Below are 113,535 nucleotides of genomic sequence, written 5' to 3' on the forward strand. Positions count from 1 at the left end.
AGGATCGAGCGGACGAGGTGCTGGCGGTAGCCCATGCGCCCCGTTACGCCGTTCATGGCGATACGCACCGTCTTGCGTGTCACGTCATTCCCTTCGTACGCGGGTTCCGCGCCCCGTACGCCCCACTGAGGAACTGGTGAGCGTGCCAGCAAGCGCTTTCTATCCTGGTAGAAGTTAGCCTCTGTCGAGCCAATTGGACAAGACCAAAGAGGGGGAGGAGATGTTCGATCGGTCGGACGGGTGGACGCGGGGGGCGTGGTCAGGGTCGGATGTACCCGCATATGACGACCACCACGACGGCAGTCAAGACATCAACCAGTTGCGCGACCGGAGGACGACGAGATGACCGTGACCCTGGCGGACGTGGCGGCGCGTGCGCAGGTCTCACCCGCGACCGTGTCCCGGGTGCTGAACGGGAACTATCCCGTCGCGGCGTCCACGCGTGAGCGCGTACTGCGCGCGGTGAACGAGCTGGACTATGTACTGAACGGGCCCGCGAGTTCGCTGGCCGCGGCGACCTCCGACCTCGTCGGCGTCCTCGTCAACGACATCGCCGACCCCTTCTTCGGGATCATGGCGGCCGCGATCCAGTCGGAGATCGGCGGGCCCGGGGGGCGCGCGGGCGGGGAGCGCCTGGGCGTCGTGTGCAACACCGGCGGCTCCCCGGAGCGCGAACTGACCTATCTCACGCTCCTTCAGCGCCAACGCGCCGCCGCCGTGGTCCTCACCGGCGGCGCGATCGAGGACGCCGTGCACGCCACGGCGGTCGCCGCGAAGCTGCGCAGGCTGGCGGAGGCCGGTTCCAAGGTCGTCCTGTGCGGCCGGCCGCCCTCGCCCGAGGCCGCCGACGCGATCGCCCTCACCTTCGACAACCGCGGCGGCGGCCAGGAGTTGACCGAGCATCTGATCGGGCTCGGACACCAGCGCATCGGCTACATCGCAGGACCCGAGGAACGGACGACGACCCGGCACCGCCTTGAGGGCCACCGGGCCGCGCTCGCCGCGCACGATATCGAGGACGCCCCGCCGCGCACCGTGCACGGCCGGTACGACCGCCGCTCCGGCTACGAGGCGACCCTCGAACTCCTGCGCCGCGACCCGACGTTGACGGCAGTGGTCGCCGCCAACGACACCGTCGCCCTGGGAGCCTGCGCCGCCCTGCGGGACTCGGGCCTACGAATCCCGGACGACGTCTCCGTCGCCGGCTTCGACGACCTCCCCTTCAGCATCGACGCGGTGCCCGCCCTCACCACGGTCCGCCTGCCCCTGTCCGAGGCGGGAGCACGGGCAGGCCGCATCGCCATGGGCCGCGAGGAGCCGCCGCCCGGGGGGATCGCCACGGTGCGGGGGGAGTTGATGGTGCGGGGGTCGACGGGAATCCCCCGGAAGTAGCCCCGGCAAAGGCCGAAGGCACCACCCCCGCAGCCACAGGACGACGGAAGGGGCCGTGCCGGTACGTCCAGATGCTCGTCGCGTACGTTCGCGTCACCGGACGGTCTCCGTGCTCGCCCGACGTCTGATCCGGCGGCGACGGGCGGGAGGTACCGGCACGGCCCCGACCCACCACCGGCCGGCGGACCCCGCACCTCGGGGTGGAACCCACCCGTGGACGCGAGGCCCGGCACGGCCTACGCTCGGAAGGAACCTCTGACTGAGTCAACGATAAATGCCGAGCACCCGGGGCCGATCATGACCGTTCAGGACATCCGCTCCTTCAACCGGTTCTACACGAACGTGATCGGCGCCCTCGACTACGGCCGCCACCTCTACGCCCCGTACACGCTCACGGAGTCCCGTGTCCTGTACGAACTCGCGCACAGCCCTCGTACGGACGCCGCCGACCTCCGTGAGGAACTGTCGCTGGACGCGGGGTACTTGAGCCGCATCCTGAACAAGTTCGAGCAGGACGGACTGGTCGAGCGGGCCCCGTCCGAGAAGGACCCGCGGCGCCGGCGCGTCACGCTCACCGCGCGGGGCCGGGAAGCCGCCGGACTGCTGGACGAGCGGGCGCGGGAGACCGTCGGCTCGCTGCTCGCCACCGTGGCACCGGCCGACCGGCCACGGCTCGCGGAGGCGATGCGCACGGTACGCACGATCCTCGGCGACAGCCGGACCGCGGCCCCGCACCGCGAGGACGTCACCCTGCGCGAGCCCGGCCCCGGCGACCTCGGCTGGATCGTGCAGCGCAACGCCGCGCTCTACACGGCCGAGTACGGCTGGAACACCGACTACGAGGGCCTGGTGGCAAGGATCGTCGCCGACTTCGCCGAGGATCACGACCCGCACCTGGAGCGCGTGTGGATCGCCGAGGTCCACGGACGGCCGGTGGGCTGCGTGATGTGCGTACGGGACGACGCGCCCGCCACGGCCCGCCTCCGCCTCCTGCTCGTGGAACCGGACACCCGCGGACTCGGCGTGGGCGACCAACTCGTGCGCACGGTCATCGACTTCGCACGCGGTGTCGGCTACCACGAACTCGTCCTGTGGACGAACGACGTCCTGACCGCCGCCCGCCGCCTCTACCGGCGCCACGGTTTCGTCCTGGTCTCGGAGAAGCCGCACCGCTCCTTCGGCGCGGACCTGATCGGCCAGGACTGGCGCCTGGACCTCCACGGCAACGGCAACGGCGAGTAAGAGCCGCTCCGGGACAAATTCACTGGCCGCACCCGGGGGCGGCCGGTTAACCTCCGCCCGGTGAATTCGCCCCCGCGCCCCGCCGCCCACTCATGAGCCCGAAACCGACTCTGGCCCGTACGCTGCTCGACGTCCGGCCGCTGCGGACCTCCCCCGCGTTCCGCAGGCTGCTGATCGGCCGGACGGTGTCCATGCTGGGCGCCATGATGACGTTGGTCGCCGTCATGTACCAGGTCTGGCTGATGACGGGCAGCACGGTCTGGACGGGTGCGGTCGGGCTGGCGCAGGCGCTGCCGATGGTGGCGGTCGGACTGTTCGCCGGTTCGCTGGCCGACCGGCGGGACCGGCGGCAGATCTACCTGGTGAGCACCGTCGGGCAGGCGGCCGTCTCACTGCTGCTCGCGGTGCAGGGCTTCCTCGGCCATGTGCCGGTGATCGGCGTACTCGCGCTGGTCGCCGCGCAGTCCTGCTTCGGGGCGGTCGGCGGCCCGGCGGCGGGCTCGTTCGTCCGGCGGCTGCTGCCCAAGGAGCAGGTGGGGGCCGGGCTGGCGCTCAACCACGTCTCGTTCCAGGCGACGATGCTGGCGGGCCCGGCGCTCGGCGGACTGCTGGTGGGCCTGCTGGGTGTGGGCGGCTGTTATCTGATCGACGCGTTGAGCTTCGGGATGGCGTTCTACGGCGCTTTCGGCCTGCCCAGGCTGCCGCCCGAGGGGGAGTTGGCGCGGGCCGGGCTGCGCGGGGTCGCCGACGGGCTGCGTTTCCTGGCGGGACACCGGGCCGTGCGCGGCGCGCTGATCACCGACCTGGCCGCCACCGTGCTGGCGATGCCGATGAGCCTCTTCCCGCTGGTCAACGCCGAGCGTTTCGGCGACAATCCGCGCACCCTGGGCCTGTTCCTGTCCGCGGTGGCCGTCGGGGGCATCACCGCGTCGGCCCTGTCCGGCTCGCTCACCCGCCTCGCCCGCCCGGGGCTGGTGATGCTCTGCGGCGCGGCGACCTGGGGAGCCGCGCTCGCGCTGTTCGGCCTGGTCACCAACCCGTGGGCGGGCCTTGGCCTGTTGGCGCTGGCCGGCGCGGCCGACACCTTCTCCGTCATCTCCCGCGGCACCATCCTGCAGACCCGCACACCGGACGCGCTCCTGGGCCGGGTGACGGCCGCCGAACAGATCGTCGGCCAGGCAGGACCGAACCTCGGCAACCTGCGCGGCGGCCTGGTCGCCGGCTGGACGTCCGGCGCGACCGCGCTGGTCAGCGGCGGAGTGCTGTGCCTGCTCGCGGTCGCGGCCGTGGCGGCGGGCACACCGGAGCTACGGGGATCGCGGGCCGACCGGGCCGACCCCGCGCCGGACCCGTCAGCCGAGGACCCGGACCCAGACGGTCTTGCCGAACTCGCGGTCGCGGACCTCCCAGACGTCGGACAGCGCCTCGACAAGGAGTAGGCCGCGGCCCGAAGTCGCGTCGGGGTCGAAGGGCCTCACCACCGGATGCCGGGGCGACCCGTCGGAGACCTCGATCTCGACCGCCTTGCCGCCGTCGTCGTACGTGAGCGCCACGTCGAAGGTGCGGCCGGGGACACGGGCGTGCCGGACCGCGTTCGTCGCCAGTTCCGAGACGATCAGCACGACCGTCTCGCAGGTGTCGTCGGGGACCGCCCAGCCGGCCAGCACGATCCGGGCGCCGTGCCGGACCTCGGCGATGTTTCCGGCCACCGGCATGAACCCCCGCCGCCAGGTGCGGGATCGGGGGTTTACGCCGTCACTTTCTGTGTTCATGAGACCACTGTCCGCCCTGGTCGCTACCGTCACCAGTGACCGAGCGTCGACCATCGCGTACGGCAACTGGTGTTGCGCGCGCGTTGATTGGCGTAGAGCCGTGTAGAGGAGGGCGCTGCGATGGGGCAGCCCAAGAAGAACTCGTCCTCGCCTGCCGCGCAGTACTTCGCGGAGGTGCTGCGCGTACTGCGTACGAAGGCGGGGCTCTCGCAGAACGAACTGGGCGAACGGATGGCGTACTCGGGCGCGGCGGTGAGTGCCGTCGAGACGTGCGCGAAGCCGGCGACCGATGAGTTCATCGAGGCTGCGGAGAAGGCGTTGGAGGCGGGGGGGCTTGTTTCGGCGGCCTCGCGGTATCTACGGCTTGAGCGGTATCCGGCGCACTTCCAGGGGTTCGTGCAGCTGGAGCAGGAGGCGTTGAGTGTGTCGTCCTACTGCACGCAGCTCATCCACGGGCTGTTGCAGACCAAGGAGTACGCCCAGGCCGTACTGGACTGCGCTTTCCCCCCGTTGGAGGGGGACGAGGTCGAGCAACTGGTCTCGGCACGGGTGGAGCGCAGGGCGCTGTTCGACCGCAAGCCGGTGTGTGTCGTGAACGTGATCCTCGAAGAGGCGGCGCTGCGACGGCGTATCGGCGGCCCCGAGGCAATGCGCGGGCAGTATGAGTTCCTCATCGCCTGCGCCAAGAGGTCCAACGTGGTGCTCCAGGTCATGCCGATGGACACGGCTGGGCACGCGGGGCTGCCTGGGCCAATGACCGTGATCGAGACCCCGGAGGACACCACTCTCGTCTACATGGAAGTCGAAGGGCAGAGCACCCTGGTATCCAGGCCGGATGAGGTCGGGATCTTGGCACGGCGCTATGCGATGATCGGTCGACAGGCCCTCCGGCCGGAGGAATCCCTAAGCCTGATCGAGCAGTTGGCAGGTGAGCTATGACCGAACTGATGTGGTTCAAGAGCAGCTACAGCGACTCGACGGGCGGCGAGTGCCTCGAAGCCGCCGTCACGTGGCGTAAGAGCAGCTACAGCGACAGCTCAGGCGGTGATTGCGTCGAGATAGCCACCACCTCCGCCATCCACATCCGCGACTCCAAGGCCCCCTCCCTCCCCCACCTCACCGTCTCCCCCGCCACCTGGACCGCGTTCCTCGCGTACGCCGCGCCTACGCCGAACGGCCCGTGAGCTTCGCGGAGTCGTCGACGCACCAGTCCAGTACCGCGGGCCAGGAGCCGTAACCGGCGTCCAGGTCGAGGTGGGCAGCGCCCGGGATGATCTCGGTGGGGATGCCGAGGGGGTCGCCGTAGGCCGCGAGGGCGCCCTCGGGGCAGTACGGGTCGTCGTCGCCCGCGACCAGCCGGGTCGGCCCGGGCAGGGTGAGCGGGAACGCGGGCGGGGCGAACTCCGCGACCTCCGGGTACCCGAGGAGCACGGACGCGGACGGCGGCCCCACGAGCAGCACCCGGTCGACGTCGAGCCCCGGGACACCGCGGGCGACCGCGTGCAGCCACAGGAGGACGGACGCGCTGTGGGCGATCACCACGCGCTCGCCGCCGCCGGGCAGCGCGGCGAGGTGCCGGGACAGCTCGGTCAGCCATACCTCGAGGTCCGGGTCGTCGGGGTCGGGCAGTTGGGGGTACACGACGACGTGCCCCAGGCCGGTCAGCCGGTTGGCCAGCCAGTGCTGCCAGTGGTCGTGCGGCTGGTGGTTCTGCCAGCCATGGAGGATGAGGAAGGAGCGGGAGGTCATGGGGAGGATCGTTTCCGGTCACCGGCGCCCGCGTCCATACCGGGTCCGGAGGGTGGACCTCGGCATCCCCGTCGGGCCGCTATCGTGAACGTCATGTCCGTTCCGGAGCCCCTCCGCATCGTCTCCCGCGACTCGCCCATGGCGCTGGCCCAAGTGGAGCGTGTCCGCGCCGAGTTGGCCGTACTGCACCCCGGCATCCGCACCACGGTCGTCCCTGTGAAGACGACCGGGGACAAGTGGATGGGGGATCTGGCCAAGGTCGAGGGGAAGGGGGCGTTCACCAAGGAGGTGGACGCCGCGCTGGTGGCCGGTGAGGCGGATCTCGCGGTGCACTGCGTCAAGGACATCCCGGCGGACCGGCCGCTGCCGGCCGGGACGATGTTCGCCGCGTTCCTCGCGCGGGACGACATCCGGGACGCGCTGATCCACCCGGTCGGGCTCACCCTCGACGAACTGCCGCCCGGCACGCGGATCGGCACCTCCTCCGTACGCCGTGTCGCGCAGCTCGCGGCCTCGCATCCGGACCTGGAATGCGTACCGTTCCGGGGGAACGCCAACCGGCGCCTGGAGAAGCTGGCCGCCGGTGAGGCCGACGCCCTGCTCCTCGCGGCCTCCGGGCTCGAACGCATCGGGCGGACGGACGTGATCACCGAGATCCTGTCGCCGGAGACGCTGATGCCGCCGATCGGCGCGGGCATCCTCGCCCTCCAGTGCCGCGAGGGCGACACGGCCGTCATCGAGACCGTCAGCGGCCTCGGCGACCCGGCCACGCACCGCGAGGCCACCGCCGAACGCATGTTCCTGCACGTCCTCCAGGGGCACTGCAACTCACCGATCGCCGGTTACGCGAGGTCCGAGCGCGGCGGCGAACTGTCGCTGCGGGCCTGCGTGTTCACCCCGGACGGCAAGACCGTGCTGAACGCCCACGAGTGGGCGGGCCGCCTCGACCCGGCGACCCTCGGCACCTCCGTCGCCGTCGCCCTGCTGCGCCAGGGTGCCCGCGAACTCATCGACGGCACCCCCCACTGACCACCCGGCTCAGACCTCGGCCCAGGCCGCGAACGCCTCGTGAAACCCCGGAAACGTCTTCCGTACGCAGCCGGGGTCGTCGAACGAGACGCCGGGCACCCGGAGTCCGGTTACCGCGAAGGACATGACGACGCGGTGGTCGCCGTACGTCGTGACCGGGGCCGTCGCGACCGGCGTACCGGGGTGGATCTCGATCCAGTCCTGGCCCGTCTCCACCCGGATCCCCAGCCGCCGGAGGTTCTCCGCGCAGGCCTCCAGGCGGTCGCACTCCTTAACCCGAGTGTTCGCGACGTCCTCGATACGGACCGGTCCTGAGGCGAAGGGGGCGATCGCGGCGAGGGTGGGCATGGTGTCGGAGATGTCGCGCATGTTGACGGTGAGGCCGCGCAGGTCGCCGGTCCCGGTGACCGTCGTACCGTCGGATCCGACCCTCACCCGCGCGCCCATCCGGCGCAGCACGTCGACGAAGCCCAGGTCGCCCTGGAGCGCGCCCTCCCCCAGGCCCGGCACGGTCACCTCGCGGCCGGTGACCGCCGCCGCCGCGAAGAAGTAGCTCGCGGTGGAGGCGTCGGGTTCGACTGCGTACGTGGTGGCGCGGTAGCCGCCGGGTGCGATCTCGAAGACGTCGCCGTCCCGTCGTACGTCCGCCCCGAAGGCCCGCATCATCGCGAGAGTGATCTCGACGTACGGCGCCGAGACCAGTTCCGTGACCCTGATCCGCAGTCCCTTGCGGGTCAGCGGGCCCAGCAGCAGGAGGGCCGTCAGGTACTGGGAGGACTGGCCCGCGTCGAGGACCACGTCGCCGCCCTCGACGCCGGCCGCCGCGATCCGCAAAGGGTGGTGGCCCTCCGCCTCCTCGTGCCGGAGGTCGACCCCGAGGTCGCGGAGGGCGTTCGTCAGGGGGGCCAGCGGGCGGCGGCGCATCTGCGGGGAGGCGTCGAAGCGGTAGGTGCCGTGGCCCGCGGCGGCCAGCGTCGGCAGGAAACGGGCGGTGGTCGCGCCGTCCCTGCAGTACACGTCCGCCTCGGTGGCCGCGGGTCCCTGCGGGCGGCCGTCGACGTGCCAGGTGTCCGGGGTCCGGCCGACGCGGTAACCGAGCCGGGTCAGGCCCTCCGCGAAGCCCTCGGTGTCGTCCGAACGCAGCGGGCGGGTCAGGGTGGTGACCCCGTCCGCCGCCGCGGCCAGGAACAGCGCGCGAGCGGTGATGGACTTGGAACCGGGGATGTCGACTACGGCCATGGGGTCATGCTGGCTCCTTGGTCTGCGGCCGTGCGGGACCGTCCGCCAGATGGACCTTCGCGCGGTGGCGCACGGGCGCCGGCGAGGTCAGCCCCACGCCGCCCACCAGCAGCGCCGCCGCACCCCAGCGCAGCGGGCTGACCGACTCGCCGAGGAAGAGCGCCGCGGACGACATCCCGAAGACCGGGACCAGGAGCGAGAACGGGGCCACCGTCGACGCGGGATGGCGGTGCAGCAGCCAGCCCCACGCGCCGAAGCCGAAGACCGTCGTGATCCAGGCGACGTAGACCACGACGCCCGCGCCCTGCCAGTCCAGGGCGCGCAGCGCGGCGAGGTCGCGGGAGGGGCCCTCGGTGAGGAGCGAGAGGCAGAGGAGCGGCAGTACGGGAACGGTGCTGACCCACACCATGAAGTTCAGCGCGTCCGGCGGGGAGGCCTTGCGGGTGAGGACGTTGGACACGCCCCAGCAGGCCGCGGCGACGACGACCAGGGCGAAGGCGCCGACGGGTCCGGCCGCGCCCTCGTCCACCGCTGCCAGGGCCACCCCGCACAGGGCCACCGCCATGCCCAACAGCCGTATGCCGGTGAGGCGTTCGCCGAGGAAGGCGATGGCGATCAGGGCCGTGAACACCGCCTGGATCTGGAGGACGAGGGAGGACAGGCCGGCCGGCATGCCCGCGTCCATACCGATGAAGAGCAGCCCGAACTTCGCGACGCCGAGCACCAGGCCGACCGCCACGATCCACTTCCACGCCACCTTCGGGCGGCCCACGAAGAACACCGCGGGCAGGGCGGCCACCAGGAAGCGGAGGGCCGAGAAGAGGAGGGGCGGGAAGTGGTCGAGGCCGACCTCGATGACCGTGAAGTTCACGCCCCAGACGGCGGCGACGAGGACGGCGAGGGCGATGCGGGTGGGTCGCATGGATCAAGCATCGGGCCGCACATCGTGTAGCACCAGCACGGATTCCTGCATGGTTGGATGTAGCGATGCTTACGTGATGTGGGTACGTCACCATCGCCTTCGGGAGGCCCCGTGCTCGATCTCCAACGGCTGCGCGCCCTGCACGCCGTCGCCGTCCACGGCACCGTCGGCGCCGCCGCGGCCTCGCTCGGGTACACGCCCTCCGCCGTGTCCCAGCAGATCGCGAAGCTCGAACGGGAGACCAGGACCGTACTCCTGGAACGGCAGGGCCGGGGTGTGCGGCTCACCGAGCAGGCCGAGCGACTCGCCGCCACCGCGCGGGAGTTGCTGGCGATCGTGGAGCGCGCCGAGACCGAGCTGGAGGAGCGGCGGGGGCTGCCGGCCGGGCGGCTGGGGGTGGCGGCGTTCGCGTCGGCGGCGCGGGGGCTGCTGCCGGGCGTGCTCGCGGATCTCGCGCGGCGGCATCCCGCGCTGGACACCCGGCTGACCGAGGTCGATCCGCACCTCTCCGTCGACCTCGTCGCCAAGGGCGCGGTGGACATGGCGGTCGCGCACGACTGGGACATCGCGCCGCTGCCCGCCCCCGACGGGGTGGAGCAGGCGGTGATCGGGGACGACCTGTGCGACCTGCTGGTGCCGGCCGGGCATCCGTTCGCCGGGCGGGCGGCCGTGCGGCGGGAGGATCTCCAGGGTGAGCGGTGGATCTGCCAGCCGCCGGGGCGGGTGTGTCACGACTGGCTCGTGCGAACGTTGCGGGCGGCGGGGTGCGAGCCGGAGATCGTCCACCAGGCGGACGAGAACCCGACGTTGGTCGCACTGGTCGCGGCGGGGTTGGGGGTGGCGCTCATTCCCCGGCTGGGGCGGGGGGTCCTGCCGGACGGGGTGGTCGAGGTGCCGCTCGCTCCCATGCCGGTGCGGCGGTTGTACGCGGTGTGGCGTACGGGGGCGGCTCGGCGGCCCGCTATCGCGGAGATGGTGCGGACCTTGCAGGGGCATTGGCCGTTGGTTTCCGAGCACGGGGTGCGGTGACGGCCCTGCTTGCCGGGGGCCCGGCGTTGACGCCGGAGGCTGGGGCGTTTTCCGGGTGCCCGGCGTTGCGCTGGGGTCGGGTGGGTCGCGGAGCCCGGCGCTGGCTGGGTGCCGCTCTTTTGGGACGGGCGCCGCCCCTAGCGGCACGCATGCCCACAGCGAGGACGGTGGGGTTGGTTCGCAGGGAACCCGTTGCCCCCGCGGTTCGTCCAAGCCTCGTGCTGTCGGGTGAGTCTCCGTGGTGCGGTGTCGGCCTCGCTGCTGGCTGCGAAAGCTGACTTTCCCTCTCCTCCGCCCTCGGCCGGCAGCATGCCGTCACCGGCGTGCCCCCCTCCAACAGCGCCGGTGACGGCCCCAGCGCGGCCCGCCGCGCGTTGATGTGCGCACCCTTGACTGGAAGAAACTTCCCGGATATTCGTGACTCCTCGGAAGTTTCCTTCATCAGGGAAGGAGCGCCACGTGCGCGACTCCAGTACGGGAAGCACGGCACGACCGTCCAGACGTACCGTTCTCGCCGCCACGGCGGGCGTCACCACCGCCCTCGCCGCCGGCACCAGCGCGTACGCCGACTCGCACGACGACAAGAGACTCCGCGGGCTCATCTCCCGTATGACGCTGGAGGAGAAGGTCGGACAGCTCTTCGTGATGCGGGTGTACGGGCACTCGGCGACCGCGCCCGACCAGGCCGACATCGATGCCAACCTCAAGGAGATCGGCGTCAGGACGGCCGCGGAGCTGATCGCCAAGTACCGCGTCGGCGGGATCATCTACTTCGCCTGGGCGCACAACACCCGTGATCCGCACCAGATCGCGGCTCTCTCGAACGGGATCCAGCGGGCCTCCCTGGACCAGCCCCGCGGGCTGCCGGTGCTCATCTCCACCGACCAGGAGCACGGGATAGTGGCACGGGTTGGCAAGCCCGCGACGCTGCTCCCGGGCGCGATGGCGCTGGGCGCGGGCAGGTCACGGGACGACGCCCGCACGGCGGGCCGGATCTCCGGCACCGAACTGCACGCGCTCGGCATCCGCCAGGACTACGCCCCGGTCGCCGACGTGAACGTCAACCCGGCCAACCCGGTGATCGGCGTACGTTCCCTCGGCGCCGACCCGGACGCGGTGGCGGGGCTGGTCGCCGCGCAGGTGAAGGGGTACCAGGGCGCCGGAGTCGCGGCCACGGCGAAGCACTTCCCGGGCCACGGGGACACCGCCGTGGACAGCCACTACGGCTTCCCGGTCATCACGCACAGCCGTGAGCTGTGGGAGACCCTGGACGCCACGCCGTTCCGGGCGGCCATCCGCGCCGGCATCGACTCGATCATGACCGCGCACATCATGGTCCCGGCCCTCGACGACTCCGGCGACCCGGCCACCCTCTCGCCGACGATCCTCACCGGCATCCTGCGCGGCGAACTGGGCTACGACGGCCTTGTCGTGACCGACTCGCTCGGTATGGAGGGCGTCCGCACGAAGTACGGCGACGACCGCGTCCCCGTGCTGGCCCTCAAGGCCGGTGTCGACCAGCTCCTCAACCCGCCCTCCATCGACACCGCCTGGAACGCCGTACTCAAGGCCGTGCAGGGCGGCGAGCTGACCGAGGCGCGCCTGGACGAGTCGATCCTGCGCGTCCTGCGTCTCAAGTCGAAGCTGGGACTGCTCAGGGACCCGTACGTCAGCAACGCCGGAGTGGACCGCGCCGTCGGCACGGCCGGGCATCTCAGGGCCGCCGACCGGATCGCCGAGCGCACCACGACCCTGCTGGTCAACGAGGAGGGCCTGCTGCCGCTCTCCCGGCGCCGCTCACCCAGGGTGCTGGTGGTGGGCGCCGACCCGGCCTCCCCGTCAGGCAGCGACGGGCCGCCCACCACCGTCCTGGCCGGCGCACTCACCGAGCTGGGTTTCTCGGCGACGGCGCTGTCCACCGGCACCGCGCCCTCGGCGGCGACGATCGCCCGCGCGGTCACGGCGGCCGGCGACGCGGACGCGGTGGTCGTCGGGACGTACAACGTGTCGGCGACCAGTTCGCAGAAGACCCTGGTCGCGCAACTCCTCGCCACCGGCGTCCCGGTGATCGCGGTCGCCATCCGCAACCCGTACGACGTGGCCCAACTCCCGGACGTTCCGGCCTTCCTGGCGGCGTACTCCTGGACCGACGTCGAACTGCGCGCGGCGGCCCGGGTGATCGCGGGCCGCGCGGAGCCGCGGGGCGAGCTGCCGGTGCCGGTGCAGCGGGCGGACGATCCGGCGCGGGTGCTGTACCCGGTCGGGTACGGGTTGAGGTACTAGTCGGACAGGGGATGTCGCACGGGGCGGGCCATCCGACGTATGACGCGTACGCAGCACACCCGGCGCACCGCCCCCAAGTGACGCAAAGCCCCCCGTACGCCTGGCGTGGCCCGCTGTCGCGGGTCACGCTGGGCGGAGGTGTCGGGGGGATTGCCATGCGAGCCATGCGGATTGCACGTTCCGTGCTGGGAACATTGCCGGCGGGTGCGCTGGCGTGCGCGCTGGCGGTGCCGGTACTCACCGGCTGTGACGCGTTGTCGACCTCGTCCGGGCGCGCCGAGCCCTCGGCGTCCGGTTCTTCCGGGGTCACGGCGCCGATGCGGCCCACGGGCTACGGCGCGGTGTTCCTCGGCGTCGACGAGTGCAGTTCCTTCGGGACGACCAGTTTCACCGAGGTGCGATGCACCAGCGAACGGGCGGCCGCGCGGGTCGTCGCCCGCTACGACGGCAAGGTCGCGGACGGCCCCGCCTGCCCCGCGCACACGGACTTCGTCCTGCACATCAGCGAGACGCGGCCCGCCTCCGACGAGGACGGCGACGGCGCGGTCCCGCAGGGCTACGCCTGTATGCGCAAGCTGGAACCCCCGCACCCGGGCGACCCGGGCGGCGGCGGAGGCCCCCGTACCGTCGTCGGTGACTGCGTCTACAGCTCCGGCAGCGGCCAGGTCCGCGAGACCGCGTGCGACGGCAAGGGCGAGAAGGCACCGGAGTACAGGGTGACGTCGGCGGTCGGGAGCCGCGCGCAGTGCCCGGCCGCCACCGACCTGTACGTCCAGCTCGGCGGCACCGAGCCGGTGGGCTGCGCCCGCCCGGTGTAGTGCTTTGCGGGCACTGGTCAACGGGCGGGCACAGCACAGGAGTTACGGCCGCAACGCGGGCTCGCGCTCCACGTCGCGCTGGTCCAGCTTCGCGTCGAACTTCGCGAGCGGCCTGGCCGCCGACGGGTCCGCCTGGACGGTCGCCGAGGCGACGCCCGCCCACTTCAGGATGCGGGCCGTGGCGAGGGCCTTCTCGTCGGCGACGAGCCCCGCGACGTTCGCGCCGTGGTTGAGGCCGGGCGCCGTGAAGACGTAGCTGTCGTGGGCGCCCCTGCCGAGGCGGAAGCGCTCGGCACCCCACGGGTCGTTCTGGCCGTAGACGTACAGCATGTGGTCGGCGTTGTTCCTGACCCACGCGTCCACGTCACGCATCGCCGACGGCTGGAACCTCATGGAGATGTTCCGCGGCACGAAGTTCCGCGGCGGCTGGTAGCCGTAGCGGATCAGGCGCTTCTCGATGTGCGGGAACTTGATGGTGGGCGCGCCCAGCTGGGTGCCCGCCTGGTAGAAGTACGGCGTGTACGGCTCCAGGCCCTGGTCCGTGTAGAAGGAGAAGCCGGAGATCGTGTCGATGGAGGTCCAGATCTCCTCGTCCGTGGCGTTCACCGCGTCGGCCGGGATCGAGTCGCAGTCGGCCAGCAGGCTGTACTGCCAGAAGCCCCACACGTAGTCGAGGACGACCGCCTCGTACGCCTTGTCGAGGCTGCCGACCGTGGTGAAGGTGAACCCGTTCTCGGCGGCGTACGCCGCGTACACCTTCTCCAGCGGCTCACGGCGCACCAGCGCCTCGCGCTGCACGGCGTTCAGCCGGGCGCGGCACTCCTTGGTGCCGACGGTGGCGAAGAAGCGGTCGTAGGCCGAGTCCTCGTTGTTCACCACGTCGTTGGGGGCGACGTACGCGACGACGCCGTCCATGTCGCGCGGGTAGAAGCGCTCGTAGTACGTGGCGGTCATGCCGCCCTTCGAGCCGCCCGTGGAGATCCACTTCTTGTCGTAGATCCGCTTGAGGGCCTTGAAGATACGGTGCTGGTCGCTCGCCGCCTGCCAGATGTCGAGCTTGGACCAGTCGGCCGGCTCGGGCCGGGACGGAGTGAAGAAGCGGTACTCCATCGAGACCTGGTTGCCGTCCACGATCTGGGTCGGCTCGCGGCGGCCGGGGGTCGTGGAGACGTTGTAGCCGCCGGTGTAGAAGACCGTCGGGCGCGAGGTGTCCTTGTGCAGCAAGGTGACGCGCTGCTGGAACGTGCCCTTGGACGGGTGCCGGTGGTCGACCGGCTGGGTGTAGTTGAGGACGAAGAAGCGGTAGCCGGTGTACGGCTTCTCCTGGACCAGACTCATCCCGGGTATCGCGAGCAGTCGGTCCAGTATGTCCGCACTTGCCGTACTGGTGGTGGCCTCCGGCTGGGCGGCGGTGGCCGCCCCGGCCGTGCTCAACGTGCCGATGAGCACTGTGAGCGCCAGCAGCCATCTGAGCGCCTTGCGCATGCACCCTCCCCTGGAGTTACGCAGATGTCCGCCGGAACCTAGCGGAGCAACTCGCGTGACACCAGGGGTGATTGGGCGAACCCTGTGGGTATGCGATGAATCGGCGGAGAATCCGGGCCGGTCAGCAGAGAATCCAGCCGGAGTTCACCGCTCCCCGGCCGACGGAACCCTTGACCAGCACGCAGCGCCGCCCGGCGTGCACCTTCGCCGGGCCCGCGTGGTGCGAGAACACTCCCTTGTCGACGGCCGGCCGGCTGCCGCGCGCCTGCACGCTGACGGACATCTGCTTCCGGGCCCCCTGCCTCTTCGGAAAGGTCACCGCGCAGATGTAGCCGCCGCTCTTGTAGACACGGACGGTCCCGGTCGAGAAGGGCAGCTTGCGGACCTCGCGCCCCGCGCAGTACGACGCGGCGGCCTCCGCGGCGCCCGGGCTCACCAGCGCCAGCAGCCCGGCCGTGCTCAGCACGGCCAGACCGAGCGCCGCCCGTCGGCGAATCGCCCCACTGTCCACAGTCGCCCCTCCCATACCGGGTCATGTGCGTACTGGTGTACGGACGCACGAGACGGGTCGAATGGTTGCGCGGTGGTCACCCGGGGGCACGAAGAGGTCAGGCCGGGTGCCCGACGGGCTCGGACTCCCCCGGCTCGGCCGCGCCGACGAACGTCCGCCACAGCGCGGCGTACCGGCCGTCCAGGGCGAGCAGCTCCTCGTGGGTGCCGTCCTCGGCGACCCGTCCGTGGTCCATCAGCACGACCCGGTCCGCGCGGGCTGCCGTCGTCAGGCGGTGCGCGACGACCAGGGTCGTACGGCGGCCCGCGATCCGGTCGGTGGCCTGGTTGACCAGCGCCTCCGTCGCCAGGTCCAGGGCGGCGGTGGCCTCGTCGAGAAGCAGGACGTCGGGGTCGACGAGTTCGGCGCGGGCCAGCGCGATCAGCTGGCGCTGCCCGGCGGACAGGTTGCGGCCGCGCTCGGCGACCTCGTGGAGGTAGCCGCCCTCCAGCGTGGCGATCATGTCGTGCGCGCCGACCGCGCGGGCGGCGGCCTCCACCTGGGCGTCGGTCGCGTCGGGCCGGCCGTAGGCGATGGCGTCCCGGACGGTCCCCTGGAAGAGGTAGGCCTCCTGCGGGACGACGCCGAGCCGGTGCCGGTAGGAGGTCAGCTCCAGTGACCTCAGGTCCGTGCCGTCGACGGTCACCCGCCCGCCGGTCGGGTCGTAGAAGCGCGCGACCAGCTTCACCAGCGTCGACTTGCCCGCGCCGGTCTCACCGACGAAGGCGACGGTCTGCCCGGCGGGGATGGTCAACGACACCTGACTCAGGGCCTCTTCGTCGTCCCCGTAGGCGAAGTCGACGTCCTCGAAGGCGATGTCACCCCGCAGGGAACGCACCTCCAGCGGCTTGACCGCCGCCTTCGTCGAGGTCGGTTCCTGGAGCAGCTCCTGGATCCTGCCCAGCGACACGGTCGCCTGCTGGTAGCCGTCGAAGACCTGCGAGAGCTGCTGCACGGGCGCGAAGAACAGGTCGATGTAGAGGAGGTAGGCCACCAGCGCGCCGGTGGTGAGCGTCCCGGCGTCGACGCGGTGCGCGCCCACGACGAGCACGGCCGCCCCTGCCACCGACGACAGCAGCTGTACGAAGGGGAAGTACACGGAGATCAGCCACTGCCCGCGCCTGCGCGCCTGCCGGTAGCTGTCGCTGCCCTCCGTGAACCGCCGCACGCCCGAGCCCTCGCGGCGGAACGCCTGGAGGATCCGCAGCCCGGAGACCGACTCCTGGAGGTCGGCGTTGACCGACGAGACGCGCTCGCGGGCGAGTTCGTACGCCTTCACGCTCGCCCGGCGGAAGAAGAACGTGCCGACGAGCAGCACCGGAAGGGTCACGAAGACGACCAGCGCGAGCTGTACGTCGATCACCAGGAGCGCGACCAGGATGCCGAAGAAGGTGACGACGGAGACGAAGGCGGTGACGAGCCCGGTCTGCAGGAACGTGGACAGCGCGTCCACGTCCGTCGTCATCCGGGTCATGATCCGCCCGGTCAACTCCCGCTCGTAGTAGTCGAGTCCGAGGCGCTGGAGCTGCGCGAAGATCTTCAGGCGGAGCGAGTACAGGACCCGCTCGCCGGTCCGGCCGGTCATCCGCGCCTCGCCGATCTGCGCCGCCCACTGGGCGAGCACGGTGACCAGCGCAAGACCGGCCGCCACCCAGACCGCGCCGAGCGCGACCTCGGAGACACCCTGGTCGATGCCGTGCCGGATCAGCACCGGCAGCAGCAGGCTCATACCGGCGTCGACGGCGACGAGCCCGAGGCTGATCAGCAGGGGCGCCCCGAAGCCGCGCAGCAGCCGCCGCAGTCCGTACGACTCCTCCGGCGTGACCGCCCGCGCCTCGTCGATGCCGGGGGTGTCGGTGGCCGGCGGCAACGCCTCGACCTGGGTGAGGAGTTCGGGGGTGGCGGGCATCCCGGCGAGCGCGGTGTCCTTGGGCTCGCGGTCGCCGGTCCACAGCCGCGGGGTGACCCCGCGCTCGGCGTCGAACTCGGCGTCCAGCTCGTCCCGTACGGAGGTGTCCTCCCGCGGCACGGCGGGCAGGGCGTGTCCCGGGGAGACGCCGCCCAGCTCGTCCGGGTCCGTCAGCAGCCGCCGGTACAGCGGGGAGCGCGCCTGGAGTTCGTCGTGCGTGCCGATGTCCGCGAGGCGCCCGTCGTCGAGGACGGCGATGCGGTCGGCGAGGTTGAGGGTGGAGCGGCGGTGCGCGATGAGGAGGGTGGTGCGGCCCGCCATGACCTGGCCGAGGGCCTCGTGGATCTCGTGTTCCACCCGGGCGTCCACGGCGGAGGTGGCGTCGTCGAGGACCAGCAGGCGGGGGTCGGTGAGGATGGCGCGGGCGAGGGCGACGCGCTGGCGCTGGCCGCCGGAGAGCGTGAGGCCGTGCTCGCCGACCTTGGTGTCGTAGCCGTGCGGCAGTTCGGTGATGAACCGGTCCGCCTGGGCGGCGCGGGAGGCGTTCTCGATCTCCTCGTCGGTGGCGTCCGGGCGGCCGTAGGCGATGTTGGCGCGGACGGTGTCGGAGAAGAGGAAGGAGTCCTCGGGCACGAGCCCGATCGCGGCCCGCAGCGACTCGGCCGTCAGCTCGCGCACATCGTGGCCGCCGACGAGAACGGCGCCGTGCGTCACGTCGTAGAACCGCGGGAGCAGCAGCGAGACGGTCGACTTGCCGGAGCCGGAGGAGCCGACGACGGCGAGGGTCTCGCCGGGCCGGATCTCGAAGCTCAGCCCGTCGAGAACCGGCCGTCCCTCCTCGTATCCGAAGGACACGTCGTCGAACTCGACGGTCGCGGGCGCGTCGGCCGGCAGGGTCTTCGTGCCGTCCTTGATCGACGGCTCGGTGTCGATGAGTTCGAGCACCCGCTCGGCACCGGCGCGGGCCTGCTGTCCGACGGTCAGCACCACGGCGAGCATGCGCACGGGCCCGACGAGCTGCGAGAGGTAGGAGGAGAACGCGACGAACGTGCCCAGCGTGACCTGCCCGCGCACCGCGAGCCAGCCGCCGAGCGCGAGCATCGCGACCTGGCCGAGGGCGGGAACGGCCTGGAGGGCCGGGGTGTACTTGGCGTTCAGCCGGATCGTCCGCAGCCGCCCGGCGAAGAGCCGGCGCCCGACCTCCCGGAGCTTCCCGGTCTCCTGCTCCTCCTGCCCGAAGCCCTTCACCACGCGTACGCCGCTCACCGCGCCGTCGACCACACCCGCGACGGCGGCGGCCTGGGCCTGCGCGTACCAGGTGGCGGGGTGCAGCCTGGAGCGGCTGCGTCGGGCGACGACCCAGAGGGCGGGGGCGACGGCGAGCGCGACGAGGGTGAGCGGGAGGGACAGCCAGGCCATGATCCCGAGCGAGATCAGGAAGAGGAGCACGTTCCCGATGGTCATCGGGAGCATGAAGAGCAGGCCCTGGATGAGCTGGAGGTCGCTGGTGGCGCGGCCGACGACCTGCCCGGTGGACAGCTCGTCCTGGCGGCGGCCGTCGAGCCGGGTGATCGTCGCGTACATCTCGGTACGCAGGTCGTGCTGGACGTCGAGGGCGAGCCGGCCGCCGTAGTAGCGGCGGATGTAGGTGAGGACGTACACGACGACGGCGGCGGCGATCAGCGCGCCCGCCCAGGGGGCCATGTCCCTGGTGTGGTTCCCGACAACGTCGTCGATGATCACCTTGGTGACCAGCGGGACGAGCGCCAGCACGGCCATGCCGGCCAGCGAGGACCCGAGCGCGAGCACGACCTCCTTCGGGTGCCGCCACGCGTACCCGGCGAGTCGCCGTGCCCATCCCCCTTGCGCTGCCACGCGGGTGCCTTCCGTAGATCTCAGTCGTCCGGAAGGCACCAACGCCCAGCGAAGCGGATTTCATCCCTCCGCAACAATCGGGCCCTACGGCAGGCGGACCCGCAGGGAGTAGAAACGGGTGATCTGGGCCGCGTTCTGGTTGTCGTCACTGACCAGGAGGAGGCTCAGCCGGCTCTTGGTGCCGCCGGTGACCGTCAGGCCCTCGATGTTGTCGAGGAGCGGGTTGGGCTGCGGCTGCTTGGCCGTGGCACCCAGTGACGGGCAGTTCACCAGGTCCGCGAGAAGGGTCTTCTTGACCAGCCGTACGCCGTCCTGGCCGGTCAGCGCCGCGACGTCACCGGTGTCGGTGGCGCGCCGCGGGTCCGCCAGGTAGAGGCGGACGGTGTTGCCGACCCCCGCGGTGAAGCCGCGCTCCAGGACGAGCAGGCGGCCGTCGGGGGTGGCGGTGGCCTCGGAGACGCCGAGACCGGTGTCGGTGCGGTAGCCGTACTGGTCACCGAGGCGGAAGGACCTGTGGGAGGTCTTCCGGTCCCAGGTCTGGAAGCGGACGATGCCGGTGGTGTCGCCGCTGATGCTGTTCTCCATCGCGGCGAGGAGGGTGTGGCCGCCCGGGAGCAGGGTCAGGCCCTCGAAGGTCTGGTTCGTGGTGGCGCGGCCCGCGGGGGCGACCTTGAGCGCGTCCGGCACGGGCAGGCGGTCCAGGATCTTGCCGTCGCGGGAGTAGCGGCGTACGGAGGGCTCGGTCTCGGAGGAGACCAGGCGCGTGCCGTCCCTGTCGACGACCAGGCCCTCGGAGTCGAGCGCGGCGCCGTTCTCGTCGGCGAGCGGGACGACGCCGGTGGGCCGAAGGGTCTTCGCGTCGAGGGTGAAGAGCGCGGACCGGTCGGAGACCGCGGCTATCCGCCCCTCGCGGTCCACGGCGAGCGCGGAGAAGTTGCCGACGAAGGTTCCCTCGTACGTCGTCTTGTCGAGCGCGTCGGAGAAGCTGTCGATGGAGACGGCGGGCGAGCAGGCGTCGGCCGGGGCGGCAAGGGCCCGGGCGGCGGTGGCGGGCCCGGCGGCGGTCAGGGTGGCGGCCGCCGCCAGGCCGGCGGTGACAGTGGCGAGTACGGTTCGCAGGCGCATGGCGACACGGTAGGCAGTGGCTGGTTCTGCGCGGGCGAACTGATCGTGAATTCCGGGGAGCGCGTACTCGGGTGACCTCCGGTGCACCCGGGAGGCTCGGGCACAGCCGAGCCCTGGCAGGCCGTCACACGGCTCGCCAGGGCTCATTGACGGTCAGGGCCGGTTGTAACGCTCGCACTTGAGCGGGCTCGCGGTCGCATCGTCGACGCAGACGATGACATACGCGGCCCCACCGGGCACATTCGCGGGGATTGTGGTCACGATCGGATATGTCGTGTCGCACTGGGTGCTGGTGCTCCTGGCGTCGAGCTGGTTGCCGGAGGCATCGTACGTACCGAACCACGCCCTTCGGCAGCCGACGGCACGGAGGGTTCCATCGGCCCCGACCGACCGGTTGAACCAAGTCAGGGTGCCGCGGGCGTAGCTGGCCCCGTAGGTGACGTCGAAAGCCGTGGTCGGGTAGGCGGCGGTCTGCGCGCCGGCGGCGGGCGCGCCCAGCAAGGTGCCCGCGGTCAGCACGACGGAACCGAGGGCGGCGGCGAGATGAGTCTTCATGCGGTCTCCAGGATGGGATGAGCGGGTTGCGGCTCCACATCCTGGGCAGGTCGGCCACCCGCGGCCCACCTCTTAAGTCACGGCTTAAAGGGGGCCGGGACGGCAGGCGCGGCGCCCTCGGGCCTCACGGTTCCGTCGGGGCACCGGTCCGCAGCAGGGCCAGCCCGAGGGGGGTGATGAGGTGCAGCACGGACCCGCCTCGGCGGCTGGTGGTGATGAGGTCCGTGTTCCGCAGCACGGTCGCGTGCTGACTGGCCGCCGCGGCCGTGACGTTGAGGCGGCGGGCCAGTTCGCTCGTCGTGCAGCCTTCTGCCGTCACATGCAGGGCGGCAGCTCGCGTGCGGCCGAGCAGGGACTCCAGGTTCCGCACGGCGGACCCGTCCGCTTCCGCCGGTACGGTACCGGTCAGCGGCCGGCGGAGAGCCGGCACGGTCAGTCTGGGTGGCTGGGCGGTGTCGAGCGGGTCCCACAGAAGGCTCACCGCGGGCTTCGAGAAGACCGTGGGCGTGATGACCAGTCCCCTTCCCTGGAGACGCACCTCGACTCGGCGCGGGTAGGGGGCTTCGAGCACCGGCGGACGCCAGCGGACCAGTGGTGCGCAGATCGAACGCAGCAGCAGGTCGACGCCTCCCTCCAACACCAGGTTCGCGCAACGGGTGGACAGCGCGACCAGTCCGGACCGCCCGCGGTTCCAGTAGGGCTCCACGGTCAGCCGATGGCAGGCGCGCACGGCCTCGGCGAGCTCCCGCCGCGCGTCACGGTCGCCCTCGGACACCCGTCTGGCCCACGGCAGGTGTCCGGAGTGGAAGTCGAGACCCTCGAACTCGCGTCGCAGCCGCGACACCGGGGCGTGCAGCAGGTTGTCCACGGCGTGGTCCAGAGAGGGCACATCGCCCATCAGGGCCAGCAGATCGAGCCCGGGACCGCGCACCGGAACCAGGGACGTCAGGGGGCGCGTGTCGGCTCCCATCCGGCCCGCGACCGCTGAGCGCCACGTGCGGAAGAGAGGAAGCTCCCGGCTCTCTCTCAGCAGCTCCAGGCTGTAGTAGACCTCCGCCGCGACGCCGATCGTCGCGGCCACCCGTGTCCGGGCGAGGTCCTCCGCCGTGAAGTGGATGCGTAACACCGACCGGCCTCCTGCCACCGAGGTAGAGCGCGTGAGCGCACCCCCAGCATGCCCCAACCCGCCGCACCCGATCCGGTGTTCAGGCGCGGGCCGCGCCCGCTTGCCGGCTGCGCACGCGCGCCCGTGAACCGCGTTGTCAAACGCCTCGATCGAATGACAGAGGGCAGCAGGTCAGCTTGCCGCCAGGTCCTTGTGGATGACCTTGGCGACCGCCTGGATGGTGTTGACGCCGTACTGCATGGTGCTGTTGCCGTGGGTGAGCACCGTGATCGTGTAGTCGTGGCCGCCGCCCTTGAAGGTGCCGACGCTGTGCACCCGCCAGCCGAGCGTGGCCCGCGACAGCCAGCCGTTCTTGACGTGCACGGCGACTCCGGACGGCGCCCCCGACGGCGTACCCCAGCGCTGCGAGGAGATGACCTGGCCCATCAGCTTGAGGATGTACGCGCGGGCGTTGTCGCTCAGCACCGAGTTCTTCGCGGTGGCGAGCGCGAGGAGCTTCTGCTCGTCGCGCACGGTGATCCGGGTCAGGCCCCAGTGTCCGTCCGCGTCCAGCTTCGTCTGAGTCATCCCGGCGGCCGTCAGAAAGCCCTTGATCTTCGTCGTGCCGAGCTGCCTCCACAACGTGGTGGTCGCGGCGTTGTCCGACTTGGTGATCATGGCCTTGGTGAGGTCGGCCTCGCGCTGCGTGAGGTATCGATTCGTCTTCTTGGCGTCCCAGAGCAGCGTGGCGAGGACGGTGACCTTGACGACGCTGGCCGAGTCGTACGCGGTGGATGATCTGAGCGAGCAGGTCGTCTTCGTGCTGCGGTCGTAGAGGCCGACCGCGACCGTGCCCGTACGGTTCGCGAGCGCCGCGGTGATGTCCCTCTTGAGCTTCGTGGCCAGGCCCGCCTTCGCCGACGTACAGCTGACCGCCGGTGCCGCGGCCGCGGCGGGCGGCACGGCGGCCACGAACGGTATGAGCATTCCGGCGCCGATACCGGCGCCGATCACACGGGTACGCCTGGATATGCCGGATGTCCGGTGAGTCATGGACGCTTCCCATCCCCTCGGCCGATACGAGCGCGCCCCCTGCACGCTCGCCCCTTTGACTCAGCCGCGCGCGCGAATGGTTGTACGGAACAGGAACATGTTGGGGAACCGTTGCCGGACCCTGACCCTCCGCTGCCGGGATCCACAGGTGCCACCCAGGTACACCACAGCCCGCGCCCACCAGCCCGCCGCACGATGCCCTGGTGACATCTGCCACCGACCCACACCCCCACGTCCCCGTGGCCCCCGACTCGCCCGCTCCCACGCCGCCCGCACCACCCGGGCCGCCGGAGAAGGCGCCGCGCTGGTCACTCCCCGCACTGATCGCGATCATGCTGCTGGCCGGGATCCTGTACTCCTGGAACCTCTCCTCGTCGGGCCTCAACAGCTTCTACAGCGCCGCCGTGCTGAGCGGCACGCAGAGCTGGAAGGCCTGGTTCTTCGGCTCGCTGGACGCGGGCAACTTCATGACCGTGGACAAGCCGCCCTTCGTCCTGATGGTGATGGGCCTGTCCTGCCGCGTCCTCGGATACGGCACCTGGCAGATGATGGCGCCGCTGATCGCGTCCGCGCTCGGCACCATCTGGATCCTGCACTCCTCCGTGAAGCGGGTCTTCGGACACGCGGCGGCCACCGTGGCCGCGCTGGTCCTCGCGCTGACCCCCATCACGGTGGCCATCAACCGGGACAACAACCCCGACACGCTGCTCGTGCTGCTGATGGTGGCGGGCGCGGCGCTGGGCCTGCGCGCGACGCGGGACGGCAGGCTGCTGCCGCTCATCGGCTCGGCGGTGTGCTTCGGGCTCGCGTTCAACACGAAGATGCTCCAGGGCTACATCGCGCTGCCCGCCGTCTTCGCCGTGTACCTGTACGCGTCCCGGCTCGGCCTCGTGAAGCGGCTCGTGAACCTGCTGCTCGCGGCCGTGGCCCTGGCGGTCGCCAGCTTCTGGTGGCCCGCCGCCGTGTCGCTGGTGCCCGCCTCGGAGCGGCCGTACATCGGCGGCTCGACGGACGGCACCGCCTGGAACCTGATCATGGGTTACAACGGCCTCGGCCGGGTCTTCGGCGGCGACGGCAACGGCGGAGGCGGCGGTGAGGGCGGCGGCGGCTTCTCCGGGACCGCCGGTATCGGCCGGATGTTCAACGACATCCTGGGCGGCCAGATCTCGTGGCTGCTGCCCTTCGCGGGCATCGCGCTGGCCGGCGGCCTGGTGCTGTGCGGGCGCGCCCCGCGCACCGACCCGACGCGTGCCGCGCTGGTGCTGTGGGGCGGCTGGACCGCGCTCCACTTCCTCACCTTCAGCATGGCCGAGGGCACGATGCACCCCTACTACACGACCGCCCTCGCGCCCGGCATCGCGGCGCTCTGCGGAGGCGGCGGTGTCATGCTGCTGCGCGCCTTCCGGGCGGACAGGCGGTGGGCGTGGGTGCTGCCTCTCGGCCTGGCGGTCACCGGCATCTGGGCCGTCGTGCTGCTGCGCCGGGCCTCCGGCTGGAACACCTGGCTGTGGCCGGCGATCGCGGTGGTCATGGCGCTGGCGATCGCCGGTCTGCTGGTCTTCCGCTCCGGTAACCGGGCACGACTGCTGGCGGCCTCCGTGGCCGCGGCGATCGTGGCCTCGGTCGCCGGGCCCGCCGCGTTCGCCGCGGCGGTGCCCGCGGGCACGGCCGGCGGTATGGGCGGTACCAATCCGACGGCCGGGCCCTCGACGGGCGGCGGCTTCGGCGGGGGCGGCGGAGGCGGCGGCCGGATGGGCGGCGGCGCCATGGCCGGGGGCGAACTGCCCGGCGGCGGGCAGAACGGCCAGGCGGGTCAGGGCGGCCAGTCCGGTCAGGCCGGTGGCACCGGTACGCCGCCGAGCGGCATGCCCAGCGGCGCCCCGGGCGGAACCGCGCCCGGCGGTCAGCAGGGCGGCGGCACGGGTACGCCTCCGAACGGCGCCGGCGGGACCGGCGAGGCGGGCGGCACCGCTGGCCGGCCGCCCAGCGGCGGCTTCGGCGGCGGTGGCGGTACGGGCGGCGGTATGGGCGGTGGCGGTATGGGCGGTGAGACCAGCAGCGAGCTGATCAGCTACCTGAAGAAGAACCAGGACGGCGCCGAGTGGCTGCTCGCGGTGTCCAGTTCACAGACCGCCGCGTCGCTGATTCTCAGCAGCGGGGAGCCGGTCATCTCCATGTGGGGCTGGTCCGGCACCGACAAGGCGATGACGCTCACCAGGCTCAAAGAGCTGGTGAAGAACGGCGAGCTGCACTACATCCAGCTCGGCGGCGGCGGTGGCGGGATGGGCGGCGGTTCGACCGTCAGTTCCGAGGTCACGGCGTGGGTGGAGAAGAACGCCACGGCGGTGAAGGAGAGCGAGTACGGCGGCACGGCCACGTCGTCCTCCGGCTCCGGGGCCGGCTCCGAAACCGGCTCGGAAACGGGCTCCGGAACAGATTCCGGATCCGGGACCGACACCGCGACCCAGAGCACCCAGTCGCTGTACCGGCTCGACCCGTCGGACGTCAACTAGGGGAAACCCTGCGCCAGTTGGGGTAAACCCTCGATCAAAGCAGCCCCTGACCGTTTTCACGGTCAGGGGTTGCTCTCTATTCCATATCGTCACACAAAAGCCTCTCATTGGTTACACCGCCGACCCCCAGGGCATGCCACGCTCCCGGTTATCAAAAAAGTCAACACGCGTAGATCGAGGCCTCGTTGAACCGGGCGCAGCGATCTTCGGCGTGTCGATCCCGGGAAAGGGCACCCCCATGTCCGTTGCGCAGATAGGCAGATGGAAGGCGCTTGCGGTGGCCACGTCCGCCGTGCTCGTCGGCCTCACCCTCCCCGCCGTGACCGCGACCCCCGCGGCGGCCACGACAACCGCGTACGACAGCACGTACTACAAGAACGCGATCGGCAAGACCGGCACGAGCCTGAAGTCCTCGCTGCACACGATCATCAGCAGCCAGACCAAGATCTCGTACTCAGCGGTCTGGAACGCGCTGAAGGTCACCGACCAGGACCCGAACAACAGCAGCAACGTGATCCTGCTGTACAGCGGGGTCTCGCGCAGCAAGACCCTCAACGGCGGCGACGTCGGCGACTGGAACCGCGAGCACACGTGGGCCAAGTCGCACGGCGACTTCGGCGAGGCGACCGGTCCCGGCACCGACCTGCACCACCTACGTCCCGCGGACGTCCAGGTCAACAGCATCCGCGGCAACCTGGACTTCGACAACGGCGGCAGCGCCGTCACCAACGGCGGCGGCAGCACTGTCGACTCGGACTCTTTCGCGCCTCGCGCGGCGGACCGGGGCGACGTGGCCCGCATGATCCTCTACATGGCCGTGCGCTACGAGGGCGACGACGGCTGGGCCGACCTCGAACCCAACGAGAAGGTCGGCAACGGCAGCAACCCGTACATCGGCAAGTTGTCCGTTCTCAAGGCGTGGAACGAGGCGGACCCGCCCAGCGCCTTCGAGGAGAAGCGCAACCAGGCCATCTACGACACCTACCAGCACAACCGCAACCCGTTCATCGACCACCCCGAGTGGGTCGAGGCGATCTGGTAGTCACGGTCCGACCGGTTGAACTCCTCGTATCCAGCGGGGAGTTCAACCTCCGTAACCTGCCCGGTCAGGAGGGGACCCCCATGCCCGAAGCCGCCGCCAACAGCACCGTCACCGACGCCAGCTGGCAGCTCCCCCGCACCCCGCGCAGCGCTCCACACGCCCGACAACTGCTCCGCGCCCAGCTCAGCCACTGGCAGATCGACGGCGAAGTGGCCGAAGCGGCCGAGCTGTTGCTCTCGGAGCTGATCACCAACTCCCTCAGGCACGCCTGTGCCCCGCCCGGTCACGAGATCGGTCTGCGGCTGGCGACGTACGAAGGCCGGCTGCGTGTGGAGGTCGCCGACGCGGACGACCGGCGGCCCCTTCCCCGCCGGGCGGCCCCCGGCGACGAGGGCGGCCGGGGGCTCACCCTCATCCAGGCGCTGGCCGAACGCTGGGGCTTCTGCCCCCGCCTGCACGGCCCCGGGAAGGCGACCTGGGCGGAGCTGGCGCTGCCCCGGTGACCCCGGCTGCGCGAGGCGCGGCGGCCGGCCCGGGTGCGCCGGCGTCAGCCCAGGTGCGTCGGCGCGAACATCCGCAGTACCGCCGGGAGCAGCACCACCGAGGGTCCGGGCGTCGCCAGGGCCTTCGAGAGGTCCGCCTCCAGGGTCTCGGGAGTGGTGCGCACGCCCGGCACCCCGAAGGACTCCGCGAGGGCCACGTAGTCCGGGCGGGACAGCTCGGTCGCGGTGGACTGGCCGAAGGCGTCCGTCATGTACTCGCGGAGGATGCCGTAGCCGCCGTCGTCGACGATCAGCCAGGTGACGTTCAGGTCGTACTGCCTGGCCGTGGCCAGTTCGGCGATCGAATACAACGCGCCGCCGTCGCCGGAGACCGCAAGGACCGGGCTGGTCGGGTCGGCGGTCGCCGCGCCGAGGGCCGCGGGGAAGCCGTAGCCGAGGCCGCCCGCGCCCTGGGCGGAGTGCATGGTGTTCGTCCCGCGCGGGTCGAAGGCGGACCACGCCCAGTAGGCGAGGATCGTCATGTCCCAGAAGGACGGGGAACCGGCCGGCAGGGCCCGACGGACGGCTGCCAACACGTCCTGTTCCAGGGTGAGTTCCTGGGCCGCGATGCGCTCGCCGACCCGGGCGAGCACCGTGGCGACCCGCTCGGGCGCCGTGTCGTCCGCCCGGTCGGACACCGTCTCCAGCAGCGCCGACAGTGCCAGGCGGGCGTCCGCGTGGATGCCCAGCGCGGGGTGGTTCGACTCCAGTTTGCCGAGGTCCGCCTCGATCTGGACGACGCGGCCCCGGGGCTTGAACGTGTGGTAGTTCGAGGACAGTTCGCCCAGGCCGGAGCCCACGACGAGGAGGACGTCCGCGTCCTCCAGGAAGTCCGTGGTGTGGCGGTCCTCCAGCCAGGACTGGAGGGAGAGCGGGTGTTCCCAGGGGAAGGCGCCCTTGCCGCCGAAGGTGGTGACGACCGGGGCGTTCAGCTTCTCGGCGAGCCGGCGGAGCTTGCCGGACGCGTCCGCCCGTACGACACCGCCGCCCGCGATGATCGCGGGGCGCTCGGCACGGGAGAGCAGGTCGGCCGCCACAGCTGTCAGTTCGGGGCGCGGGACGACGTCCTCGGGAGTCGCGTCCATCGCCGTGACGACCGGCAGGGCGGTCTCGGCGAGGAGGACGTCCTGCGGGATCTCCACCCACACCGGGCCGTGCGGCACGGTCAGCGCCGACTCCCACGCCGCGGCGATCGCCGACGGGATCTGGGACTGGCTGCGGACCGTGTGGACGGACTTCACCACTCCCCTGAACGAGGCCTGCTGGTCGGGGAGTTCGTGCAGGTAGCCGTGGCGTCCGCCGCCGAGCCCGGCGGTCGGGACCTGGCTGCTGATGGCGAGGACCGGGGAGGACGCCGAGGCCGCCTCCTGGAGCGCGGCCAGCGAGGTGAGCGCGCCCGGACCGGTCGACAGCAGCAGCGGGGCCGCCTCGCCGGTGATCCGGCCGTAGGCGTCCGCCGCGAAGCCCGCGTTGTTCTCGACGCGCAGGCCGACGTACTGGAGGGACGAGCGGCGCAGGGCGTCGAACATGCCCAGGGCGTGTTGTCCCGGCAGGCCGAAGACGGTCGTCGCGCCGAGACCGGTGAGGGTCTCCACGACCAGGTCCCCGCCGTTGCGCCCGGCGGGCGGGTTCAGGGCGGCTGAGGTCTGGGCGGCCGTGGGGCGGAGCACCAGGTCGTGGTCGTGCGTCACTTCGCTTCGCCGTCCTTACGAGCCTGGGTGATCCGGTCGCCGTCCGTACGGGCCTGGGCGATCTGGCGGGACATGATCGTGGTGAGTTCGTACGCCGTGTGGGAGGCCGCCACCGCGGTGATCTCGGCGTGATCGTACGCGGGCGCGACCTCCACCACGTCCGCCGAGACCAGGTTGCAGGACGACAACCCGCGCAGGATCTCCAGGAGTTCGCGGGAGGTCATGCCGCCCGCCTCCGGCGTCCCGGTGCCGGGCGCGTGTGCCGGGTCGAGGCAGTCGATGTCGATGGAGATGTAGAGCGGCCGGCCGCCGATGCGCTGACGGAGCTGGTCGGCGACCTCGTCGGCGCCACGGCGGTAGATGTCCGCCGAGGTGACGATGCCGAAGCCCATCTTCTCGTCGTCGGTGAGGTCCTGCTTGCCGTACAGCGGGCCGCGGGTGCCGACGTGCGAGAGCGCCTCGGTGTCGAGGATGCCCTCCTCCACCGCCCGGCGGAACGGGGTGCCGTGCGTGTACTCGGCGCCGAAGTAGGTGTCCCAGGTGTCGAGGTGCGCGTCGAAGTGGAGCAGCGCGACGGGCCCGTGCTTCTTGGCCACGGACCTCAGGAGCGGCAGCGCGATGGTGTGGTCGCCGCCCAGCGTCATCAACCGGGCGCCGGTGCCGAGGAGTTCGTCGGCCGCCGCCTCGACGCTCTCCACGGCCTCGTTGATGTTGAACGGGTTCGCCGCGATGTCACCGGCGTCCGCGACCTGCGCGAGGGCGAAGGGCGAGGCGTCCTGGGCGGGGTTGTAGGGGCGCAGCAGCCGGGACGCCTCGCGGATCGCGTTGCCGCCGAAGCGGGCGCCCGGCCGGTAGGAGACGCCCGAGTCGAACGGCACCCCGACCACGGCGACGTCGGCGGTGCCGACCTCGTCGAGGCGCGGCAGCCGGGCGAAGGTCGCGGGCCCCGCGTACCGCGGAACGCGGGACGAGTCGACGGGGCCGCGGGGCGTCTCGTAACCGCTCATGATGAAATGCCTTCTTTCCTACGCACCATCGCGTATGTACAGCTAAGTCCATCTAAGTACAACTAAGCGCAGCTGATACGACTCTACTGGTGGACAGGGACGGGTTCGGACAAGGGTTCGGCACCGCGGCCCGCGAGGCGCTCCCGCCAGGCGGCCAGCACGGCGGCGTCGGTCGCGGGCGTGGCCAGCGAGACGATCACGTACACGGCGAGCGAGGAGAGCAGTCCGTAGTAGACGGGCTCGTTCGCGAGAATGCCGTACGTCGCCATCAGGCCGATGACGGCGACGCCGCCGACCACGACGGCGGCGAGCGCGCCCTGCGCGGTGCCGCGCTTCCAGAGCAGTCCGCCGAGGATCGGGACGAGGAGTCCGCCGACGAGCAGGTTGTAGGCGACGGTCAGCGCCTCGACCACGTTGTTCAGCGCGATCGCCGTACAGATCACCCCGATGCCCATGATCAGGATGAAGACCCGGTTGCCCCGGACCTCGTCGCGCTCCTCAGCGTCCTTGGCACCGGCACCGGCACCGGCACCGGCACCGGCACCGGCGCCGCTCCGCAGCCGCGACCAGATGTCGTTGTTGGCGACGGTGGCGCACGCGATGAGGGCGCCGGAGGAGGTCGACATCACGGCGGCGAGGGCGGCGGCGAGCACCAACCCCCGCACCCCGACCGGGAGTTCGTCCTTCACTATGGTCGCGAAGGCGGCGTCGGCGCTGGGCAGCGTCGGGTACATGACCTTGGCCGCCGTACCGATGACGGCGCCCGCGACGGCGTACACCAGGCAGTACGTGCCGGCGACCGTGCCGCCCCACTTGGCCGTGGTGTCACTGCGCGCGGTGAACACGCGCTGCCAGATGTCCTGGCCGATCAGCATGCCGAACGTGTAGATGAGCACGTAGGTGAAGATCGTCTCGCCGCCGATGCCCAGCGGGTCGAAGTACTCGGTGGGCAGCTTCGCCCTCATCTCGCTGAACCCGCCGGCCTTGACCACGGCGATGGGCAGGAGCAGGAGCAGCACACCGATGGTCTTGACGACGAACTGCACCATGTCGGTGAGCGTGATCGACCACATGCCGCCGAGCGTCGAGTAGGCGACGACGATCGAGCCGCCGAGGACGATCGCGAGCGTGCGGTTCATGTCGAAGAGGACGTCGAAGATCGTGGCGTACGCGATGGTCGAGGTGACGGCGAGCATGAGGGTGTACGCCCACATCACGACACCGGAGATGACTCCCGCGCGGCCGCCGTAGCGGAGGTCGAGCATCTCGGAGACGGTGTAGACCTTCAGCCGGGCGATGCGGGCGGAGAAGAAGACGGACAGCGCGAGGAGTCCGAGGCCGATGGTGAAGACCATCCAGGCACCGGAGATCCCGTACTGGTAGCCGAGGCCGACCCCGCCGATGGTGGACGCGCCGCCCAGCACGATGGCCGCCATGGTCCCGGAGTACATGGCCGGTCCCAGCCGCCGGCCCGCGACGAGGAACTCGCTCTTCGACTTGGCGCGGCGCATGCCCCACCAGCCCATGGCCAGCATGCCGGCCAGATAGACGACGATCACTGTGTAGTCGACGGCCATGGGGTCTCCTCCGGGCGCTCGGTGGCGTGTCGTGCGGGTGGTGGGTGGGGAGCTGGGGGTTCTGGCCGGTGGCTGGTCGCGGGGACATCCGCCCGTACCCGCGGCTGCCGGCGGTCACGACACTAGGTGGCCGGAAAGAGACACTGAAGTGTACGTTTCATCCATTGCTGCTTAACCGGATGGAGGGAACGTCCACCATGCCGGACGCGTCGGCCCCACCTGTCACGCCCGTACCGCCGACTCCGCCCGTACCGCTCTCCGCGCTGCTGGCCCGGGAGGATCTCGGCCTGGTCCGGATCGCCGGACCGTCCGAGGGGGACACGGTGATCCACTGGGCGCACACCTCGGAGATGGCGGACCCGTACCCGTATCTGCTGGGCGGCGAGCTGCTGCTCACCGCCGGGGTGCACATCCCGGAGGCGGCGGGCTCGGGTACCTACTTCGACGACTACGTCTCCCGCATCGTCGCCGCGGGGGGCGCGGCCCTCGGTTTCGGCCTGGCCCCGGTCCACGACACCGTCCCGCGCGCCCTGGTCGCGGCCTGCGACAACTACGGCCTGCCGCTCCTCGAGGTCCCGCCCCGGACCACCTTCTCGGCCGTCGCCCGCGCGGTCTGGCAGCTCATGGCCCAGGCCCGGCACACGGAACTGCGCCGGGTGACGGAGGCCCAGCAGAGCCTCGCCGCGGCCGCCGCCCGCCCGGATCCGGTGCCGGCGGTGCTGCGGCAGCTCGCCCAGCGGGTGGGGGGCTGGACCGTGCTGTACGGGCCGGAGGGGGCGGAGCTGGCGCGCGCGGGGAGGGTGGTGAAGGCGGAAGTGGCGGAGGGGGCCGCCGTGCTGTCGCCGGCCGTGCGGGCGCCGCTCGCGCGGCCGTCAGCCGGGCAGACGCAGGCCGTCCGCCCCCCGGCCGCGGAAGCGGCATCGGCCGCGCAAGCTGCATCGGCCGCGCAAGCTGCATCGGCCGGACAGACACCTGCCGAGCAGGCCCCGGCCGGACAGACCCCGACCGGACAGACCCCGACCGGACTGACCCCCGCCGAGCAGGCCCTCGCCGCGCTGGCCCGGGTCGTGCGGCCGTCGGGGACGCGGGCGGGACCCCCGCGCTCACCCTCGCCCTCGTCCGCCACGGACACCATGGACGGCACGCACCTCGCCGCCTACGCCCTCGGAGCCGGCCGGGGTTTCGTGCTCGGGGTCGGCGCGCCGGGCCGCGAACCCGGGGACCACACCATCGCCTCCGTCGCGGCGGTCCTGCTCTCCCTGCTCACCGGCGAGCACCAGAGCGGGAGCGGGGCGGCACGGTCGGCGGCGCTGGTGCGGCTGCTCCTCGGGGCCTCGCCGGAGGCCGTCGCGCCGTTGCTGGGCGGCGGGGAGCGGTGGGTCGTCGTGCACGCGCGGCCCGCCGGGGACGGCCCCGCGCCGGACACCTTCGCCGCGTCCGCGCTCGGGGCGGCGCTCGGCTCCACGCTGGTCGACGCGGACGGCGACGTCGTACGTGTCCTGGTGCCCGACGACCGGGCGGTCGCCGCGCAGCCCGACTGGACCTGCGGCGTCAGCGCGCCCGCCGGACCGCACGAGTGGACGGCGGCCGACACGCAGGCGGCCCGTGCGCTGGGCCGCGCCCGCGCCACCCGCGCCGCGCTGGTCCGGCACGGCGAGCGCGCCGCGCTCGCCGACCTCGTCCCCCCGTCCGACGCCGAGGCGTACGCCCGCACCCTCCTCGCGCCCGTCGCCGCCAACGCCGCCCTCACCGAGACCCTCCGCACCTGGCTCTCCCTGCACGGCAGTTGGGACCGCACGGCGGTCGCCCTGTCCGTCCACCGCAACACGGTCCGCCAACGCATCGCCCGCTGCACGTCGTTGCTGGCGGCGGACCTCGACGATCCTGATGTACGGATGGAGTTGTGGTTCGCGTTGCGGAGCGATTGAGTACCGGGTCCTTGATATCAGGACGTGGTTCTCTGCCGTAGTTCACACCGCGGGGACGGACGACCGCGCCTTCGAGCCGGCCGAAGGTCAGTCGGCGGTTCCGCTGAGCGAACTGCCTGGCTGCCTTGCGGAGTAGACGCGAGGCCAAGTCCCTGTGCACCCATTGGGAACGACTTCCCCAGCAGCCCCTTCTATGGTGATCAGGCAGTTCCGGCGGAACCACTCCGACCCAGCAGGCCGCCTGGATGCACTCGACGACGCACAGGGGGATGCGTCTTCCCACGCCCATGATTCGCTCGCGACGCCGTGCCCCGGCACGGTCGCGCTCGTAGCGCCCTTCCATTTCACCGAAGGACATTCGGCGCGCCCCTTCTGACGCGCGCTCTTCTTCGTTCCTCGGTCGGCGCTGCGCGAATCGTTCTCCCCCGCTGACATCCGAATCCGGCAAGAGGTAGGGACACGCATGCCATTACGTACGAGGAGCAACAAGGGCCCCGGGCGCAGGAGATCCCGAAGAGCGACCGCGGCCACCGTACTTCTGACTCTCGGTCTGGCCGCGCTCGGCGGTGCTCCCGCTCAGGCGGAGCCGGCACCCGCGGCGAAGCAACTGGTCTACCAGGGACACCGGTTCACGGTACCGAGCTCCTGGAAGGTCGTGGACCTCGCCAAGAACCCGACCGCCTGCGTACGGTTCGACCAGCACGCGGTGTACCTCGGGCAGCCGGCCGCCGACCAGGACTGCCCCAGCCACGCCGTGGGACGCACCGAGGCCCTGTTGGTCGAGCCCGCCGCCAACCCGGCGGACCGGCAAGGCACCGTGGCCAGGCCCGACGGGCGCGAGTACCGCGCCAAGGCGGCCGACGTGAGCATCACCGCCACGTACGACACGAACCCGGCGCTCGTCCGCTCCATCCTGACCGGCGCCGACGTCCCGACGGCGGCACCCCGTGTCCAGGAGTCGGAGGAGTCCCCGGGGCTCCTCGCGGCGGAGGCCACCGCGGCCGCCCTGCCCGCCACCGCCACCAACTACACCGGCAAGGGCTTCGACACCTGTGCCGCGCCCTCGTCCGGCGCCATGAGCAGCTGGCAGGCGAGTTCGCCGTACAGCGCGGTGGGCATCTACATCGGCGGCTCGCAGCGTGCCTGCAGTCAGCCGAACCTGACGGCGAGCTGGGTGCAGCAACAGGCCGACGACGGCTGGCGGTTCGTTCCGATCTACGTCGGCACGCAGGCCTCCGGCATCACCTCGCCCGCGAGTCAGGGCATCGGGGCCGCGAACGACGCCATCAGCAACGCCACCGCCCTTGGATTCGGGCCCGGGTCGACGCTGTACTACGACATGGAGGCGTACTCCTCGTCGTACACCTCCAAGGTGCTGACGTTCGAGTCGGCCTGGACCGAGCAACTGCACGCCCGGGGTTACCACTCCGGGATCTACAGCAGCAGCAGTTCCGGCATCAAGGACCTGGTCGACAACTACAGCGGCTACACCATGCCGGACGTCATCTTCGACGCACTGTGGAACGGGGTCGCCGACACCGCCGATCCGGTCGTGCCCAGCTCGCGCTGGAGCAACCACCAGCGGATCCACCAGTACTCGGGCGGCCACAACGAGACCTGGGGCGGTACGACGATCAACATCGACCAGGACTACCTGGACGTCCAGATCTCCACGGACACCGCCACTCCGCACGGGCGGGTGTGGGACCGGGCGCGTCCGGACGGCGGCCCGTGGGACCCCACCGCCAACCTGATCGACGAGGGCGGCGCCGTCAACGCTGTCGCCGCGGCCGGTCTCCCCAACGGCACGATGCACGTCCAGGCCCTCGTCAACGGCGAGATCTGGGACCGTACCCGCTCCGCCACCGGCACCTGGGGCGCCAGCTCCATGATCGACGGCCAGGGCGCCATCACCGACGTCGCCACCGCCGCGCTGCCAGACGGGACCCTGCATGTGCAGGCCGTCGTGAACGGTGAGATCTGGGACCGTACGCGGGCCGCCAACGGCACCTGGAGCAACAGCACGAAGATCGACGCGGGCGGAGCCGTCACCGACCTCGCCTCGGCCGCGCTGCCCGACGGCACCCTGCACGTACAGGCCCTCGTCAACGGCGAGATCTGGGACCGCACCCGCGCCACCAACGGCACCTGGGGCGCCAGCTCCCGCATCGACGCGGGCGGAGCCGTCAAGGACGTCGCGGCCGGCGCCCTGCCCAACGGCACCCTGCACGTGCAGGCGCTGGTCAACGGCGAGGTGTGGGACCGCACCCGCGCCGCCACCGGCACCTGGGGCGCCAGCAGCCGGATCGACGCGGGCGGAGCCGTCACGCAGATCTCCTCCGCCGGCCTGCCCAACGGTGACCTCCATGTCGAGGCCGTCGTCAACGGTGGTGTCTGGGACCGGGTCCGCAAGGGCACCACCGGCAACTGGAGCGTCAGCAGCCTGGTCGACAACAACGGTGCCATCTTCGGCACCTACGCCACCGCCACACCCGACGGCACCCTCCACATCGGCACCAACGCCTGACACGGCGCCGCGGGGCACTCGCGGAACGCTGGTGCCCCGCCCCCTCCCATCCCGCGGCGTCGAAGCCGCGCGCAGACCGCGTGTCACCACTCCCGGGCCGCCACCAGCTCCTCCGCGTCGGCGTCGGCGAATCCATAGGCGGAGGCGACGAACGAGAAGTCCTCCGCTATCTCCTCGCGGGCGACGGTCTCGATCTCGCTGCCCGCCGCGTCGAACTCGGCCTCCAGCGCGTTGAACCCCTCCGTCGCCGCCTCCGTGAGCACGTACAGCGCGACCAGGTCCGCGGGCCGCTCCGTCTCGATCCGCTCGCACAGGGCCAGCAGGATCGCCCGGCCCTTGTCCAGCACCTGGTCCGGGTAGTAGTCGTCGCCGTACAGCGCTCTCAGAAAGGCGTACTCCCGCACCCGCTGGTTCGTGATCGACACAGTGATCCCCGCATTCCTCGAAGAGCCGACGCGCCGATCCTGCACCACGGCACTGACAACCCCTCCCTCACGAGTGACCCGTATCCCAGCGTTCGGGACATCCGGGTCGCACACCGGCGCCGACGGCACAATGGACCTATGCCGATACCCGGGATCCCCAGCCGCCAAGAGCTCGTCGACCACCTCGTCAGAACGCGTATCGCGGGTGATGTGGCCACGCCCCGCGAGAACAACCTCTCTCACTACCGCAAGCTGGCGAACGGCGAGCGCAACTGGTGGCTCGGTCTCGAGCTCGGTGACCGCTGGACCGACGAGCAGGACGTGCTCGCGGTGATGGCGGAGCGCTGCGGCGTGAACGACGACCCGGAGTACCGCTACGGGCAGGACACCATCGACCCCGAGCTGACGGCCGACGCCCTGGACCGGGCGGCGGCGCGGCTCCGCAAGGCGGCCGACGGCGCCCAGATCGTGCTCCTGGCGACCGGGCACCCGGGCGGTCTGCTCGACGTGCACCGCGCGACCGCCGCCGCCCTGCGCACGGCCGGCTGCGAGATCGTGGTCATCCCTGACGGGCTCCAGACCGACGAGGGCTACGTGATGCAGTTCGCGGACGTCGCGATGCTGGAGCACGGCGCCACGCTCTGGCACACCCATTCGGGCGAGCCGATGCGCGCGATCCTGGGCGGTCTGGAGCGGGAGGGCCGGCCGCTGCCCGACCTGGTCGTCGCCGACCACGGCTGGGCCGGCTTCGCGGGCCAGCAGGGCATCGACTCCATCGGGTACGCCGACTGCAACGACCCCGCCCTGTTCCTCGCCGAGTCCGAGGGCACCCTCCAGGTGGCCATCCCGCTGGACGACCACGTCACCAGCCCGCGGTACTACGACCCGATGACGGCCTATCTCCTGAACGCCGCCGGGCTCTCCTAGGCCCCCAGGGGGGAACAGCTAGATCCCGGCGATCGACGCCGGCGCCCGCTCCGCCCGTGACAGCCCCCGCAGTACGTTCACCGTCCCGTGCCGCCGGACCGCGAGGTGGCCCAGGAGTTCCACCACCGGTTCGGTGACGTGGCCGGGCAGTTCGGGGGTCGGGATGCCCACGCTGAAGGCCAGGTCGTCGGCGTGGACGACGAGTTCGAGCAGGCGGGTGAGCAGGAAGTCGTCGAGGCCCAGGGCCCAGCCGTTCCAGGACGGCATCCCGAGCGGCCTCGGCGGCGCGGCGGGCACCTCGGGCAGTCGGGTGCGCAGGCGGTCGAGGGCGGCCCCGGCGCGTGCGGCGAGCGCCTCGGGTCCGAGCACGGCCGCCGCCTCGCCGCCACGGCGGATCCGGACATGGACCGCGCTGCCGGTGTCCTCGCCGATCCACGTCACCCGCGTCATGAAGTAGTCGCGCAGTGACACGATCTCCCCGTCGGCCGGCGGCGCGTCCAGTGCCTCCGGGATGAAAAGGATCTGCCAGGCGGTGTGCCCGGCCAGTCCCCCGACGGTGTACTCCCGCAACGCGCTCGGCTTCTCCCACGCCTCGACGACGGCGGGCTCCCCGAGCAGTTCCACCATGGACGTCGCCGCGTCCAGGAAGGCCTCCCGGACCCCCGGCCCGCGCCAGTTCCAGCTACCGCCGTCCACCCCGGTCATGCCGCCCCCTCAGCTGAGTGTCCTGTGCACGCCATCCTGCCGTGCGCGGGGCCCCGCACAGGTCCGGTTGGCGAGAAAGAGGCGGGAAAGGACCATGGAAACGGCCGGTCACGGCCAGGGGTTGAGCCCCTCCTCGCGGCGTTGCGCGTACCCCGGTGTCGGGTCCAGGTACACCCGGCTCACCATGGGGAACACCTCCCGCAGCCGCTGCTCCGCCTGCTCGCAGGCCCACTCGATCTGGGCGGCGGTCGACACGTCCCGGAAGTCGACCTTCGCGGCGACCAGCGCCTCGCGCGGCCCCTGCACGAGTGTCGTCAGCTCCAGTACGGCCTCGATGTGTTCCGACGCGAGCAGTTCGGCCTGGATCCGCTCCCGGACCGGCCCGGGCAGCGGGCGCCCGATGAGCAGCTCCGCGTTGGACCGGCCCAGCACCCAGGCGACGTACAGCAGGAGTACGCCGATGCACAGGGACGCGATGCCGTCCCAGACGCCGGAGCCGCTGAGCTGTCCGCCGAGCAGCCCGCCCGCGGCGAGCAGCAGGCCCACCAGCGCGGCCGAGTCCTCCAGGACGACGGCCTTCACGGCGGTGTCGGGGGTGTGCCGGAGGTAGAGCTTGAAGGAGGCCTTCATGCGCTTCGCCTCGCCCCGAGCCTGGCGTACGCCGGTGCGCAGGGAGTAGCCCTCCAGGAGGAAGGCGACGGCGAGCACGATGTACGAGATCAGCGGGTCGCCGAGTTCCTCGCCCGCGACGAGGGTGTGGATGCCGTCGTAGAGCGAGAAGACCGCGCCGCCGACGAAGGTCGCGACGGCCGCGAGGAGCGCCCAGATGTAGCGCTCGGGGCCGTAGCCGAGCGGGTGTCCCTCGTCCGCCGGTTTCTCGCTGCGCTTCAGCGCGGCCAGCAGCATCACCTCGGTGACCGTGTCCGCCACCGAGTGCGCCGCCTCGGAGAGCATCGCGCTGGATCCGCTGATCACGCCGGCGACGGCCTTGGCGAGCGCGATCCCGAGATTGGCCACGGCGGCGACGAGCACCGTGAAGGTGCTCTCGCCGCCGCCGTTGTCGTCCTGTTCCGAAGCGTCAGCCATGCCTCAAGTCTTACCGGCCCGCGCTCACCGCGGGATACGGACCACGCCTTCCTGGATCACCGATATGGCCAGCCGCCCGTCCTGTGTGTAGATGCGGGCCTGGCCCAGGCCCCGCCCGCCCGACGCGGACGGCGACTCCTGGTCGTACAGCAGCCACTCGTCGGCGCGGAAGGGCCGGTGGAACCACATCGCGTGGTCGAGGGAGGCCCCGACGACGTCGCCGACGGCCCAGCCGCCGCGTCCGTGGGCGAGGAGCACGGAGTCGAGGAGCGTCATATCGGAGACGTAGGTGGCGAGGCAGACGTGCAGGAGCGGGTCGTCGGCGAGCTTGCCGTTGGCGCGGAACCACACCTGCGAGCGCGGTTCGCGCGGCTCCCCGTACCTGCCGTGCGGCGGGTCGTCCACGTAGCGCAGGTCGACCTCGGCGCGCGCCTGAAGGATCTTGGCCCTGACCTCGGGGTCGAGGTGCTCGTAGGACCTCATCCGTTCCTCCGCCGTCGGCAGGGTGACGGGGTCGGGCGCGGGCGGCATCGGCGTCTGGTGGTCGAAGCCCTCCTCGTGCCTCTGGAAGGAGGCCGAGAGGTGGAAGATCGGCTGCCCGTGCTGGACCGCGACGACCCGGCGGGTGGTGAAGGAGCGGCCGTCGCCGATGCGGTCCACGGTGTAGACGATGGGCGCGCCGGGGTCGCCCGGGCGCAGGAAGTACGAGTGGAGGGAGTGGGCGAACCGGTCGTCGGGGACCGTACGCCCCGCGGCGACGAGCGCCTGTGCCGCGACCTGTCCGCCGAAGACTCGTGGGACGACGGCGGACCTGGACCGGCCGCGGAAGATGTTCTCCTCGATCTGCTCGAGGTCGAGCAGATCGAGGAGAGACTGAAGTGCCTGACTCATGGAGCCATTTCTACTGACCGGTGATTTCGGGGGTCTTACAGGCCCATGTTCTTGGCGATGATCGACTTCATGATCTCGCTGGTGCCGCCGTAGATGCGGTTGACGCGGTTGTCCGCGTACAGGCGGGCGATCGGGTACTCGTTCATGAAGCCGTAGCCGCCGTGCAGCTGGAGGCAGCGGTCGATGACGCGGTGCGCGACCTCGGTGCAGAACAGCTTGGCGCTCGCGGCCTCGGCCGCGGACAGCTCGCCCTGGTCGAGGGCGTCCAGGGCGCGGTCGGCGACGGCCTGGGCGGCGTCCACCTCGGCCTGGCAGGCGGCCAGTTCGAACTTGGTGTTCTGGAAGTGCGAGACCGGCTTGCCGAAGACGGTGCGCTCCTGGACGTACTCCTTGGCGAACCGGACGGCCGCCGCGGCCTGCGCGTAGGCGCCGAACGCGATGCCCCAGCGCTCGGAGGGCAGGTTGCCGCCGAGGTAGTAGAAGCCCTTGTTCTCCTCGCCGAGCAGGTCCTCGACCGGCACCTTCACGTCGACGAACGCGAGCTCGGCGGTGTCGGAGACCTTCAGGCCCAGCTTGTCGAGCTTGCGGCCGATGGAGTAGCCCTCGGCCTTGGTGTCGACGGCGAACAGCGAGATGCCGTGGCGGCGGTCCTCGGGCGTCGGGGCGGAGGTGCGGGCGCAGACGATCACGCGGTCGGCGTGCACGCCACCGGTGATGAAGGTCTTGGAGCCGTTGAGGACGTAGTGCGTGCCGTCCTCGGAGAGCTTCGCGGTGGTCTTCATGCCCGCGAGGTCGGAGCCGGTGCCCGGCTCGGTCATCGCCAGGGCCCACATCTCCTCGCCGGAGACGAACTTCGGCAGGAAGCGCTTCTTCTGCTCGTCGGTGGCGAGCGCCTTGATGTACGGCAGGCCGAGCAGCACGTGCACACCGGAGCCGCCGAAGGAGACACCCGCGCGCGCGGTCTCCTCGTACATCACGGCCTCGAACCGGTACGAGTCGATGCCCGCGCCGCCGTACTCCTCGTCCACGCGGATACCGAAGACGCCGAGCTCGGCGAGCTTGTAGTAGAAGTCGCGCGGAGCCTGGCCCGCGGCGAACCACTCGTCGTAGACGGGGACGACCTCGGCCTCGATGAAGGCGCGAAGGGTCTCCCGGAACGCCTCGTGGTCCTCGTTGAACACAGTACGGCGCACCGCCGGCACCTCTCTGCGCCTAAGCCGGCGCCGCTCTCGCGTATGGGGTCGCTCGCCTCGGGGGTTCCTCGGTCGATGGCCACCGTCCCAGGCTAAGCGCTTGCTCAGCTCCAGGTTACCGGGCAGTCACGACCGTCGTCCAGAGGAGGCGAGGAGCCGCCCCGAGACGCTCGTCACGCTCCCGCGGCCTCGAAGGCCCCCCGCGTCATCCGGTGCAGCAGCGCGGCGGTGGCCGCGCGGCCCGGCAGCGCGCCCGGGCGCCCCAGGTGGGGCGTGGAGTTGAGCAGCCCGAAGACCGAGTGCACGGCGGAGCGGGCGGTGGGCTCGGCCAGCGCCGGATAGACCTCGCGCACGACCTCCACCCACAGCTCGACGTACTGCCGCTGGAGCTGGCGTACGAGCTTGCGGTCGCTGTCGCGCAGGCGGTCCAGCTCGCGGTCGTGCAGGGTGATCAGGGGGCGGTCGTCGAGCGCGAAGTCGATGTGCCCCTCGATGAGCGAGTCGAGGACCCGCTCCGGGGGGTTCCCGTCGACCTCGGCGACCCGCCGCTTGGCGCCGGTCAGCAACTGGCCGCTGATCCCCACCAGGAGCTCGGCGAGCATCGCGTCCTTGCCGGGGAAGTGCCGGTACAGACCGGGGCCGCTGATGCCGACCGCGGCCCCTATCTCATCCACTCCCACGCCATGGAAGCCGCGCTCGGCGAACAGCCGGGCGGCCTCCTTGAGGATCTGCTCGCGACGGGTGGGTGCGTCGGTTCTCGTGGCCATGGAAGTAATTCTAGACAGGAAGGTTAGCGGTCGTTAACCTGGAGGAAACGCGTTAACGCTCATTAACAAGGTGAGGGGTCCGCGCCATGCACCACGAGGCACCGGAGCTGACGAGCGCGGGCGATCCCGCGTCGGAGGCCTGGCGGGCCAACGAGGCGGCCCATCGCGCGCTGGGCGAGGAGCTGCGGCAGAAGCTGGCCGCCGCCCGACTCGGCGGCGGCGAACGGGCTCGGGAGAGGCACACCGCGCGCGGCAAGCTGCTGCCGCGCGACCGGGTCAACACGCTCCTGGACCCGGGATCACCCTTCCTGGAGCTGGCCCCGCTCGCGGCGGACGGGCTGTACGACGGACAGGCACCGGCCGCCGGGGTGATCGCCGGAATCGGGCGGGTGAGCGGCCGTGAGTGCGTGGTCGTCGCCAACGACGCGACCGTCAAGGGCGGCACGTACTACCCGATGACGGTGAAGAAGCACCTGCGCGCCCAGGAGGTGGCGCTCGAGAACCACCTCCCCTGTGTGTACCTGGTGGACTCCGGCGGCGCCTTCCTCCCCATGCAGGACGAGGTCTTCCCCGACCGCGAGCACTTCGGCCGGATCTTCTACAACCAGGCGCGGATGTCGGGCGCCGGCATCCCGCAGATCGCCGCCGTCCTCGGCTCCTGCACGGCGGGCGGCGCGTATGTGCCCGCGATGAGCGACGAGGCGGTGATCGTGCGCGGCCAGGGCACGATCTTCCTCGGCGGCCCTCCCCTGGTGAAGGCCGCCACCGGCGAGGTCGTCACCGCCGAGGAGCTGGGCGGCGGCGAGGTCCACGCGCGCGTGTCGGGCGTCACCGACCACCTCGCCGAGGACGACGCGCACGCGCTGCGGATCGTCCGGAACATCGCGGCCACCCTCCCCGCGCGCGGGCCCCTGCCCTGGGCGGTCGCGGAGTCCGTCGAGCCGAAGGTGGACCCGCACGGGCTCTACGGCGCGGTGCCGGTCGACTCCCGCACCCCCTACGACGTCCGCGAGGTCATCGCGCGCGTGGCGGACGGCTCGCGCTTCGCGGAGTTCAAGGCGGAGTTCGGACAGACCCTGGTCACCGGCTTCGCGCACATCCACGGCCACCCGGTCGGCATCGTCGCCAACAACGGCATCCTGTTCTCCGAGTCGGCCCAGAAGGGCGCCCACTTCATCGAGCTGTGCGACCAGCGGGGCATCCCCCTGGTGTTCCTCCAGAACATCTCGGGGTTCATGGTCGGCCGTCAGTACGAAGCGGGTGGCATCGCCAAGCACGGCGCCAAGATGGTGACGGCGGTGGCGTGCACGCGCGTGCCGAAGCTCACGGTCGTGATCGGCGGCTCGTACGGCGCGGGGAACTACTCGATGTGCGGCCGGGCCTACTCCCCGCGCTTCCTGTGGATGTGGCCGGGCGCCAAGATCTCCGTGATGGGCGGCGAACAGGCCGCGTCGGTCCTCGCGACCGTCAAGCGCGACCAGTCGGAGGCCCGCGGCGAGTCCTGGCCCGCCGAGGACGAGGAGGCCTTCAAGGATCCGATCCGCGAGCAGTACGAGCGCCAGGGCAACGCCTACTACGCGACGGCCCGTCTCTGGGACGACGGCGTGATCGACCCCATGGAGACCCGGCAGGTGCTGGGACTCGCGCTGACCGCCTGTGCCAACGCGCCACTGGGTGAACCCCGGTTCGGCGTCTTCCGGATGTGAGGGACGACTACTGATGCCGGATGTAAGGGACGATTGCTGATGTTCGACACCGTGCTTGTGGCCAACCGGGGCGAGATCGCCGTCCGGGTCATCCGTACGCTGCGGTCGCTCGGCGTGCGCTCGGTGGCCGTCTTCTCCGACGCGGACGCCGACGCCCGGCACGTCCGCGAGGCCGACACGGCGGTACGGATCGGTCCGGCGCCCGCCGCCGAGAGCTATCTGTCGGCCGGCCGGCTCCTGGAGGCCGCCGCGCGCACGGGAGCCCAGGCCGTCCACCCCGGTTACGGCTTCCTCGCGGAGAACGCGTCCTTCGCGCGGGCCTGCGCGGACGCCGGACTCGTCTTCATCGGGCCGCCCGCGGACGCCATCGCGCTGATGGGCGACAAGATCCGCGCCAAGGAGACGGTGCGGGCGGCCGGCGTCCCGGTGGTCCCCGGCTCCTCCGGCAGCGGGCTGACGGACGCGGAACTGGCCGCCGCCGCCCGCGAGATCGGCATGCCGGTACTGCTGAAGCCGTCGGCGGGCGGCGGCGGCAAGGGCATGCGGCTGGTGCGCGAGGTCCCCCTCCTCGCCGAGGAGATCGCCGCCGCCCGGCGCGAGGCCCGCGCCTCCTTCGGCGACGACACCCTCCTGGTGGAGCGCTGGATCGACCGCCCCCGGCACATCGAGATCCAGATCCTGGCCGACGGAGGGGGGCACGTGATCCACCTCGGCGAGCGCGAGTGCTCCCTCCAGCGCCGCCACCAGAAGATCATCGAAGAGGCGCCGAGCGTGCTCCTGGACGCCGGCACCCGCGCCGCGATGGGCGAGGCCGCGGTCCAGGCGGCCCGCTCGTGCGGCTACGAGGGCGCGGGCACGGTGGAGTTCATCGTGCCCGGCGGCGACCCCTCCTCGTACTTCTTCATGGAGATGAACACCCGCCTCCAGGTGGAGCACCCGGTCACCGAGCTGGTCACCGGCCTCGACCTGGTGGAGTGGCAGCTGCGGGTCGCCGCGGGCGAGCGACTGCCGTACGCGCAGGAGGACATCACCCTCACCGGGCACGCCGTGGAGGCCCGGCTGTGCGCCGAGGACCCCGCGCGCGGCTTCCTTCCCACCGGGGGCACGGTGCTGATGCTGCACGAGCCGCAGGGCGACGGCGTGCGCACCGACTCGGGGCTCAGCGAGGGCATGGAGGTCGGCAGCCTGTACGACCCGATGCTGTCCAAGGTCATCGCGTACGGGCCGGACCGCGCGACCGCGCTGCGCAGGCTCCGGGCCGCGCTGGCACAGACGGTGACGCTGGGGGTGCAGACGAACGCCGGGTTCCTGCGGAGGCTGCTCGCGCACCCCGCGGTGGTCGCCGGTGAGCTGGACACCGGGCTGGTGGAGCGGGAGGCGGACTCGCTGGTGTCGGCGGAGGTGGCGGAGGAGGTGTACGCGGCGGCGGCACTGCTGCGCCAGGCGGCCCTCGGGCCCCGCGTCTCCGGCTGGGTGGATCCGTTCTCCGTGCCGGACGGCTGGCGCCTGGGCGGCGAACCCGCCTGGACAGCACACCACTTGCGGGTGCCCGGGCACGAGCCGGTGACCGTCCGGGTGCGCGGCACGGCCGACGGCGCCACCGAGGTGCTCCTCGACGACGGGAAACCACCCCTGCGCGTCCCCGGAGCCCTGGGGGAAGGCCCGTCCCGGTTCACCTTCCAGCTCGACGGCATCACCCACAGCTTCGCCGCCCTGCCGGAAGGCACCTGGCTGGGCCGCGACGGCGACGCCTGGCAGGTGCGCGACCACGACCCCGTGGCCGCGTCCCTCACCGGCGCCACGCAGGCCGGGGCCGACTCGCTCACCGCGCCCATGCCCGGGACGGTGACCGTGGTGAAGGTCTCCGTGGGGGACGAGGTGACCGCCGGGCAGGCCCTTCTGGTGGTCGAGGCGATGAAGATGGAGCACGTCATCTCCGCGCCGCACGCCGGGACCGTGAGCGAGCTGGACGTCACGCCGGGCACCACGGTCGCCATGGACCAGGTCCTGGCGGTCGTCACGGCGGCAGAGCTCTCGGAGCCCGCGGATTCCTCGGAGCCCGCGGAAGCCTCGGCGGCGTCGGATCCCTCGGCGCCGTCGGAGCGAGGGGTGACGGCATGAACACCTCCGAACTCGGCCTTCCCATGGTCGTACCGGCCCAGGGCCTCCCCCCGAGGGTGCGGATCCACGAGGTCGGCCCGCGCGACGGACTCCAGAACGAGAAGGCGACCGTCCCGACCGAGGTCAAGGCCGAGTTCGTCCGGCGGCTGGCCGACGCGGGCCTCACCACCATCGAGGCCACCAGCTTCGTCCACCCGAAATGGGTTCCCCAACTGGCGGACGCCGAGGCGCTGTTCCCGCTCGTACGGGATGTGCCGGGCGTCCACCTTCCCGTGCTCGTCCCGAACGCGCACGGCCTGAACCGGGCTCTCGCGCTCGGCGCCACCCGGGTGGCCGTCTTCGCCAGCGCCACGCAGTCCTTCTCCAGGGCCAACCTGAACAGGACGGTCGACGAGGCGCTGGCCATGTTCGAGCCGGTGGTGGCCCAGGCCAGGAAGGACGGGCTGCACGTGCGCAGTTACGTCTCCATGTGCTTCGGCGATCCCTGGGAGGGCGCCGTCCCCGTCCATCAGGTGGTCCGGGTGTGCAAGTCCCTGCTGGACATGGGCTGCGACGAGCTGAGCCTCGGCGACACCATCGGCGTGGCGACGCCGGGCCATGTGTGGAGCCTGCTCGCCGAGCTCAACGAAGAGGGTGTGCCGACCAGTTCGATCGGCGTGCACTTCCACGACACGTACGGGCAGGCGCTCACCAACACCCTGGCCGCGCTCCAGCACGGCGTCACGACCGTCGACGCCTCCGCGGGCGGCCTCGGCGGCTGCCCGTACGCCAAGTCCGCCACCGGCAACCTCGCCACCGAGGACCTCGTGTGGATGCTCCAGGGCCTCGGTATCGACACCGGGGTCGATCTCGGCCGTCTCACCGCCACCAGCGTGTGGATGGCCGGCCAACTGGGCCGACCCAGCCCGTCCCGCACCGTCAAAGCGCTCGGTGGAACCACACAGCCCCACAAGGAGTGACCCTGATGCCCCTGGACCACCGCCTCTCCCCCGAACTCGACGAACTGCGGCGTACCGTCGCGGAGTTCGCCCACGACGTCATCGCGCCGAAGATCGGTGACCTCTACGAGCGGCACGAGTTCCCGTACGAGATCGTGCGCGAGATGGGCCGCATGGGCCTGTTCGGGCTGCCCTTCCCCGAGGAGTACGGCGGCATGGGCGGCGACTATCTGGCCCTCGGCATCGTGCTGGAGGAGCTCGGGCGCGTCGACTCCTCCGTGGCCATCACCCTGGAGGCGGGCGTCTCCCTGGGCGCCATGCCGATCCATCTCTTCGGCACCGACGCCCAGAAGGCCGAGTGGCTCCCCCGCCTCTGCTCGGGCGAGATCCTCGGCGCCTTCGGCCTGACCGAGCCGGACGGCGGCTCGGACGCCGGCGCGACGCGTACGACGGCGCGGCTCGACCCGGACACGGACGAGTGGGTGATCAACGGCACGAAGTGCTTCATCACCAACTCGGGCACGGACATCACGGGCCTGGTCACCGTCACCGCGGTCACCGGCCGCAAGCCGGACGGCGGGCCGCGCATCTCCTCGATCATCGTCCCGTCCGGAACCCCGGGCTTCACGGTGGCCGCGCCGTACTCCAAGGTCGGCTGGAACGCCTCGGACACCCGGGAGCTGTCCTTCCAGGACGTCCGGGTACCGGCGGCGAACCTGCTCGGCGAGGAGGGCCGCGGCTACGCCCAGTTCCTGCGCATCCTCGACGAGGGCCGCGTCGCGATCGCCGCCCTCGCCACCGGGCTGGCGCAGGGCTGCGTGGACGAGTCGGTGAAGTACGCCAAGGAGCGCCACGCGTTCGGGCGGAACATCGGCTCGTACCAGGCCATCCAGTTCAAGATCGCCGACATGGAGATGAAGGCCCACACCGCCCGCCTGGCCTGGCGCGACGCGGCCTCCCGCCTCGTCAGCGGCGACCCCTTCAAGAAGGAGGCCGCCCTCGCCAAGCTCTACTCCTCCACCATCGCCGTCGACAACGCCCGCGACGCCACGCAGATCCACGGCGGATACGGCTTCATGAACGAGTATCCGGTGGCCCGCATGTGGCGGGACTCCAAGATCCTGGAGATCGGGGAGGGTACGAGCGAGGTACAGCGGATGCTGATCGCGCGGGAGTTGGGGTTGGCGGGCTGAGGGGTGGCGGGCTTGGGGTCGGTGGACCGGGGGCCGGAGGGCTGGGGGCCGGTGGGTCGAGGGGTGTCCGGCTGACGGACGGCGTCGGTCAGTTCGGGCCCGCGGACGGCTGTGGGCTGGACGCGGAGCGGTCCGGGCGTACGGAGAAGGCCGTGTCGCCCGCGACCGCGACGATCGCGTCCTTCACCAGATGCACGCTCGGGACCGTGCTCTCCGCCGAGATGCCGGGGTCGTCGAGCTTGTCGGTGTTCCAGACTTCGGCTCCGGTCCGGCGGTCGAGCGCGAGCAGGCGGCCGTAGCGGTTGGCGAGATAGAGGGCGTCGTACTTCGACGACACCACCGGCTTCGAGAGGTTCTCGATCCGCGTCCCCCGCTGCCACAGCCGGGTGCCGTCGGCCGTCCTGGTGGCGGTGACGGTCCCGTCGGGCCGGACGAAGTAGGCGACGCCGCCGGCGAGGGTGACCGAGCCGCGCGGGGTGCCCGCCAGCGGGACCCGGGTGACGGCGCCCCCGGCCGGGTTCACCCGCAGCAGCGCCGTGTACGACTCGTCCAGGCCATCGATCGACTCGTACTCCCCGGACCTGGGCACCGCGAACAGCGGCTGCCCCTGGACGACGCCGAGCGGCACCGACCCGACGGGCAGCGTGGCGAGTTCGCGTGCGGTGCCCTTGGCCGGGTCGAGGCGTACCAGGCTCCTGGAGCCGAAGGCGGTGTCCTCCTGCCCGCACTGGCCGTAGGGGACGCCCGCCAGGGCCACCGGGACGCAGAAGTCGCCTGCCGACGACTTCGCCGGTGTCCGCCACAGCGCCTTGCCCGTCCGGATGTCGAAGGCGATGAACTCCGTCCTGTCGTCCGACATCGCCAGGGCGCCGCGGCTGAACAGGACGGCCGGGTCGACCTCGCTGACCGGATGGGCCCAGAGCCGTTTTCCGGTGCCCGCGTCAAGCGCGACCAGCCGCCACGACTCGGTCACGACCAGCTCGGGGTCCGGCTTCTCGTAGACGAGGACGGTCCCGTCCCGGACGCCGACGGGCAGCGCGGTCTGCGGGCTGACGCCGGCCCGCCACTCGACATGGCCGGAGGCCGCGTCGATCTTGGCGACCGTGAAGGCGGTGCCCGCGCAGTACACGAAGGAGCCGCCGGGCACGCAGCCGGACTCCGCGTTCGACACGACGTAGTCCGCGGACAGTTCGGCCCGGGTGAGGTTCGCGCGCCAGGGTTCCCAGCCGGTGGGAAGCACCGGAGCGGGGTACACGCCGGTGCGCAACTCGGCTTCCTCGCCGCTGCCCGGGTGCGACACCAGGTAGAACCCCGCCGCGCACACCGTGATGACGGCCAGAGCCACGCAGAGGACGAGGAGACGGCGGATCCGGCGTCGACGGGCGGCGGCGGCGCGGGCGGCGCCGCCCGCGGCCCCCTGCGTGTCCGCGAAGCTACGCGCGGCGTTCGCGCCGAGGGAGCCGCCCGCCGGCCTCCCGGAGAACGCGGGCGCCGCTTCTGCCCGCGGCGGGGCCGGCGCGCCGGAGCCCGCGGCGACCGTGTCCGGGAGGTTTCTGAACAGCCGGTGCAGCTCGGTGAGTTCGGGCCGGTCGGCCGGGTCCTTCTCCAGGCAGCGTTCGGCGATGCTCCGCAACGGCTCCTGGACCCCGTCGAGGTGCGGCTCCTCGTGCATCACCTGATAGCCCGTCAAGTACGGGCTGCCACCGTCGAAGGGACGGTTGCCGGTGGCGGCGTACACCAGCAGCGAGCCCAGCGAGAACACGTCGGAGGCGGCGGTGACGTCCCGGGGCGAGACGAACTGCTCCGGCGACATGAACGGCGGCGTGCCGATCAGCCGCCCGGTCACGGTGAGCGCCTGGTTGTCGGCGGCACGCGAGATGCCGAAGTCGATGACGCGCGGACCGTCGGCGGCCATCAGGACGTTGCTCGGCTTCAGGTCCCGGTGCACCACGCCCGCCTGGTGGATGTCCCGCAGCGCCTCGACCAGCCCCAGCGCCAGTGAACGCAGGTCGGGACCGTTCAACGGACCTCCCTGGGCCACGAGTTCGGCCAGAGTGCGGCCGGGCACGTACAGGGTCGCCATCCACGGCACCGGGGCGTCCGGATCGGCGTCCACCACCGGAGCGGTGAACGCACCGCTCACCCGCCGGGCCGCCGCGACCTCCTGCCGGAAGCGGGCGCGGAACTCCTCGTCCAGCGCGTACTGCGCGTGCACCACCTTGACCGCGACCTGCCGCCCGGAAGCCGAACGCCCCAGGTGGACGACCCCCATGCCGCCACTGCCGAGCCGGTCGACGAGCTCATAACCGCCTATGGACCCGATCGACTCCGATTCCCCGGTGCTCAGCGGCATCGCCGGTAACCCTTCCAAATCCCCTGTGTCGCACAGCTGTTCAGCGGCACCAGAGTAGTACCTGCGCCACGCCCGCCTCCCCGGTTCCGTTCCTGGCCTCTCACAGACACGCCCCAAACCCCTGACAAAATCGTCGACAATCTCGTCGACAGGTATTGCGCCGAGATTGCCGCCGGGCTACGTTCCATCGCTGTACCGGCGCTGTGCAGCCGTCTCCCTCCCCGCTCGCCGGACCGACCGCTGTCCAGGTCCGATTCGCGCTGCCCGCCCGCACGGCCCGTACGGCTCCCGACGATCGAATGGAGACTGAGCATGGCCACGCTGTTCAGATGGCACCGGTGGAAGTCCACCACCTTCATGGCCACTCTCGCCGCCGCCCTCGCGCTCGTTACCGGCGCGAGCCTCGCACTCGCCAACAGCGCGCCCGGCGGCACCCAGGCCTCCGCCTCGGCCGTCGCCACCACCGTGAGCAATACGGTGAGCGGTACGCCGTCCGGTATCGCACCGGTGGTGTCCTGCGCCGACATCGCGTCCAGGGACCTGGCCGCCGCCGTACCCGGCGTGCCTTTCGAGATCAGCTCGGCCACCGAGCTGGCCGCCGGCGCCAACACGCTCGGCAACTGGGCCGCCTGTGACGTGAAGGGCGTGATCGCCCCGCAGATCCACTTCGAGATCAAGCTTCCCAGGACCGGCTGGCAGGCCGACTACCTCCAGCTCGGCTGCGGCGGCCTCTGCGGCAACGTGAGCGTCAACAGCGCCCCGGCGTCGGCCGGTTGCGTACCGCTGACCAGCGGCGCCTTCGCCGTCGCCTCCAGCGACGAGGGCCACTCCCAGGGCGGCGGCCTGTTCTCCACCGACCCGACGCTGCGCGCCGACTTCGGCTACAAGTCGGACCATCTGCTGGTCCAGGCGGCCGAGGCGATCATCAAGGTCTACTACGGACAGGCCCCGGCCCACTCGTACTTCGACGGGTGCTCGCAGGGCGGCCACCAGGCCCTGACCGAGGCACAGCGCTACCCGACCGACTTCGACGGCGTCATCGCCGGCGCCCCGGCCAACAACTTCACCGCGCTGAACACCTTCTCGCACGCCTGGACCGCCCAGTCCGTCTACCTCGACGGCGGTCCGGCCACGATCACCAACGCCGACCTCGCTCCCCTCCACGCGGCCGCACTCAAGGGCTGCGACGCGCCCGCCGACGGCGTCATCGCGGACCCGCTGGCCTGCGACTGGGACCCGGCGAGCATCAAGTGCCGGGCGGGGCAGACCTCCACGGCCGACGCCTACTGCCTGACCGGGGACCAGGTCACCACCGTGCGCCGGATCTACGCCGGACCGACCGACGAGCACGGCAGGCTGCTGTACCCGGGCTACCAGTTGCGCGGCTCGGAGCTGAACTGGGCCGGTGTCATCACCCCGGCCACGGCGACCGGCGCCAGCGGCGACATCAGCTTCGTCCGCGAGACCATCCGCTACCAGATCTTCGACAGCCCGCGGCCGACGCTGACGTACAAGGACATCAGGTTCACCGCGGCCTACTACAAGAAGGTCATGGCGCTGGGCGAGGGCATGTACGACGCCACCGACCCCGACCTCACGGCGTTCAGGAAGGCCGGCGGCAAGCTGATCCTCTGGCACGGGCTGGGCGACCAGCACATCCCGGCCGTGGGCACGCTGGCGTACTACAAGGCCGTACAGAAGGTCATGGGCGGCGCCGAGGCGACCAGTCGTTTCGCGCGGCTGTTCCTGCTCCCCGGTGTCGCGCACTGCGGCGGCGGCCAGGGCCCGAACACCTTCGACGCGCTGACAGCGATCACCGACTGGGTCACCGAGGGCGAGGCCCCGGCCGCCCTGACGACCACCTCGGTCGACAGCGCCGGCAAGGTCACCGCCACCCGCCCCGTCTACCCCTTCCCCTACTACGCCAAGAACACCACGGGCGGCCCGGCGGACCAGGCGAGCAGCTACACCCCCGTGAAGTCCACCGCCGAGGCGAACCTGAGGCTGGACTGGCTCGGCTCCTTCCGCTCCGGCTACGAGACGGTCGGCAACTGGGTCGACGGGCGGTGGGTGGTGCGCAGGGGCAAGGCCTGACCGACCGATTGAGGTGGGGGCGCGGCGGGTGCGTACCGGCCGCGCACCCGCCGCTCCGCGCGTGGCCTGGCGGGGGCGTACGGCAGCGCGTCCGCCGCGCGTGCGGCCCGGCGGGCGCGTAGCCCGCACCCCCGCCTGCGGTCCGTCAGCCCAGCTTCGCGTCCTGCGCCTCGACCAGAGCGGCCGGAACGTCGAAGTCGCCCCCGGACACCGCGGCGTTGGCGTTGACGGTGCTGAACTGGGCGAGGGTGCTGCCGTGCCGGAAGACGACCGCCTTCACCGGGCCCAGCAGGTCGGTGTCCCCGCCGAGCGTCGCGGTGAAGGCGACCGCCTCGTCGCCCGCTTCCGGCGCGCTGCCCGCGGTCACCTCGCCCGGGTTCCCCGTACCGAGGGCGCCGGTCCGGAATCCGCCGTCGCACCCGGCGATCCCGCCGCCGAGCGCCTCGATCGCCGTACGCGCCTGGTCGGCACTGTCGTACGAGGCGAGGCTCACGGTGGTGGTGGAGACCGTGAACTCCGCGTCCAGCGCCCCGTCGTCGAGCTCGGACGTCACCCGCCGGTGCACGGTGGCCGCCGGTTTCCCGAGGGCCACCCCCCACATGACCTGACTGACCTCCGCGCAGTCCGCCTCCCCCGTACGGGCGTCCCTCTGCGTGAGGATCTCGGCCGCGGCGGGCTTCCTGACGAGGAACCCCTCGAGGTCGCTCTCGGTCAGGGCCAGCTTGTCCAACTGGGCCGCGGTGAGCGCTTCGGACGCCCGCCGGGTACTCGACGGAGAGGCCTCGCCGCCCTCTCCGCCGGAAGCGTCGTCGGAGTCACCACATCCGGCGACGAACGCGAGAGGGACGAGCAGGGCCACGAAGGCACCGGCGCGGGGACGGCTGTGGCGTATGCCGGAACTGTTCATGATGGGCTGCGGTCTCTTTCTCTGCCTCACCGACGGTGACCGACCGTCTGTCGGTCGACCCGGGGCGCACCCTGCCGTACCAAGGACGGCGGGCCCCGGCGGAAATGTATCCGCCGGGGCCCGCCGCACAGTGTCCCGGTGTCCAGGACCGGTTCCGGGTCTCAGTCCGTGCCCGACTCCATGGCCGCCCGGTCCAGCATCGTCTCCTCGTCCGGGGCCTCGCCGCGGGAGGCGATCGCCTCGGCGCCGCCCTCGTCCATGGCGCCGATGAGGCCGGTCGAGGCGGCCTGCGCGGCGCCGATCGGGGTCGGGTGGGCGCTGCCGACCAGGCCGAGCCCCACGTACTGTTCGAGGCGGGCGCGCGAGTCGGCGATGTCCAGGTTCCGCATGGTGAGCTGGCCGATGCGGTCCACCGGGCCGAAGGCCGAGTCCGCGGTGCGCTCCATGGAGAGCTTGTCCGGGTGGTAACTGAGCGCCGGGCCCTGGGTGTCGAGGACCGAGTAGTCCTCACCGCGCCGCAGCCGCACGGTCACCTCGCCGGTGATCGCCGCGCCGACCCAGCGCTGGAGCGACTCGCGCACCATCAGCGCCTGCGGGTCCAGCCAGCGGCCCTCGTAGAGCAGCCGGCCGAGCTGCCGGCCCTGGTTGTGGTACGCGGCGACGGTGTCCTCGTTGTGGATCGCGTTGACCAGGCGCTCGTAGGCGATGTGCAGCAGTGCCATGCCGGGCGCCTCGTAGATGCCGCGGCTCTTTGCCTCGATGATCCGGTTCTCGATCTGGTCGGACATGCCCAGACCGTGCCGGCCGCCGATCGCGTTGACCTCCATGACGAGGTCGACGGGCGAGGCGAACTCCTTGCCGTTGACGGTGACCGGGCGACCCTGGTCGAAGCCGATCGTCACGTCCTCCGCGGCGATCTCCACCGACGGGTCCCAGAACCGCACGCCCATGATCGGGTCGACCGTCTCGATGCCGGTGTCGAGGTGCTCCAGGGTCTTGGCCTCGTGCGTGGCGCCCCAGATGTTGGCGTCCGTGGAGTACGCCTTCTCCGTCGAGTCGCGGTACGGCAGCTCGTGCGCGAGCAGCCACTCCGACATCTCCTTGCGGCCGCCGAGCTCCGTGACGAAGTCCGCGTCCAGCCAGGGCTTGTAGATCCGCAGGTGCGGGTTGGCGAGCAGCCCGTACCGGTAGAACCGCTCGATGTCGTTGCCCTTGAACGTGGAGCCGTCGCCCCAGATCTGCACCCCGTCCTCGAGCATGGCCCGCACCAGCAGCGTGCCCGTCACGGCACGGCCCAGCGGCGTGGTGTTGAAGTACGGGCGACCGCCGGACCTGATGTGGAACGCGCCGCAGGCGAGTGCCGCCAGCCCTTCCTCGACCAGCGCGGCACGGCAGTCGACGAGCCGGGCGATCTCGGCGCCGTACGCGGAGGCTCGGCCGGGCACGGACGCGATGTCGGGTTCGTCGTACTGGCCGATGTCGGCGGTGTACGTGCACGGAACGGCACCCTTGTCGCGCATCCAGGCGACGGCGACCGACGTGTCGAGCCCGCCGGAGAAGGCAATGCCGACGCGCTCGCCGGTGGGGAGTGAGGTGAGGACCTTGGACATGGCAATATTATGCAAGAGAACGCATGATCATGCAAGGTCGATCCGTGCATGCCAAGGGGTGGAGAGCGGGAGGCGGTCGAACTCGCTCCACGTGAGAGGGATTCGAGGCAGCGCGCCGACGGATTTGCCCACCCGGAACCCCCGCCTCCTGGGCGACCGATGAGGTTAGGCTAACCTTCCTTCGAACCTGTCAGGCGGGCGCTCCCGCCCCGTGTCGAAAGCAGCCACACACATGTCCAACGCCCGTGCCACCCACCTCTCCCGTCGCGGCGTCCTCGCCGCCGGCGGTGCCCTCGGCCTCGGCGCCGTTCTCGCGGCCTGCGGCGACGAGGACTCGACGAGCAGCGGCTCGGCGGACGGGACGAAGGCAGCGGCGAGCGCCGGCCCCTGGACGTTCAAGGACGACCGCGGCACCACGGTGAAGCTGGACAGGACCCCGGCGAACATCGTCGCGTTCATCGGTGTGGCCGCCGCGCTGTTCGACTACGGCATCGAGGTCAAGGGCGTCTTCGGACCGACCAGGACGGCGGACGGCAAGGCCGACGTGCAGGCCGGCGGCATCGACATCAGCAAGGTGACGATCCTCGGCAACGAGTGGGGCCAGTTCAACATCGAGAAGTACGCGACCCTCACCCCCGACGTGCTGATCTCCACCCTGTTCGACGACGCGGGCACCCTCTGGTACGTGCCCGAGGAGTCCAAGGCCAAGATCCTCAAGCTCGCCCCGAGCGTCGGCATCTCCGTCTACGACCGCCAGATGCCGGTGTCGCTGGAGCGGCTGTACGCGCTCGCCGAGTCGCTCGGCGCGGATGTGAAGGCCGCGAAGGTCGTCGAGGCGAAGAAGAAGTTCGAGACCGCCGCCGAGCGGCTGCGCGCCGCCGCCAAGGCGCACCCCGACATCAAGGTGCTCGCCGGTTCCGCGAGCCAGGACATCTTCTACGTCTCCGGCTCGAACCTCTCCATCGACCTGGAGTACTTCAAGGCGCTGGGCGTGAACATCGTCGAGCCCTCGGCCAAGGTCCTGGAGGCCAGCGGCGGCTGGTTCGAGAACCTGAGCTGGGAGAACGTCGACAAGTACCCGGCGGACATCATCATCATGGACGACCGCACCTCGACCATCCAGCCCGCCGACATCACCGAGGCGACCTGGAAGAAGCTGCCCGCCGTCAAGGCCGGCCAGGTCATCGCCCGTACGCCCGAGCCGATCCTGTCGTACGACAAGTGCACCCCGATCCTCGACAACCTCGCCGAGGCCATCGAGAACGCCAAGAAGGTCGCCTGACCCCTTCCGGGCAGCGCACCCTGACCGCACCTCAGGAGCACCGATGCCGACGGCCGTAGCCGCCCCGTTCCGTTTCTTCTCCCTCCAGGTCGTACGGACGAGGCGGCTCGGTCCGTCGCTGGCCCGGGTGACTTTCGCGGGCCCGGACCTGCGCGCGTTCGCCTCCAACGGCCTGGACCAGAGCCTCTCCCTCTTCCTGCCGCACCCGGGCCAGTCCGAGCCCCGCGTCCCGGTTGAACTCGGCGACGACTGGTGGGCAGCCTGGCGCGAACTCCCGGACGACGTACGGGCGGTGATGCGCTCGTACACACTGCGGGCGCAGCGCGGAGACCCCGACGAGATCGACATCGACTTCGTGCTGCACGGCATGGAGCCGGGGGCCGCGACCCCGGCGGGGCCCGCCTCCCGCTGGGCGAACGGGGCGGCACCCGGGGACCGCGTCCTGCTGCTCGGCCCGGCGGTCGAGGACAACCGGGCGATCCGCTTCCGGCCTCCCCAGGACACCGACCTGGTGGTCGTCTGGGCCGACGAGACCGCCGTGCCCGCCGCCTCCGCCATCCTCGAAGCGCTCCCGGCCGGCACCCGCGCCCGGGCCTGGCTGGAGGTCGAGCACGCCGACGACATCCAGGATCTGGTGACGGCGGCCGACGTGGAGATCGACTGGCTGGTGCGCGTGGACGGGTCCCCCATGGCCGTCGACGCCGTGCGAGCCGCACAACTCCCGCCCGGCGAGAGGCCGTACGTCTGGATCGCGGGCGAGTCCGGCCAGGTGAGGGAGTTGCGGCGGCATCTCGTGCGGGAGCGCGGCATCGACCGCGGGCGGGTCACCTTCGTCGGCTACTGGCGGCGCGGGATGACCGAGGAGCAACTGCGCGAGCAGCCGGAGTAACCCCCCGGCCCCGGACGAGGCGTTCGTCACGTGTGGGACGCAGGAGACCACTGGGGCGGGGTCGCATGATCGAGTTAGGTTAGGCTAACCTAAGTTGACCCGTAGCGATCCCGCCCCCACTCATGTCCCGCTCGGACTCTCCCCGCACGGAGGAACCCCCACATGCGCTCGCACCTGCTCAACGACACGACGGCGGACCGGTACCGCCGCTCCGTGACCGACGGCATAGAGCGGGTGGCGGCCAAACTCGCCGCCACCGACCGTCCGTTCACGGGTGTCACGGTCGACGCCCTCGCTCCCCGTATCGAACAGATCGACCTGGACCGCCCGCTGCACGACACCAGCGCGGTCCTCGACGAACTCGAAGAGGTCTACCTCCGGGACGCGATCTACTTCCACCACCCCCGCTACCTCGCGCACCTCAACTGCCCGGTCGTCATCCCGGCCGTGGTCGGCGAGGCGGTCCTGTCGGCCGTCAACTCCTCCCTGGACACCTGGGACCAGTCGGCGGGCGGCACCCTCATCGAGCGCAAGCTCGTCGACTGGACCAACGAGCGCATCGGGCTCGGCCCGGCCGCGGACGGCGTGTTCACCTCCGGCGGCTCGCAGTCCAACCTCCAGGCGCTGCTGCTGGCCCGCGAGGAAGCCAAGTCGAGCGACCTCGCCAAACTGCGGATCTTCGCCTCCGAGGCCGGCCACTTCAGCGTCAGGAAGTCGGCCAAACTGCTCGGCCTGAACGCGGACTCCGTCGTGTCGGTCCCCGTCGGCCACGACAAGCGCATGCGGATGGTCGCGCTCGCCCACGAACTGGAACGCTGCGAGCGGGACGGCCTCGTCCCCATGGCCGTCGTCGCCACCGCCGGCACCACCGACTTCGGCTCCATCGACCCGCTGCCCGAAATCGCCGAGCTGTGCTCCCGGTTCGGCGCCTGGATGCACGTCGACGCCGCCTACGGCTGCGGACTGCTCACGTCGCTGAAGAACCGGCACCGCCTCGACGGCATCGAGCGCGCCGACTCCGTCACCGTCGACTACCACAAGTCCTTCTTCCAGCCCGTGAGTTCGTCCGCCCTGCTGGTCCGGGACGCCGCGACGCTCCGGCACGCGACCTATCACGCCGAGTACCTCAACCCGGCCAGCTCGGTGCAGGAACGTATCCCCAACCAGGTGGACAAGTCCCTCCAGACCACCCGCCGCTTCGACGCGCTCAAGCTGTGGATGACGCTCCGCGTGATGGGCGCCGACGGGATCGGCGAACTCTTCGACGAGGTCTGCGCCCTGGCCGAGGAGGGCTGGAAGCTGCTCGCCGCCGACCCGCGTTTCGACGTGGTGGTCACGCCCTCCCTCTCCACCCTCGTCTTCCGCTACATCCCGGCCGCGGTCACCGATCCCGCCGAGATCGACCGCGCCAACCTGTACGCCCGCAAGGCCCTCTTCGCCTCCGGTGACGCCGTCGTCGCGGGTACGAAGGTCGGCGGGCGGCACTACCTGAAGTTCACCCTGCTCAATCCCGAGACCACGACGGCCGACATCGCCGTCGTACTCGATCTGATCGCCGGCCATGCCGAGCAGTACCTGGGAGAGTCCCTTGACCGCGCTTCCTGAATCCGCCGTGAAGACCCACGACTTCATCGGTATCGGACTCGGCCCCTTCAACCTCGGCCTCGCCTGCCTCACCGAGCCGATCGCCGAACTGGACGGCCTCTTCCTCGACTCCAAGCCGCACTTCGAATGGCACTCCGGGATGTTCCTGGAGGGCGCGCACCTCCAGACCCCGTTCATGTCGGACCTGGTCACCCTGGCCGACCCGACGTCTCCGTACTCCTTCCTCAACTACCTGAAGGAATCGGGCCGTCTGTACTCGTTCTACATCCGGGAGAGCTTCTATCCGCTCCGGGTCGAGTACGACGACTACTGCCGCTGGGCGGCCTCGAAACTCTCCAGTGTCCGGTTCAACACGACGGTCACCGAGGTGAGTCACGAGGACGAGGTGTACGTCGTCCGCACGCAGGCCGGTGAGGAGTTCCGCGCCCGGCACCTGGTCCTCGGCACGGGCACCCCGCCGTACATCCCCGAGGCCTGCGCCGGACTCGGCGGCGACTTCATCCACAACTCCCGCTACGTGCACCACAAGCAGGAGTTGCAGCGCAAGAAGTCGATCACGCTCGTCGGCAGCGGCCAGTCCGCCGCCGAGATCTACCACGACCTGCTGAGCGAGATCGACGTCCACGGCTACCAGCTCAACTGGGTCACCCGCTCCCCGCGCTTCTTCCCGCTCGAGTACACCAAACTCACGCTGGAGATGACCTCCCCCGAGTACATCGACTACTTCCACGCGCTGCCCGAGCCGACCCGCTACCGCCTCCAGACGGAGCAGAAGGGCCTGTTCAAGGGCATCGACGGCGAGCTGGTCGACGCGATCTTCGACCTGCTCTACCAGAAGAACGTCACAGGCGGCCCGGTCCCCACCCGGCTGCTCACCAACTCCTCGCTCGACACGGCGACCTACCGGGACGGGACGTACACCCTCGGTCTGCGCCAGGAGGAGCAGGGCAAGGACTACGAGCTGCGCTCGCAGGGCCTGATCCTCGCCACCGGCTACCAGTACGCCGCACCGGAGTTCCTCAAGCCGGTCCACGACCGCCTGCGCTACGACTCGCGGGGCAACTTCGACGTGGCCCGCAACTACGCCATCGACACGACCGGACGCGGCATCTTCCTGCAGAACGCCGGCGTCCACACGCACTCGATCACCTCGCCGGACCTCGGCATGGGCGCGTACCGCAACGCGTACATCATCCGCGAGCTGCTCGGCACCGAGTACTACCCGGTCGAGAAGTCGATCGCGTTCCAGGAGTTCGCCGTATGAGCCGCCCCACCCGTGCGAGCCGGATGACCACCACCGAGATCGGCACGTTCACCGTCCGCGCGCTCGACCCGTTCAAGGACGCCGAGCTGCTGCACAGTTGGGTCACCCACCCCAAGTCCGCGTTCTGGATGATGCAGGACGCCAGACTCCAGGACGTGGAGCGGGAGTACATGGCCATCGCGGCGGCCGAGCACCACGACGCGTTCCTCGGCCTGCTGGAAGGCGAACCCGTCTTCCTGATGGAGAGTTACGACCCCCGGTACGTCGAACTCGTGGGCCTGTACGAGCCCGAGCCCGGCGACGTCGGCATGCACTTCCTGGTCGCGCCGACGGACACACCCGTGCACGGATTCACCCGGTCCGTGATCACCGCGGTGATGGCGGAGCTGTTCGCCGACCCGGCCACCCACCGGGTCGTCGTCGAACCCGACGTGGCCAACAAGGCGGTGCACGCGCTCAACGCGGCCGTCGGCTTCGTCGCCGAGCGCGAGATCGACAAGCCCGAGAAGCGCGCGCTGCTGAGCTTCTGCACGCGCGAGCAGTTCGACGCCGCGATACGAGAAGTACGGAGTGTGGCGATATGACCCTGTCCGACGCCGTGGCGCACCTGTCCCCCGAGCGCTGGGACCGCGCCAACCGCCTGCTCGTCCGCAAGGCGCTCGCCGAGTTCGCGCACGAAAGGCTGATCACGCCGGAGTCGCTGGGCAAGGACCGGTACGCCGTCCGCAGCGACGACGGCCTGACCCGCTACCGCTTCACCGCCCACCCGCACGCGCTCGACCACTGGCGGATCGACGCCGAGTCGATCACCCGGCACCGCGACGGCGGTCAACTCCCGCTCGCCGCGCTGGACTTCTTCATCGAGCTGAGGAAGACGCTCGGCCTGAGCGACGAGGTCCTGCCCGTCTACCTGGAGGAGATCTCCTCCACCCTCTCGGGCACCTGCTTCAAACTCACCAAGCCGCAGATCCCCGCCGCCGAGCTCGCCCGCTCCGGCTTCCAGGAGATCGAGACCGGCATGACCGAGGGCCACCCCTGCTTCGTCGCCAACAACGGGCGGCTCGGCTTCGGCGTGCACGAGTACCTGTCGTACGCCCCCGAGACCGCGAGCCCGGTCCGGCTGGTCTGGCTGGCCGCGCACCGCTCGCGCGCCGCGTTCACGGCGGGGGTGGGCATCGAGTACGAGTCCTTCGTGCGCGAGGAGTTGGGCGCGGAGACCGTCGAGCGGTTCGCGAAGGTCCTTGGCCGGCAGGGCCTCGACGCCGACGACTACCTGCTCATCCCCGTGCACCCCTGGCAGTGGTGGAACAAGCTGTCGGTGACGTTCGCGGCCGAGGTCGCCCAGCGGCACCTGGTCTGCCTGGGCGAGGGCGACGACGAGTACCTGGCGCAGCAGTCGATCCGGACGTTCTTCAACACGTCGCACCCCGAGAAGCACTACGTCAAGACGGCGCTCTCGGTCCTCAACATGGGCTTCATGCGCGGGCTTTCTGCCGCGTACATGGAGGCGACCCCGGCAATCAACGACTGGCTCGCCCAACTCGTCAAGAACGACCCGGTGTTGAAGTCGACGGGCCTGTCGGTCATCCGCGAGCGCGCCGCCGTCGGCTACCGCCACCTGGAGTACGAGGCGGCCACCGACCGCTACTCGCCGTACCGCAAGATGCTCGCCGCCCTGTGGCGCGAGAGCCCGGTGCCCGCCCTCCAGGAGGGCGAGACCCTGGCGACGATGGCCTCCCTGCTCCATGTCGACCACGAGGGCGCGTCCTTCACGGGCGCGCTGATCGAGCGGTCGGGACTGAACCCGGTGGAGTGGCTGCGCCGCTATCTGCGCGCCTACTTCACCCCGCTGCTGCACAGCTTCTACGCCTACGACCTGGTGTACATGCCGCACGGCGAGAACGTCATCCTGGTTCTCAGGGACGGCGTGGTACAGCGGGCGGTCTACAAGGACATCGCGGAGGAGATCGCCGTCCTGGACCCGCAGGCGGTGCTGCCGCCGGACGTCGAGCGGATCCGCGTCGAGGTCCCCGAGGACACGAAGCTCCTGTCCCTCTTCACGGACGTCTTCGACTGCTTCTTCCGCTTCCTGGCGGCGGATCTCGACGCCGAGGGCATCCTCGACGAGGACCTCTTCTGGCGGACGGTCGCCGAGGCCGTACGCGCCTACCAGGACGCGACGCCCGAACTCGCCGACAAGTTCCGGCAGTACGACATGTTCGCACCGGAGTTCGCGCTGTCCTGCCTCAACCGCCTCCAGCTGCGCGACAACAAGCAGATGGTGGACCTCGCCGACCCGTCCGGAGCCCTCCAACTCTTCGGCACCCTGAAGAACCCGATCGCGGGTCTCTGAGCCGGCGGGGCTCAGGAGACGGTCCCCTCCTGAGCCCCGCCCCCGGCTAGGCGGAAGGCCAGGGAACCTGGGGCGACCTGTAGTAGCCGATCCCCAGCGCGTCCCACCGCGGCGCCTGTGCCGCGAGCCGCACCTTGTACGTGTCCCAGTCGTGCGTGGACGCGGGCGACCAGCCGAGCTCGGCGACCCCGGGCAGCCGGGGGAACGCCATGTACTCGATGTCCGCGGACTTCACCAGCGTCTCGGTCCACAGCGGAGCCTCGACACCCCTGACCGCCGAACCGGGCACGCCGGGAAGGTAGTTGCCCGGATCCCAGTCGTAGGCCCGCCGCACTTCCACCAGGCCGGCCCAGTCCTGCCCGAGCGGGGTGTCCGCGGTGTACTTCATGTCCAGGTAGACCCGGTCGGCCGGTGACAGCACCAGGCCCGTCCCGTTCCGCGCGGCCTGTGCGACCTGTTCCTTCTCCGCCGCGCTCGTGTCGTCCAGCCCCCAGTACTGGGCCAGCGCCCCGGCCGCCGGGGTGGTTCCGGTGAGCTGGTGCCAACCAACCACTGTCTTGCCGTACTTGGTGACGATCGGCTGCACCCGGTCCATGAAGGCCACGTAGTCGGCGTGCGACGTGGAGTGGGCCTCGTCCCCGCCGATGTGCAGGTACTTGCCGGGGGTAATCGCGGCCAGCTCACGGATCACGTCGTCCACGAAGTCGTACGTGATGCCCTTGGAGACGCACAGCGAACTGAACCCGACCTCGGTGCCGGTGTAGAGCGACGGGGCGACACCGTCGCAGTTCAGGTCCGCGTACGAGGCGAGCGCGGCGTTCGTGTGCCCCGGCATGTCGATCTCGGGGACGACCTCCAGGTAGCGCGAGGCGGCGTACCGGACGATGTCCTTGTACTGGGCCTTCGTGTAGAAGCCGCCCTGCCCGCCGCCGACCTGTGTCGAGCCGCCGTACGTCGTGAGCCGCGGCCAGGAGTCGATCGCGATGCGCCAGCCCTGGTCGTCGCTCAGGTGCAGGTGCAGCTTGTTGACCTTGTAGAGCGCCAACTCGTCGATGTAGCGCTTGACCTGGCCGACGGTGAAGAAGTGCCGGGAGACGTCGAGCATCGCTCCGCGGTAGCCGTAGCGCGGGCTGTCCTCGATGGTACCGCCCGCCACCAGCCAGGGTCCCGGCTGCCTGGAGTCCTTCTCGACGGCGGCCGGGAGCAGTTGGCGCAGGGTCTGGACGCCGTGGAAGAGGCCGGCCGGCTTGGCGGCGGTGATGGTGATGCCGGATCCGCGGCTGGCGAGACGGTAGCCCTCGGCGCCCAGATCCCCTGCGCCCAGCTGGAGTTGGATGCCGTCACGGCCGCGGGAGGAGGTGACCGGCAGCCGGTGGCCGGTGGAGGGCCGCAGGATGTCCGCGAGGTACTCGCCGACCTTGCGGGCCTCGCGCGAGTCCGCGACGCGGATGCGGGTGTCGCCGGTGATGCGGTACGCGGGTCCGCCCGCGTCGACCGAGGCGGGGGCCGGGATCACCTGGCCGAGCGGCGTGACGGTCCGGTCGGCCGCGGGGGGCGCCGCGCCGACGACGGAGATGGAGGCGGCCGCCACGAGCAGCAGCGTACTGAGAAGACGGGGCGTTCTGTGCTGTCTCACATGCGCTCCCTTCGAATGGGTATAGACCACTCTCCCGTACAGCCGGTGAAAGAATCCCCCTCATGGCGGAAATCATCCAGAAGGACGGCACCTGGATCTTCGACGGCGACGCGCTGCGCCTGACCCCCGGGCGCGACAAGAACGTCAGCCTGTTCCGCAAGACGCTGGGTGAACTGGCCGTCCCGCTGGGGGCGTTGGCGGGCATTTCCTTCGAGCAGGGCAAGAGGACCGGGCGGCTCAGGCTCCGGCTGCGCGACGGCGCCGACCCCCTGCTCCAGGCCACCGGCGGCAAACTCGCGGAGCCGCACGACCCCTACCAGCTCATCGTCGAGTCCGACCGTTACGGCGTCGCCGAGTACCTCGTGGACGAGGTCCGCAACGCGCTGCTCCTGGACGAGGTGCCGGCCGGCCCCGTCGCCGGCTATCTGCTGCCGGGTCCCGCCCTGCCCCTGTCCGTCTCCGCCGGGGACGGCACCGCGAGCTTCGACGGCGAGCACGTACGGCTGGACTGGAACTGGAAGACCGAGGACGCGAAGGCCGCCGCCGGTGCCCGGTCGCTGGCCCTGGGGGACATCACCGGCGTCGAGTGGCACCCTTCGGCCGGCCTGGAGAACGGGTGCCTGCGCTTCACCGTGCGCGGTGCGCACACCAAGGCGCCGCCCAAGTACGACCCCAACTCGGTGGAGTTGTGGGGCTTCAAGAAGGATCCGCTGATGGCGCTGGTCGCGGCGGCGGTGCAGGCGCGGCTGCCGCACCCCGCGTCGGCGCCCTCCCCGCAGCCGGTGAGGGAACTGCCGACCGCCGCCGAGGCCGATCACGACGCCCTGCTCCGGCGGCTGCGGGAGCTCGGCGAGCTGCACAAGTCGGGTGTCCTGACGGACGAGGAGTTCTCGATGGCCAAGCAGGCGGTCCTCAAGAGGATGTGAGGACCGCCTGCCGGCCGCCTAGGTCCTGTCGTCACTTTCCCGTCGTCGCCCGGAGGGCGGCCGCGCGGCGTCAGGTGCGTGCTCTCGGCATGCCGGGCGTAGGCCCTCGTACTGGACGTACTCGGGTCTGCGCCCGGTGCGGCGAGAGTGCGTGCATGGCGTCGCGCGGCAGACGGGAATGTGACGACAGGGCCTAGCGGACCCGGCGTGCCACCGTGAAGTTGTCGACCTCCTCGCCCGTCTCGGCGATGCCGCGCACCCGCAGCGTCGCGAGCCGGCCCTTCGCCGCCGGGGTGACATCCACGCGCAGGAACGAGTAGTTGAGGTAGCGCACGCGCGACCAGGCGACCGTCTCGGACTGCTTGACGCCGTCCTTCTGGACGACGTACGAGGACACGGCCTCGTTGTCCTTCACGTGGCCCTCGTAGGACTCGTCCGCGCTGAACGCGTACAGGCTGCGGCCCGCCGCGCCCGCCGTGACGTACACGATGCCGTCGGTCTCCGGGTACGCGGTGGCGCCGATCGGCAGTTCCTTGGCGACCTTGTTGCCCTTGATGACGTCGGTGCGCTCGTAGACGTGGTTGTGGCCGTTGATCACCAGGTCGACGGTGTACTTCTCGAACAGCGGCACCCACTCCTGGCGCACGCCGCCCTCGGAGGCGTGCGCGGTCGAGGTGCAGTAGGCGCAGTGATGGAAGAAGACCACGACGAAGTCGATGTCGTGGGCGGCGCGGTACTTCTTGAGCTGGGCCTCCAGCCACTTGGTCTGGGTGCCGCCGGAGATGCCGAGGTTGGCCGGGATCTCGAAGGAGATGTCGTTGGCGTCCAGCGAGATGATCGCCGTGTTGCCGTGCGTGAAGGAGTACACGCCCGGCAGGTTCTTCTTGTCGGGCCCGTTGTCCGGGAGCTGCCAGCGGGCCTCTTCGCCGCCGTAGCCGTTGGGCGAGTACCAGGCCTCCATGTCGTGGTTGCCGTACGCCACCATCCACGGCACCTGCTTGGCGACCGACTCGGTCTGCGCGAGGAACTGGTCCCAGGTGCGCGAGTCGAAACCGGTGTCCTCGACCTTGCCGGCGCCGGACGGGTCGGCGTAGCAGATGTCACCGGCGTGCAGGTGGAAGGCCGGGTTCTGGGCCAGGATCAGGCTGTCGTTGGCCAGACCGTGGTAGCTGACACCCTGGTCGCCGAAGGCCGTGAAGGTGAAGGACTCGGCCCTCGACGGCGCGGTGGTGAAGGTGCCGAGGGTGCCGGCGAGGTGCGCGGACGCCGGGTCGAAACCGTCGTGGCCCACGCCGTAGTAGTACGTCTGACCGGGGCGCAGGTGGCTGAGCTGCGCGTGCACGTAGTACTGCGTGTGGTCGGCGCTCACGCCGACGCCGGCCGGGGTGTAGAGGCTGCGCACCTCGGCCTGGATCTTGCGGGAGAGGTCCCAGGGGTGGGCGCCGATGCGGATGTACGGCTTGTTCACGGGGGCCGGGACCTGCCAGGAGACCGTCATCTCGGTCTTCGGGTCGGTGCCGTAGGCGAGGTGGCGGCCGAAGGGGGCGACGAGCGCGCCGTCGACCTTCTCGGTGCCGCCCCTGTGGGTCGGCACGGCGGCCTGCGCGGTCGCGCCCGGCACGAAGGCGCCGCCCGCGACGGCACCCAGGGTGACGGCGCCGCCTCTCATCATCGTGCGCCGCGAGAACTTCGCGCGCAGGTATTCGTGTTGCTCGGCCATGCTCATGCGCTCAGCGAGCTTGTCCGGTACGCCCATGCGAGGAGTGTCCATGGCTGAAAAAGGTGCTCTGGGCATCCATCGCTGTGCAAGACACAGCATGAACAGGTCCCGAACAGGCTCCCATAAGAGATTCAACAGTCACTTGCCCGATATCGGGCAGGATTCTTGCGATTGCCAGCGCTTTACCTCAGGATCAACGGGTGCACGACGAACTTGTTGATCATCTGACGCGGTCCTCGCCCCTCAACCGGGGCGAGGCGCTGCGGGTGGTCCAGGACGTGCTCGCCTACTTCGACGAGACGACCGAGGAGTACGTCCGTCGCCGCCACCGCGAGCTCCAGGCGCAGGGCCTGGTGAACGCGTCGATCTTCGGACGGATCGAGGCGGACCTGAAATACCGCGCGGTCGCACCGCCGGAGCTCACGCTCAGGCAGCTGCGCCGCATCGTCTACGGCTAGATCATCTACGGCTAGGAAAACTCATACATGTGCGGAATCGTCGGATACATCGGCAGGCGTGACGTCGCCCCCCTCCTGCTCGAGGGCCTCCAGCGGCTGGAGTACCGCGGCTACGACTCGGCGGGCATCGTCGTCACGACGCCCAAGTCGGCCGGCCTGAAGATGGTCAAGGCCAAGGGACGGGTCCGCGACCTGGAGGCCAAGGTCCCCAAGCGCTTCGCCGGCACCACCGGTATCGCCCACACCCGCTGGGCCACCCACGGCGCCCCCTCCGACGTGAACGCCCACCCGCACCTGTCGGCCGACAGCAAGGTCGCCGTCGTCCACAACGGCATCATCGACAACGCCTCCGACCTGCGGAAGAAGCTGGAGGCCGACGGCGTCGAGTTCCTCTCCGAGACCGACACCGAGGTCCTCACCCACCTCATCGCCCGCTCCCAGCAGGAGAAGCTCGAGGACAAGGTCCGCGACGCGCTGCGGGTGATCGAGGGCACGTACGGCATCGCGGTCCTGCACGCCGACTTCCCCGAGCGCATCGTGGTGGCCCGCAACGGCTCCCCGGTCGTCCTCGGCATCGGCGAGAAGGAGATGTTCGTCGCCTCGGACATCGCCGCCCTGGTCACCCACACGCGGCAGATAGTGACCCTCGACGACGGCGAGATGGCCACCCTCAAGGCCGACGACTTCCGTACGTACACCACCGAGGGCACCCGTACGACGTCCGAGCCGACCACCGTGGAGTGGGAGGCCGCGTCGTACGACATGGGCGGCCACGACACGTACATGCACAAGGAGATCCACGAGCAGGCCGAGGCCGTGGACCGCGTCCTGCGCGGCCGCATCGACGACCGCTTCTCCACCGTGCACCTCGGCGGCCTCAACCTGGACGCCCGAGAGGCGCGCCAGATCCGCCGGGTGAAGATCCTCGGCTGCGGCACCTCGTACCACGCGGGCATGATCGGCGCCCAGATGATCGAGGAGCTGGCCCGCATCCCCGCGGACGCCGAGCCGGCCTCGGAGTTCCGCTACCGCAACGCCGTGGTCGATCCCGACACGCTGTACGTCGCGGTCTCCCAGTCCGGTGAGACGTACGACGTCCTCGCCGCCGTCCAGGAGCTGAAGCGCAAGGGCGCGCGGGTGCTCGGCGTGGTCAACGTGGTGGGAAGCGCCATCGCCCGCGAGGCCGACGGCGGCATGTACGTGCACGCCGGACCCGAGGTCTGCGTCGTCTCCACCAAGTGCTTCACCAACACCACGGTCGCCTTCGCGCTGCTCGCGCTGCACCTGGGCCGCACCCGCGACCTGTCGGTGCGCGACGGCAAGCGGATCATCGAGGGCCTGCGCAGGCTGCCCGGCCAGATCGACGAGATCCTCGCGCAGGAGGACGAGATCAAGAAGCTGGCCGAGGGATACGCCGAGGCCCGCTCCATGCTCTTCATCGGCCGTGTCCGGGGCTACCCGGTGGCCCGCGAGGCCTCCCTGAAGCTCAAGGAGGTCTCCTACATCCACGCCGAGGCCTACCCCGCCTCGGAGTTGAAGCACGGCCCGCTGGCGCTCATCGAGCCCGCGCTGCCGACGGTCGCCATCGTGCCCGACGACGACCTCCTGGAGAAGAACCGCGCCGCCCTCGAGGAGATCAAGGCCCGCAGCGGCCGGATCCTCGCGGTCGCGCACCGGGAGCAGGAGAAGGCCGACCAGACGATCGTCGTCCCGAAGAACGAGGACGAGCTGGACCCGATCCTGATGGGCATCCCGCTCCAACTCCTCGCCTACCACACGGCGTTGGCCCTGGGCCGGGACATCGACAAGCCCCGGAACCTCGCGAAGTCGGTCACGGTGGAGTAGTAACGCCGGTGCACGGGAGCGCCCTTCAGAGGCGCGGGGAACTGCGCGAGCAACCCCCACGGCCCGCACCCGAGAACGCCGAGAACGGGTCCCCGCACGTGCCACCAGCACGCGGGGACCCGTTCTTCTCAGGAGCCGGGGCCACGTACCGGGGCTGGACGCCCGCCTGGGGAAAGGGAGTTACGGAATGACGACGACGGGGCGCTGAGCGCGCTTGGCGAGCCGTCCCGCCACCGAGCCGAAGATGCGCCCGACGAGGCCGTGCGTGGAGCCGACGACGATCGCGTCCGCCTCGTACTCCCGCCCCACCTCTTCGAGTTCGTGGCAGATGTCGCCGCCGCGCTCGACAAGGATCCAGGGGACCTCGGACAGGTACTCGGCGCAGGCGAGTTCGAGGCCGAGCACCTCGGTGCGATGGTCGGGCACGTCGACGAAGACCGGGGGCTCGCAGCCCGCCCACACGGTGGTCGGCAGCCGGTTGGCGACGTGGACGATGATCAGGCCGGAGCCGGAGCGATGGGCCATGCCGATCGCGTAGGCGAGGGCACGCTCGCTGGACGTCGAGCCGTCGAAACCGACGACGACGCCGTGCTTGAAGGCGGGATCGCAGGACTGGCGGAGTTCCTCCGCCGCCAGGGGCTCGGCCGCCGTGGGATCGGCGAGCGGGCGCTGGCGGTCCGCGGGATCGAAGAATTCGTGACCGGCCATGGATGTCTCGGCGTTTGGATCCTCGTGTGGGACAACGTCAACGTGCGGCAGAGTTGTGTCCGGGAATCATCTTCCCATCCCCATACCCCCAAGGGTACGGCTGCACGCCTCCTCTGCCCAGATCCCGCGTCGGCCACGCGGCGTTCATCGGAGCATGCATGAGGGGGCGCCCGTAACGCAATGGTTGCTGCCCCGTACAGGTGGTTTGCACAGGGTTCACCCAGGCGTGCCGCACAGTGACCTGCCGGTCCACCACGCGTTGAACTGTTCGGCCACCGCCAGGGGGAGCAATGGAGTATTAGGTACGTACGAGGGAGCACACCGTGCCCGGACCCGAGACCGACTCCCGACCCGCCGCCCGGACCCGCGCCGCGGCGGCCCCCGCCCCGGACACGGCGAGCGATGTGGTTCGCTGGGCGGCCTTCAGCTGTGTACTGGTTCCCGTGGTCCTCGTCTGGTACGGCACCTCACTCGCCGGCGCGGCAGGTACGGCGCTGGGCCTGGCGGCCGTGACCGCCGTGTGCCGGGTACTGCTGACGCGGTCGGAGCGGGGCGCGGCCCGACTGCTCGCCGAGGAGCGCTCCCCGGCCCGCGGACGGCACGGCGGGCACGCGGTTCCGGCCTCGCGCGGCGCTGCGGTCTCCGGTGCGGTGCCGGCCTCGCGCGGGGCGGCACAGCCGAGCGGCCCGCAGGGCAGGAGTGGCGTGGGGGCGCACAGGGGCGGTCGGCACGGCGGGGCGAACAGGCCGGTCGACTGACCGGTTTACGCGCACGCGCCCGCCTCTTTTCAGCCAACTTCTGTGTATGGCGCGTTCCTTGGTCGAACGACCCCCCAACCCCCGTTCGACCTGCACTGAAAGGGCCACCGGGGGCTCGCGCACCCTACGTGGATTGGCCACTGGCAGGAGGCGTACTTCCCTGCACGGCCCACGAGTGCAACGCTTCGTGATCGAATGCTTCACGCCAAGTTGCCTTGTCGACATTCTGTTGAGTATCGAACTGGTCACCTTGGCGCCATGGGACACAGTAGATTCGATCTTGACGTCTTACGGCGGGGGACTCGTGCAGGACCGAGGGGAAACGTGCAGGAGCGACACAACCGAGGAGCCGCGACCACCGAGGGGGGCTTAGCAGGATGAGCCACGACTCCACTGCCGCGCCGGAAGCCGCGGCCCGGAAACTTTCCGGGCGACGCCGCAAGGAGATCGTCGCGGTGCTGCTGTTCAGCGGCGGCCCCATCTTCGAGAGTTCTATACCACTGTCGGTGTTCGGGATTGACCGCCAGGACGCCGGCGTACCGCGCTATCGCCTGCTGGTGAGCGCGGGCGAGGACGGCCCGCTGCGGACCACAGGGGGCCTGGAACTGACAGCGCCACACGGCCTGGAAGCGATCTCGCGGGCAGGCACGGTGGTCGTGCCCGCCTGGCGGTCGATCACCTCGCCGCCTCCGGAGGAGGCACTCGACGCGCTGCGCCGGGCACATGAGGAAGGCGCCCGCATAGTCGGGCTGTGCACCGGCGCCTTCGTCCTGGCCGCGGCGGGACTGCTGGACGGCCGTCCCGCGACCACCCACTGGATGTACGCGCCGACGCTGGCCAAGCGCTACCCGTCCGTCCACGTCGACCCGCGAGAACTCTTCGTGGACGACGGAGACGTACTGACCTCGGCGGGTACGGCGGCCGGAATCGACCTCTGTCTCCACATCGTGCGGACGGACCACGGAAACGAGGCGGCCGGCGCACTGGCCCGTCGCCTGGTGGTCCCCCCCGCGCCGCAGCGGCGGCCAGGAGCGCTACCTCGACAGGTCGCTGCCCGAGGAGATCGGCGCCGACCCCCTCGCGGAGGTCGTCGCCTGGGCGCTGGAGCATCTGCACGAGCAGTTCGACGTCGAGACGCTGGCGGCACGGGCGTACATGAGCCGGCGGACCTTCGACCGCCGTTTCCGGTCGCTCACCGGGAGCGCTCCCCTGCAGTGGCTGATCACGCAACGGGTGCTCCAGGCGCAGCGTCTCCTGGAGACGTCGGACTACTCGGTCGACGAGGTGGCGGGGCGCTGCGGCTTCCGGTCACCGGTCGCGTTGCGGGGCCACTTCCGGCGCCAGCTCGGCTCGTCGCCGGCCGCCTACCGGGCCGCGTACCGGGCCCGGCGTCCGCAGGCCGCCGACCGGTCGTCGGAGCCGGACGGCGCCGCCAGCACGCCGGGACCGCCGACGGCCATCCACCAGGAGAGCCCGGTCCCCTCGCAGACCCGTCGCACGGCGGCCGCCGGCATCGTCGGACAGGCGATGTCCATGTCGACGGACTCGGGCAAGGCGGGCACGGAACTGTACGCGGCGGGACGGCCGAGCCTGCCGGGGCAGCGCAGCGCCCCCTAGACCCACCATTTCCGCCATTTCCACCATTCGCGCCGTTCACGCCGGGCGGGGGGGCCTTCGGGCTCCCCGCCCGGCCGCGCGCACGAGCGGTTCACCTGGGCGTAGTGGGCCGTAGGGTGAGGCACATGAACGATCGCATGGTGTGGATCGACTGCGAGATGACCGGTCTCTCGCTGTCGGATGACGCGCTCATCGAGGTGGCCGCGCTGGTCACCGACTCTGAGCTGAACGTACTGGGTGACGGTGTGGACATCGTGATCCGGCCGCCGGAGGAGGCGCTGGAGACGATGCCGGACGTGGTGCGCGCGATGCACACCAACTCCGGCCTCCTCACCGAGCTGGCCGCGGGCACGACCCTGGCGGACGCCGAGGAGCAGGTCCTCTCCTACGTGCGTGAGCACGTCAAGGAGCCGGGCAAGGCGCCGCTGTGCGGGAACTCGGTGGGCACGGACCGGGGTTTCCTCCTCCGTGACATGCCGACCCTGGAGGACTACCTCCACTACCGCATCGTGGACGTCTCCTCCGTCAAGGAGCTGGCCCGCCGCTGGTACCCCAGGGCGTACTTCAACAGCCCGGACAAGAACGGCAACCACCGCGCCCTGGCCGACATCCGCGAGTCCATCGTCGAGCTCCGCTACTACCGCGAGGCGGTCTTCGTCCCGCAGCCCGGCCCCGACTCGGAGACCGCCCGCACCATCGCCGCCAAGCACGTCCTGCCCGTCCAATAGCGTCGGCCGGCCCCCCGCGCCGCCCCCGGACAGACCTCGGAAAGACCCCGGACAGGCCTTTGTCGGGGCCCTGATGGGCCCCAGCAAAAGCCGGGCGCGAGCACCCCTTCGGACCCTGTACACTTTTTCTCGGCCGGTCGGAGAAACGCAGGACCGGTCATGGTGGGTGTAGCTCAGCTGGTAGAGCACCTGGTTGTGGTCCAGGATGCCGCGGGTTCAAGTCCCGTCACTCACCCTCGATGATCAAGGCCCGGCCTGGGAACAGGCCGGGCCTTGGTTCGTTTCCGGGCGGCGGGTGGCCCGCGGCCCGCCATAGGCTTCGCCCATGCCCGAGCCGATCGTGCCCGCCTGGGCCGCCGAGGTCATCGCCACCACCCGCCTCGACCTCCTCCCCCTCCGCGTCGAGCACGCCCGCGAGATGGCCGGGGTGCTGTCCGACCCGGCGCTGCACGCCTTCATCGGCGGTGCGCCCGCCGCTCCCGACGCCCTGCGCTCCCGCTACGAACGGCTCGTCGGCGGCTCCCCGGATCCCGCCGTCACCTGGTGGAACTGGGTGCTCAGGCATCGCGAGGACGCGTGCCTGGTCGGGACCGTGCAGGCGACGGTCACGGGGGACGTCGTGGAGATCGCCTGGGTGGTGGGTACGCCCTGGCAGCGGCGTGGATTCGCCGGGGAGGCGGTGCGAGGGCTGGTCGAGTGGCTCGGGCGGCAGCCACGTCTCCGTACCGTCGTCGCCCATGTCCATCCCGGGCACCTGGCCTCCGCGGCCGTCGCCGGCGCGGCGGGACTGACGGGGACAGGGCGGCTCGAGGACGGCGAGGTCAGGTGGGAACTGCCGCTGCGGACGTGACTTCAGTTGTCCTGGGGCGAGTTGGCGGCGCGCCACGCGGCGGCGAAGTCGTGGACGTTGTCGAAACGGTCCCCGGGGTCCGCCCGGGTGGCGCGTTCGACGACCGCCAACTGTCGCGGTGTGCCTCGCCAGGCGCGTTCCTCGTCACCGGCGTCCAGGAGGAGGCGGGCCGCGCGGCCCAGGGTGAACACGGTCGTACGGTTGTCGATCACGGCTCCGTGGACGAACCCCTCGGGCGCCATGAACCGCCGCGAGCCCGGCAGCCGGTCACCTTCCACCAGAAAGGGACCGGGCCGGTACTCGTCCAGGTCGATCAGGTGGACCAGGTCCCCGGTGAAGTCGTACAGCAGCGCGCCGTCGTAGAAGTCGACCGCGACCTGGCCCACGGCCTCCACCGCGAGATGCCCGGCCAGGACCCGGTCGAAGGCACGCAGCACGCGGTCGGTCGGGAGGGCACGGAAGCGGGCCATCGGACTGTCCGGGCCGGTACGGTCCTCCGGTTCGCCGGGAGTGGGGTGGTACAGCAGCTCGCCGTCCCGCCAGGGCATCACCACCGCCCAGCTCTGCCGTACGGCGATCCGGTGGACCTGCGGGACGATCGCCGGGTGGCGCACCGCCCGGTGGAACGCCCAGCCGCGCTCGAACGACCGCCGCGCGCCCTCGGTGGCCGCCTCCTTGACGAACCAGCGCGCGCCGTCGAGCAGTCGCACCCCGTACGCCACGGCCCCCGAGTCCTGCCCGCGGAACACCTTGAACACCTCGCCCACCCTGCCCAAATAGGGCTCCACGGCGGGCACTTCGTCGACCCCCAGCAGGGGATGAAGAACCATGCCGTCAGCCTGCCCCACCGAGCCGCCCCGCCGCCGCCCTTCGGCGACAGCGGCACGGGCGGTGGCGTGCCGGGTCCGGCCGCGGCCCGGTCACGACGACGCCCGGGCGACGAGCTCCGTCGGCAGGACGACCTGCCGTCGCTCCAGACCGCGGGACACCGCCGGGCGGCGGTCGGCGATCTCGTCGAGGAGGAGGTCGATCATGGCTCGGCCCATCAGCTCGATGGGCTGGCGCACGCTCGTGAGAGGGGGGTCCATGTGGCGGGCGATGGCGGAGTCGTCGTACCCGACGAGGGCCACGTCGTCGGGTATACGGCGGCCCGCCTCGCGCAGGACCTGGCGGGCGCCGGCGGCCATCACGTCGGAGCCGGCGAAGACCGCGTCGAGGGTCGGGCAGCGGGCCAGGAGTTCCGTCATCGCGCGGCGGCCGCCCTCCTCGGTGAAGTCGCCGGGGACGATCAGCCGGTCGTCGGGCTTCCGGCCGGCCTCGCGCAGGCCCTCGCGGTAGCCGTCGACGCGGCGCTGGGCGCCGAAGACGTCGAGGCGGCCGGCCAGGTGGACCACGGTGTTGCGGCCCTGCGCGATCAGGTGTTCGACGGCCGCGCGGCCCCCGCCGTAGTTGTCGGAGTCCACGGACGGCAGGGTCTCCTCCGCCGAGCGGCGGCCACTGATCACCGCCGGGATCTCGAGCTGGGAGAGGAGGTCGGGGAGCGGGTCGTCCGCGTGGACCGAGACCAGCAGGACGCCGTCCACCCGGTGCGCGGCCAGGTACTGGGCCAGGCGTTGGCGCTCGCGGTCACTGCCCGCGAAGATCAGCAGGAGCTGCATCTCGGTGTCGGACAGCGCCGCGCCGACCCCCCGCAGCATGTCCGAGAAGTACGGCTCCGCGAAGAAACGGGTCTCGGGCTCGGGGACGACGAGGGCGATCGCGTCGGTGCGATTGGCCGCGAGGGCACGAGCCGCCGTGTTGGGGACGTAGCCGAGCTCCGCGACCGCGGCCTCGACGGCGGCGCGGGTCGCGTCGCTGACCCGCGGCGAGCCGTTGATCACCCGGGAGACCGTGCCGCGCCCCACTCCGGCCCGCGCGGCGACCTCCTCCAGGGTCGGCCGCCCGCCGCTCCGGCCCCGCACTCCGTGGCCTGCCATGGTCCGCCTCCCGTCACACCGCGGATCACTCCGCGACTGGCCTGGAATGTAACAGCCCTGCCGAAGAGCACGCTCCCGGCAAGGGCGTCACCGGTACCTTGGGCCCGCCCCGTGAACCTCGCTCCGGCCGATTTCGTTCCACTTCTCGGAGTTAGCTAACAGGCAGATAACCGAACACACTCTCCGCGTCCGCTCTCTTGACACCCCCGCGCGAACCGACGACCCTTCAACACATCACCCGTGGGAGCGCTCCCACGGTACCTGACACATACACATCCCGCACGTTCCCCGCCCGAGCCGCAGCGTCAACAAACGGGCCCAACAATGCAGTTGGCCGGGGGGTCGGCACGTCAGGGCAACAGGAGGACGCAATGCGAGCACGTACCCTCCCCTACTCTCGGCAGCGCTCGAGCGGGGGGACTCCCATCGCCCGCAAGGCGGTGGTCATGATGGCTGTCGCCACGCTGGGCACCGGTCTGCTGGCCGGCTGCGCCGACGACGGAGGCGACGACGACTCCGGCTCGTCGTCAGGGGGCGGCAAGGGCAAGACCACGATCACGATGGGTCTGTTCGGCACCCAGGGCTTCAAGGAAGCCGGTCTCTACACCGAGTACGAGAAGCTCCACCCGGAGATCAAGATCGCCGAGAACGTGATCGAGCGCAACGAGAACTACTACCCGGCGCTTCTGAACCACCTCACCACCAGCAGCGGCCTCCAGGACATCCAGGCCATCGAGGTCGGCAACATCGCCGAGGTCGTCAACACCCAGGCGGGCAAGTTCGAGGACCTCTCCAAGGCTCCGGGCGTCAAGAAGAGCGACTACCTGGACTGGAAGTGGGCGCAGGCCACCACCAAGGACGGTCAGACCATCGGACTCGGCACGGACGTCGGGCCGATGGCGATCTGCTACCGCAAGGACCTCTTCGAGCAGGCCGGTCTCCCCACCGACCGCGAGGAGGTGAGCAAGCTCTGGGCGGGCGACTGGAACAAGTTCATCGACGCCGGTGAGCAGTACAAGGCGAAGGCGCCCAAGGGCACCACCTTCATGGACTCACCCGGCGGACTGCTCAACGCGATCCTCAGCAGTGAGAAGGAGAAGTTCTACGACGCCTCGGGCGAGGTCATCTACAAGTCGAACCCGGCGGTCAAGGCCGGCTTCGACCTGACCGCGAAGGCCGCCGAGGAGGGACTGGTCGGAGCGCAGACGCAGTTCCAGCCGGCCTGGGACACGACGATCGCCAACAGCAAGTTCGCCGCGGTCGCCTGCCCGCCGTGGATGCTCGGCTACATCAAGGGCAAGTCGAATCCCGAGTCGGCCGGCAAGTGGGACGTGGCCACCGCGCCGAAGTCCGGCAACTGGGGCGGCACCTTCCTGGGTGTGCCGAAGAGCGGCAAGCACGTGAAGGAGGCCCAGGCGTTCGCCGCCTGGCTGACGGCGCCCGCGCAGCAGGCGAAGCTGTTCAGCGTGCAGGGCAGCTTCCCGAGCGCGCAGACCGCGTACACCCTGCCCGAGGTCACCGGCGCGAAGAACGACATGACCGGTGACGCGCCGATCGGTGAGATCTTCGCCGAGGCCGCCAAGTCCAGCCCGGTCCAGGTCATCGGCCCGAAGGACCAGATCATCCAGCAGGGCCTGACCGACAACGGCGTCATCCTCGTCACCAAGGGCAAGTCGGCCAAGGAAGCCTGGGACACGGCGACCAAGACCATCGACAACAACCTGGAGAAGTGACCGGTATGGCCACCCGGCACGACACCGCCGCGCCCCCCGAGAAGGAGGGGGGCGCGGCCCCGGCCGCCCAGCCCTCGCCGAGTACGCCCGCGGAGGCGGACGTTCGACGCCGGGACCGGCTCTCCCGCCGATGGCAGCGGGACATGCGCTGGAGCCCGTACGCCTTCGTCTCGCCGTTCTTCCTGCTCTTCCTCGCCTTCGGCCTCTTCCCGCTGATCTACACGGGCTGGGCCTCGCTGCACACGGTGGAGCTGACGGCGCCGACCGACATGGACTGGGTGGGGCTGCGGAACTACACCCGCATCTTCGACGACGACTTCTTCTGGAACGCGGCGAAGAACACCCTGACCATCGGGATCATCTCCACCGTCCCGCAGTTGCTGATGGCCATGGGCCTCGCCCACATCCTCAACTACAAGCTGCGCGGCTCGACCTTCTACCGGGTCGCGATGCTCGCGCCGTACGCCACCTCGATCGCCGCCGCCTCGCTGGTGTTCGTGCTCCTCTTCGGCCGCGACTACGGCATGATCAACTGGGCGCTGAACGCCGTCGGGATCGACAACGTCGACTGGCAGAACGACAAGTGGCCCTCGCAGATCGCCGTTTCGTCGATCATCGTCTGGCGCTGGACCGGCTACAACGCGCTGATCTACCTGGCCGCCATGCAGGCCATCCCGCAGGACCTGTACGAGTCGGCGGCCCTGGACGGGGCCTCGCGCTGGAAGCAGTTCCTGCACGTCACGCTGCCGTCGCTGCGGCCGACGATCCTGTTCACCGTCGTCGTCTCGACGATCGGCGCCAGCCAGGTGTTCGGCGAACCGCTGCTCTTCGACGCCAACAAGGGCGCGTCCGGCGGCGCCGAGCACCAGTTCCAGACGCTCGGCCTCTATCTGTACGAGCAGGGCTGGGTGAACCAGCACCTGGGCCGGGCCTCCGCCATCGCCTGGACCATGTTCTTGATCCTCATCGTGATCGGGATCGTCAACTACGTCATCTCGCGCCGGCTGCGCGCCAGTAGCTAAGGAGTAGAGGCCGTGACGACGACACTGACGCCCTCCACGCCCCCCTCGGACCCCGTGCAGGAACCGCCCAAGCGCACCCGGCGCCCCAAGTCCGCCCGCGCGGGCGGGCAGTTGCACGGCGGACCGATCGCCTACGCCGTGCTCATCCTGTTCACCCTCGGCTCGCTCTTTCCGCTGGTGTGGACGGCGATCGCCGCCTCGCGCGACAACCAGCGGCTGGCGCAGACACCACCGCCGTTCTGGTTCGGCGGAGGGCTGTTCGACAAGCTCGAACTCGCCTGGAAGGACGCCAACCTGGGCGAGGCGATGCTCAACACGACGATCGTGTCCGGGATTTCGGCGTTCACCGTCGTCGTCATGTCCACGGTCGCCGGGTTCGCCTTCGCCAAGCTGCGCTTCAAGGGCCGTAACGCCATGATGCTGATCATCATCGGCACCATGATGATCCCGCCCCAGCTCAGCGTGATCCCGCTGTACATGATGGTCGCCAAGCTCGACTGGACCGACCAGCTCCAGGCGGTGATCTTCCCGTCGCTGGTGAGCGCCTTCGGCGTCTTCTTCATGCGGCAGTACCTGATCCAGGCGCTGCCGAACGAGCTGATCGAGGCGGCCCGGGTGGACGGCGCGAACAGCTGGCGGGTGATCTGGCACGTGGTGTTCCCGGCGGCCCGCCCCGCGATGGCCGTCCTCGGCATGCTCGTCTTCGTGCAGACGTGGAACGACTTCCTGTGGCCGTTCCTGGTGCTGACCCAGATGGGCAACCCGACCGTGCAGGTCGCGGTCGCGGCCCTCGGCCGCGGTTTCACCCCCGACCAGTCCCTGATCATGGCGGGCGCGCTGCTCGGCACACTGCCGCTGCTGCTGGTCTTCGCGATCTTCGGCAAGCAGATCGTGGGCGGCATCATGCAGGGCGCCGTGAAGGGCTGACCACGCCGGCACCGCCGACCACCACGACCACCCGTGTGGGGCCGAGTCACCGCCGCCTCGGCCCCACACACACCGCTTGGCCCCGCCTTCCCCTCCCTGTCCCCCTCTTACTTCCGGTCTCCACGACCTCCTATGGGAGCGCTTCCATGCCTGAGTCTGTTACGCCCGTGACCTTTCCTCCCGCCTTCCTCTGGGGTGCGGCGACCTCCGCGTACCAGATCGAGGGGGCGGTACGGGAGGACGGCCGCACCCCCTCGATCTGGGACACCTTCAGCCATACGCCGGGCAGGACCGCGGGCGGCGAGACCGGTGACGTGGCGGTCGACCACTACCACCGCTACCGCGACGACGTGGCCCTGATGGCGGACCTGGGCCTGACCGCGTACCGCTTCTCGGTCTCCTGGTCCCGGGTGCAGCCGACCGGCCGGGGCCCCGCGGTCCAGCGCGGTCTGGACTTCTACCGCCGTCTGGTGGACGAGCTGCTCGCGCACGGCATCAAGCCGGCCGTCACCCTCTACCACTGGGACCTCCCGCAGGAGCTGGAGGACGCGGGCGGCTGGCCCGAGCGCGACACCGCACTGCGGTTCGCCGAGTACGCGCAGATCGTGGGCGAGGCGCTGGGTGACCGGGTAGAGCAGTGGATCACCCTCAACGAGCCCTGGTGCAGCGCCTTTCTGGGGTACGGCTCCGGGGTGCACGCTCCCGGCCGCACCGACCCGGCGGCCTCACTGAAGGCCGCCCACCATCTGAACCTGGCGCACGGCCTGGGCACTTCGGCGCTGCGCTCCGCGATGCCCCATCGCAACACGGTCGCGGTGAGCCTCAACTCCTCGGTCGTCAGGCCCGTTTCGCAGGACCCGGCGGACCTGGCGGCGGCGCGGCGCATCGACGACCTCGCCAACGGCGTCTTCCACGGACCGATGCTGCACGGCGCGTACCCGGAGAGCCTGCTCACGGCGACGGCGCCCATCACGGACTGGTCCTACGTCCTGGACGGCGACCTCGCCCTGATCAAGCAGCCGTTGGACGCGCTCGGCCTCAACTACTACACGCCCACGTTGGTTTCGGCCTCGGAGAACGCCAAGGACGGCCCGCGCGCGGACGGTCACGGCGCGAGTTCGCACTCCCCCTGGCCCGGCGCGGACGACATCACCTTCCACCAGACCCCGGGCGAACGCACCGAGATGGGCTGGACGATCGACCCGACGGGCCTGCACGACCTGATCATGCGGTACGTCCGCGAGGCCCCGGGGCTGCCGCTCTACATCACCGAGAACGGCGCCGCCTACGACGACAAGCCGGACCCGGAGGGCAAGGTCCACGACCCCGAGCGGATCGCGTACCTGCACGGCCACCTGCGCGCCGTCCGCCGCGCGATCGCCGACGGCGCGGACGTCCGCGGCTACTACCTGTGGTCCCTGATGGACAACTTCGAGTGGGCGTACGGCTACGAGAAGCGCTTCGGCGCGGTGTACGTGGACTACGCGACACTGGCGCGCACTCCGAAGTCGAGCGCCCACTGGTACGGGCAGGCGGCCCGCACCGGGGCCCTGCCGCCACTGACGACGACCGTCGAATAGACCACCGGCCACCATCAGGGGAAGACGGGGCGGGGTGGGGCGCGGCGCCCGAGGGGGGTGCCGCGCCCCTGGCATGCCGGGGGTCGGGCGGAGGCGTACGGCCGACAGATCCACGGGGCCCTCTAAACGGGCCTGACGATTGAGGAGTTGCGGCTCACCGCGACCGTGTTGCGGTGCGGTGCGCCGCGGTGCGGTGCGCCGCGGTGCGGTGCGCCGCGGTGCGGTGCGCGTGCTGGCTGGGAGTTACGGGCTCTGGTGGTGGGGGTTGGGACGTCGGCGCTCGGCGCCTCGATTCGTCGGCGCCTCAGAGGCGGGTGCGTCGGTGGCCGTCGTGAGCACGCTCGCCGCTTGGCGGTCGCCGTCGGCGCGGTGCCGTCTGGGCGACGGTCGCGAAGGGCGCGATGGCGGCGCCGACCGCCGTCGTTCACCCTGGGGGCGCAGATCCCGTACTCGCCGATGGTCTTCGCAGCCCTCCGGCGTCGAGGACGGTCACGCCTCGTAGGACAGCGAACGCGGCGGCCCTACAGGCCGCTCACCCCGTGGAGGACACCGGCCCTCAGGGCCTGGCCCGCTCGTCCCCCACCTCCGCCTCGGCCTCCGCGGTCGCCCCGCCCGGGGTCTGCGCGGACGTTTCCTGCGCGCCCCCGAGCCGCAGTTGCTCCGTGATCTGCACGAAGGCCGCCCGCAGATGCGCCGGGATACCGAGGGCGACGGCCGCCTGTTCGGCGGTGATGGTTCCCTCGCCGGACAGCACGATCTCCACGGGGGCGAGGGCGGGGACCTCGGGCAGGTCCTCCTCGGTCAGCTTGCCGGAGTGGATGAGCGCGTCCCTGACCGGGACGCCGAGCGCGCGGGACAGACCCCGCATCGTCTCCAGGTCGGGCATGCTCTGGCGCTGCAACAGCCGTGTGACCGCGGCGCGGTGCACCCCGGCGTCCTCGGCCAGCTTGGTCTTGCCACCACCGCGCGGGCTGTCGATGTCGTAACCCCGGTCGCGCATCAGATTCTCGATCCAGGTGGCGAACTCGTCGATGTGGTCGGCATCGCTCTGCATAGTCGGCACTCCCTCCGCTCCCCCACACTGTAACGCGCGATCGCGCACGCAATGAGCAGTTGCGCGCACGCACGAGCGGAGGAACCGCACAGGCCGAAGATCCAATTCGCCGATTCCGATTGCGTGCGACCTCGCAACATGTAAAGCTGTGTGCGAGCTCGCAACAACATGTGACCCACCTTTCCCTTGCCTCCCTCCCACACCCTTTCCCGACCCTGCCCGCCCTCCCTACCTGTTGACGCTTGTTCACGGATTGGAGTGTGCCTCCCATGACGACCGGCCTCACCGCCCAGCACACCGCCCGCGCAGCCCGCTGGATCGACATCCTGATAAGCCAGTTCCCGGACCTCCTGGACGAACTGGCCCCCGGGAAACCCGGGTCGGCCTCCCGGTCCCGCACCCCGCTGGCGCCGGCCGCGCTCCAGACCCTGGCCGAGCGCGATCTCGCGGAACGGGCCGACGCCCTGCGCAACGAGCAGCACGACATCGCCCCCCTCGGCGCCGGCGCGGCCCCGATCAGGCTCCATGTGTCCGACGCCATACGGGACATCACCGACGGCGTCATCGAACTGGAGGAGGCCGTACGGGAGAAGCTCCGCCTGGGCCGGGCGGCCCGCGCCGGTGTACCGGAGCGGCTGCGGCGGATCGCGGCGCTCCTCGACGACGTGGCGGCAGCGCACCCCGTACTCGCCCGGCACGTCCTCGACGAGTGCCGCCGGATGGCCCGCCGCTGCGGTCGTGCGCTGGGCGACTCCGAGACGCTGGTCCGGGTCAACGGCCGCTGCCCGTGGTGCGATTCAGTGTCCCTGCGCGCGCTTCCCGCCTGGCGCACGGTGCTGTGTGTGAACCCCGGCTGCCGCTGCACGGACGACGAGTGCGGCTGCGCCGCCAACCCGGCCCACCGGCACAGCTGGACCGAGACCGGGTGGGCACAGCTCGCCGCGGACTCGGGTGCCGACGCGGACGAGATCGCCGCGCTGGTGGACGACTCCGACGACGTGGAGGCCGCGTGATGCCGGGCTCCGCACCAGCACCGTCGGGGCCCGCCCTGGTGACGGGCGCGGCGGCGGCCGCCGAGGCGGGGGTGGTCCCCGCGACCGTACGCAAGTGGGTTCAGCTGGGTCATCTCGCCGCCGCCGGGCGGCAGGGCCGTACGCATCTCTTCCGGCTGGAGGACGTATTCGCCGCGGAGCGGGCGACGCGCGTACGAGGACGACGCCCTCCACTCGACTGACTATCCCCCTCTCCCCTGTCGCCCCGCAGCGCCCCCGTTGCCCCGTCGCACCCTCCGGTGCGGCGGGGCAACTGCCGTTCGCGCCGCCGTGCGCGCCGCCACTCGTGGGCCCGCCAGAACGCCGGACGGAGATTTAGTTGCGCGCGCGCTCGCAACGTGTCACAGTTGGTGCAGCGGCGGAGCTGTGCCCGGCATCGGGACACGGCACCGCCGTTTCGCGTCAGGGCGCCGGCGTTCCTGCGCGACAACCCGTCCGCCCCTCCAGAAGGGAGGCCGCACCTTGGCCGATCCGACGGTCACCTTCCCCGATGTCGAACGGCTCGTCGTCGACTTCCTCACCGACCGGCCCGAACTCGCCGCCGCGACGGTGGACAACGTTCCGCCCACCGAATTCGACGGCACCCAACCGGTCGTCCTGGTCTCCCGCTCCGGCGGGGCCTGGGTCGACGACCTGCACCTGGACCAGCCCCTCGTGGACTTCGAGGTGTACGGATCCAGCAAGACCGCGGCCCACACCCTGGCGCTGACCGCCCGCTCCGCGCTGCTCGCGCTGCGCGGCACGACGTACGGAACGGCGCGCGTCTCCGACGTCGTCGAGGCCGACGGCCCGCGCTGGCTGCCCGACTGGAACCGGTCGGCGGCCAACCGCTACCTCTCCACGGTGCGGCTGCACATCCATCCCGCCTGAGCGCCCATCACGCGGGCACCTCCACCACCCGGGCGCCCTCACCCGCGCCCCCCGTTCGGGCCCCGCCGGCCGGCGGGGCCTTCGTCATATCCGCATCCGGGCGCGCACCAACGCGCCACCTCCTAAAGGGAGTTACTCATGGCAGGCAACAACTCCAGCGAGATCCGCGTCGCCGGAACCGGCCGCATCCTGGTCGCCCCGGTCGGCACGACCGCGCCGACCGACGTCACCACCGCCTGGGCGGCCGCCTGGAGGGACCTCGGTTACACCTCCGCCGACGGCATCAAGCTGTCCAAGAAGGACAAGCTCGACCCGGTCGAGACCTGGCAGTCCGTCTCCCCGGCCCGCTTCATCTACTCGGACCGCGACCTGACCCTGAAGTTCCAGCTCCTCCAGCTCAACGACGACACCCTCCCGTTCTTCATGGGCGGCGACGCGGCCACGGAGACGGCCACCAGTTCCGGGATCTACAAGTACGACCTGGCCGCCGACCCGAAGTTCAACGAGAAGGCGCTGGGCATCGAGTTCACCGACGGTACGGCCATCACGTACCGCTTCGTCGTCTCGCGCGGCCAGGTCACCGAGACCGAGGAACTGTCGCTGACCCGCACGGCCTCGATCAAGCTCGGCGTCACCTTCACCGCGCTCGCGGTGGACAGCACCAAGCCGCTGGCCACCTTCCTGATGAAGGACCCGGCGTACAGCACCGCCTCCTGACCCACCTCTCCTGACTCACCCCTCCGGCCACGGCGGGGGGGGGCGGGGCCCCCCCCCCCCCCCCCCCCCCCCCCCCCCCCCCCCCCCCCCGCCCCCCCCGGGGGGGGGGGCGCCCCCCCCCCCCCGCCCCCCCCCGCCCCTCCCATCTCCCGCACCGTCAAAAGGAGTTGCTCCATGGCAAGTTTCGACGTCGGCGCCGCCCGCGCGCAGCGCCAGGAGGCGTTCGGCCGCGCCTGGTCGTTCACCATCGACGAGGACACCTTCACGCTCCCGACCGAGCTGAACCGCAAGACCGCGCGCACCCTGCGCGAGCTGGACGACAACGACGTGGACGGCCTGCTGCGCGCGCTCATGGGCGACGCCCAGTTCAGCCGCTTCGACCGCCACGAGGTCACGATGCAGGACATCGCGGCGATCATCGAGGCGTACGGCAAGGAGACGGGACTCGGCCTGGGGGAAGGCTGAGCCTCGGCGAGTTCGTGGACGAACACGCCGAGGCCCTCGAGGCTGACCTGCTCCGCCACTACGGCGTGGATCTGCTCGACTGGCACCGCGGCCGGCTCTCCTCCCGCCGGCTCACGGTGCTGGTCAAGTACCTGCCACGCGACAGCGCGACACTGCACGACCTGCACGGCGAGGCGGCCCAGTGGTCGGCCACCGACTACCTGCTCGCCTCGGTCGTCGACCAACTCGCCGAGGCGAACTGGATGTTCGCGACGGTGAACCGGGACGAGGACTCGGACCCGCTGGACTACCCGAAGCCGGTGCCGCGCCCGGGAGCCGAGGATCCGGACTCCGCGTCGGAGGCCTCGCCGCCGTCCGACGCCCCGGCCCGGAACCCCGGCCGGGCCGAACTGGCCCAGTTCTTCGCGTGAGGCTCCGCCCTCGCCCTCGCCCTCGCCCGCTTCCCTGCCCCTGCCTAGTCCCTCCCCTTGCCCTTGTCCCACCCCCTGCCCGTACGACGTGAGAAGTGAGCCCGCCCATGACGCTCTACACCCCGCTCGGCAACCTGCCGTATCCGCAGCCCGCCGACGCCGCGAACCTTCCGCTGCATCTCCAGTCCCTGGCCGAGGCGATCGACGGCCGTACCGTCCTGCGGTACGCCACGGCCGCCGACCGCGACAGCGCCGTCACCACCCCGGTCGCCGGGATGGTCGCCTGGCTCACCACGCCCGGCACCCTCAGCTACTACACCGGGGCGGCTTGGGTGGCCCTCGGCGCCTGGAACCCGTACACACCAGCGTGGACGGCCGCCACCACGGACCCGGCGATCGGCAACGGCACGATCACCGGCAAATACGCGGTGGTGGGCAAGGTCTGCCACTTCACGACCTTCGTCGCGTGCGGATCCACGACGACCTACGGGAGCGGCGCCTACTCCCTCAGCCTCCCCCTCGCCACGGGGGCGACAGGCGGACTGATCCAGTTCAACGGCATGGCGCTCAGCGGAGGAGGCCGCGGACAGATCATCTGCCAGCCCTCGGCCACCAGCGGGGCCACCACCTACACCCTGTGGGGCCAGACCTCGGCCACGTCCTCCGCGATCGCCCAGATCGGCAGCGGCGGACTGTTCGGTACGGCGTTCGCCAACGGCAGTTTCTTCCGGATCAACGGGACGTACGAGGTGGCCTGACCGGCCCGTTTTCTCCCTGCCCGTCACAGGTCGCTCGTGTATCCTCTCGAAGAGTTATCGCTCAAACGTTCGATTCTGGAGTCCAGCGGAAAGACGACGGTGCGGTCGCCGGCCGGAGGTTCGGCCGGCATGGAGGGGTGGGGTTGCGTGACGAAGGACGACGACGGCATGGGGCGGGACGGCGGCGAGCGTCTCGGCACCGCCGAGCTACGGCGGGTGCTCACCGGAGAACTGGGGTACGCCATTCCGGCGGACCTCGTGATCACGACGCGGGCCGAGATCGAGTCGCGGGAGTTCACGGCGTACGGGCAGGGCTGGCGCGACCGCGCGGAACACGAGGAGCACCACGCCGGGGACACCCGCGCGGGGCGCACCGGCCGCGACCAGGAGGCCAAGGTCCTGCCGTTCCCCCGCCAGAGGCAGTCCGCACCCGCCTCTTTCGGCCAACCGGTTCACCCGGCTCACCCGGTCCCTCCGCGCGACGAGCCTTCGTGACATCCCGCCAACTCGGCTTGCAGGCAAGCGGATCGGGGTCGGTGGCGGACCGGGGTCAGTAGTCGAGCAGGGCCCGGCGGCCGTGCCGCCGGGCCGATCCGGCCCCGTCACCCTCCTTCCGCGCCGTTCGGGCTTTCCGCACCGTCGAGGCCGGCCGGCCCCTCTCACCAGGGCAACCCGGGCTTCGGCTGGACACCCCGCGACACCCAGTCAGGGGCGAACCCGGGCAAGGGACTTCCGCCAGCGGGCGAAGGGCTTCAGCACAGCGCGGTGGAAGAGGTACTCAGGGGTCTCCGCCATCGACTCCCATCCCCGGTAGAGACTCACGTTCTGGATGTGCGGCGCCCTGGAACGCAGCGCGTCGAGGTCGTCCAGCACGGATGAGCCCGCGCCGGTGTCACCGAGGAACTGCCAGAACACACGGCGCCCGGAGGCGGCGTCCAGTTGATCGGCCAGGGCCGGCCCCTCCGAGTGAAGTCCCCAGAAGAAGAACAGGACCAGGACCGGAACACCGTCCTCGGGGAGGCCCGCCGCGATCCCTTCGACCGCCGCAGCCGCGTCCTCGGTGCCGAAGAGGCCGTAGCGGTCCGACTCCCGGGCCAGGAGGTTGGCCGGCACCGCGTCCTGGGTGAGCAGGGCCTCGGGCGGCAGCACCCCCCAGTCCGCGATCCACCGCGCGGCATCCGGCAGCCGAAGCACCGGCAGACGGTGCGCCCGCGACGTATAGATCCAGCTGTCCACATCCGACGTGGGGGACAGGAAATCGCCCAGTACGGCCGCTCTGCGCACCACGTCGGCGACTGTTCCCGCCTCGAACGGATAGCGATGCGCCCCCGGGAGGGCCAGCACCACTCTGGTCGAATTCCGTGGCACACCGCTGCGACGGGCCGCTACGGACGCGGCGGTTCGCCCTTTATGGGCATTCAATTCGCCTTCCGACGGATGCGCGTTCTCAACAGTCACACCCCGGAGAGTATGACGCAGTCGCGCGACAGCGCAATAAGCCGATAGGAGTTCACATGGGATTCGACGTCGACAAGGACCTCTACTTCGTACGCAAGGAAACGGAGGGAATCAAAAAGAGCCTGACCGGCTTCAGTCACTCGATGACCGGAGTCAAGGTGGATGTCGAAGGCCTCAAGTTCGCCGTTTCCCTGGTGGCGGCAACCGCCCAGTTCCTCAAAGTCGACTACAGCCTCTGGAAGATCGACGAGAAGGGCGTCACCTTCCGCGGCGTCCAGAAGGTCACCTGGAAGAACGTCAAGGACGCCGAGGACGAGAAGTCGAAGGAAAAGGAGAAGAAACTCGACGACCGCCTCAAAGGGATGTTCCTCGAGAAGTCGAAGAACGAGGAAATCAAGAACGCACGGGAGACCGCCGACAAAGCAAGCCGTGAGATACGCGAACTGAGGACCACCCTGCGCAGCGCCGGCGAGGGAGCGGCCCTCAAATCCGGCGGCAGAGTGCAGAAGGAGCTCGGCAAGGTCAGGACTTCGGTCCAGAGCCTGAGCCAGGCACTCGCAGGGATCTGATCGCGCGGCTGTTCGCGCAGCTTTCCGTGCAGCTGATGCCGCATCCGATGCCGCATCCGATCGCACACACCGACTGAATTGAGGCAGCAATGAATCTGAAGCAAGCCGTCGCGGGAGTGGACGCCAGGCTCGGCGCGCTCGGCAGTGCGCTCGGCCGAGCCGGCACGGCCATGAGCAGGGCCGGGGGCGGCGCCGACTCCGCGTCCCGTTCCCTCGGCAAGCTCAACACCACGACCGGCGGCAGTGTCAGCGCGCTGGGCAGAATTCGTACCAGCCTGCTCAGCGCCGACACGGCCCTCTCCAAGTCGAGAACCGGCTCCGACAAGCTCAAATCCTCCCTCGACAAGCTCAAGTCCGCCGCCAAGGGCGCCCACGGCGAGCTGCTGACCGTCAAGAAGCAGGCGGACGCCGTGGAGAAGTCCGTGGGCAGGGCCGGGAAGAACGCCGATGCCGGCGGGAAGTCCATGGGGAGCCTCGGCAAGGGGCTCAAGGGAGCCTCGCTCGCGCAGAAGGGGCTCAACCTCGCGATGGCGGCGAGTCCGTTCGGGCTGATCATGACGCTGCTCGCGCCGCTCATCGCCCAGTTCATCAACATGGACAAGGTCACCGCGGTGCTCCGGAAGGTGGTGCTCAGCGCCTTCAAGAGCATGAGCTCCGCGACGTCCAGCGCGGTGAAAATGATCGTTCCGCTGCTCAAGGGCCTCGGCAACGGCATGCTCGCGCCGTGGATCGGGCTCACGTCGGCGCTCAACGCGCTGTTCGGCGTGCTGGCCGGCATCAGGATCAAGGTGCCCGACTGGGTGCCCATGTTCGGCGGGAAGTCGTTCTCCTTCCCGTCCCTGCACGTTCCGGTCCCGCGCCTCGCGGCCGGCGGTGTCGTCCAGGCCCGCTCCGGCGGCACCCTCGCCCTCCTCGGCGAGGCCGGTGAGCACGAGGCCGTCATCCCGCTGTCCAAGCTGGACCGGATGATCGGCTCCGGCGGCGGGCTGCGTACCCTCACCGCCGCCGTGGAGAAACTCGCCGACCGGCCCGTCGTCGTACAGGTCGATTCGCAGGAGATCGCCCGCGCCGTGTTCCTGGGACAACGGCAGCTCGCCCGGCGGTAGTTGACCCAGCCCCAGCACCGCGGCCCAACACCGCGCCCCGCTCCGCCCAGCCCTTCGCCGACGGTCCGCACCGTCGGTCTTTTCGTGCCCGCAACCGCCGCCCACCCCAGGAGTCCTCATGGGAAACCTATGGATCGGCCCGCCCGGCTCCATGACCGAGATCGACCAGGCCGCCAAGTCCTTCGACCGCACCGCCGACCTCGGCGTCAGCGAGTTCAAGTCGCTCGGCGGCCGGGTCACCGTCACCCGCAACCTCGCCCCCGTCCGCCGCCTCAAACTCGCCTGGGACCTGCTCCCGCCGGCCCAGGCCCGCGCCCTGGACCGCATCGCCCGCCGCGTCGACGGCTCCGGGCCGGTGTTCGTCGTCGACCCCGCCGCCGGGAACGTCCTGAGCCCCGGCCAGGCCGCCGGACTGGGCGTCGCCGGGGCCACCGGCATCACCGGCCTCACCCAGTGGTTCAGGACGACGACCGGCGCCGTCGCCGAGAACGCCACGGCACCCGGCACCTTCCTCTTCACCGCGACCGACACCACCAGCACCGTCGCCTGGCGCTGCGTCGGCACCGGAGGCAACTTCCCGGTCTCCCCGGGCCTCCAGGTGTCCTTCCGCGCCCCGGCCGCGATCGCCGCGCTCGGCACGGCCGGTGTGGGCGTCGACTTCAAGAAGTCCGACGGCACGTACATCAGCTCCCTCACCGCCACCGGCGCACTGGTCTCCGGCACCGCCCCCGCGACCGCCGCGTACGCCACCCCCACCGCCAAGCCGGGCACCGCCGGCAGCTACTCCCTCGCCGACGCCTGCCTCACCTACGGCGGTACGGCGACGAGCGGCGTCCCCGGCGACGGGCTCCCTCCGATGTCCGTGACCAACTACAGCGACTCCCCCGGCCGTCCGCTGCCGTACCGCAGCATCGGTCTCGACCTCGTGGAGGTGTCCGGTGCAACAGGCTGACGACACCACCGGGACCGCGCTCGCGGCCGGCGAGCGGACCACCGCGCACAGCACCCGGCTCGGCGGCAGGGACGTCTCCGCGCAGGTGCAGTCGTGGCAGGTGGAGCGCTCGTACGCGACCGATCTGCCCGCCGCCATGCGGGCGTTCTCCGGTTCGTCCGCCGCGCAGTTGCAGGTCCAGCTGTCCGGTACGGGCGGAGTGTGGGCGCCCACCATGTACGCCCCCTGGGCCGACCGCGTCACGGGGGACCTCGCCCGGCCCGGGCAGTCCGTGGTCCACCGGGGCGGAGTGGGAACGACCACCCTGCCGGCTTTCCGAGGGACCGTCAGATCCCGTTCCGCGCAAGCCGGTTCGGACTCCGTGCAGATCATCGCGCTGGACGGCGCGGAGCGGCTGCGCGGCCCGGCGCTGCTTCCCAAGCCGTACGCCGGATTCCGCCTCGGACGTCCCGTCGCCACCGCCACCTGGTGCGTGGACGAACTGCTGCGCCAGGCCGGTGTGCACAGCGCCCCGCCGCCCCGCTACCCGGAGTTCGTCGAGGGCGGCCAGCCGCTGACCCTCGTACACGCGAGTCTGCACGGCGGCTTCGCCACACCGTACGGGCAGCCGGAGACCCTCCCCGCCGCCGATCAGTACACCTGGACCAGGGAGGGTGCCCCGCACGAGATGGCGCTGCTGCCCGCCACCACCGGCGTCACCGCGAGCTGGTTCCCGCGCTCCAGGGTCACCGTGCCCGGGAGCCGGCTCCTCCTTGAGGCGTGGGTGAACAGCGCCACCGGTGCGGGCGACACCGTCCGCATGGACCTGGTGCTCGACCGCACCGGCGGGACGAGCGGAACCCTGCGGCTGTACGTGAACTTCGCGACCGGCCGCGTCCAGGTCGGCTCCGGCACCACCGCGACCACCGACGAGGCCTTCCTCAATCTCAACTGGGACAGCTGGGGTGCCGTACAGGCGCTCAAGGGCGTGTGGCACATCGGTGTCTTCATCGACACCGTGAGCACCGGCACCACCGTCTATCCGACCGTGACGCCCCGGCTGACCGGGCCGGACGGGACGGTGCTCCTCGGGGCGACGACCACGATCACCCATGAGTACGGCATCCAGCCGGCGGCGGAACTGAGCGAGCTCAAGCTCGTCACCGACCTGGCCGTGGAAGGGGTCCAGCTCACCAGCGGACTGACCGCCATGCCCTCGGCACCGGTCTTCGACCGCACCGGCGCCTGGACCAAGGCCGCCCGGCTCGACGACGCGATCCTGCCGCTGTACGCGGTGCCGCGGGTCTCCGGGTCGCAGTGGGAGGTCATCGGGCAGATCGCCAAGGCCGCAATGTCGACCGCCGAGTTCGACGAGCGCGGCATCTTCCGCTGGCGCAACTACACCCGCTTCAGCAGTACTCCCACGGATGCGGACGTGGACCTCTCCCTCACCTCGGTGCGGGACATCGCCTCGCTCACCCTGACCGAGGAGATCGACGCCTGCCGCAACTACGTCGTCCAGCCCGCGAGGGTCTTCGAGGACTTCGGGGTCGACGCGGGCACCACGTACACCGACACCGTGGTGCGGACCGTCCCGGCGAACGGCACGCTGACGGTGTCGTACGTCATGGCCGAGGAGGAGTTCGACATCGGGCCGCCGGGCACCGACGACGACTCGGTCGTCACCGCGGGCACCCAGGTCCGCTTCGCCACCACCAGGGCGGGCACCACCGCGGTCAAGGGCGCGGTCGACGTCCTGACCCGTCGTGAGGACGGCTATCTGGTGGTGCGGTTCACCAACCGCACCGCGCAGGTCCTCTACACGGCGAAGAAGGACGGCACCCCGTCCGTCTACCTGATGACGCTGAAGCCGAAGGCGGATCCGGTGGAACGGCCGGCGACCGCGTACGTCCCGGGAACCGCGAGCGAGCGGTACTACGGGCGCCAGGAGCACACCTGCGAGACCACCGACTGGATCCAGGACCTGGCCTCCGCCAAGTCGATCGCCGGCGCGCTGTACAACGCCGGGCTGTACCCGGTGCCGGTCATCGGCGACGTGGAGGTGCTGTACGACCCGCGCATCCAGCTCGGGGACGTGGTGCGGCTGACCGACACCTCGGGCACCCGGCTGAACACCCTGGCCTGGGTGGTCGGCATCAGCACGGCGTCCAACGCCGAGGGCGGCATGCGGCAGACGCTGACCCTGCGGGGCACCCAGCCCAACAGCACACCGGCCGACAGCGGGCTGAGCCCCGACGCGGCGGCGGACCCGGCCACCGTGACCCTGTCCTCGTACGCCGCGGTCGCCACGGCCTTCCCCACCCTGTCCGCGCTCACCGCCTCCGGGTTCACCTGGGGCGAGATCAAGGAGTCGGCGTATGTCTGAGACCACCGCAGAGACGACCATCGACACGGGCACGGAGCCGGTGGCGGTCACCCTCGACGACGAGCAGCTCGCCCAGCTCGCCGCCGCCGTCACCACCGGGCTCGCCGAGTACCTCGTACCGGAGCCGGCCACCGCCGTGCCCGCCGAGGTCACGGTGGTGGTGCCGGAACCGGCGGAGGAGGAGCCGGCCGAGCCGGACGGCGACCCGGAGGAGACCACCGAACCCTCCGGCACCAGCATCGAGGTTTCCGGAACGGAGTCCGCGTGACCGCGTACACCCCGCTCAACGGCCTGCCCTATCCGCGGCCCGCCGACACCGCCGACCTCCCCCTGCATCTGCAGTCGCTGGCCGAGGCGGTCGACGGCCGGACCGTGCTGCGCTACGGCACCGCCGCCCTGCGGGACGCGGCGATCACCACGCCGGTGGCCGGGATGGTCGTCTGGCTCACCAGTCCGGGTCAACTGACCCACTACACCGGCACGTTGTGGGCGCCGGTCGCGCCGGTCCCGGTGTTCCTCCACAACAACGACGCCGGCACGACGACCGCGACCGCGGCCTCGGAGACCCTGACCGACGCGCTCGGCGACCCGCTGGTCGCCGCGTTCGTCGCCCCGCCGACCGGCAGGGCGATCGTGACGGTGGGGGCGTCGATGAACAACTCCTCGGCAACGGCCTGCTACATGGGCGCGACCGTCAAAAGGGTCTCGGACGGCTCGGTGTTCCTGGCGTCCTCCGTCGACCGGGCCGGCACGGTCCACAACACCAACCGGGTGTCCGCCTCCAGCCAGTTCCTGGTCACCGGCCTGGCGCCGGGCACCGCCTACTCGGCGGTCCCGACGTACTGGTCGGCCGTCAACGCGTCCGTCACCAACACGGCGGGCTACGACAACCGGTTCGTCCGGGTCGATCCCATCCTCTGACCCGACCTGACCGCCCGGCCTGACCACCTGGCCAGATCACCCGACCTGGCCACCCGGCCGAACTCCCCTTCCCGAAAGCCCCGGTGCGCCGCGAACCGCGCCGCACCGGGGCTTTCGCGTTCCCGATCTCCTGAAAGGAACTCCCATGTCAACTCCCCTGTCCGCGGCGGCCTTTGCCGCCGCGCTGCGGGCCGAGAGCGTCACCGTCGAGGAACACGGCTCCTGGTCCACGCACAACCGCGACGGCGTCGGTTCCTGGGGACCCGCCCAGGGCGTGATGCTGCACCACACCGCCGGCTCCAACAGCGTCGAACTCTGCCGCGTGGGCCGCTCCGACCTGCCCGGGCCGCTGTGCGTCGCCGTCATCGCCAAGGACGGCACGGTCCACCTGGTCGGTTACGGCCGTACGAACCACGCGGGCCGCGGCGGCCAGGCCGTCTACAACGCCGTACGCGAAAGCACCGCGCTGCCCGCGAGGCCCGGCACCGACGCCGTCGACGGCAACACCCACTTCTACGGCTTCGAGATCGAGAACCTCGGCAACGGCCGGGACCCCTATCCGGAGGCGCAGTTGAAGGCCGCGGAGAAGGTCGCCGCGGCGGTCTGCCGGGCGCACGGCTGGGACGCCGGCCGTGTCATCGGTCACAAGGAGTGGACGACCCGCAAGATCGACCCGACGTTCTCGATGGCGGCGATGCGCACCCGGATCGCCAAGCGGCTGAGCACCACGACCGGCCCCGCCACCGTCGCGTACGAACCCTTCCCCGGCCCGGCCTACTTCACGTCCGGGCGTCGCAGTGCCGTGATCACCGCGATGGGCAGGCGGCTGGTCGCGGTCGGCTGCGGGAAGTACGAGGTCGGGCCGGGCCCCTCCTGGACGGCGGTGGACCAGCGGTCGTACGCCGCCTGGCAGCGAAAGCTCGGCTACAGCGGCTCCGACGCCGACGGCGTTCCCGGGCGGGCCAGTTGGGACAGGCTCCGTGTCCCGCGCCCCTGAAACGGCGCCCGCCCACACACGTCTTTGGAGGCTGTGATGACCGAACCGAACCGCAGGGCCCTGCGCACCACCGTCCAGGTCCTCTTCGCGATGGCGGCCGCGCTTCCCCTGCTGGCCGGCTCCCCCGGCCTCGCCGACATACCGGCGGCGGCCACGGTGGTGGCCGCCGCCGGCGTTCTCAGCCGGCTGATGACCGTGCCGGCCGTCGAGCGGCTGCTGCCGGGCTGGCTGAGGCAGCGGGAGGGCGCGGATGGTGAACAGTGACGAACGTGCCGTGGTCGCCCTCGAACTGGAGCGGCTGAGAAGGGCGGTCGACGTCGGCTTCGCCACCACCCGTGGGGATCTGGCGCTGCTGCTGCAACGCGCCGACCAGACGGACAAGACGCTCGGCGAGCACGAGGAACGGATCGACGCGCTGGAACGGACCCGGTGGCCCCTGCCGTCGCTGGCCGCGATGACCTCCGTCATCGCGCTGGTGGTCACGGTGTGGTCGACGGGCGGCGGGAGGTGAGGGGAACGCCGAGCGCCCCGGCCGAGGGTGGGGACGCCCGGCCGGGGCGTTCAACCCCCTTGCGGGGGCGCTTGTAACGGCGTGTCGCCGTAACCGCGGTGCGTGGACTAGTTGTTGGCCGCGAAGGCCTTCGAGAAGGCGTTCGCGTCCTGGACGATCGAGCTGCACGTCGCGTCGGCGTAGTTCTTCGCGCCGCCCGCGCACTGCTTGTCGCGAGTCGCGGACCACATGGAGAGCCAGCCGATGCCCTTGGACTTGGCGAAGGCGACCAGCTGGGTGGCGTCCTCGACCTTGAAGATCTCCGTCGTGACGTCGTTGACGCCGATCATCGGGGTGATCGCGACCGTCTTCCAGGCCGCGCTGTCGGAGAGCCCGAGGACGCTCTTGACCTGGGCCTGTGTCGCGGTCGCCGCCTGCTCGGCGTAGGTGCCCATGTCACCGCTGTACGCGGGACCGTAGTCCATCGCCATGATGTTGACGGTGTCGATGGAGACGCCGTTCGCCTTGGCGTTGGCCAGCAGGTTCACGCCGTCCTGGGTGAGTCCCTCGGGCATCACCGGCAGCGTGAACGACACGTCCAGCGAGGGGTGTTGCTGCTGGAGCCGCGCGATGGCCTGCGCGCGGGTCGTGTTGGCCGCGGTGTTCGGCAGTGCGCCGCCCTCCACGTCGAAGTCGACCTTCGTGAGGTCGTACGCGTCCACGACCTTGCCGTACGCCGTCGCCAGCGCGTCGGCCGAGGAGCAGGCGGTGGCCAGCTCCGAGCCGGAGGCGCCGCCGAACGAGACGCGGACGTCGCCGCCCTTCGCCCGCAGGGCACCGATCTGCGCGGCGACCGCGTCGCTCGCCAGGTCCGTCACACCGCCCCACTTGGGTGTGCAGCCGCCGCCGTCCGTGATGAAGGCGAGGTTGTACTCCTTCACACCGGTGGCCGTGGCACTGGCGAGCAGGTCGAAGGCGGGGTAGAGGGAGGTGTCGACGTAGGGCGCGAAACCGGCGCTGTCGGCGGTGCCGCTGCCGGTGGTCCCGGAGGGAGTGGGGGTCGGCGTCGCGGTCTGGGTGGCGGTGGCGGTCGGATCGGTCGTCACGGTCGAGGCCGGGGTGGGGGTCGAGGCCGGCGGCGCGGTCGCGGTCGCCGTTTCCGTCGGGCGGCCGGTCGGTTCCGGTGTCGCGCCGTCGTCCACCGAACACTTGACGCCGTCGATGAGACAGCCCGTCGGATTCGCGGAGCCCTTCACGACGAACCCGACGGTGACGGACTCGCCTGCCGCCAGGCCGTCCTTGTCCCAGGACGGCGGTCTCACGGTGACGTGCTGCCCGCTCACGGCGGATTCGGCGTTCCACAGCGAACTGAGCCCGGCGCCGGACGGCAGGTCGAACTCGAGAGTCCAGTCGCCCTTGGCCTGGCCGGTGTCGTTGGTGATGACGTACTGCGCGGTGTAGCCGGTCGACCAGTCGCTGGTCTTGGTGTACGCCGCTCCGACGCCGGCCGCCAGCGCGGTCCCGGAGAACAGGAAGGCGCCGCCACCGGCCACGGCCGCGGCGACCACACCGCCTATCACCTTGTTCCTGCCACTGACCTTGCGCCGGTGGGGACTACTCATCGCGTGTGCCTGCCTTCGCCGTTCACGGGGGGGTGCGGCAGACGCTAGCGATCCGGAATCGGGCAAACCGCTTCATCCGGACGCGGGTTGGGGATCTTAGGGTGCGCTTAAGGAAGACATCGGGAGCGGTTAAAGGTCGAGACCAGTTGGGCGGAAGCGGAGGCTGGACGAACATGTTCGTCCAGAACTTGTTCGCAACGAACATGTTCGTTACTCTGGATGACATGGAAGCCCGACCCGACACCCCGAGCGGCCCCGGCCGCAGCCGCCGCGAGCGCCCCGCCAAACCGGCCCTGACCCGGGAGGGCATCGTCACCACCGCGGTCGGGATCATGCGCGCCGAGGGGCTGCAGAAGGTCACCATGCGCCGCCTGGCACAGGAGCTGGACACCGGCCCGGCCTCGCTGTACGTGTACGTCCGCAACACCGCCGAGCTGCACGCGGCCGTCCTGGACGAGCTCCTCGGGACCGTCGAGTCGCCCCCGGCCGGGGGCGACTGGCGGGAGCGGCTGGAGAGGGTCCTCACCTCGTACACCGCGGTGCTGTTCGAGCACCCGGGTCTCGCCCAGTCCGCCCTGCTGGCCCGCCCCAGCGGGAAGCACTACCTGGACCTCGTCGAGGTGTTGCTGGCCCTGCTGGACGAGGGCGGCGTTCCACCGGGCCAGGCGGCCTGGGGTGTGGATCTGCTGCTCCAGTACGCCGCCGCGACGGCCGCCGAGCACGCCGTCCAGGAGCGGGCCTCCGAGGCCCGGGACGACTGGGACGCCCTCACCCGCGCCCTGCACGGCACCTCCGGCGACACGCACCCGCACATCGCCGCGCTCGCGGACCGGCTGCTGTCGGGCGAGCCGGAGGCCCGACTGTCCTGGGGCTTCCGGATGCTGGTCAACGGCATCCTGCACACGCCCGTCCCCACCTCGACCGAGGGAGCACGACCATGACCACCACGCCCACGCACCACCCGGTCGCCGTCGTCGGCGCCGGGCTCGGCGGCCTCACGCTCGCCCGCGTCCTGCACGTCCACGGCATCGAGGCCGCCCTCTTCGACCTGGACGCCTCCCCGGTCGCCCGCGCGCAGGGCGGCATGCTCGACATCCACGAGGAATCCGGTCAGGCCGCCCTGCGCGCCGCCGGCCTCCACGAGGAATTCCGTGCCCTCGTCCACCCCGGCGGCGAGGCGATGCGCATCCTCGACCGGCACGCCGTCGTCCACCTGGCCGAGGAGGACGAGGGCGACGGCGGCCGCCCCGAGATCGAGCGCGGCGAGCTGCGGGACCTCCTGCTGAACTCGCTGCCCGAGGGCACGGTCCGCTGGGGCACGAAGGTCACCGGCGCGCGCCCGCTCGGCGACGGCCGCCACGAGGTGACGCTCGCCGACGGCTCCACCTTCACCACCGACCTGCTGATCGGCGCCGACGGAGCCTGGTCCCGGATCCGCCCGCTCGTCTCCGACGCCGCCCCCGCCTACTCCGGTCTGTCCTTCGTCGAGGCCGGCCTGCTCGACGCCGACACCCGCCACCCCGACAGCGCCGTCGTCGTCGGCGGCGGCATGTTCTTCGCCCTCGGCGCGGGCAGGGGCTTCCTCGCCCACCGCGAGACCGACGGCGGCCTGCACGTCTACACCGCTCTCAAGGTCCCCGAGCGGTGGATCGACGGCATCGACTTCACCGACACGGAATTGGCCAAGGCGGCCGTCCTCGAGCACTTCGCCGACTGGGACAAGAGCCTGCGCGCGCTCGTCGCCGACGCCGACGGCGCGCTGGTCCCCCGCCGGATCCACACCCTGCCCGTCGGCCACCGCTGGGACCGCGTTCCCGGCGTCACCCTGCTCGGCGACGCCGCCCATCTGATGTCGCCGTTCGCCGGCGAGGGCGCCAACCTCGCCATGCTCGACGGAGCCGAACTCGGCACCGCCCTCGCCGCCCACCCGGGCGATACCGAGGCCGCCCTCGCCGCCTACGAGCGGGCGCTGTTCCCCCGCAGCGAGACCTCCGCGGCCGAATCCGCCGAGAACCTGTTCCTCTGCTTCCGCGAAGACTCCCCCCAGGGCCTGCTCGACCTCTTCGCCGGCTTCCGCGCCCAGCTGGACTGACCCCGACCGTGACCCGCGTGGTCGTCGGCCCGGTCGGGCGTCAGCCCACACCCACACCGCGCCGGCGACGCCGTACGGACCCGCGGTGCCCCCGCCGGACCGGCGCGCGCCCGTCCAGCTGGATCCAGATCCGCACTTCCGTCCCGCCGAGCACGGACGACCCTATGCGGACATCCCCGCCCGTCGACTCGGCGAGCCGTCGCACGATGTCCAGGCCGAGCCCCGTCGAGCCGTCGCTCCCGGAACCTCGCCCGCGTGCCATCGCCGCCTCCGGGTCCATGATCCCGGGACCCGCGTCCGACACCAGCACGATCACGGCGTCCTCGCCGTTGTGCACGTCGACCGCGAACGCGGTGCCTTCCGGGGTGTGCCGGAAGACGTTGCCGAGCAGCGCGTCGAGGGCGGCCACCAGATCGGCGCGGGCGACCGGTATCCGTACCGGCCGGTCCACGCCCGCGACGCGCACCTTGCGGCCCTCGTCCTCCGCGAGCGCCGACCAGAAGCCCATCCGCTCCCGCACGACCTCGGACGCGTCGCACCCGGTGACGGCGCCTATCGCCACCGTCTGCGGCTTGGCCTCCCGGGCCGTCCGGATGATCGTGTCGACCTCGCGCTCCAACTGCGCCACGGCCGCCCGGGTCTGCTCGGCGGCCGGTCCGTCGCCGAGCGAGGCCGTGTTGAGCCGCAGCACGGTCAGCGGCGTCCGCAGCCGGTGCGACAGGTCGGCGGCCAACTCTCTTTCGTTCGCGAGCAGTTGTACGACCTGATCGGCCATCGAGTTGAACGCGACCGCCGCGAGGCGCAGCTCGGTCGGCCCCTCCTCGGGCACCCGCGCCCCCAGCTTGCCCTCCCCCAACTCGTGCGCGCCCTCGACCAGTCGCTGCGCGGGCCGCACCATCCGGACGCCCAGCCGGTCGGCCACCGCGACCGAGCCGACGATGAGCGCGACGCCGACCGCGGCGAGTACCGCCCAGGCCGTGTCGATGCCGTTGCTGACCTCGGCCTCGGGGACGTACACCTCGACGACGGCGATCTCGCCGGAGCTCAGCGCGACGGGCTGGAGCAGGGTGGAGCCGCCGGGGACCTCCGTGGTGGAGGCGCGGCCCAGCTTCCGCGTCGTGGTGATGTCCTCGCCGAGGGCGCGCTGCCTGCCTATCTCGACCGCGGCCGAGCCGTCGGCGGCCGGTATGTGCACGGCCATGCCCTGGTCGGAGCCCGCGGCGGCGACGACCCGCTCCAGCTGGGCCCGGTCGGTGGTGATGGAGAGCGCGGGCGCGATCGCGGCGGCCTCCCGCTCGGCGTTGGAGAACGCCCGGTCCCGGGCCATCTCCTTGATGACAAGCCCGAGCGGCACCGCGAAGGCCACCACGACCATCGTGGTCACCGCCACGCACACCTTGACCAGCGCCCACCTCATGACACCCACCCCCCGGCCGCCCGCGTCACAGCGGTGGCTCCAGCTTCACGCCGACACCCCGCAGGGTGTGCAGATAGCGCGGCCGGGCCGCCGTCTCGCCCAACTTGCGCCGCAGCCAGGACAGATGGACGTCGATCGTCTGATCGTCTCCGTAGGCCTGCTGCCACACCTCGGCCAGCAGCTCCTTGCGCGCCACGACGACACCGGGGCGCCCGGCCAGGAAGGCGAGCAGGTCGAACTCACGCCGGGTGAGATCCAGTCGTACACCGTCCAGCTCGGCCTGGCGGCGCAGCGGGTCGACGGCGAGGCCGCCGACCCGGATGACCGACGACGGAGGCGCGCCCCCCGGGGACACCCGGGCGCGGCGCAGGACGGCCGCCATCCTCGCGGACAGGTGCTCGACCGAGAACGGCTTGGTCAGATAGTCGTCCGCGCCGTCGTTCAACAGCCGGACGATCTCCGTCTCGTCGTCCCGCGCGGTGGCGATGATCACCGGGACGTCGGTGATTCCGCGCAGCATCTTGAGTGCCTCGGACCCGTCCAGATCGGGCAGACCGAGGTCGAGGATCACGACGTCGAAGCGGAAATGGGCGACCTCGCGCAGCGCCTCGAGGGCGGTGCCGACGCTGCGCACGGTGTGCGCGGCCTCGGTCAGATGCCGGATGAGGGCTGAGCGTACGAACTGGTCGTCCTCGACCACGAGCACACTTGCCATGGGCAGGACCGTACGCCATCCGGGCGAGCCGCTCCGGTGCCTGTGGACAACTCGGGGCGACTGAGCACGAGTCGGTTGCGGACAACCCCGCTGGAGCTCCGGCGGGGTGCGGGCCGGGGACCGGCGGGACGCGGACCGGGGCCCGCCGATGTGCGAAGTCCGTGACACCCGTGGGACGGGTGAGGCGGTCGTGAGGCAGTATGGCCGCGATGCGCAGAGGACTCGTACACGTACTCGCTTGGTCGCTCGCCACGGGCGCGGCGGTCACGCTGTCGTGGTGGGGTGTCCACAGTGTGATGACGGGGACGGCGTACGACCCGCCGCGCGCCCTGCCCATCAAGGCGGCTGACGCGACGACACAGGAGTCGAAGCCGCTCGCCTCCTCCACGGAGCGGGCCAAGCCGTCGAACTCCCCGTCGAATACCCCGTCGAGCAGGGCGCCGCGGAGCCCCTCACCGAGCCCAACCCCCTCGAAGACGACCGCCGTCAGCCCCTCGCCGTCCCCGTCCGCCACCTCCACCGCCCAGATCAAGAGCTACGACACCGAGGGCGGCCGGGCGGTCTTCGCGCTCGGCAGGACGTCCGCGACGCTCGTCTCGGCGACCCCAAGCTCCGGCTGGTCGATGCAGGTGTGGAAGACGGAGACGTGGATCCGGGTGGAGTTCGCCTCGGGCGCGGACCGGGTGTCGGTGTTCTGCACCTGGCACGACAGCGCGCCGCGCGTGCAGGTCGGGACGTACTGACCGTCGCAGAGAGACGTACTGACTGCCGTAGAGGGACGTACTGAGCTTCGTAGAGGGACGGTTCAGCGGAAGACCGATGGCGGCGGCGCCGGTGACGCCACCGCCACCGCGTCCGTGACCGGTATCGCTCCGCCGGTGAAGTCGGCGAGTTCCCTGCCGTGTTCGACCCGTCCGGGGTGCGGGTCGGAGGCCGCCCGGCGGGTCAGTTCGGCCAGCGGCAGCGGCCGGCCGGAGCCGACGAGGACGGCGTTGCCGAAGCGTTTGCCGCGCAGCACCGTCGGGTCGGCGATCAGCGCGAGTTCGGGGAAGACGGCCGCCGCGGTGGCGATCTGGCCGCGCAGATGCGCGAGCGGCGGCCCGTCGGCGAGGTTGGCGGCGTACATGCCGTCCGGTCCGACGGCCCTGCGGACGTCGGTGAGGAATTCGACGGAGGTGAGGTGGGCCGGCGTACGTGCTCCGCTGAACACGTCGGCGATCACCAGGTCCGCCCAGCCGTCCGGTACCTTCGCGAGCCCTTCGCGGGCGTCGACGGAGCGCACCCGGATGCGGGCGCCGGGGTCCAACGGCAGTTCGCGGCGGACCAGCTGGACGAGGGCCGCGTCGCGTTCGACGACCTGCTGGGTGGAGCGGGGGCGGGTCGCGGCGGTGTAGCGGGCGAGGGTGAGGGCGCCGCCGCCGAGGTGTACGGCGTGCACGGGCTTGCCGGGCGGCGCGACGAGGTCGATGACGTGGCCGAGGCGGCGCTGGTACTCGAAGTTCAGGTATCCGGGGTTGTCCAGGTCGACGTGCGACTGCGGGGCGCCGTCGATCAGCAGGGTCCAGGCGCGTGCCCGGTCCCGGTCGGGCATCAGCTCGGCGAGCCCGCCGTCGACCGCCTCGACCACGGCCTCGGCGGCCTGTCCGCGCCGCGCTGCGCGCCCCTGCGCCGCGTCACGCCCATCGCGCCCGTCACGCCCGTCGTCGGACCGCTTGTTCCTCGCCCTCGCCATCCCGCCATTATCGGGCCGTACGAGCGGGTCGGCTCAGCGGGCGGAGACTCAGCGCCGGGGAACGCCGGGAGCCCGTCCCGGGGCTCAGCGGCAGTTGTCCGCCGCCTCGATGAGCCGCGCGGCCTCGCCGAGGGCCGCCCGCAGCACCGCCGGGTCGGTCGCGAGGTCCGCCTCGCCGGGCGGCAGGAGCCAGTCCGAGCCCTCGACGGGGGGCTCGGGGGCCAGTCTGAGGCCGCGGCCGTTGGTGTGCGTACAGGTGCTGCCCGGCACGTCCCACGCGTCCGCGGTGCCGGGGGGCACCAGGAAGCCGAGGGTGTCGCAGCCGTCGTCGTGGATCACGGGTCCGACCGCGTCGCCGCAGCCACGACGCAGGATGTCGACCGCCTCCAGGCCCTGCCGCGCGGGCACCGTCACCAGGTCGCAGTCGGCGACCGGCTCCGGTGCGGCGCTGCACTCCGGCGACGGACGGTGCTGCGCGGTCGACAGCGACGTGCGGAACTCGGCGGCCTGCCTGGTATCCATCCCGGCTTCCAACACGGAACCCCTCCTCCTGACGAGTGGGTCGGGAGTTCGGGTGGCTCCCGGTACACCGGGTTCAACGCGTCAGAACGTCAACGGCTACGGCGTAACGCCGCCGCAAAGGATGGCAGTTCATGGCGGATCGTGCATGAGATATCCGGTTTGTAGCCAAACCCAGCGTGCGGGCACCGTCACAGCAGGTACGTTCTTGCCCCGCCGGACGCATTGGCACCCATAGGGCACAACCCGGGTAACTCACCCTGTATCCGGCACGGTTCGACGGTTCGCAAGAGAGGGCCCGACCATGGCGTCGTCAACGGTGACCTCGTCCCAGCCCCCCAGGCCATCGCGGCCGAACCTGGCCTTCCGGCGGCTGCGCGCGCGGCGCTCGCCCGGCGAGTTCGCCGCGGCGGTGCGGCGGGCCGCGCGTGAGATCGGCGAGCGGGTCAGCTGCGACGCACGCTATATCGGGCGGGTCGAGGCGGGTGAGATCCGTTGTCCCAACTACGCGTACGAGCGGGTGTTCCTGCACATGTTCCCCGGCCGCACGCTCACCGACCTGGGCTTCGCGCCCCGCTCGTCGGTACGTGGGCGCGGGGCGCGCGACACGGACGAGGCGCCCCCCGCACAGTCCGCGAGCCCTTCGCGCGCTCCACATGAACCGGAAGGGGCGTACGAAACGTATGAAGTCCAGAACCACCCGCTCCGCAGGCATGACTCGCACGATCCGTGCCACTCGTACGACCGGCACGATCCGTACGGGAACCACGAACAGAACAACGAGGAGAGCGACGTGCAGCGTCGCGCATTCATGACGGGAGGCACCGCCACCGTGGCGGCAGCCTCACTGGTGCCCCTCGGGGTCGCGCTCGGCTTCCCCGCCGCGGCCGCCGACCGGCGTGTCCACCGGGCGGGAACGTCCGAGGCCGGCGCCCTCGAAGAGGCCGTACGCAAGATCCGGCTGCTCGACGACAGGCACGGGGCCGACGGTCTCTACCGGCGGGCCGCGGCGCCGCTGCGCACCGCGTTCGAGCTGCTCGACGCGGGCACCACCCGGCAGGCGACCGCCGACCGGCTGTACGCGGGGGCGGGCGAACTGGCCCTGTCGGTGGGGTGGCTGGCGCACGACTCCGGACGCTTCGACGACGCGCGCTCGCACTACGCGGAGGCCCTCGCGACCTCCCGGATGTCCGGCGACCCGGCCCTGGAGGCGCACGCCTTCTGCAACACGGCGTTCCTCGCGCGCGACGCGGGCCGCCCGCGCGAGGCCGTCCGCGCGGCACAGGCCGCCCAGCGCGCCGCGCGGCCCCTGGGCTCCCCGCGCCTGCTCTCGCTGCTCGCGCTGCGTGAGGCGGGCGGCTGGGCGGGGCTCGCCGACCGGGCGGGCTGCGAGCAGGCGCTGGCGCGCGCGCAGGCCCTCTTCGAGCGGGGCCCCTCGGACACTGATCCCGAGTGGATGAGCTTCTACGGAGAGGCCGAACTGGAGGGTCTGGAGGCGCAGTGCTGGTCGACGCTGGGCGACTGGCCCCGGGCGGCCCGCCACGCACGCAGGGCCGCGGCCCTCCAGGACCCGCACTTCACCCGCAACCTGGCCCTCTACACCGCCGAACTCGCCGACGACCTCGCGCGCGGCGGCCACCCCGACGAGGCCGCCGTCGCCGGAATGCGCGTCCTGGACCTTCTGAACGAGGTCCAGTCCTCCCGCATCCAGAACATGCTGGCCGGAACGGCACGGGTGCTGCTGCCGCACCGCAGGGCGTCGGGCGTCTCGGCGTTCCTGGACCGGCACGCGTCGCTGCCGCGCACCGCGTGAGGACGGCCGCCGATGTCGAGCGGAGGGCTCGGCGCTTACGCGGGCAGGTGTCCGCAGTCGTTCCAGGCCTCGATGGCGGGCTCGCCGTAGGCCCAGCCGAGCACCGAAAGCGAGGTCGGACCGAGCCGGACGCGGGCCGCGAAGTCGATCGGGAGGCCCAGCCAGCGGGCGCCTATGGAGCGCAGGATGTGGCCGTGGGCGAAGATCAGCACGTCGCGGTCGGCGGCGCGGGCCCAGGCGACGGCCTCGTCCGCGCGCGCGGAGACCTGTTCCGGGGTCTCGCCCCCGGGGACGCCGTCCCGCCAGATGAACCAGCCCGGCCTGACCGCCTGGATCTCGGCCGGGGTCATGCCCTCGTACGTGCCGTAGTCCCACTCCATGAGGGTGTCCCAGGCGGTCGCGCGGTCCCCGAACCCGGCGAGTTCGCATGTCTCACGCGCGCGTGCCAGCGGACTGGTGCGGACCTCCAGGCCGTCAAGGCCGTCGAAGGGCGCCCGGTGCAGCCGCTCGCCGAGGAGCTTGGCGCCGCGCCTGCCCTCCTCCAGGAGCGGGACGTCGGTCCTGCCGGTGTGCTTGCCGGACAGCGACCATTCCGTCTGTCCGTGCCGGGCCAGCAGGATGCGCGGTGCCATGGAGAGATGCCTTTCCGACAGGTGTGGGGAATGGGTCATTCAGGTGTGCGGAGCGGGTCGTCCCGGGGTGCGGGAATCCGTCGTCCCATCATCGCTCACACCCGTCGTGGGCAACCCGGCGGGCGATCTCTGCGTCTTTGACGACCGAGGGCGCCCGTTCAGGGAGTTCACATACACCGTAAAATCGAATGTGGCCACGGATCGTCGTGTGCAGACTGTGCAGGCCCGCCCGTCGGCGGACCGCGCGGGCTGCCAGGTCATCGCGAGCAGACGGGCCGCAAGCAGATGGGGGAGGGCGATCGGATGCCGCAGACCGATGCACCGCGCGCCGAGGCGGCACCACGCGCCCGGCTTGGCCGGTGGACCGAGCTGCGCGGTTCCAGGGCGTCGCAGGCCCGGCTCCGCTGGTGGACCGAGCTCCCGCTGATCCTGCTGGTGTACGCGTCGTACTCGGCCGGCCGGCTGCTCGCCCGCGGCAGCGAGGCCGGAGCCGTCGACCACGGCCTGGCGATCCTGCGCATCGAGAAGGCCCTGCGTCTGAACGCCGAGCACCCGCTGAACCGCCTCTTCACCCGCGAGGCCTGGCTCGGCGTGCCCGCCGACTTCTGGTACGCGTCGCTGCACTACATGGTCACGCCCGCGATCCTGATCTGGCTCTTCAGGTCCCGGGCCGTGCGCTACCGCGCGGCCCGCACCTGGCTCATGACCTCCACCTTCATCGGCCTGATCGGCTTCACGCTGCTGCCCACCTGTCCGCCCCGGCTGCTCGACGCGAGCCACGGCTTCGTCGACACGATGGCCCAGTACAGCGACTACGGCTGGTGGGCCGGCAACGCGAGTGCGCCGCGCGGCCTTGGCGGCATGACGAACCAGTACGCGGCGATGCCGAGCCTGCACGTGGGCTGGGCGCTGTGGTGCGGAGTGATCCTCTGGAAGTACGGCCGCACACCTGTGACCAGGGCCGCGGCCATCGCGTATCCGCTGATCACCACGATCGTCGTGATGGGCACCGCGAACCACTACTTCCTCGACGCGGTCGCGGGCGCCGCGGTGATGGGCACCGGGCTGCTGCTGACACCCTTCGTGATGCGGGTCTCGGACCGCTGCCGGACCGTGCTGGGCGCGCGTATCGCCCACGTCGTGGCCGCGCGCTCCGGCCGGGTCTCCGGCGCCCGGATCGCACGGGCCTCGGGCACCTCTCGCGGCTCGTGTTCCTCAATTGTCAGTGCGGGGTGCCAGACTCCCACGGGTGAACGATTCCCCCGACAGCGCGAGTCCCGAACCGGTCCGGGAGCCGAGCCGGGTGCCACCCCCACGGACGCGGGGGACGGCGCTGCGGCAGCGGCTCGCTGACCTGCGCGGCCCGGAAGTAGCACCCAAGGCTCTGGACGCGCGTGCCCTCGCGGCACTCGCGGCGAACCCCGGGTGCGATCGGCGGGCCCTCCTGGACGGCGCGGGGGTCGACAAGGCGAAGCTGGCGGAAGGGCTGGGCTCGCCGTCCGCGTTCGGCCAGTCGCAGTTCGCCTTCATGCGGGGCAACGCGTTCGAGGCCCGCGTCAAGGCCGACGGGGGCGCGGAGCTGCTCCGCCTCGTGCACGAGAAGCTGGACCCCGGTGCCGTACCGCCCGCGTCCGGGCGGGTGCCCGACCTCTCGGCGGTCGGTCCCGAGGGGCGTGCCGCCCGTACCGCGCTCGCCCTGCGCGAGGCCACCGCGGCCGGCGCCTGGACCCTGCTCGACCACCCCATGGTCGCCCTCGACGTCGCGGGCTCGCCCGCCTTCCTGGAGCCCGACGCGGTGGTCGTGCACCCCGACGGCGGCTGGACCGTCGTCGAGATCAAGTCCTTCCCCATGCTGGACGGTTCGGCGGACCCGGCGAAGGTGGGCGCGGCCGCCCGCCAGTCCGCGGTCTACGTCCTGGCGCTGGAGGAGGTCGCCGCCCGCCTGGATCCGGTGCCCGAGGTCCGCCACCGGATCCTTCTGGTCTGCCCCAAGGACTTCTCGAACCTCCCGACCGCGTCCGCCGTCGACGTCCGCAAGCAGCGCGCGGTCACCCGCCGCCAGCTCGCCCGCCTCCCCCGGGTCGAGGACATCGCCGCCGCCCTCCCCGAAGGCACCTGTTTCGCCCCCGGCCTCCCGGCCGGCGACCTGACAGCCGCGGTCGAGTCCGTCCCGGCGACGTACGCCCCCGAGTGCCTGGCCGCCTGCGAGCTGGCCTTCCACTGCCGCGACCGCTCCCGCGCGCAGGGCGCGGTGACGTCCCTGGGCCGCTCACTGCGGGCCGAGCTGGGCGGCCTGACGACGGTGGCCGACGTGCTCGCCGCGGCCCACGGCAAGGCCGGGGACCCGACCGACCCGGCGGTCGCGGCCCTGCGCAGAGCCGCGGAACTACGGGCCGAGGCGCTGGAATCCCGGCCACCGGCACCCCAGCCGCCGGAAGCCCAGGGCGGTGTCGAATGTCGCTGATCGCCGCCCTGGCCCGTCTCGAAGCCGTTGACAGGGGCCGGGCGCAGCCCGTCGCCACTGTGCGGCACCGGCATCTCGCCGAGCGGCCTCTCGTGTTCGTGCCGCTGATCACCGCCGGTGAGGCCGGGGCGCCGCTCGGCGCGCTCGTCGGGACCGAGCGGGACGCGCCCCGGCTGCTCGTCGTACCGCAGCCACGCGACCGCGACCTGCGGTTCGCGTTTCTCGCCGAACTCGCGGACGTCGTCCTGCCGTACATCGACTCCTACGCGGACGTCGTCGAGGCCGCCGAGCGCAACGAGACCGATCCGGAGACCGGCAAGCGCGTCAAGGTCGAGGTCGAACTGTGCGCGGACGCGCCGCAGTTGATCGTGCCGAGCCGGTCGGGCGTCGAGTTCGTACGGCTGCTCGGCCGCTCCATGCGGTTTCGGCGCACGGCGGAGCAGGAGCCGGAGGAGCCCTATCCGGCGCCGCCCCGGGTGCCGTTGCTCGGGCGGTGGATGACCCACTTCGGGGAGCGGGCCCGGGTGCCCGGATCCGCGCTGCTGCTCGCCCTCACCGACGTGCTGTCGCGGCACTGGGCCACCGGGCAGAGCAGCCTGGAGGACCAGCACCTGGGAGCGCTGCTCGCCTGGATCGACCCGGCGGACGGCACGCCGGGCGCCGAGGCCGCGCTGCGCGCCGAGTTGCTGCGGGACCCCCGGGGGCAGCTCCTGTGTCCGCCCGCCGGACCCGCCACCGACCCGGCGTTCGACAACAGGCTGCTGGCTCCCGCCATCGAGCGCTACGGCCGCGCGCGCACCGCGCTCGCCGTCGCCGAGGACGGCATCGAGGCGGACGACCGGCTCGGTGACCTCACCGCCGCCGAGATGGAGATCCACACCCTGGTGGAGAGCGTCACCCGGCCCACCTGGGACGCCGTGTGGCACGGCCTCGACCTGCTGCGGGCGCTGCCCGAGGGTGCCCACGCGACCGACCGGTGGACCCGCGACCGCTGGTCGTTCACCGGCCACCGCGACCGGATCACCGCGGGAGAGCCCCCGCAGCCGCGCCGCGACGACGCGGTCACCGCGGCGAACAAACTCGCCACCCGCGAACGCGAACAGGCTCGCCTGGAAGCACAGGAGGCCCTTGACGACCCGCTCGTGATGGCAGGCCGGCGGCTCGGTGGCGAGGCCTTCGCCGGTGAGGTCACCGATGTCGTCATGGCGTACAGCGAGGGCAAGCGGCCCAGCCCGCGCCCGCTGGTCACCGTACGGACGGACGACCGGCCGCAGTTGGGCGAGCGGACGAAGGTGTACCGGTCGTCGGGCGGCAAACCGCAGGCGGCGGAGTTCGTCACCGCGGAGGAGGACGGTGCCCTGGTGGTGCTGCGCGTGGTCGACAGGATGGGGCGCGGCAAGGAGCCCGAGGTGGGGTCGGTGCCGGAGAAGGGGGACCTCGTCTGCTTCACGCTCTTCGAGCACGAGCAGCGGGGCGGGGCGAAGCTGCCCGATCGGGAGGAGACGCCGTGGACGCACGGCGGGCCGCCGACCGAGACCGACGTCGTACCGCAAGCCGACCCGGTGACACCGGAGGACCTCCTGTGACACCCCTGACGAGCACCGGCTTCGATCCGGGCGCCGCCGCCACCCGCGCCACCGACGCGATCCTGCACGACACGCTGCACGGCACGCACCGAGGAGTCGTGGTCGACTCCCCGCCCGGCGCCGGCAAGTCCACCCTCGTCGTCCGGGCCGCGCTCGAACTGGCCTCCGCGGGACGCCCGTTGATGGTCATCGCGCAGACGAACGCGCAGGTCGACGACCTCGTGCTGCGGCTCGCCGAGAAGAACCCGGAGCTGCCGCTCGGGCGGCTGCACAGCAGCGACCCCGACCCGTACGACAAGGCGCTCGACGGCCTGGAGAACGTCCGCAAGTCCGCGAAGGCGGCCGACCTCGCGGGCCTCGACGTCGTCATCTCGACCGCCGCGAAGTGGGCGCACGTCAAGGGCGTCGAGCCATGGCGGCACGCGATCGTCGACGAGGCGTACCAGATGCGTTCGGACGCGCTGCTGGCCGTCGCGGGCCTCTTCGAGCGGGCGCTGTTCGTGGGCGACCCGGGGCAGTTGGACCCGTTCGCGATCGTGGGATCGGAGCAGTGGGCGGGTCTGTCGTACGACCCGTCGGCGTCCGCCGTGACGACCCTGCTCGCCCACAATCCCGAGCTGCCGCAGCACCGTCTGCCGGTGTCGTGGCGGCTGCCCGCGTCCGCGGCGCCGCTGGTCTCGGACGCGTTCTATCCGTACACCCCGTTCCGCAGCGGCACCGACCACGGTGACCGGCGGCTCGACTTCGGTGTCCCGTCGGACGGTTCGGGTCCCGACCGGGTCATCGACGAGGCGGCGGAGGCGGGTTGGGGGCTGTTGGAGCTGCCGGCCCGGCACACACCTCGTACGGACCCGGAGGCGGTACGGGCGGTGGCCCAGGTCGTACGCCGGCTCCTGGACCGGGGTGGCGCGGCCACCTCGGAGCGGTCCCCCGAGCCGGTGGCGCTGACCGCCGACCGGATCGCCGTCGGCACGGCCCACCGGGACCAGGCCGCCGCGGTGCGGGCCGCGCTGGCCGGGCTCGGTGTCGTGGACGTCACCGTCGACACCGCGAACCGGCTCCAGGGGCGGGAGTTCGACGTGACGGTGGTCCTGCATCCGCTCTCGGGGCGGCCCGACGCGACGGCGTTCCATCTGGAGACGGGCCGCCTGTGCGTCCTGGCCTCCCGGCACCGGCACGCGTGCGTCGTCGTGTGCCGGGCGGGGGTGACGGACCTGCTGGACGCGCATCCCTCCACCGAGCCGGTTCAGCTGGGGGTCACCGTCAAGTTTCCCGATGGCTGGGAGGCGAACCATTCGGTGTTGTCCCACCTGGGGGAGCATCGGGTGGTCTGGCGGCCCTAGATCTCCGGATCGGCGATCGACACTGGTGCCGACACCGGTGCCGGGGCCAGGGCCGGGGCCGGTGTGAGCCCGGTTCCCGCTCGGCACGTGCTCGGCTCCCGCCCGCTCCCCCGGGCCCTCTTGCGCGGCCGGGGGACAATAGACGGTGGCCCGCTCGCAAGGCGGGTCCAGAACCGTACGAGGAGGAGAAGACATGGCGGAGCCCACGCCGCGTCGGAACGAACAGCGGCTTCGCCCCGCGCCCCTGCTCTTCGAGCCGGCGGAGGCCGTCGGCGATCCGGAGCACTTCTTCGACCTGGAGTCGATAGACGATCCGCGGGCGCTGCTGGCGCGGGCGACGGAGCTGAGCCAGGCGTTCCGGGCCGCGGCGGACCGGGCCGTCGAGTTCCAGGCGGTCGCCGCCGCGCAGCTCGCCGATCCGCGGCGCTTCGACCGGCTCACCGCGGCCGATGTCGCGGAGCGGGCCGAGTGGACCGAGGACTACGCGAAGAAGATGATCGAGTTCGGCCGCGATCTGCTGCGAGGGGTGGAGGGGAGCGGGCACGCGCGCGGGCTGGGACACGGGGTCGGCGACCACGCCTGAGACCGGTGGGCGTGCGGGGAGGGTGTCCGCCGCATCAGTCATGGCATATGCCAGCGCGGCAAGATACCCCACTCCGCCCCCTCCTGTCCCGGCTTCCGGCAACCCTCGGAGACCGCGCGCTCACCGCCGGTAGATGTTGTCGCCATGAGCTGCACACGGAACCCGGCAAGCACTACCCCCCACGGCCCCGGCGCACCGTTGTCCGACCCGTTCGACGTCTCGGGCGCCACGTCCGAGGGAGTCGCTTGGCTCGCCTCGGCGGAGACGTACCCGCGCAGCGCTCTCGCGCTCTGGGAGGACCGGCCGGGCGCCCCGGTCGTCCTGCCCTGCGGGAGCACCTTCGACGTCGTGAACGCTCCGGCGATCTTCGGGCGGCTGATGCTCGACCGGTTGTGGGACGAGGGACCCGGTTCGGGCCCGGTGGCCGCGTTCCGGGGGCGGATGCTGCTGTTCGCCGCGCCCGGCACGGCACAGCGGCTGCCCTCGCTCCTCGGCTGGGAGGAGTGGGGATCCCACGGGGGCGAGCATCCCGGAAACGGCCGCGGCGGCGGGATTCCGCCCCTGCTCTGTCACGGCACCGGCGACGCGGTCACCGTCCCCGCGCCGAGCGCCGGTCAGGCCCGGGGGCCGGGCCTCGCCACCCGCCCGGAATCCCGTTGGCTGGTCGCCCCCGACACCCGGCAGCCCTGGCTCCCCGGCCCCGAGATTCTGGTCTGGGCGGCCGTCCGGGCGGCCCGTGCCGCGGCCTCCGCGACGGTGCGGATATCGATTTTTCCTCCCCGCGATCAGGATGCTAAGGTCTACGACGTCAGCAGGCGCCGCTAGCTCAGTTGGTTAGAGCAGCTGACTCTTAATCAGCGGGTCCGGGGTTCGAGTCCCTGGCGGCGCACGCTAGCGAGGGCCGGGTGGTTCGCGGAAACGCGCACCACCCGGCCCTCGTCATTTCTTGTGCGGCCCTGTCGTGATCTTGACCGTCCACGCCCCCGAAGCCGTCCGGTCCTCCACCTCGACCCGTACGTTCTCGCCGGGCACCGTGAAGCTCTCCCCGAGTGCCACCGGCGCGTCCGCGAGCGGCGGGTACACCGAGTCCTCCCAGCAGGACTCGGAGCGGGGGTGCGCGTCGAGGACCTCGATCGGGCCGCGGCCCGACTGGGCCCCGCCGCGGACGCGGTAGACGAGGACGCCCTGCGTGCATGTCGTGCCGTCGTTGCCCGCCGAGCCGCGCGCCTCGAAGGCGAGCACGCTGTCGGGCCCCGTACGGACCACCGCCAGCTTGGTACCCCGCCCGGAACCGAAAGCCTGCCTGCCGGAATCACCCGTACCACCGGACCCGCCAGAGCCACCGAAGTCACCGGTAGCTCCGGAGCCGTCCGAGCCACCGGAGCCGGCGGAACCACCAGAACCTCCCGAGCCCCCGACCCTCACCCCGGCCCCGGCCCCGACCCCCGCGCCCGCGCCCGCTCCCGCCGCTCCGACCGTCTCCGGCCCCGCGCTCAACGGCTCCAGCGTCAGCCGCGTACTCCCCCGCCCCTCGACGCACGCGACCTGGCGCGGTTCCAGCCAGCCCAGCTTCCACTTGTGCCAGCCGAACAGGTCCGGGGCGAGGCCGAACTGGCTGCCCATGAGGTCCCAGTCGCCGACGTAGGTGTCCCAGTCGCCCTTGCCGTCGACGGGGCGGTGGTAGAGGTCGGGGAGGTCGAAGACGTGGCCCGTCTCGTGGGCGAGGACGAGCCGGTCCGGCGGGTGCTTCTCGAAGACGGTGACGACCCGGCGGATGTCCTTGCCGTCGGCCCGCAGGGGGGTGTCGAGGTTGACGACCTTCGTCGCGTCCGAGTCGACGCCCGGCGCGTCCGGGTCGGCGACGAGATAGACGATGTCGTAGCGCGAGAAGTCGATCCGCCGGTCCGCCACGGCGAGCGCGTCGCGCAGATAGGCGGCGCGGTGGGCGGCGCTCCAGTCGCGCTGTATGGCGTACGTGGTGGAGGCGTGCGGCATCCGGATCCAGTCACGCTGCGGGTGCGGGCGCAGCGTGAACCTGCCGAAGGAGGCACGCTCGAAGAAGTGACTGGTCGCCGGAAAGT

101 protein-coding genes, 2 tRNA genes and 1 pseudogene (2 of these 104 only partly in view) are annotated in these 113,535 nt (G+C 71.3%); 66 read left to right on the forward strand and 38 right to left on the reverse strand.

Annotation, left to right across the window (positions count from 1 at the left end):
• Window positions 1–83, reverse strand: partial view of a Gfo/Idh/MocA family protein gene (locus ACIBLC_RS06765; protein ID WP_399209638.1) — the 5' end (the start) only. It extends 1,069 nt beyond the left edge of the window; only the first 83 of its 1,152 coding nucleotides appear in the window; the start codon lies at window positions 81–83; its stop codon lies off the left edge, out of view.
• Between the two features lie 259 nt (window positions 84–342).
• Between ACIBLC_RS06765 and ACIBLC_RS06770 the strand changes: the two genes are divergently transcribed.
• The 3 genes from ACIBLC_RS06770 to ACIBLC_RS06780 all read left to right on the forward strand — a co-directional run bounded on the left by ACIBLC_RS06770 (window position 343) and on the right by ACIBLC_RS06780 (window position 4,073).
• Window positions 343–1,392 carry a LacI family DNA-binding transcriptional regulator gene (locus ACIBLC_RS06770; protein WP_399209639.1) on the forward strand — a complete coding sequence of 350 codons (1,050 nt, stop codon included), beginning with the start codon at window positions 343–345 and terminating at the stop codon, window positions 1,390–1,392.
• Between the two features lie 297 nt (window positions 1,393–1,689).
• A complete protein-coding gene (locus ACIBLC_RS06775) occupies window positions 1,690–2,634 on the forward strand; it encodes a GNAT family N-acetyltransferase (protein WP_399209640.1) in 945 nt (314 codons plus the stop codon).
• A 92-nt stretch (window positions 2,635–2,726) separates the two neighbouring features.
• Window positions 2,727–4,073 carry an MFS transporter gene (locus tag ACIBLC_RS06780; RefSeq protein ID WP_399209641.1) on the forward strand — a complete coding sequence of 449 codons (1,347 nt, stop codon included), beginning with the start codon at window positions 2,727–2,729 and terminating at the stop codon, window positions 4,071–4,073.
• Here the strand turns inward: ACIBLC_RS06780 and ACIBLC_RS06785 are convergent.
• The gene (locus ACIBLC_RS06785; protein ID WP_399209642.1) at window positions 3,987–4,406 is read right to left on the reverse strand and encodes an ATP-binding protein; all 420 of its coding nucleotides are present in this window, start codon (window positions 4,404–4,406) and stop codon (window positions 3,987–3,989) included. The genes ACIBLC_RS06780 and ACIBLC_RS06785 overlap by 87 nt on opposite strands.
• Before the next feature lie 120 nt (window positions 4,407–4,526).
• On the opposite strand from ACIBLC_RS06785, the gene ACIBLC_RS06790 reads away from it, so the two are divergent.
• Window positions 4,527–5,345, forward strand: a complete 819-nt coding sequence (locus ACIBLC_RS06790) for a Scr1 family TA system antitoxin-like transcriptional regulator (protein WP_399209643.1) — start codon at window positions 4,527–4,529, stop codon at window positions 5,343–5,345.
• Window positions 5,342–5,590, forward strand: a complete 249-nt coding sequence (locus tag ACIBLC_RS06795; protein WP_399209644.1) for a DUF397 domain-containing protein — start codon at window positions 5,342–5,344, stop codon at window positions 5,588–5,590. Before ACIBLC_RS06790 ends, ACIBLC_RS06795 begins: the two co-directional genes overlap by 4 nt.
• Here the strand turns inward: ACIBLC_RS06795 and ACIBLC_RS06800 are convergent.
• Window positions 5,571–6,155 (reverse strand): RBBP9/YdeN family alpha/beta hydrolase, encoded by a 585-nt coding sequence (locus ACIBLC_RS06800; RefSeq protein ID WP_399209645.1) that lies wholly within the window; start codon window positions 6,153–6,155, stop codon window positions 5,571–5,573. The two genes, ACIBLC_RS06795 and ACIBLC_RS06800, sit on opposite strands and share 20 nt — an antisense overlap.
• A 93-nt stretch (window positions 6,156–6,248) precedes the next feature.
• Here ACIBLC_RS06800 and hemC point away from each other — a divergent pair, with 93 nt between their 5' ends.
• A complete protein-coding gene (gene hemC / locus ACIBLC_RS06805) occupies window positions 6,249–7,184 on the forward strand; it encodes a hydroxymethylbilane synthase (protein ID WP_399209646.1) in 936 nt (311 codons plus the stop codon).
• A 9-nt stretch (window positions 7,185–7,193) separates the two neighbouring features.
• On the opposite strand, the gene aroA is transcribed toward hemC, so the two are convergent.
• Window positions 7,194–8,423 (reverse strand): 3-phosphoshikimate 1-carboxyvinyltransferase, encoded by a 1,230-nt coding sequence (gene aroA / locus ACIBLC_RS06810; RefSeq protein ID WP_399209647.1) that lies wholly within the window; start codon window positions 8,421–8,423, stop codon window positions 7,194–7,196.
• Window positions 8,424–8,427: 4 nt separating this feature from the next.
• Complete coding sequence (locus ACIBLC_RS06815; protein ID WP_399209649.1) at window positions 8,428–9,345, reverse strand: EamA family transporter; 918 nt, start codon at window positions 9,343–9,345, stop codon at window positions 8,428–8,430.
• Window positions 9,346–9,456: 111 nt separating this feature from the next.
• On the opposite strand from ACIBLC_RS06815, the gene ACIBLC_RS06820 reads away from it, so the two are divergent.
• From ACIBLC_RS06820 to ACIBLC_RS06830, 3 genes are all read left to right on the forward strand, one after another.
• Window positions 9,457–10,374, forward strand: coding sequence for a LysR family transcriptional regulator (locus ACIBLC_RS06820; protein ID WP_399209650.1), 918 nt, complete (start codon window positions 9,457–9,459; stop codon window positions 10,372–10,374).
• Window positions 10,375–10,833: 459 nt separating this feature from the next.
• The gene (locus ACIBLC_RS06825; protein ID WP_399209651.1) at window positions 10,834–12,657 is read left to right on the forward strand and encodes a glycoside hydrolase family 3 protein; all 1,824 of its coding nucleotides are present in this window, start codon (window positions 10,834–10,836) and stop codon (window positions 12,655–12,657) included.
• A 164-nt stretch (window positions 12,658–12,821) separates the two neighbouring features.
• Complete coding sequence (locus ACIBLC_RS06830) at window positions 12,822–13,475, forward strand: hypothetical protein (RefSeq protein ID WP_399209652.1); 654 nt, start codon at window positions 12,822–12,824, stop codon at window positions 13,473–13,475.
• Window positions 13,476–13,517: 42 nt separating this feature from the next.
• On the opposite strand, the gene ACIBLC_RS06835 is transcribed toward ACIBLC_RS06830, so the two are convergent.
• The 7 genes from ACIBLC_RS06835 to ACIBLC_RS06865 form a co-directional block, all read right to left on the reverse strand.
• Window positions 13,518–14,960: a S28 family serine protease gene (locus tag ACIBLC_RS06835; RefSeq protein ID WP_399209653.1), complete on the reverse strand. Its 1,443-nt coding sequence runs from the start codon at window positions 14,958–14,960 to the stop codon at window positions 13,518–13,520.
• A 121-nt stretch (window positions 14,961–15,081) separates the two neighbouring features.
• On the reverse strand, window positions 15,082–15,471 hold the full coding sequence (locus tag ACIBLC_RS06840; RefSeq protein WP_399209654.1) for a hypothetical protein: 390 nt from the start codon (window positions 15,469–15,471) through the stop codon (window positions 15,082–15,084).
• A gap of 97 nt (window positions 15,472–15,568) precedes the next feature.
• A complete protein-coding gene (locus tag ACIBLC_RS06845) occupies window positions 15,569–19,294 on the reverse strand; it encodes an ABC transporter ATP-binding protein (protein WP_399209655.1) in 3,726 nt (1,241 codons plus the stop codon).
• An 84-nt stretch (window positions 19,295–19,378) separates the two neighbouring features.
• Window positions 19,379–20,419, reverse strand: coding sequence for an esterase-like activity of phytase family protein (locus ACIBLC_RS06850; protein ID WP_399209657.1), 1,041 nt, complete (start codon window positions 20,417–20,419; stop codon window positions 19,379–19,381).
• A gap of 153 nt (window positions 20,420–20,572) precedes the next feature.
• Complete coding sequence (locus ACIBLC_RS06855; protein ID WP_399209658.1) at window positions 20,573–20,974, reverse strand: hypothetical protein; 402 nt, start codon at window positions 20,972–20,974, stop codon at window positions 20,573–20,575.
• 124 nt (window positions 20,975–21,098) lie between these two features.
• Entirely contained in the window at window positions 21,099–22,100 is a 1,002-nt protein-coding gene (locus tag ACIBLC_RS06860; protein ID WP_399209660.1) for an ArsR/SmtB family transcription factor, read from the reverse strand.
• Window positions 22,101–22,271: 171 nt separating this feature from the next.
• Entirely contained in the window at window positions 22,272–23,132 is an 861-nt protein-coding gene (locus tag ACIBLC_RS06865; protein WP_399209661.1) for a serine hydrolase, read from the reverse strand.
• Window positions 23,133–23,335: 203 nt separating this feature from the next.
• On the opposite strand from ACIBLC_RS06865, the gene ACIBLC_RS06870 reads away from it, so the two are divergent.
• From ACIBLC_RS06870 to ACIBLC_RS06880, 3 genes are all read left to right on the forward strand, one after another.
• A complete protein-coding gene (locus tag ACIBLC_RS06870; protein ID WP_399209662.1) occupies window positions 23,336–25,645 on the forward strand; it encodes an ArnT family glycosyltransferase in 2,310 nt (769 codons plus the stop codon).
• 238 nt (window positions 25,646–25,883) lie between these two features.
• Window positions 25,884–26,687: an endonuclease I family protein gene (locus ACIBLC_RS06875; protein ID WP_399209664.1), complete on the forward strand. Its 804-nt coding sequence runs from the start codon at window positions 25,884–25,886 to the stop codon at window positions 26,685–26,687.
• A gap of 80 nt (window positions 26,688–26,767) precedes the next feature.
• Window positions 26,768–27,190: an ATP-binding protein gene (locus ACIBLC_RS06880; RefSeq protein WP_399209666.1), complete on the forward strand. Its 423-nt coding sequence runs from the start codon at window positions 26,768–26,770 to the stop codon at window positions 27,188–27,190.
• A gap of 44 nt (window positions 27,191–27,234) precedes the next feature.
• On the opposite strand, the gene ACIBLC_RS06885 is transcribed toward ACIBLC_RS06880, so the two are convergent.
• The 3 genes from ACIBLC_RS06885 to ACIBLC_RS06895 form a co-directional block, all read right to left on the reverse strand.
• Window positions 27,235–28,920, reverse strand: a complete 1,686-nt coding sequence (locus ACIBLC_RS06885) for a thiamine pyrophosphate-binding protein (protein ID WP_399209667.1) — start codon at window positions 28,918–28,920, stop codon at window positions 27,235–27,237.
• Window positions 28,917–29,927, reverse strand: coding sequence for an agmatinase (gene speB, locus ACIBLC_RS06890; protein ID WP_399209669.1), 1,011 nt, complete (start codon window positions 29,925–29,927; stop codon window positions 28,917–28,919). The genes ACIBLC_RS06885 and speB overlap by 4 nt, the downstream gene beginning before the upstream one ends.
• An 83-nt stretch (window positions 29,928–30,010) precedes the next feature.
• The gene (locus ACIBLC_RS06895; RefSeq protein WP_399209670.1) at window positions 30,011–31,504 is read right to left on the reverse strand and encodes a sodium:solute symporter; all 1,494 of its coding nucleotides are present in this window, start codon (window positions 31,502–31,504) and stop codon (window positions 30,011–30,013) included.
• A 179-nt stretch (window positions 31,505–31,683) separates the two neighbouring features.
• On the opposite strand from ACIBLC_RS06895, the gene ACIBLC_RS06900 reads away from it, so the two are divergent.
• Both ACIBLC_RS06900 and ACIBLC_RS06905 read left to right on the forward strand, forming a co-directional pair.
• On the forward strand, window positions 31,684–33,432 hold the full coding sequence (locus tag ACIBLC_RS06900) for a PucR family transcriptional regulator (RefSeq protein ID WP_399209894.1): 1,749 nt from the start codon (window positions 31,684–31,686) through the stop codon (window positions 33,430–33,432).
• A 463-nt stretch (window positions 33,433–33,895) separates the two neighbouring features.
• Complete coding sequence (locus ACIBLC_RS06905; RefSeq protein WP_399209671.1) at window positions 33,896–35,959, forward strand: glycoside hydrolase domain-containing protein; 2,064 nt, start codon at window positions 33,896–33,898, stop codon at window positions 35,957–35,959.
• Window positions 35,960–36,042: 83 nt separating this feature from the next.
• On the opposite strand, the gene ACIBLC_RS06910 is transcribed toward ACIBLC_RS06905, so the two are convergent.
• Window positions 36,043–36,384 (reverse strand): DUF5713 family protein, encoded by a 342-nt coding sequence (locus ACIBLC_RS06910; RefSeq protein ID WP_399209673.1) that lies wholly within the window; start codon window positions 36,382–36,384, stop codon window positions 36,043–36,045.
• Window positions 36,385–36,522: 138 nt separating this feature from the next.
• Between ACIBLC_RS06910 and ACIBLC_RS06915 the strand changes: the two genes are divergently transcribed.
• Window positions 36,523–37,311 (forward strand): phosphatase, encoded by a 789-nt coding sequence (locus ACIBLC_RS06915; protein ID WP_399209674.1) that lies wholly within the window; start codon window positions 36,523–36,525, stop codon window positions 37,309–37,311.
• Window positions 37,312–37,329: 18 nt separating this feature from the next.
• Here ACIBLC_RS06915 and ACIBLC_RS06920 read toward each other — a convergent pair whose 3' ends face one another.
• The 5 genes from ACIBLC_RS06920 to ACIBLC_RS06940 form a co-directional block, all read right to left on the reverse strand.
• Entirely contained in the window at window positions 37,330–38,016 is a 687-nt protein-coding gene (locus ACIBLC_RS06920) for a maleylpyruvate isomerase N-terminal domain-containing protein (RefSeq protein ID WP_399209675.1), read from the reverse strand.
• Between the two features lie 108 nt (window positions 38,017–38,124).
• Window positions 38,125–39,102, reverse strand: coding sequence for a cation diffusion facilitator family transporter (locus ACIBLC_RS06925; RefSeq protein WP_399209676.1), 978 nt, complete (start codon window positions 39,100–39,102; stop codon window positions 38,125–38,127).
• A gap of 24 nt (window positions 39,103–39,126) precedes the next feature.
• Entirely contained in the window at window positions 39,127–39,993 is an 867-nt protein-coding gene (tesB, locus tag ACIBLC_RS06930) for an acyl-CoA thioesterase II (protein ID WP_399209677.1), read from the reverse strand.
• Between the two features lie 35 nt (window positions 39,994–40,028).
• Window positions 40,029–41,186, reverse strand: a complete 1,158-nt coding sequence (locus ACIBLC_RS06935; RefSeq protein ID WP_399209678.1) for an acyl-CoA dehydrogenase family protein — start codon at window positions 41,184–41,186, stop codon at window positions 40,029–40,031.
• A 173-nt stretch (window positions 41,187–41,359) separates the two neighbouring features.
• Window positions 41,360–41,953 carry a TetR/AcrR family transcriptional regulator gene (locus ACIBLC_RS06940; protein WP_399209680.1) on the reverse strand — a complete coding sequence of 198 codons (594 nt, stop codon included), beginning with the start codon at window positions 41,951–41,953 and terminating at the stop codon, window positions 41,360–41,362.
• Between the two features lie 86 nt (window positions 41,954–42,039).
• Between ACIBLC_RS06940 and ACIBLC_RS06945 the strand changes: the two genes are divergently transcribed.
• From ACIBLC_RS06945 to ACIBLC_RS06960, 4 genes are read left to right on the forward strand one after another with little or no spacing between them, the layout of a single operon-like run.
• Window positions 42,040–43,659, forward strand: a complete 1,620-nt coding sequence (locus ACIBLC_RS06945) for a carboxyl transferase domain-containing protein (protein ID WP_399209681.1) — start codon at window positions 42,040–42,042, stop codon at window positions 43,657–43,659.
• Window positions 43,660–43,698: 39 nt separating this feature from the next.
• Complete coding sequence (locus ACIBLC_RS06950; RefSeq protein ID WP_399209682.1) at window positions 43,699–45,780, forward strand: acetyl/propionyl/methylcrotonyl-CoA carboxylase subunit alpha; 2,082 nt, start codon at window positions 43,699–43,701, stop codon at window positions 45,778–45,780.
• Complete coding sequence (locus ACIBLC_RS06955) at window positions 45,777–46,739, forward strand: hydroxymethylglutaryl-CoA lyase (protein WP_399209683.1); 963 nt, start codon at window positions 45,777–45,779, stop codon at window positions 46,737–46,739. Before ACIBLC_RS06950 ends, ACIBLC_RS06955 begins: the two co-directional genes overlap by 4 nt.
• Before the next feature lie 11 nt (window positions 46,740–46,750).
• Window positions 46,751–47,911 carry an acyl-CoA dehydrogenase family protein gene (locus tag ACIBLC_RS06960; protein WP_399209895.1) on the forward strand — a complete coding sequence of 387 codons (1,161 nt, stop codon included), beginning with the start codon at window positions 46,751–46,753 and terminating at the stop codon, window positions 47,909–47,911.
• Between the two features lie 88 nt (window positions 47,912–47,999).
• Here ACIBLC_RS06960 and ACIBLC_RS06965 read toward each other — a convergent pair whose 3' ends face one another.
• Window positions 48,000–50,264 (reverse strand): PQQ-binding-like beta-propeller repeat protein, encoded by a 2,265-nt coding sequence (locus ACIBLC_RS06965; RefSeq protein WP_399209684.1) that lies wholly within the window; start codon window positions 50,262–50,264, stop codon window positions 48,000–48,002.
• Window positions 50,265–50,576: 312 nt separating this feature from the next.
• Here ACIBLC_RS06965 and ACIBLC_RS06970 point away from each other — a divergent pair, with 312 nt between their 5' ends.
• Window positions 50,577–52,358 (forward strand): tannase/feruloyl esterase family alpha/beta hydrolase, encoded by a 1,782-nt coding sequence (locus ACIBLC_RS06970; RefSeq protein ID WP_399209685.1) that lies wholly within the window; start codon window positions 50,577–50,579, stop codon window positions 52,356–52,358.
• Between the two features lie 145 nt (window positions 52,359–52,503).
• Here the strand turns inward: ACIBLC_RS06970 and ACIBLC_RS06975 are convergent, their stop codons facing one another.
• Together ACIBLC_RS06975 and argG are read right to left on the reverse strand one after the other, a co-directional pair.
• Complete coding sequence (locus ACIBLC_RS06975) at window positions 52,504–53,265, reverse strand: hypothetical protein (protein WP_399209686.1); 762 nt, start codon at window positions 53,263–53,265, stop codon at window positions 52,504–52,506.
• A 161-nt stretch (window positions 53,266–53,426) separates the two neighbouring features.
• Window positions 53,427–54,875: an argininosuccinate synthase gene (gene argG, locus ACIBLC_RS06980; RefSeq protein WP_399209687.1), complete on the reverse strand. Its 1,449-nt coding sequence runs from the start codon at window positions 54,873–54,875 to the stop codon at window positions 53,427–53,429.
• 232 nt (window positions 54,876–55,107) lie between these two features.
• On the opposite strand from argG, the gene ACIBLC_RS06985 reads away from it, so the two are divergent.
• The 6 genes from ACIBLC_RS06985 to ACIBLC_RS07010 all read left to right on the forward strand — a co-directional run bounded on the left by ACIBLC_RS06985 (window position 55,108) and on the right by ACIBLC_RS07010 (window position 62,268).
• Window positions 55,108–56,157 (forward strand): ABC transporter substrate-binding protein, encoded by a 1,050-nt coding sequence (locus ACIBLC_RS06985; RefSeq protein WP_399209688.1) that lies wholly within the window; start codon window positions 55,108–55,110, stop codon window positions 56,155–56,157.
• Window positions 56,158–56,200: 43 nt separating this feature from the next.
• Complete coding sequence (locus ACIBLC_RS06990; protein ID WP_399209689.1) at window positions 56,201–57,046, forward strand: siderophore-interacting protein; 846 nt, start codon at window positions 56,201–56,203, stop codon at window positions 57,044–57,046.
• A 162-nt stretch (window positions 57,047–57,208) separates the two neighbouring features.
• Window positions 57,209–58,651, forward strand: a complete 1,443-nt coding sequence (desA, locus tag ACIBLC_RS06995) for a lysine decarboxylase DesA (RefSeq protein ID WP_399209690.1) — start codon at window positions 57,209–57,211, stop codon at window positions 58,649–58,651.
• Window positions 58,635–59,915 (forward strand): lysine N(6)-hydroxylase/L-ornithine N(5)-oxygenase family protein, encoded by a 1,281-nt coding sequence (locus ACIBLC_RS07000; protein ID WP_399209691.1) that lies wholly within the window; start codon window positions 58,635–58,637, stop codon window positions 59,913–59,915. Before desA ends, ACIBLC_RS07000 begins: the two co-directional genes overlap by 17 nt.
• A 23-nt stretch (window positions 59,916–59,938) precedes the next feature.
• On the forward strand, window positions 59,939–60,499 hold the full coding sequence (locus ACIBLC_RS07005) for a GNAT family N-acetyltransferase (protein ID WP_399209896.1): 561 nt from the start codon (window positions 59,939–59,941) through the stop codon (window positions 60,497–60,499).
• Window positions 60,496–62,268 carry an IucA/IucC family protein gene (locus ACIBLC_RS07010; protein ID WP_399209693.1) on the forward strand — a complete coding sequence of 591 codons (1,773 nt, stop codon included), beginning with the start codon at window positions 60,496–60,498 and terminating at the stop codon, window positions 62,266–62,268. Before ACIBLC_RS07005 ends, ACIBLC_RS07010 begins: the two co-directional genes overlap by 4 nt.
• 46 nt (window positions 62,269–62,314) lie before the next feature.
• Here ACIBLC_RS07010 and ACIBLC_RS07015 read toward each other — a convergent pair whose 3' ends face one another.
• Window positions 62,315–63,904: a beta-N-acetylhexosaminidase gene (locus tag ACIBLC_RS07015; RefSeq protein ID WP_399209695.1), complete on the reverse strand. Its 1,590-nt coding sequence runs from the start codon at window positions 63,902–63,904 to the stop codon at window positions 62,315–62,317.
• A 62-nt stretch (window positions 63,905–63,966) separates the two neighbouring features.
• Here ACIBLC_RS07015 and ACIBLC_RS07020 point away from each other — a divergent pair, with 62 nt between their 5' ends.
• Entirely contained in the window at window positions 63,967–64,830 is an 864-nt protein-coding gene (locus ACIBLC_RS07020) for a DUF4429 domain-containing protein (protein ID WP_399209696.1), read from the forward strand.
• 193 nt (window positions 64,831–65,023) lie between these two features.
• On the opposite strand, the gene ACIBLC_RS07025 is transcribed toward ACIBLC_RS07020, so the two are convergent.
• A complete protein-coding gene (locus ACIBLC_RS07025) occupies window positions 65,024–66,586 on the reverse strand; it encodes a purple acid phosphatase family protein (RefSeq protein ID WP_399209698.1) in 1,563 nt (520 codons plus the stop codon).
• 164 nt (window positions 66,587–66,750) lie between these two features.
• On the opposite strand from ACIBLC_RS07025, the gene ACIBLC_RS07030 reads away from it, so the two are divergent.
• Window positions 66,751–67,008, forward strand: coding sequence for a hypothetical protein (locus tag ACIBLC_RS07030; protein WP_399209700.1), 258 nt, complete (start codon window positions 66,751–66,753; stop codon window positions 67,006–67,008).
• A gap of 27 nt (window positions 67,009–67,035) precedes the next feature.
• Window positions 67,036–68,853, forward strand: a complete 1,818-nt coding sequence (gene glmS / locus ACIBLC_RS07035; protein WP_399209701.1) for a glutamine--fructose-6-phosphate transaminase (isomerizing) — start codon at window positions 67,036–67,038, stop codon at window positions 68,851–68,853.
• Window positions 68,854–69,033: 180 nt separating this feature from the next.
• Here the strand turns inward: glmS and ACIBLC_RS07040 are convergent, their stop codons facing one another.
• On the reverse strand, window positions 69,034–69,561 hold the full coding sequence (locus ACIBLC_RS07040) for a universal stress protein (RefSeq protein ID WP_383685737.1): 528 nt from the start codon (window positions 69,559–69,561) through the stop codon (window positions 69,034–69,036).
• Window positions 69,562–69,884: 323 nt separating this feature from the next.
• Between ACIBLC_RS07040 and ACIBLC_RS07045 the strand changes: the two genes are divergently transcribed.
• The 5 genes and pseudogenes from ACIBLC_RS07045 to ACIBLC_RS07065 all read left to right on the forward strand — a co-directional run bounded on the left by ACIBLC_RS07045 (window position 69,885) and on the right by ACIBLC_RS07065 (window position 73,514).
• The gene (locus ACIBLC_RS07045) at window positions 69,885–70,319 is read left to right on the forward strand and encodes a hypothetical protein (protein ID WP_399209702.1); all 435 of its coding nucleotides are present in this window, start codon (window positions 69,885–69,887) and stop codon (window positions 70,317–70,319) included.
• A 377-nt stretch (window positions 70,320–70,696) separates the two neighbouring features.
• A pseudogene (locus tag ACIBLC_RS07050) lies at window positions 70,697–71,936 on the forward strand (helix-turn-helix domain-containing protein).
• 125 nt (window positions 71,937–72,061) lie between these two features.
• Window positions 72,062–72,664: an oligoribonuclease gene (orn, locus tag ACIBLC_RS07055; RefSeq protein WP_399209703.1), complete on the forward strand. Its 603-nt coding sequence runs from the start codon at window positions 72,062–72,064 to the stop codon at window positions 72,662–72,664.
• Window positions 72,665–72,826: 162 nt separating this feature from the next.
• Window positions 72,827–72,899, forward strand: a tRNA-His gene (locus ACIBLC_RS07060).
• Window positions 72,900–72,989: 90 nt separating this feature from the next.
• Window positions 72,990–73,514: a GNAT family N-acetyltransferase gene (locus ACIBLC_RS07065; RefSeq protein WP_399209704.1), complete on the forward strand. Its 525-nt coding sequence runs from the start codon at window positions 72,990–72,992 to the stop codon at window positions 73,512–73,514.
• Window positions 73,515–73,516: 2 nt separating this feature from the next.
• Here ACIBLC_RS07065 and ACIBLC_RS07070 read toward each other — a convergent pair whose 3' ends face one another.
• Together ACIBLC_RS07070 and ACIBLC_RS07075 are read right to left on the reverse strand one after the other, a co-directional pair.
• Window positions 73,517–74,344 (reverse strand): serine/threonine protein kinase, encoded by an 828-nt coding sequence (locus tag ACIBLC_RS07070; protein ID WP_399209705.1) that lies wholly within the window; start codon window positions 74,342–74,344, stop codon window positions 73,517–73,519.
• Between the two features lie 90 nt (window positions 74,345–74,434).
• Window positions 74,435–75,490 (reverse strand): LacI family DNA-binding transcriptional regulator, encoded by a 1,056-nt coding sequence (locus tag ACIBLC_RS07075; RefSeq protein ID WP_399209706.1) that lies wholly within the window; start codon window positions 75,488–75,490, stop codon window positions 74,435–74,437.
• A 371-nt stretch (window positions 75,491–75,861) separates the two neighbouring features.
• On the opposite strand from ACIBLC_RS07075, the gene ACIBLC_RS07080 reads away from it, so the two are divergent.
• From ACIBLC_RS07080 to ACIBLC_RS07095, 4 genes are all read left to right on the forward strand, one after another.
• Window positions 75,862–77,223: an ABC transporter substrate-binding protein gene (locus tag ACIBLC_RS07080; RefSeq protein ID WP_399209708.1), complete on the forward strand. Its 1,362-nt coding sequence runs from the start codon at window positions 75,862–75,864 to the stop codon at window positions 77,221–77,223.
• A gap of 5 nt (window positions 77,224–77,228) precedes the next feature.
• Window positions 77,229–78,245: a carbohydrate ABC transporter permease gene (locus tag ACIBLC_RS07085; RefSeq protein WP_399209897.1), complete on the forward strand. Its 1,017-nt coding sequence runs from the start codon at window positions 77,229–77,231 to the stop codon at window positions 78,243–78,245.
• Between the two features lie 12 nt (window positions 78,246–78,257).
• Window positions 78,258–79,172, forward strand: a complete 915-nt coding sequence (locus tag ACIBLC_RS07090; RefSeq protein WP_399209710.1) for a carbohydrate ABC transporter permease — start codon at window positions 78,258–78,260, stop codon at window positions 79,170–79,172.
• 146 nt (window positions 79,173–79,318) lie between these two features.
• Window positions 79,319–80,752: a GH1 family beta-glucosidase gene (locus ACIBLC_RS07095; protein ID WP_399209711.1), complete on the forward strand. Its 1,434-nt coding sequence runs from the start codon at window positions 79,319–79,321 to the stop codon at window positions 80,750–80,752.
• A 556-nt stretch (window positions 80,753–81,308) separates the two neighbouring features.
• Here ACIBLC_RS07095 and ACIBLC_RS07100 read toward each other — a convergent pair.
• Window positions 81,309–81,806 carry a helix-turn-helix domain-containing protein gene (locus ACIBLC_RS07100; RefSeq protein ID WP_399209712.1) on the reverse strand — a complete coding sequence of 166 codons (498 nt, stop codon included), beginning with the start codon at window positions 81,804–81,806 and terminating at the stop codon, window positions 81,309–81,311.
• A 269-nt stretch (window positions 81,807–82,075) separates the two neighbouring features.
• Between ACIBLC_RS07100 and ACIBLC_RS07105 the strand changes: the two genes are divergently transcribed.
• The 8 genes from ACIBLC_RS07105 (at window position 82,076) to ACIBLC_RS07140 (ending at window position 86,573) form a co-directional block, all read left to right on the forward strand.
• Entirely contained in the window at window positions 82,076–82,819 is a 744-nt protein-coding gene (locus tag ACIBLC_RS07105) for a hypothetical protein (RefSeq protein WP_399209714.1), read from the forward strand.
• Entirely contained in the window at window positions 82,819–83,040 is a 222-nt protein-coding gene (locus ACIBLC_RS07110; protein ID WP_399209716.1) for a hypothetical protein, read from the forward strand. The genes ACIBLC_RS07105 and ACIBLC_RS07110 overlap by 1 nt, the downstream gene beginning before the upstream one ends.
• Before the next feature lie 280 nt (window positions 83,041–83,320).
• The gene (locus ACIBLC_RS07115; protein ID WP_399209718.1) at window positions 83,321–83,728 is read left to right on the forward strand and encodes a hypothetical protein; all 408 of its coding nucleotides are present in this window, start codon (window positions 83,321–83,323) and stop codon (window positions 83,726–83,728) included.
• 138 nt (window positions 83,729–83,866) lie between these two features.
• The gene (locus tag ACIBLC_RS07120) at window positions 83,867–84,445 is read left to right on the forward strand and encodes a phage tail protein (RefSeq protein ID WP_399209719.1); all 579 of its coding nucleotides are present in this window, start codon (window positions 83,867–83,869) and stop codon (window positions 84,443–84,445) included.
• A 174-nt stretch (window positions 84,446–84,619) separates the two neighbouring features.
• A complete protein-coding gene (locus ACIBLC_RS07125; protein ID WP_399209720.1) occupies window positions 84,620–84,910 on the forward strand; it encodes a hypothetical protein in 291 nt (96 codons plus the stop codon).
• A 65-nt stretch (window positions 84,911–84,975) separates the two neighbouring features.
• Window positions 84,976–85,320, forward strand: coding sequence for a hypothetical protein (locus tag ACIBLC_RS07130; RefSeq protein ID WP_399209898.1), 345 nt, complete (start codon window positions 84,976–84,978; stop codon window positions 85,318–85,320).
• A 107-nt stretch (window positions 85,321–85,427) separates the two neighbouring features.
• Window positions 85,428–86,078 (forward strand): hypothetical protein, encoded by a 651-nt coding sequence (locus tag ACIBLC_RS07135; RefSeq protein WP_399209721.1) that lies wholly within the window; start codon window positions 85,428–85,430, stop codon window positions 86,076–86,078.
• Between the two features lie 147 nt (window positions 86,079–86,225).
• The gene (locus ACIBLC_RS07140) at window positions 86,226–86,573 is read left to right on the forward strand and encodes a hypothetical protein (RefSeq protein WP_399209722.1); all 348 of its coding nucleotides are present in this window, start codon (window positions 86,226–86,228) and stop codon (window positions 86,571–86,573) included.
• 210 nt (window positions 86,574–86,783) lie between these two features.
• Here the strand turns inward: ACIBLC_RS07140 and ACIBLC_RS07145 are convergent, their stop codons facing one another.
• The gene (locus ACIBLC_RS07145; RefSeq protein ID WP_399209723.1) at window positions 86,784–87,536 is read right to left on the reverse strand and encodes a VWA domain-containing protein; all 753 of its coding nucleotides are present in this window, start codon (window positions 87,534–87,536) and stop codon (window positions 86,784–86,786) included.
• Window positions 87,537–87,592: 56 nt separating this feature from the next.
• Here ACIBLC_RS07145 and ACIBLC_RS07150 point away from each other — a divergent pair, with 56 nt between their 5' ends.
• From ACIBLC_RS07150 to ACIBLC_RS07190, 9 genes are all read left to right on the forward strand, one after another.
• A complete protein-coding gene (locus ACIBLC_RS07150; RefSeq protein WP_399209724.1) occupies window positions 87,593–88,105 on the forward strand; it encodes a hypothetical protein in 513 nt (170 codons plus the stop codon).
• Between the two features lie 89 nt (window positions 88,106–88,194).
• Window positions 88,195–89,211: a hypothetical protein gene (locus ACIBLC_RS07155; RefSeq protein ID WP_399209725.1), complete on the forward strand. Its 1,017-nt coding sequence runs from the start codon at window positions 88,195–88,197 to the stop codon at window positions 89,209–89,211.
• A gap of 118 nt (window positions 89,212–89,329) precedes the next feature.
• Window positions 89,330–90,163 carry a hypothetical protein gene (locus ACIBLC_RS07160; protein ID WP_399209726.1) on the forward strand — a complete coding sequence of 278 codons (834 nt, stop codon included), beginning with the start codon at window positions 89,330–89,332 and terminating at the stop codon, window positions 90,161–90,163.
• Complete coding sequence (locus tag ACIBLC_RS07165) at window positions 90,150–92,528, forward strand: hypothetical protein (RefSeq protein WP_399209727.1); 2,379 nt, start codon at window positions 90,150–90,152, stop codon at window positions 92,526–92,528. The genes ACIBLC_RS07160 and ACIBLC_RS07165 overlap by 14 nt, the downstream gene beginning before the upstream one ends.
• A complete protein-coding gene (locus ACIBLC_RS07170) occupies window positions 92,521–92,796 on the forward strand; it encodes a hypothetical protein (RefSeq protein ID WP_399209728.1) in 276 nt (91 codons plus the stop codon). Before ACIBLC_RS07165 ends, ACIBLC_RS07170 begins: the two co-directional genes overlap by 8 nt.
• Window positions 92,793–93,449: a hypothetical protein gene (locus ACIBLC_RS07175; RefSeq protein ID WP_399209729.1), complete on the forward strand. Its 657-nt coding sequence runs from the start codon at window positions 92,793–92,795 to the stop codon at window positions 93,447–93,449. Before ACIBLC_RS07170 ends, ACIBLC_RS07175 begins: the two co-directional genes overlap by 4 nt.
• 145 nt (window positions 93,450–93,594) lie before the next feature.
• The gene (locus ACIBLC_RS07180) at window positions 93,595–94,446 is read left to right on the forward strand and encodes a peptidoglycan-binding protein (protein ID WP_399209730.1); all 852 of its coding nucleotides are present in this window, start codon (window positions 93,595–93,597) and stop codon (window positions 94,444–94,446) included.
• A 36-nt stretch (window positions 94,447–94,482) separates the two neighbouring features.
• Window positions 94,483–94,710 (forward strand): hypothetical protein, encoded by a 228-nt coding sequence (locus ACIBLC_RS07185; RefSeq protein WP_399209732.1) that lies wholly within the window; start codon window positions 94,483–94,485, stop codon window positions 94,708–94,710.
• A complete protein-coding gene (locus ACIBLC_RS07190; RefSeq protein ID WP_399209733.1) occupies window positions 94,697–94,957 on the forward strand; it encodes a hypothetical protein in 261 nt (86 codons plus the stop codon). Before ACIBLC_RS07185 ends, ACIBLC_RS07190 begins: the two co-directional genes overlap by 14 nt.
• A 107-nt stretch (window positions 94,958–95,064) precedes the next feature.
• Here ACIBLC_RS07190 and ACIBLC_RS07195 read toward each other — a convergent pair whose 3' ends face one another.
• A complete protein-coding gene (locus tag ACIBLC_RS07195) occupies window positions 95,065–96,558 on the reverse strand; it encodes a cellulose binding domain-containing protein (RefSeq protein ID WP_399209734.1) in 1,494 nt (497 codons plus the stop codon).
• A 224-nt stretch (window positions 96,559–96,782) separates the two neighbouring features.
• On the opposite strand from ACIBLC_RS07195, the gene ACIBLC_RS07200 reads away from it, so the two are divergent.
• Both ACIBLC_RS07200 and ACIBLC_RS07205 read left to right on the forward strand, forming a co-directional pair.
• Window positions 96,783–97,499 (forward strand): TetR/AcrR family transcriptional regulator, encoded by a 717-nt coding sequence (locus ACIBLC_RS07200; RefSeq protein WP_399209736.1) that lies wholly within the window; start codon window positions 96,783–96,785, stop codon window positions 97,497–97,499.
• Window positions 97,496–98,650 carry an FAD-dependent oxidoreductase gene (locus ACIBLC_RS07205; RefSeq protein WP_399209737.1) on the forward strand — a complete coding sequence of 385 codons (1,155 nt, stop codon included), beginning with the start codon at window positions 97,496–97,498 and terminating at the stop codon, window positions 98,648–98,650. Before ACIBLC_RS07200 ends, ACIBLC_RS07205 begins: the two co-directional genes overlap by 4 nt.
• A gap of 40 nt (window positions 98,651–98,690) precedes the next feature.
• Here ACIBLC_RS07205 and ACIBLC_RS07210 read toward each other — a convergent pair whose 3' ends face one another.
• The gene (locus tag ACIBLC_RS07210; protein WP_399209738.1) at window positions 98,691–100,067 is read right to left on the reverse strand and encodes a sensor histidine kinase; all 1,377 of its coding nucleotides are present in this window, start codon (window positions 100,065–100,067) and stop codon (window positions 98,691–98,693) included.
• 25 nt (window positions 100,068–100,092) lie between these two features.
• On the reverse strand, window positions 100,093–100,782 hold the full coding sequence (locus ACIBLC_RS07215) for a response regulator transcription factor (protein ID WP_399209739.1): 690 nt from the start codon (window positions 100,780–100,782) through the stop codon (window positions 100,093–100,095).
• 209 nt (window positions 100,783–100,991) lie between these two features.
• Between ACIBLC_RS07215 and ACIBLC_RS07220 the strand changes: the two genes are divergently transcribed.
• Entirely contained in the window at window positions 100,992–101,525 is a 534-nt protein-coding gene (locus tag ACIBLC_RS07220; RefSeq protein ID WP_399209740.1) for a hypothetical protein, read from the forward strand.
• A gap of 62 nt (window positions 101,526–101,587) precedes the next feature.
• Here ACIBLC_RS07220 and ACIBLC_RS07225 read toward each other — a convergent pair whose 3' ends face one another.
• Together ACIBLC_RS07225 and ACIBLC_RS07230 are read right to left on the reverse strand one after the other, a co-directional pair.
• On the reverse strand, window positions 101,588–102,514 hold the full coding sequence (locus tag ACIBLC_RS07225) for a spermidine synthase (protein ID WP_399209741.1): 927 nt from the start codon (window positions 102,512–102,514) through the stop codon (window positions 101,588–101,590).
• Window positions 102,515–102,598: 84 nt separating this feature from the next.
• Window positions 102,599–103,051: a hypothetical protein gene (locus ACIBLC_RS07230; RefSeq protein ID WP_399209742.1), complete on the reverse strand. Its 453-nt coding sequence runs from the start codon at window positions 103,049–103,051 to the stop codon at window positions 102,599–102,601.
• 286 nt (window positions 103,052–103,337) lie between these two features.
• On the opposite strand from ACIBLC_RS07230, the gene ACIBLC_RS07235 reads away from it, so the two are divergent.
• Window positions 103,338–104,846: a hypothetical protein gene (locus ACIBLC_RS07235; RefSeq protein ID WP_399209743.1), complete on the forward strand. Its 1,509-nt coding sequence runs from the start codon at window positions 103,338–103,340 to the stop codon at window positions 104,844–104,846.
• 35 nt (window positions 104,847–104,881) lie between these two features.
• Here the strand turns inward: ACIBLC_RS07235 and ACIBLC_RS07240 are convergent, their stop codons facing one another.
• Window positions 104,882–105,478: a histidine phosphatase family protein gene (locus tag ACIBLC_RS07240; protein WP_399209744.1), complete on the reverse strand. Its 597-nt coding sequence runs from the start codon at window positions 105,476–105,478 to the stop codon at window positions 104,882–104,884.
• Between the two features lie 303 nt (window positions 105,479–105,781).
• Between ACIBLC_RS07240 and ACIBLC_RS07245 the strand changes: the two genes are divergently transcribed.
• The 7 genes from ACIBLC_RS07245 to ACIBLC_RS07275 all read left to right on the forward strand — a co-directional run bounded on the left by ACIBLC_RS07245 (window position 105,782) and on the right by ACIBLC_RS07275 (window position 112,343).
• Window positions 105,782–106,831 carry a phosphatase PAP2 family protein gene (locus tag ACIBLC_RS07245; protein ID WP_399209745.1) on the forward strand — a complete coding sequence of 350 codons (1,050 nt, stop codon included), beginning with the start codon at window positions 105,782–105,784 and terminating at the stop codon, window positions 106,829–106,831.
• Window positions 106,782–107,942: a hypothetical protein gene (locus ACIBLC_RS07250; RefSeq protein ID WP_399209746.1), complete on the forward strand. Its 1,161-nt coding sequence runs from the start codon at window positions 106,782–106,784 to the stop codon at window positions 107,940–107,942. The genes ACIBLC_RS07245 and ACIBLC_RS07250 overlap by 50 nt, the downstream gene beginning before the upstream one ends.
• On the forward strand, window positions 107,933–109,528 hold the full coding sequence (locus tag ACIBLC_RS07255; protein WP_399209747.1) for a hypothetical protein: 1,596 nt from the start codon (window positions 107,933–107,935) through the stop codon (window positions 109,526–109,528). Before ACIBLC_RS07250 ends, ACIBLC_RS07255 begins: the two co-directional genes overlap by 10 nt.
• A complete protein-coding gene (locus ACIBLC_RS07260) occupies window positions 109,525–110,871 on the forward strand; it encodes an AAA domain-containing protein (protein ID WP_399209748.1) in 1,347 nt (448 codons plus the stop codon). The genes ACIBLC_RS07255 and ACIBLC_RS07260 overlap by 4 nt, the downstream gene beginning before the upstream one ends.
• Before the next feature lie 193 nt (window positions 110,872–111,064).
• Entirely contained in the window at window positions 111,065–111,454 is a 390-nt protein-coding gene (locus ACIBLC_RS07265; protein WP_399209749.1) for a hypothetical protein, read from the forward strand.
• Window positions 111,455–111,598: 144 nt separating this feature from the next.
• Entirely contained in the window at window positions 111,599–112,279 is a 681-nt protein-coding gene (locus ACIBLC_RS07270) for a bifunctional DNA primase/polymerase (RefSeq protein ID WP_399209750.1), read from the forward strand.
• A tRNA-Lys gene (locus tag ACIBLC_RS07275) sits at window positions 112,270–112,343 on the forward strand. The genes ACIBLC_RS07270 and ACIBLC_RS07275 overlap by 10 nt, the downstream gene beginning before the upstream one ends.
• A 50-nt stretch (window positions 112,344–112,393) precedes the next feature.
• Here ACIBLC_RS07275 and ACIBLC_RS07280 read toward each other — a convergent pair.
• Window positions 112,394–113,535, reverse strand: partial view of a M6 family metalloprotease domain-containing protein gene (locus ACIBLC_RS07280; protein WP_399209751.1) — the 3' portion only. The gene runs 358 nt beyond the window's last position; 1,142 of the gene's 1,500 nt are visible here — the last part of the coding sequence; its start codon lies off the right edge, out of view; the stop codon is at window positions 112,394–112,396.

It is taken from the genome of Streptomyces sp. NPDC050535 (genome assembly GCF_044457665.1).
In the GTDB taxonomy this organism is placed as follows: domain Bacteria; phylum Actinomycetota; class Actinomycetes; order Streptomycetales; family Streptomycetaceae; genus Streptomyces.

Bases quoted from the DNA above. Each gene is read 5' to 3' on its own strand.
- ACIBLC_RS07085 (WP_399209897.1), top strand. From the start codon at position 77,229: ATGGCCACCCGGCACGACACCGCCGCGCCCCCCGAGAAGGAGGGGGGC.
- ACIBLC_RS07125 (WP_399209720.1), top strand. From the start codon at position 84,620: ATGGCAAGTTTCGACGTCGGCGCCGCCCGCGCGCAGCGCCAGGAGGCG.
- ACIBLC_RS07100 (WP_399209712.1), bottom strand. From the start codon at position 81,806: ATGCAGAGCGATGCCGACCACATCGACGAGTTCGCCACCTGGATCGAG.
- ACIBLC_RS06920 (WP_399209675.1), bottom strand. From the start codon at position 38,016: ATGACCGGGGTGGACGGCGGTAGCTGGAACTGGCGCGGGCCGGGGGTC.
- ACIBLC_RS06850 (WP_399209657.1), bottom strand. From the start codon at position 20,419: ATGCGCCTGCGAACCGTACTCGCCACTGTCACCGCCGGCCTGGCGGCG.
- ACIBLC_RS07220 (WP_399209740.1), top strand. From the start codon at position 100,992: ATGCGCAGAGGACTCGTACACGTACTCGCTTGGTCGCTCGCCACGGGC.
- ACIBLC_RS07210 (WP_399209738.1), bottom strand. From the start codon at position 100,067: ATGAGGTGGGCGCTGGTCAAGGTGTGCGTGGCGGTGACCACGATGGTC.
- ACIBLC_RS07120 (WP_399209719.1), top strand. From the start codon at position 83,867: ATGGCAGGCAACAACTCCAGCGAGATCCGCGTCGCCGGAACCGGCCGC.
- ACIBLC_RS07155 (WP_399209725.1), top strand. From the start codon at position 88,195: ATGAATCTGAAGCAAGCCGTCGCGGGAGTGGACGCCAGGCTCGGCGCG.
- orn (WP_399209703.1), top strand. From the start codon at position 72,062: ATGAACGATCGCATGGTGTGGATCGACTGCGAGATGACCGGTCTCTCG.
- ACIBLC_RS07075 (WP_399209706.1), bottom strand. From the start codon at position 75,490: ATGGCAGGCCACGGAGTGCGGGGCCGGAGCGGCGGGCGGCCGACCCTG.
- ACIBLC_RS07080 (WP_399209708.1), top strand. From the start codon at position 75,862: ATGCGAGCACGTACCCTCCCCTACTCTCGGCAGCGCTCGAGCGGGGGG.
- ACIBLC_RS06790 (WP_399209643.1), top strand. From the start codon at position 4,527: ATGGGGCAGCCCAAGAAGAACTCGTCCTCGCCTGCCGCGCAGTACTTC.
- ACIBLC_RS07200 (WP_399209736.1), top strand. From the start codon at position 96,783: ATGGAAGCCCGACCCGACACCCCGAGCGGCCCCGGCCGCAGCCGCCGC.
- ACIBLC_RS06950 (WP_399209682.1), top strand. From the start codon at position 43,699: ATGTTCGACACCGTGCTTGTGGCCAACCGGGGCGAGATCGCCGTCCGG.
- ACIBLC_RS06965 (WP_399209684.1), bottom strand. From the start codon at position 50,264: ATGCCGCTGAGCACCGGGGAATCGGAGTCGATCGGGTCCATAGGCGGT.
- ACIBLC_RS06945 (WP_399209681.1), top strand. From the start codon at position 42,040: ATGCACCACGAGGCACCGGAGCTGACGAGCGCGGGCGATCCCGCGTCG.
- ACIBLC_RS07215 (WP_399209739.1), bottom strand. From the start codon at position 100,782: ATGGCAAGTGTGCTCGTGGTCGAGGACGACCAGTTCGTACGCTCAGCC.
- ACIBLC_RS07020 (WP_399209696.1), top strand. From the start codon at position 63,967: ATGGCGGAAATCATCCAGAAGGACGGCACCTGGATCTTCGACGGCGAC.
- ACIBLC_RS07065 (WP_399209704.1), top strand. From the start codon at position 72,990: ATGCCCGAGCCGATCGTGCCCGCCTGGGCCGCCGAGGTCATCGCCACC.
- glmS (WP_399209701.1), top strand. From the start codon at position 67,036: ATGTGCGGAATCGTCGGATACATCGGCAGGCGTGACGTCGCCCCCCTC.
- ACIBLC_RS06955 (WP_399209683.1), top strand. From the start codon at position 45,777: ATGAACACCTCCGAACTCGGCCTTCCCATGGTCGTACCGGCCCAGGGC.
- argG (WP_399209687.1), bottom strand. From the start codon at position 54,875: ATGTCCAAGGTCCTCACCTCACTCCCCACCGGCGAGCGCGTCGGCATT.
- desA (WP_399209690.1), top strand. From the start codon at position 57,209: ATGCGCTCGCACCTGCTCAACGACACGACGGCGGACCGGTACCGCCGC.
- ACIBLC_RS07235 (WP_399209743.1), top strand. From the start codon at position 103,338: ATGGCGTCGTCAACGGTGACCTCGTCCCAGCCCCCCAGGCCATCGCGG.
- ACIBLC_RS07180 (WP_399209730.1), top strand. From the start codon at position 93,595: ATGTCAACTCCCCTGTCCGCGGCGGCCTTTGCCGCCGCGCTGCGGGCC.
- ACIBLC_RS07255 (WP_399209747.1), top strand. From the start codon at position 107,933: ATGTCGCTGATCGCCGCCCTGGCCCGTCTCGAAGCCGTTGACAGGGGC.
- ACIBLC_RS07195 (WP_399209734.1), bottom strand. From the start codon at position 96,558: ATGAGTAGTCCCCACCGGCGCAAGGTCAGTGGCAGGAACAAGGTGATA.
- ACIBLC_RS07095 (WP_399209711.1), top strand. From the start codon at position 79,319: ATGCCTGAGTCTGTTACGCCCGTGACCTTTCCTCCCGCCTTCCTCTGG.
- ACIBLC_RS06775 (WP_399209640.1), top strand. From the start codon at position 1,690: ATGACCGTTCAGGACATCCGCTCCTTCAACCGGTTCTACACGAACGTG.
- ACIBLC_RS06800 (WP_399209645.1), bottom strand. From the start codon at position 6,155: ATGACCTCCCGCTCCTTCCTCATCCTCCATGGCTGGCAGAACCACCAG.
- ACIBLC_RS07185 (WP_399209732.1), top strand. From the start codon at position 94,483: ATGACCGAACCGAACCGCAGGGCCCTGCGCACCACCGTCCAGGTCCTC.
- ACIBLC_RS06780 (WP_399209641.1), top strand. From the start codon at position 2,727: ATGAGCCCGAAACCGACTCTGGCCCGTACGCTGCTCGACGTCCGGCCG.
- ACIBLC_RS07160 (WP_399209726.1), top strand. From the start codon at position 89,330: ATGGGAAACCTATGGATCGGCCCGCCCGGCTCCATGACCGAGATCGAC.
- tesB (WP_399209677.1), bottom strand. From the start codon at position 39,993: ATGAGTCAGGCACTTCAGTCTCTCCTCGATCTGCTCGACCTCGAGCAG.
- ACIBLC_RS06905 (WP_399209671.1), top strand. From the start codon at position 33,896: ATGCCATTACGTACGAGGAGCAACAAGGGCCCCGGGCGCAGGAGATCC.
- ACIBLC_RS06895 (WP_399209670.1), bottom strand. From the start codon at position 31,504: ATGGCCGTCGACTACACAGTGATCGTCGTCTATCTGGCCGGCATGCTG.
- ACIBLC_RS07040 (WP_383685737.1), bottom strand. From the start codon at position 69,561: ATGGCCGGTCACGAATTCTTCGATCCCGCGGACCGCCAGCGCCCGCTC.
- ACIBLC_RS06865 (WP_399209661.1), bottom strand. From the start codon at position 23,132: ATGACTCACCGGACATCCGGCATATCCAGGCGTACCCGTGTGATCGGC.
- ACIBLC_RS06970 (WP_399209685.1), top strand. From the start codon at position 50,577: ATGGCCACGCTGTTCAGATGGCACCGGTGGAAGTCCACCACCTTCATG.
- ACIBLC_RS06835 (WP_399209653.1), bottom strand. From the start codon at position 14,960: ATGCGCAAGGCGCTCAGATGGCTGCTGGCGCTCACAGTGCTCATCGGC.
- ACIBLC_RS06880 (WP_399209666.1), top strand. From the start codon at position 26,768: ATGCCCGAAGCCGCCGCCAACAGCACCGTCACCGACGCCAGCTGGCAG.
- ACIBLC_RS06830 (WP_399209652.1), top strand. From the start codon at position 12,822: ATGCGGATTGCACGTTCCGTGCTGGGAACATTGCCGGCGGGTGCGCTG.
- ACIBLC_RS07150 (WP_399209724.1), top strand. From the start codon at position 87,593: ATGGGATTCGACGTCGACAAGGACCTCTACTTCGTACGCAAGGAAACG.
- ACIBLC_RS07245 (WP_399209745.1), top strand. From the start codon at position 105,782: ATGCCGCAGACCGATGCACCGCGCGCCGAGGCGGCACCACGCGCCCGG.
- ACIBLC_RS06915 (WP_399209674.1), top strand. From the start codon at position 36,523: ATGCCGATACCCGGGATCCCCAGCCGCCAAGAGCTCGTCGACCACCTC.
- ACIBLC_RS06815 (WP_399209649.1), bottom strand. From the start codon at position 9,345: ATGCGACCCACCCGCATCGCCCTCGCCGTCCTCGTCGCCGCCGTCTGG.
- ACIBLC_RS07025 (WP_399209698.1), bottom strand. From the start codon at position 66,586: ATGGGCGTACCGGACAAGCTCGCTGAGCGCATGAGCATGGCCGAGCAA.
- ACIBLC_RS06900 (WP_399209894.1), top strand. From the start codon at position 31,684: ATGGAGGGAACGTCCACCATGCCGGACGCGTCGGCCCCACCTGTCACG.
- ACIBLC_RS06975 (WP_399209686.1), bottom strand. From the start codon at position 53,265: ATGAACAGTTCCGGCATACGCCACAGCCGTCCCCGCGCCGGTGCCTTC.
- ACIBLC_RS07190 (WP_399209733.1), top strand. From the start codon at position 94,697: ATGGTGAACAGTGACGAACGTGCCGTGGTCGCCCTCGAACTGGAGCGG.
- ACIBLC_RS07010 (WP_399209693.1), top strand. From the start codon at position 60,496: ATGACCCTGTCCGACGCCGTGGCGCACCTGTCCCCCGAGCGCTGGGAC.
- ACIBLC_RS06940 (WP_399209680.1), bottom strand. From the start codon at position 41,953: ATGGCCACGAGAACCGACGCACCCACCCGTCGCGAGCAGATCCTCAAG.
- ACIBLC_RS07135 (WP_399209721.1), top strand. From the start codon at position 85,428: ATGACGCTCTACACCCCGCTCGGCAACCTGCCGTATCCGCAGCCCGCC.
- ACIBLC_RS07005 (WP_399209896.1), top strand. From the start codon at position 59,939: ATGACCACCACCGAGATCGGCACGTTCACCGTCCGCGCGCTCGACCCG.
- ACIBLC_RS06855 (WP_399209658.1), bottom strand. From the start codon at position 20,974: ATGAAGACTCATCTCGCCGCCGCCCTCGGTTCCGTCGTGCTGACCGCG.
- ACIBLC_RS06785 (WP_399209642.1), bottom strand. From the start codon at position 4,406: ATGAACACAGAAAGTGACGGCGTAAACCCCCGATCCCGCACCTGGCGG.
- ACIBLC_RS07105 (WP_399209714.1), top strand. From the start codon at position 82,076: ATGACGACCGGCCTCACCGCCCAGCACACCGCCCGCGCAGCCCGCTGG.
- ACIBLC_RS06795 (WP_399209644.1), top strand. From the start codon at position 5,342: ATGACCGAACTGATGTGGTTCAAGAGCAGCTACAGCGACTCGACGGGC.
- ACIBLC_RS07070 (WP_399209705.1), bottom strand. From the start codon at position 74,344: ATGGTTCTTCATCCCCTGCTGGGGGTCGACGAAGTGCCCGCCGTGGAG.
- ACIBLC_RS07225 (WP_399209741.1), bottom strand. From the start codon at position 102,514: ATGGCGAGGGCGAGGAACAAGCGGTCCGACGACGGGCGTGACGGGCGC.
- hemC (WP_399209646.1), top strand. From the start codon at position 6,249: ATGTCCGTTCCGGAGCCCCTCCGCATCGTCTCCCGCGACTCGCCCATG.
- ACIBLC_RS07170 (WP_399209728.1), top strand. From the start codon at position 92,521: ATGTCTGAGACCACCGCAGAGACGACCATCGACACGGGCACGGAGCCG.
- ACIBLC_RS07110 (WP_399209716.1), top strand. From the start codon at position 82,819: ATGCCGGGCTCCGCACCAGCACCGTCGGGGCCCGCCCTGGTGACGGGC.
- ACIBLC_RS07240 (WP_399209744.1), bottom strand. From the start codon at position 105,478: ATGGCACCGCGCATCCTGCTGGCCCGGCACGGACAGACGGAATGGTCG.
- ACIBLC_RS06875 (WP_399209664.1), top strand. From the start codon at position 25,884: ATGTCCGTTGCGCAGATAGGCAGATGGAAGGCGCTTGCGGTGGCCACG.
- ACIBLC_RS06925 (WP_399209676.1), bottom strand. From the start codon at position 39,102: ATGGCTGACGCTTCGGAACAGGACGACAACGGCGGCGGCGAGAGCACC.
- ACIBLC_RS07205 (WP_399209737.1), top strand. From the start codon at position 97,496: ATGACCACCACGCCCACGCACCACCCGGTCGCCGTCGTCGGCGCCGGG.
- ACIBLC_RS06770 (WP_399209639.1), top strand. From the start codon at position 343: ATGACCGTGACCCTGGCGGACGTGGCGGCGCGTGCGCAGGTCTCACCC.
- aroA (WP_399209647.1), bottom strand. From the start codon at position 8,423: ATGGCCGTAGTCGACATCCCCGGTTCCAAGTCCATCACCGCTCGCGCG.
- speB (WP_399209669.1), bottom strand. From the start codon at position 29,927: ATGAGCGGTTACGAGACGCCCCGCGGCCCCGTCGACTCGTCCCGCGTT.
- ACIBLC_RS07270 (WP_399209750.1), top strand. From the start codon at position 111,599: ATGAGCTGCACACGGAACCCGGCAAGCACTACCCCCCACGGCCCCGGC.
- ACIBLC_RS06985 (WP_399209688.1), top strand. From the start codon at position 55,108: ATGTCCAACGCCCGTGCCACCCACCTCTCCCGTCGCGGCGTCCTCGCC.
- ACIBLC_RS07265 (WP_399209749.1), top strand. From the start codon at position 111,065: ATGGCGGAGCCCACGCCGCGTCGGAACGAACAGCGGCTTCGCCCCGCG.
- ACIBLC_RS06990 (WP_399209689.1), top strand. From the start codon at position 56,201: ATGCCGACGGCCGTAGCCGCCCCGTTCCGTTTCTTCTCCCTCCAGGTC.